The organism is Streptomyces sp. NPDC096193, from assembly GCF_040302905.1.
Classification (GTDB): domain Bacteria; phylum Actinomycetota; class Actinomycetes; order Streptomycetales; family Streptomycetaceae; genus Streptomyces.
This window is the reverse complement of record NZ_JBEOSJ010000008.1, coordinates 1-114,951: the sequence shown is the minus strand read 5'-3', so window position 1 is coordinate 114,951 and position 114,951 is coordinate 1. Positions and strand designations below refer to the sequence as shown.

Annotated in this window: 99 protein-coding genes and 1 pseudogene (1 of these 100 only partly in view); 57 read left to right on the top strand and 43 right to left on the bottom strand. The window is 70.4% G+C overall.

Features of this window, described 5'->3' with window-relative positions:
* The 13 genes from ABTX78_RS14680 to ABTX78_RS14620 form a co-directional block, all read left to right on the top strand.
* On the top strand, positions 1-560 hold the 3' portion of the coding sequence (locus ABTX78_RS14680; protein ID WP_313944073.1) for an arsenate reductase/protein-tyrosine-phosphatase family protein. 88 nt of this gene lie to the left of the window's left edge; 560 of the gene's 648 nt are visible here — the last part of the coding sequence; the start codon falls outside the window, past its left edge; its stop codon occupies positions 558-560.
* A 104-nt stretch (positions 561-664) separates the two neighbouring features.
* On the top strand, positions 665-1,936 hold the full coding sequence (gene glyA, locus ABTX78_RS14675) for a serine hydroxymethyltransferase (protein ID WP_352207161.1): 1,272 nt from the start codon (positions 665-667) through the stop codon (positions 1,934-1,936).
* Positions 1,937-2,042: 106 nt separating this feature from the next.
* Positions 2,043-3,407 (top strand): MraY family glycosyltransferase, encoded by a 1,365-nt coding sequence (locus ABTX78_RS14670; protein ID WP_352207160.1) that lies wholly within the window; start codon positions 2,043-2,045, stop codon positions 3,405-3,407.
* Positions 3,408-3,667: 260 nt separating this feature from the next.
* Complete coding sequence (locus tag ABTX78_RS14665) at positions 3,668-4,105, top strand: Cg1360 family ATP-synthase-associated protein (protein ID WP_352207159.1); 438 nt, start codon at positions 3,668-3,670, stop codon at positions 4,103-4,105.
* Between the two features lie 225 nt (positions 4,106-4,330).
* Entirely contained in the window at positions 4,331-5,149 is an 819-nt protein-coding gene (atpB, locus tag ABTX78_RS14660; RefSeq protein WP_502993871.1) for a F0F1 ATP synthase subunit A, read from the top strand.
* A gap of 74 nt (positions 5,150-5,223) precedes the next feature.
* Positions 5,224-5,460, top strand: a complete 237-nt coding sequence (gene atpE / locus ABTX78_RS14655) for an ATP synthase F0 subunit C (protein ID WP_313944069.1) — start codon at positions 5,224-5,226, stop codon at positions 5,458-5,460.
* Positions 5,461-5,499: 39 nt separating this feature from the next.
* Positions 5,500-6,048, top strand: a complete 549-nt coding sequence (locus ABTX78_RS14650) for a F0F1 ATP synthase subunit B (protein WP_352207158.1) — start codon at positions 5,500-5,502, stop codon at positions 6,046-6,048.
* Positions 6,045-6,860, top strand: coding sequence for a F0F1 ATP synthase subunit delta (locus tag ABTX78_RS14645; RefSeq protein WP_352207157.1), 816 nt, complete (start codon positions 6,045-6,047; stop codon positions 6,858-6,860). The genes ABTX78_RS14650 and ABTX78_RS14645 overlap by 4 nt, the downstream gene beginning before the upstream one ends.
* Before the next feature lie 143 nt (positions 6,861-7,003).
* Positions 7,004-8,596 (top strand): F0F1 ATP synthase subunit alpha, encoded by a 1,593-nt coding sequence (gene atpA / locus ABTX78_RS14640; protein WP_352207156.1) that lies wholly within the window; start codon positions 7,004-7,006, stop codon positions 8,594-8,596.
* A gap of 20 nt (positions 8,597-8,616) precedes the next feature.
* Positions 8,617-9,534 carry a F0F1 ATP synthase subunit gamma gene (locus tag ABTX78_RS14635; RefSeq protein WP_352207155.1) on the top strand — a complete coding sequence of 306 codons (918 nt, stop codon included), beginning with the start codon at positions 8,617-8,619 and terminating at the stop codon, positions 9,532-9,534.
* Positions 9,534-10,976 carry a F0F1 ATP synthase subunit beta gene (gene atpD, locus ABTX78_RS14630; protein WP_352207154.1) on the top strand — a complete coding sequence of 481 codons (1,443 nt, stop codon included), beginning with the start codon at positions 9,534-9,536 and terminating at the stop codon, positions 10,974-10,976. The genes ABTX78_RS14635 and atpD overlap by 1 nt, the downstream gene beginning before the upstream one ends.
* A 111-nt stretch (positions 10,977-11,087) precedes the next feature.
* Positions 11,088-11,471, top strand: a complete 384-nt coding sequence (locus ABTX78_RS14625) for a F0F1 ATP synthase subunit epsilon (protein ID WP_313944063.1) — start codon at positions 11,088-11,090, stop codon at positions 11,469-11,471.
* Positions 11,472-11,610: 139 nt separating this feature from the next.
* The gene (locus ABTX78_RS14620; protein WP_340475432.1) at positions 11,611-12,060 is read left to right on the top strand and encodes a DUF2550 domain-containing protein; all 450 of its coding nucleotides are present in this window, start codon (positions 11,611-11,613) and stop codon (positions 12,058-12,060) included.
* A gap of 74 nt (positions 12,061-12,134) precedes the next feature.
* Here the strand turns inward: ABTX78_RS14620 and ABTX78_RS14615 are convergent, their stop codons facing one another.
* The 3 genes from ABTX78_RS14615 to ABTX78_RS14605 form a co-directional block, all read right to left on the bottom strand.
* Positions 12,135-13,982 carry a glycosyl hydrolase family 18 protein gene (locus ABTX78_RS14615; RefSeq protein WP_352207153.1) on the bottom strand — a complete coding sequence of 616 codons (1,848 nt, stop codon included), beginning with the start codon at positions 13,980-13,982 and terminating at the stop codon, positions 12,135-12,137.
* Between the two features lie 158 nt (positions 13,983-14,140).
* Positions 14,141-14,806, bottom strand: coding sequence for a response regulator (locus tag ABTX78_RS14610; protein ID WP_352207152.1), 666 nt, complete (start codon positions 14,804-14,806; stop codon positions 14,141-14,143).
* A complete protein-coding gene (locus ABTX78_RS14605) occupies positions 14,803-16,008 on the bottom strand; it encodes a sensor histidine kinase (protein ID WP_352207151.1) in 1,206 nt (401 codons plus the stop codon). The genes ABTX78_RS14610 and ABTX78_RS14605 overlap by 4 nt, the downstream gene beginning before the upstream one ends.
* A gap of 150 nt (positions 16,009-16,158) precedes the next feature.
* Here ABTX78_RS14605 and ABTX78_RS14600 point away from each other — a divergent pair, with 150 nt between their 5' ends.
* Positions 16,159-16,740 carry a hypothetical protein gene (locus tag ABTX78_RS14600; protein WP_352207150.1) on the top strand — a complete coding sequence of 194 codons (582 nt, stop codon included), beginning with the start codon at positions 16,159-16,161 and terminating at the stop codon, positions 16,738-16,740.
* A 39-nt stretch (positions 16,741-16,779) separates the two neighbouring features.
* Here ABTX78_RS14600 and ABTX78_RS14595 read toward each other — a convergent pair whose 3' ends face one another.
* On the bottom strand, positions 16,780-17,352 hold the full coding sequence (locus ABTX78_RS14595; RefSeq protein ID WP_352207149.1) for a cob(I)yrinic acid a,c-diamide adenosyltransferase: 573 nt from the start codon (positions 17,350-17,352) through the stop codon (positions 16,780-16,782).
* A 225-nt stretch (positions 17,353-17,577) separates the two neighbouring features.
* Here ABTX78_RS14595 and ABTX78_RS14585 point away from each other — a divergent pair, with 225 nt between their 5' ends.
* The 4 genes from ABTX78_RS14585 (at position 17,578) to ABTX78_RS14570 (ending at position 22,038) form a co-directional block, all read left to right on the top strand.
* A complete protein-coding gene (locus ABTX78_RS14585) occupies positions 17,578-17,784 on the top strand; it encodes a hypothetical protein (RefSeq protein WP_352207288.1) in 207 nt (68 codons plus the stop codon).
* A gap of 125 nt (positions 17,785-17,909) precedes the next feature.
* Positions 17,910-18,758 (top strand): 3-hydroxyacyl-CoA dehydrogenase family protein, encoded by an 849-nt coding sequence (locus ABTX78_RS14580; protein WP_327680124.1) that lies wholly within the window; start codon positions 17,910-17,912, stop codon positions 18,756-18,758.
* A 166-nt stretch (positions 18,759-18,924) separates the two neighbouring features.
* The gene (locus tag ABTX78_RS14575) at positions 18,925-19,248 is read left to right on the top strand and encodes an STAS domain-containing protein (RefSeq protein WP_327680122.1); all 324 of its coding nucleotides are present in this window, start codon (positions 18,925-18,927) and stop codon (positions 19,246-19,248) included.
* 330 nt (positions 19,249-19,578) lie between these two features.
* Positions 19,579-22,038, top strand: coding sequence for an ATP-binding protein (locus ABTX78_RS14570; protein ID WP_352207148.1), 2,460 nt, complete (start codon positions 19,579-19,581; stop codon positions 22,036-22,038).
* A 474-nt stretch (positions 22,039-22,512) separates the two neighbouring features.
* Here the strand turns inward: ABTX78_RS14570 and nucS are convergent, their stop codons facing one another.
* Entirely contained in the window at positions 22,513-23,184 is a 672-nt protein-coding gene (nucS, locus tag ABTX78_RS14565; protein WP_352207147.1) for an endonuclease NucS, read from the bottom strand.
* A 239-nt stretch (positions 23,185-23,423) separates the two neighbouring features.
* On the opposite strand from nucS, the gene ABTX78_RS14560 reads away from it, so the two are divergent.
* Entirely contained in the window at positions 23,424-23,816 is a 393-nt protein-coding gene (locus ABTX78_RS14560) for an SCO5389 family protein (RefSeq protein WP_266487491.1), read from the top strand.
* A gap of 82 nt (positions 23,817-23,898) precedes the next feature.
* On the opposite strand, the gene ABTX78_RS14555 is transcribed toward ABTX78_RS14560, so the two are convergent.
* A complete protein-coding gene (locus ABTX78_RS14555) occupies positions 23,899-24,930 on the bottom strand; it encodes an LLM class flavin-dependent oxidoreductase (protein ID WP_352207146.1) in 1,032 nt (343 codons plus the stop codon).
* Positions 24,931-25,143: 213 nt separating this feature from the next.
* Between ABTX78_RS14555 and ABTX78_RS14550 the strand changes: the two genes are divergently transcribed.
* On the top strand, positions 25,144-25,473 hold the full coding sequence (locus tag ABTX78_RS14550; RefSeq protein WP_352207145.1) for an Rv1322 family protein: 330 nt from the start codon (positions 25,144-25,146) through the stop codon (positions 25,471-25,473).
* Positions 25,474-25,478: 5 nt separating this feature from the next.
* Here ABTX78_RS14550 and ABTX78_RS14545 read toward each other — a convergent pair whose 3' ends face one another.
* From ABTX78_RS14545 to ABTX78_RS14535, 3 genes are all read right to left on the bottom strand, one after another.
* A complete protein-coding gene (locus ABTX78_RS14545) occupies positions 25,479-26,315 on the bottom strand; it encodes an ABC transporter permease (protein ID WP_352207144.1) in 837 nt (278 codons plus the stop codon).
* Positions 26,312-27,481, bottom strand: coding sequence for an ABC transporter ATP-binding protein (locus ABTX78_RS14540; RefSeq protein WP_352207143.1), 1,170 nt, complete (start codon positions 27,479-27,481; stop codon positions 26,312-26,314). The genes ABTX78_RS14545 and ABTX78_RS14540 overlap by 4 nt, the downstream gene beginning before the upstream one ends.
* Before the next feature lie 115 nt (positions 27,482-27,596).
* Complete coding sequence (locus tag ABTX78_RS14535) at positions 27,597-28,472, bottom strand: hypothetical protein (RefSeq protein WP_352207142.1); 876 nt, start codon at positions 28,470-28,472, stop codon at positions 27,597-27,599.
* A gap of 269 nt (positions 28,473-28,741) precedes the next feature.
* On the opposite strand from ABTX78_RS14535, the gene ABTX78_RS14530 reads away from it, so the two are divergent.
* Complete coding sequence (locus ABTX78_RS14530) at positions 28,742-29,668, top strand: hypothetical protein (RefSeq protein WP_352207141.1); 927 nt, start codon at positions 28,742-28,744, stop codon at positions 29,666-29,668.
* On the opposite strand, the gene ABTX78_RS14525 is transcribed toward ABTX78_RS14530, so the two are convergent.
* The 5 genes from ABTX78_RS14525 to mce form a co-directional block, all read right to left on the bottom strand.
* Positions 29,601-30,380 (bottom strand): ABC transporter permease, encoded by a 780-nt coding sequence (locus ABTX78_RS14525; RefSeq protein ID WP_352207140.1) that lies wholly within the window; start codon positions 30,378-30,380, stop codon positions 29,601-29,603. The two genes, ABTX78_RS14530 and ABTX78_RS14525, sit on opposite strands and share 68 nt — an antisense overlap.
* Positions 30,381-30,383: 3 nt before the next feature.
* Positions 30,384-31,367: an ABC transporter ATP-binding protein gene (locus ABTX78_RS14520; RefSeq protein WP_352207139.1), complete on the bottom strand. Its 984-nt coding sequence runs from the start codon at positions 31,365-31,367 to the stop codon at positions 30,384-30,386.
* A 185-nt stretch (positions 31,368-31,552) separates the two neighbouring features.
* The gene (locus tag ABTX78_RS14515) at positions 31,553-32,488 is read right to left on the bottom strand and encodes a coiled-coil domain-containing protein (RefSeq protein WP_352207138.1); all 936 of its coding nucleotides are present in this window, start codon (positions 32,486-32,488) and stop codon (positions 31,553-31,555) included.
* A 114-nt stretch (positions 32,489-32,602) separates the two neighbouring features.
* A complete protein-coding gene (gene scy, locus ABTX78_RS14510) occupies positions 32,603-36,436 on the bottom strand; it encodes a polarized growth protein Scy (protein WP_352207137.1) in 3,834 nt (1,277 codons plus the stop codon).
* 166 nt (positions 36,437-36,602) lie between these two features.
* Complete coding sequence (gene mce, locus ABTX78_RS14505) at positions 36,603-37,031, bottom strand: methylmalonyl-CoA epimerase (RefSeq protein ID WP_313944040.1); 429 nt, start codon at positions 37,029-37,031, stop codon at positions 36,603-36,605.
* Positions 37,032-37,177: 146 nt separating this feature from the next.
* Here mce and ABTX78_RS14500 point away from each other — a divergent pair, with 146 nt between their 5' ends.
* Positions 37,178-38,380: an acetyl-CoA C-acetyltransferase gene (locus ABTX78_RS14500; protein WP_352207136.1), complete on the top strand. Its 1,203-nt coding sequence runs from the start codon at positions 37,178-37,180 to the stop codon at positions 38,378-38,380.
* A gap of 30 nt (positions 38,381-38,410) precedes the next feature.
* A complete protein-coding gene (meaB, locus tag ABTX78_RS14495) occupies positions 38,411-39,367 on the top strand; it encodes a methylmalonyl Co-A mutase-associated GTPase MeaB (RefSeq protein ID WP_352207135.1) in 957 nt (318 codons plus the stop codon).
* A 107-nt stretch (positions 39,368-39,474) separates the two neighbouring features.
* On the opposite strand, the gene ABTX78_RS14490 is transcribed toward meaB, so the two are convergent.
* Entirely contained in the window at positions 39,475-40,113 is a 639-nt protein-coding gene (locus ABTX78_RS14490; RefSeq protein WP_352207134.1) for a PepSY domain-containing protein, read from the bottom strand.
* Positions 40,114-40,228: 115 nt separating this feature from the next.
* On the opposite strand from ABTX78_RS14490, the gene ABTX78_RS14485 reads away from it, so the two are divergent.
* A complete protein-coding gene (locus tag ABTX78_RS14485) occupies positions 40,229-40,894 on the top strand; it encodes a response regulator transcription factor (RefSeq protein WP_352207133.1) in 666 nt (221 codons plus the stop codon).
* Positions 40,891-42,309 carry a sensor histidine kinase gene (locus ABTX78_RS14480; RefSeq protein ID WP_352207132.1) on the top strand — a complete coding sequence of 473 codons (1,419 nt, stop codon included), beginning with the start codon at positions 40,891-40,893 and terminating at the stop codon, positions 42,307-42,309. The genes ABTX78_RS14485 and ABTX78_RS14480 overlap by 4 nt, the downstream gene beginning before the upstream one ends.
* Before the next feature lie 12 nt (positions 42,310-42,321).
* On the opposite strand, the gene ABTX78_RS14475 is transcribed toward ABTX78_RS14480, so the two are convergent.
* The 4 genes from ABTX78_RS14475 to ABTX78_RS14460 all read right to left on the bottom strand — a co-directional run bounded on the left by ABTX78_RS14475 (position 42,322) and on the right by ABTX78_RS14460 (position 44,985).
* Positions 42,322-42,798 carry a MarR family winged helix-turn-helix transcriptional regulator gene (locus ABTX78_RS14475; RefSeq protein WP_352207131.1) on the bottom strand — a complete coding sequence of 159 codons (477 nt, stop codon included), beginning with the start codon at positions 42,796-42,798 and terminating at the stop codon, positions 42,322-42,324.
* 128 nt (positions 42,799-42,926) lie between these two features.
* Positions 42,927-43,706, bottom strand: a complete 780-nt coding sequence (locus ABTX78_RS14470) for an AIM24 family protein (RefSeq protein ID WP_352207130.1) — start codon at positions 43,704-43,706, stop codon at positions 42,927-42,929.
* A complete protein-coding gene (locus tag ABTX78_RS14465) occupies positions 43,703-44,353 on the bottom strand; it encodes an AIM24 family protein (RefSeq protein ID WP_352207129.1) in 651 nt (216 codons plus the stop codon). Before ABTX78_RS14465 ends, ABTX78_RS14470 begins: the two co-directional genes overlap by 4 nt.
* Entirely contained in the window at positions 44,353-44,985 is a 633-nt protein-coding gene (locus tag ABTX78_RS14460) for an AIM24 family protein (protein ID WP_352207280.1), read from the bottom strand. The genes ABTX78_RS14465 and ABTX78_RS14460 overlap by 1 nt, the downstream gene beginning before the upstream one ends.
* Before the next feature lie 175 nt (positions 44,986-45,160).
* Here ABTX78_RS14460 and ABTX78_RS14455 point away from each other — a divergent pair, with 175 nt between their 5' ends.
* The 5 genes from ABTX78_RS14455 (at position 45,161) to ABTX78_RS14435 (ending at position 47,999) form a co-directional block, all read left to right on the top strand.
* A complete protein-coding gene (locus ABTX78_RS14455) occupies positions 45,161-45,505 on the top strand; it encodes a DUF3817 domain-containing protein (protein ID WP_352207128.1) in 345 nt (114 codons plus the stop codon).
* Entirely contained in the window at positions 45,502-45,795 is a 294-nt protein-coding gene (locus tag ABTX78_RS14450; protein ID WP_352207127.1) for an MTH1187 family thiamine-binding protein, read from the top strand. Before ABTX78_RS14455 ends, ABTX78_RS14450 begins: the two co-directional genes overlap by 4 nt.
* Before the next feature lie 193 nt (positions 45,796-45,988).
* On the top strand, positions 45,989-46,693 hold the full coding sequence (locus ABTX78_RS14445) for a hypothetical protein (RefSeq protein WP_352207126.1): 705 nt from the start codon (positions 45,989-45,991) through the stop codon (positions 46,691-46,693).
* Positions 46,690-47,370, top strand: a complete 681-nt coding sequence (locus ABTX78_RS14440; protein ID WP_352207125.1) for a DUF4166 domain-containing protein — start codon at positions 46,690-46,692, stop codon at positions 47,368-47,370. Before ABTX78_RS14445 ends, ABTX78_RS14440 begins: the two co-directional genes overlap by 4 nt.
* A complete protein-coding gene (locus ABTX78_RS14435; RefSeq protein WP_352207124.1) occupies positions 47,367-47,999 on the top strand; it encodes a TetR/AcrR family transcriptional regulator in 633 nt (210 codons plus the stop codon). Before ABTX78_RS14440 ends, ABTX78_RS14435 begins: the two co-directional genes overlap by 4 nt.
* 13 nt (positions 48,000-48,012) lie before the next feature.
* Here the strand turns inward: ABTX78_RS14435 and ABTX78_RS14430 are convergent, their stop codons facing one another.
* A complete protein-coding gene (locus ABTX78_RS14430; protein WP_352207123.1) occupies positions 48,013-49,002 on the bottom strand; it encodes an ArsR/SmtB family transcription factor in 990 nt (329 codons plus the stop codon).
* A gap of 448 nt (positions 49,003-49,450) precedes the next feature.
* Here ABTX78_RS14430 and ABTX78_RS14425 point away from each other — a divergent pair, with 448 nt between their 5' ends.
* The 4 genes from ABTX78_RS14425 to icmA all read left to right on the top strand — a co-directional run bounded on the left by ABTX78_RS14425 (position 49,451) and on the right by icmA (position 53,546).
* Positions 49,451-50,800, top strand: coding sequence for an MFS transporter (locus tag ABTX78_RS14425; RefSeq protein WP_502993877.1), 1,350 nt, complete (start codon positions 49,451-49,453; stop codon positions 50,798-50,800).
* A gap of 10 nt (positions 50,801-50,810) precedes the next feature.
* Positions 50,811-51,320: a MarR family winged helix-turn-helix transcriptional regulator gene (locus ABTX78_RS14420; protein ID WP_352207122.1), complete on the top strand. Its 510-nt coding sequence runs from the start codon at positions 50,811-50,813 to the stop codon at positions 51,318-51,320.
* 122 nt (positions 51,321-51,442) lie between these two features.
* Positions 51,443-51,769: a DUF3817 domain-containing protein gene (locus ABTX78_RS14415; protein WP_352207121.1), complete on the top strand. Its 327-nt coding sequence runs from the start codon at positions 51,443-51,445 to the stop codon at positions 51,767-51,769.
* Between the two features lie 76 nt (positions 51,770-51,845).
* Entirely contained in the window at positions 51,846-53,546 is a 1,701-nt protein-coding gene (gene icmA / locus ABTX78_RS14410) for a coenzyme B12-dependent isobutyryl-CoA mutase large subunit (protein ID WP_352207120.1), read from the top strand.
* A gap of 139 nt (positions 53,547-53,685) precedes the next feature.
* Here icmA and ABTX78_RS14405 read toward each other — a convergent pair whose 3' ends face one another.
* Entirely contained in the window at positions 53,686-54,321 is a 636-nt protein-coding gene (locus ABTX78_RS14405) for a TetR/AcrR family transcriptional regulator (RefSeq protein ID WP_352207119.1), read from the bottom strand.
* Between the two features lie 239 nt (positions 54,322-54,560).
* Here ABTX78_RS14405 and ABTX78_RS14400 point away from each other — a divergent pair, with 239 nt between their 5' ends.
* The 5 genes from ABTX78_RS14400 to ABTX78_RS14380 all read left to right on the top strand — a co-directional run bounded on the left by ABTX78_RS14400 (position 54,561) and on the right by ABTX78_RS14380 (position 59,459).
* Entirely contained in the window at positions 54,561-55,532 is a 972-nt protein-coding gene (locus ABTX78_RS14400; protein WP_352207118.1) for a tetratricopeptide repeat protein, read from the top strand.
* Positions 55,533-56,184: 652 nt separating this feature from the next.
* Entirely contained in the window at positions 56,185-56,841 is a 657-nt protein-coding gene (locus ABTX78_RS14395; protein WP_352207117.1) for a DUF6230 family protein, read from the top strand.
* A gap of 97 nt (positions 56,842-56,938) precedes the next feature.
* Positions 56,939-57,493: a DUF6114 domain-containing protein gene (locus tag ABTX78_RS14390; protein ID WP_352207116.1), complete on the top strand. Its 555-nt coding sequence runs from the start codon at positions 56,939-56,941 to the stop codon at positions 57,491-57,493.
* Positions 57,483-58,826, top strand: a complete 1,344-nt coding sequence (locus tag ABTX78_RS14385) for a hypothetical protein (RefSeq protein ID WP_502993870.1) — start codon at positions 57,483-57,485, stop codon at positions 58,824-58,826. The genes ABTX78_RS14390 and ABTX78_RS14385 overlap by 11 nt, the downstream gene beginning before the upstream one ends.
* A 99-nt stretch (positions 58,827-58,925) precedes the next feature.
* Positions 58,926-59,459, top strand: a complete 534-nt coding sequence (locus ABTX78_RS14380) for a hypothetical protein (protein ID WP_352207114.1) — start codon at positions 58,926-58,928, stop codon at positions 59,457-59,459.
* An 88-nt stretch (positions 59,460-59,547) separates the two neighbouring features.
* On the opposite strand, the gene ABTX78_RS14375 is transcribed toward ABTX78_RS14380, so the two are convergent.
* The 4 genes from ABTX78_RS14375 to pta form a co-directional block, all read right to left on the bottom strand.
* A complete protein-coding gene (locus ABTX78_RS14375) occupies positions 59,548-59,958 on the bottom strand; it encodes a DUF4279 domain-containing protein (RefSeq protein ID WP_352207113.1) in 411 nt (136 codons plus the stop codon).
* A gap of 38 nt (positions 59,959-59,996) precedes the next feature.
* Entirely contained in the window at positions 59,997-61,427 is a 1,431-nt protein-coding gene (gene pyk / locus ABTX78_RS14370; protein WP_352207112.1) for a pyruvate kinase, read from the bottom strand.
* Positions 61,428-61,523: 96 nt separating this feature from the next.
* On the bottom strand, positions 61,524-62,780 hold the full coding sequence (locus tag ABTX78_RS14365) for an acetate kinase (protein WP_352207111.1): 1,257 nt from the start codon (positions 62,778-62,780) through the stop codon (positions 61,524-61,526).
* A complete protein-coding gene (pta, locus tag ABTX78_RS14360) occupies positions 62,777-64,948 on the bottom strand; it encodes a phosphate acetyltransferase (protein ID WP_352207110.1) in 2,172 nt (723 codons plus the stop codon). The genes ABTX78_RS14365 and pta overlap by 4 nt, the downstream gene beginning before the upstream one ends.
* A 265-nt stretch (positions 64,949-65,213) precedes the next feature.
* Between pta and ABTX78_RS14355 the strand changes: the two genes are divergently transcribed.
* Positions 65,214-66,239, top strand: a complete 1,026-nt coding sequence (locus tag ABTX78_RS14355) for an ATP-dependent 6-phosphofructokinase (RefSeq protein WP_352207109.1) — start codon at positions 65,214-65,216, stop codon at positions 66,237-66,239.
* A gap of 49 nt (positions 66,240-66,288) precedes the next feature.
* Here the strand turns inward: ABTX78_RS14355 and ABTX78_RS14350 are convergent, their stop codons facing one another.
* From ABTX78_RS14350 to ABTX78_RS14320, 7 genes are all read right to left on the bottom strand, one after another.
* Positions 66,289-66,900 (bottom strand): helix-turn-helix domain-containing protein, encoded by a 612-nt coding sequence (locus ABTX78_RS14350; RefSeq protein WP_502993876.1) that lies wholly within the window; start codon positions 66,898-66,900, stop codon positions 66,289-66,291.
* 202 nt (positions 66,901-67,102) lie between these two features.
* On the bottom strand, positions 67,103-67,927 hold the full coding sequence (locus ABTX78_RS14345) for a carbohydrate ABC transporter permease (protein WP_352207107.1): 825 nt from the start codon (positions 67,925-67,927) through the stop codon (positions 67,103-67,105).
* A complete protein-coding gene (locus tag ABTX78_RS14340) occupies positions 67,927-68,793 on the bottom strand; it encodes a carbohydrate ABC transporter permease (protein WP_352207106.1) in 867 nt (288 codons plus the stop codon). The genes ABTX78_RS14345 and ABTX78_RS14340 overlap by 1 nt, the downstream gene beginning before the upstream one ends.
* Positions 68,790-70,157, bottom strand: a complete 1,368-nt coding sequence (locus ABTX78_RS14335; protein ID WP_502993869.1) for an ABC transporter substrate-binding protein — start codon at positions 70,155-70,157, stop codon at positions 68,790-68,792. Before ABTX78_RS14335 ends, ABTX78_RS14340 begins: the two co-directional genes overlap by 4 nt.
* 269 nt (positions 70,158-70,426) lie before the next feature.
* Positions 70,427-71,614, bottom strand: a complete 1,188-nt coding sequence (locus ABTX78_RS14330; RefSeq protein WP_352207104.1) for an epoxide hydrolase family protein — start codon at positions 71,612-71,614, stop codon at positions 70,427-70,429.
* Between the two features lie 279 nt (positions 71,615-71,893).
* The gene (locus ABTX78_RS14325) at positions 71,894-72,580 is read right to left on the bottom strand and encodes a response regulator (RefSeq protein ID WP_352207103.1); all 687 of its coding nucleotides are present in this window, start codon (positions 72,578-72,580) and stop codon (positions 71,894-71,896) included.
* On the bottom strand, positions 72,577-74,211 hold the full coding sequence (locus ABTX78_RS14320) for a sensor histidine kinase (RefSeq protein ID WP_352207102.1): 1,635 nt from the start codon (positions 74,209-74,211) through the stop codon (positions 72,577-72,579). The genes ABTX78_RS14325 and ABTX78_RS14320 overlap by 4 nt, the downstream gene beginning before the upstream one ends.
* Positions 74,212-74,333: 122 nt before the next feature.
* Here ABTX78_RS14320 and ABTX78_RS14315 point away from each other — a divergent pair, with 122 nt between their 5' ends.
* Complete coding sequence (locus ABTX78_RS14315) at positions 74,334-75,770, top strand: cation:dicarboxylate symporter family transporter (RefSeq protein WP_352207101.1); 1,437 nt, start codon at positions 74,334-74,336, stop codon at positions 75,768-75,770.
* Positions 75,771-76,026: 256 nt separating this feature from the next.
* Here ABTX78_RS14315 and ABTX78_RS14310 read toward each other — a convergent pair whose 3' ends face one another.
* From ABTX78_RS14310 to ABTX78_RS14300, 3 genes are all read right to left on the bottom strand, one after another.
* Positions 76,027-77,481 carry a glycoside hydrolase family 16 protein gene (locus ABTX78_RS14310; RefSeq protein WP_352207100.1) on the bottom strand — a complete coding sequence of 485 codons (1,455 nt, stop codon included), beginning with the start codon at positions 77,479-77,481 and terminating at the stop codon, positions 76,027-76,029.
* 887 nt (positions 77,482-78,368) lie between these two features.
* Positions 78,369-79,346: an aldo/keto reductase gene (locus ABTX78_RS14305; RefSeq protein WP_352207099.1), complete on the bottom strand. Its 978-nt coding sequence runs from the start codon at positions 79,344-79,346 to the stop codon at positions 78,369-78,371.
* Complete coding sequence (locus tag ABTX78_RS14300; RefSeq protein WP_352207098.1) at positions 79,346-80,254, bottom strand: NAD-dependent epimerase/dehydratase family protein; 909 nt, start codon at positions 80,252-80,254, stop codon at positions 79,346-79,348. The genes ABTX78_RS14305 and ABTX78_RS14300 overlap by 1 nt, the downstream gene beginning before the upstream one ends.
* Before the next feature lie 65 nt (positions 80,255-80,319).
* On the opposite strand from ABTX78_RS14300, the gene ABTX78_RS14295 reads away from it, so the two are divergent.
* Both ABTX78_RS14295 and ABTX78_RS14290 read left to right on the top strand, forming a co-directional pair.
* Complete coding sequence (locus ABTX78_RS14295) at positions 80,320-80,847, top strand: Lrp/AsnC family transcriptional regulator (protein ID WP_352207097.1); 528 nt, start codon at positions 80,320-80,322, stop codon at positions 80,845-80,847.
* Between the two features lie 145 nt (positions 80,848-80,992).
* Positions 80,993-81,879 (top strand): annotated as a pseudogene (locus tag ABTX78_RS14290) (NAD(P)-dependent oxidoreductase).
* Here ABTX78_RS14290 and ABTX78_RS14285 read toward each other — a convergent pair.
* Positions 81,791-83,170 carry a DUF418 domain-containing protein gene (locus ABTX78_RS14285; protein ID WP_352207096.1) on the bottom strand — a complete coding sequence of 460 codons (1,380 nt, stop codon included), beginning with the start codon at positions 83,168-83,170 and terminating at the stop codon, positions 81,791-81,793. The pseudogene ABTX78_RS14290 and the gene ABTX78_RS14285 sit on opposite strands and share 89 nt — an antisense overlap.
* Positions 83,171-83,331: 161 nt before the next feature.
* On the opposite strand from ABTX78_RS14285, the gene ABTX78_RS14280 reads away from it, so the two are divergent.
* The 3 genes from ABTX78_RS14280 to ABTX78_RS14265 all read left to right on the top strand — a co-directional run bounded on the left by ABTX78_RS14280 (position 83,332) and on the right by ABTX78_RS14265 (position 86,503).
* Positions 83,332-83,730: a MerR family transcriptional regulator gene (locus ABTX78_RS14280; protein ID WP_352207095.1), complete on the top strand. Its 399-nt coding sequence runs from the start codon at positions 83,332-83,334 to the stop codon at positions 83,728-83,730.
* Positions 83,727-84,071 carry a thioredoxin gene (trxA, locus tag ABTX78_RS14275; RefSeq protein ID WP_352207094.1) on the top strand — a complete coding sequence of 115 codons (345 nt, stop codon included), beginning with the start codon at positions 83,727-83,729 and terminating at the stop codon, positions 84,069-84,071. The genes ABTX78_RS14280 and trxA overlap by 4 nt, the downstream gene beginning before the upstream one ends.
* 185 nt (positions 84,072-84,256) lie before the next feature.
* Positions 84,257-86,503 (top strand): HelD family protein, encoded by a 2,247-nt coding sequence (locus ABTX78_RS14265; protein WP_502993868.1) that lies wholly within the window; start codon positions 84,257-84,259, stop codon positions 86,501-86,503.
* Between the two features lie 70 nt (positions 86,504-86,573).
* Here ABTX78_RS14265 and glgB read toward each other — a convergent pair whose 3' ends face one another.
* From glgB to ABTX78_RS14240, 5 genes are all read right to left on the bottom strand, one after another.
* Complete coding sequence (gene glgB / locus ABTX78_RS14260; RefSeq protein ID WP_352207091.1) at positions 86,574-88,925, bottom strand: 1,4-alpha-glucan branching enzyme; 2,352 nt, start codon at positions 88,923-88,925, stop codon at positions 86,574-86,576.
* Between the two features lie 28 nt (positions 88,926-88,953).
* Positions 88,954-90,345: a maltokinase N-terminal cap-like domain-containing protein gene (locus ABTX78_RS14255; RefSeq protein ID WP_352207090.1), complete on the bottom strand. Its 1,392-nt coding sequence runs from the start codon at positions 90,343-90,345 to the stop codon at positions 88,954-88,956.
* Positions 90,346-90,499: 154 nt separating this feature from the next.
* Positions 90,500-92,206: a maltose alpha-D-glucosyltransferase gene (treS, locus tag ABTX78_RS14250; protein ID WP_352207089.1), complete on the bottom strand. Its 1,707-nt coding sequence runs from the start codon at positions 92,204-92,206 to the stop codon at positions 90,500-90,502.
* Positions 92,203-94,209: an alpha-1,4-glucan--maltose-1-phosphate maltosyltransferase gene (locus ABTX78_RS14245; protein ID WP_352207088.1), complete on the bottom strand. Its 2,007-nt coding sequence runs from the start codon at positions 94,207-94,209 to the stop codon at positions 92,203-92,205. The genes treS and ABTX78_RS14245 overlap by 4 nt, the downstream gene beginning before the upstream one ends.
* A gap of 477 nt (positions 94,210-94,686) precedes the next feature.
* Entirely contained in the window at positions 94,687-95,616 is a 930-nt protein-coding gene (locus ABTX78_RS14240; RefSeq protein WP_352207087.1) for an SDR family oxidoreductase, read from the bottom strand.
* A 118-nt stretch (positions 95,617-95,734) separates the two neighbouring features.
* Here ABTX78_RS14240 and ABTX78_RS14235 point away from each other — a divergent pair, with 118 nt between their 5' ends.
* The 7 genes from ABTX78_RS14235 to ABTX78_RS14205 all read left to right on the top strand — a co-directional run bounded on the left by ABTX78_RS14235 (position 95,735) and on the right by ABTX78_RS14205 (position 106,457).
* On the top strand, positions 95,735-96,685 hold the full coding sequence (locus ABTX78_RS14235; protein WP_352207086.1) for an AraC family transcriptional regulator: 951 nt from the start codon (positions 95,735-95,737) through the stop codon (positions 96,683-96,685).
* Positions 96,686-96,788: 103 nt separating this feature from the next.
* Positions 96,789-98,219, top strand: coding sequence for a 4-hydroxyphenylacetate 3-hydroxylase family protein (locus ABTX78_RS14230; RefSeq protein WP_352207085.1), 1,431 nt, complete (start codon positions 96,789-96,791; stop codon positions 98,217-98,219).
* The gene (locus ABTX78_RS14225) at positions 98,216-99,643 is read left to right on the top strand and encodes an MFS transporter (protein ID WP_352207084.1); all 1,428 of its coding nucleotides are present in this window, start codon (positions 98,216-98,218) and stop codon (positions 99,641-99,643) included. The genes ABTX78_RS14230 and ABTX78_RS14225 overlap by 4 nt, the downstream gene beginning before the upstream one ends.
* 118 nt (positions 99,644-99,761) lie before the next feature.
* Positions 99,762-100,883, top strand: a complete 1,122-nt coding sequence (locus tag ABTX78_RS14220; protein ID WP_352207083.1) for a monodechloroaminopyrrolnitrin synthase PrnB family protein — start codon at positions 99,762-99,764, stop codon at positions 100,881-100,883.
* A 24-nt stretch (positions 100,884-100,907) separates the two neighbouring features.
* Positions 100,908-102,200 carry an FAD-dependent monooxygenase gene (locus ABTX78_RS14215; RefSeq protein ID WP_352207082.1) on the top strand — a complete coding sequence of 431 codons (1,293 nt, stop codon included), beginning with the start codon at positions 100,908-100,910 and terminating at the stop codon, positions 102,198-102,200.
* Between the two features lie 138 nt (positions 102,201-102,338).
* Entirely contained in the window at positions 102,339-105,005 is a 2,667-nt protein-coding gene (gene glgP / locus ABTX78_RS14210) for an alpha-glucan family phosphorylase (protein WP_352207081.1), read from the top strand.
* 201 nt (positions 105,006-105,206) lie between these two features.
* Entirely contained in the window at positions 105,207-106,457 is a 1,251-nt protein-coding gene (locus ABTX78_RS14205) for an alginate lyase family protein (RefSeq protein ID WP_352207080.1), read from the top strand.
* Between the two features lie 82 nt (positions 106,458-106,539).
* Here the strand turns inward: ABTX78_RS14205 and ABTX78_RS14200 are convergent, their stop codons facing one another.
* Positions 106,540-108,582 (bottom strand): M4 family metallopeptidase, encoded by a 2,043-nt coding sequence (locus ABTX78_RS14200; protein ID WP_352207079.1) that lies wholly within the window; start codon positions 108,580-108,582, stop codon positions 106,540-106,542.
* 401 nt (positions 108,583-108,983) lie between these two features.
* Complete coding sequence (locus ABTX78_RS14195; RefSeq protein WP_352207078.1) at positions 108,984-109,742, bottom strand: hotdog fold domain-containing protein; 759 nt, start codon at positions 109,740-109,742, stop codon at positions 108,984-108,986.
* A 349-nt stretch (positions 109,743-110,091) separates the two neighbouring features.
* On the opposite strand from ABTX78_RS14195, the gene ABTX78_RS14190 reads away from it, so the two are divergent.
* The 4 genes from ABTX78_RS14190 to ABTX78_RS14175 form a co-directional block, all read left to right on the top strand.
* Positions 110,092-111,294 carry a putative hexosyltransferase gene (locus tag ABTX78_RS14190; RefSeq protein WP_352207077.1) on the top strand — a complete coding sequence of 401 codons (1,203 nt, stop codon included), beginning with the start codon at positions 110,092-110,094 and terminating at the stop codon, positions 111,292-111,294.
* Between the two features lie 371 nt (positions 111,295-111,665).
* On the top strand, positions 111,666-113,558 hold the full coding sequence (gene dnaK / locus ABTX78_RS14185; protein ID WP_352207076.1) for a molecular chaperone DnaK: 1,893 nt from the start codon (positions 111,666-111,668) through the stop codon (positions 113,556-113,558).
* Positions 113,559-113,567: 9 nt separating this feature from the next.
* Positions 113,568-114,128 (top strand): nucleotide exchange factor GrpE, encoded by a 561-nt coding sequence (locus tag ABTX78_RS14180; protein WP_352207075.1) that lies wholly within the window; start codon positions 113,568-113,570, stop codon positions 114,126-114,128.
* A gap of 8 nt (positions 114,129-114,136) precedes the next feature.
* The coding region (locus ABTX78_RS14175) for a DnaJ C-terminal domain-containing protein (protein WP_352207074.1) at positions 114,137-114,951 on the top strand (815 nt) is incomplete at its 3' end.

Sequence of the window (114,951 nt, the reverse complement as noted above, 5' to 3'; positions counted from 1 at the left end):
GCTCGCCGATCACCGAGCGGCTGACGCGGCATGCCCTCAGCGTGCGCCTCGGCGATCCCCTGACCCGCGGACTGATCGTGGAGAGCGCCGGCACCTGGGGTCACGAGGGCGCTCCGATGGAGGCCAACGCCGAGGTGGTCCTCGCCGACTTCGGCGCGGACGCGACCGGGTTCGTGGGGCGCGAGCTGCTGGACGAGCACGTGATCCGTGCGGACCTGGTCCTCACGGCGACCCGCGACCACCGGGCGCAGGTCATCTCGATGGGCCACTCGGCGGGCCTGCGGACGTTCACGCTGAAGGAGTTCACCCGGCTCGTACGGGCGATAGACCCGGCCACGCTGCCCGACACACGGGACGAGGGCGTCGTCGAGCGGGCGAGGGCCCTGGTCAGGGCCGCGGCCGCGCTGCGCGGCTGGCTGCTGGCGCCGAGCCCCGACGCGGACGAGGTGTACGACCCCTACGGCGCGCCCATCACGTTCTTCCGCTCGATCGGCGACGAGATCAACCAGGCCCTGGACCCGGTCGTCACCGCGCTGACGGGCATTCCCGCCCGGCGCTGAAGGCACGGGCGGCGACCCGCCACCCGGACGGAGCGATCGCCGGGCATCGCGCGGCCCACCGGCCTACATTGGACTTCACGGCCAGCCCACGCCTGGAGCCACAGATGCCGGTCACCGCAGCGCCCGACACCGCGAGCATCAGCCACCACGGTGGGGACTTCGACGCCCTGCGCCGTCAGGACCCCGAGATCGCCGAGGTGATCCTGGGGGAGGAGCAGCGGCAGAGCGACAGCCTCCAGCTCATCGCGGCGGAGAACTTCACCTCACCCGCCGTTCTCGCCGCCCTCGGCTCTCCGCTGGCCAACAAGTACGCCGAGGGCTATCCCGGCGCCCGCCACCACGGAGGCTGTGAACTGGTCGACGCCGCCGAGCGGATCGCCGTCCAGCGCGCGACCGCACTGTTCGGCGCGGAGCACGCCAATGTGCAGTCCCACTCCGGCTCCTCCGCGATCCTCGCGGCCTACGCGGCGCTGCTGCGGCCCGGCGACACCGTCCTCGCCATGGGACTGCCGTACGGCGGTCACCTCACCCACGGTTCGCCCGCGAACTTCTCGGGCCGCTGGTTCGACTTCGTCGGCTACGGCGTCGAGGCGGAGACCGGTGTCATCGACTACGACCAGGTGCGCACCCTGGCCCGCCGGCACCGGCCCAAGGCGGTGGTCTGCGGCTCCATCTCCTATCCCCGCCACCCCGACTACGCGTTGTTCCGCGAGATCGCGGACGAGGTCGGCGCGTATCTGATCGCGGACGCCGCCCACCCGATGGGGTTGATCGCCGGCGGCGCGGCGCCCAATCCCGTCCCGTACGCCGATGTGGTGTGCGCCACCACGCACAAGGTGCTGCGCGGACCGCGCGGCGGCATGATCCTGTGCGGCGCGGAGCTCGCGGAGCGCATCGACCGGGCGGTGTTCCCCTTCACCCAGGGCGGCGCCCAGATGCACACGATCGCCGCCAAGGCGGTGGCCTTCGGGGAGGCGGCGGCGCCGGCGTTCACGGCCTACGCCCATCGGGTGGTCGCGAACGCGCGCGTGCTCGCCGAGGAGCTCGCGGACGAGGGCTTCGCGGTCCTCACCGGCGGCACCGACACCCATCTGATCAGCGCGGACCCCGCTCCCCTCGGGGTGGACGGCAGGATCGCGCGCGGTCGTCTCGCCGCCGCCGGACTGGTCCTCGACACCTGTGCGCTGCCGTACGGGGACGGTCGCGGCATCCGGCTCGGGACCGCCGCCGTCACCACCCAGGGCATGGGGGAGACCGAGATGAGCCGGATCGCGTCGTTGTTCACCGCGGCGATTCGTGAAGAGGGCGAGGAGGCGAGGAAGATCCGTACGGACGTGCGCGAGATGGCCGGTAGATTTCCGCCCTACCAGAGGTAGCCGGAAGCATCTGCAACCATCTCCGGCGCCTGTATGTCCTCAACCATGGGGCGACCAGAGCTAGGGTGTGGGGCTGAGATGGCCAGCGATTCCTGTGGGGCAGCCCGTGCGTGATTACCTGCTGACGCTCTGTGTCACGGCTGCGGTGACCTATCTGCTGACCGGTCCGGTGCGGAAGTTCGCCATCGCGACCGGCGCGATGCCGGAGATCCGTGCCCGCGACGTACACCGCGAGCCGACGCCGAGACTCGGCGGCATCGCCATGTTCTTCGGCCTCTGCGCCGGTCTGCTGGTCGCCGACCATCTGCAGAACCTGAACAGCGTGTTCGAGCTGTCCAACGAACCGCGTGCGCTGCTCTCCGGAGCCGCCCTGATCTGGATCATCGGCGTCCTGGACGACAAGTTCGAGATCGACGCCCTGATCAAGCTCGGCGGACAGATGATCGCCGCGGGTGTGATGGTGATGCAGGGTCTGACGATCCTGTGGATCCCGGTGCCCGGTGTGGGGACGGTCTCGCTGACCTCCTGGCAGGGCACCCTGCTGACCGTGGCGCTCGTCGTCATCACGATCAACGCCGTGAACTTCGTCGACGGCCTGGACGGACTGGCCGCCGGCATGGTGTGCATCGCCGCCGCGGCCTTCTTCCTCTACGCCTACCGCATCTGGTTCAGCTACGGGATCGAGGCGGCGGCCCCCGCCAGCCTCTTCACCGCCATCCTGATGGGCATGTGCCTCGGCTTCCTGCCGCACAACATGCATCCGGCGCGCATCTTCATGGGCGACTCGGGATCGATGCTGATCGGTCTGGTGCTGGCGGCGGCGGCGATCTCGGTGACCGGCCAGGTGGATCCGGACGCTCTCAAGATCTTCGAGGGCAGCACCCGTGAGGCCACGCACGCGGCACTGCCCGTCTTCATCCCGCTGCTGCTGCCGCTGACGATCATCGCGATCCCGGTCGCGGACCTGGTGCTGGCGATCGTCCGCCGCACCTGGAACGGCCAGTCGCCGTTCGCCGCCGACCGCGGGCACCTCCACCACCGGCTGCTGGAGGTCGGACATTCGCACAGCCGCGCTGTCCTGATCATGTACTTCTGGTCCGCGCTGATCGCGTTCGGTGTGGTCGCGTACTCCGTGCACTCGGCGTCCATGTGGATCGTGATGCTCGTCGTCGCGCTGAGCGCGGTGGGCCTGGTGCTTCTGCTGCTGCCGCGCTTCACACCGCGGGCGCCGCGCTGGGCCGAGGCGTTCGTCCCGCCCCGCTACCGCCGCCGTGCGGTGCGGCCGCACGTCGCCGAGTCCTCGTCGGCGCGCGACGTACAGGGCGAGCCGGCGGTGTCCGGTGCCGCGGAGTTCCCGGCGGCCGCGGAGCCGCAGGAGCGGACGCCGATCCCGGCGGGCGTCAACGGAGCGACGGCGATCGGCGCTCGCTCGCGCCTCCCTGACCGGCGGAAGGCCGGCACGCGCGGCTGACCTTTCCGGTATGTCGCCTATTACCAGACATAGCGGCGGCTTGTCGTGCACACACGCGCGCGTTCACTCTCATGTGTGAGAGTTGGCACACCTCCGGGTAAAGACCTCATCAAATAGTTTGTGATACCGTTCACGAGACCCGGAGACAGAGCCGAAGGACCGTAGTGCGACGGTTGGTTGGCCCCGAGACCCATCTCGGACCGGGACTACGCTCGTCCATGACGACACCACTGCCCCCACCAGCAAGCGGAGCTGCCGCCATGCCGTCCAACGACGCACGCTCACTCCTTCTCACCGCCGTCCCCACCGCCGCGGCCGGCGCGATCGCCGCTGTGATCAGTGGAGTGGTCGCCGGTGGGAAAGGGGCGCTCGGCGCGGCGGTCGGCGCACTGGTGGTCATCGTCTTCATGGGGATCGGCATCGTGGTCCTCCAGCGGACCGCCAAGCAGTTCCCGCAGCTCTTCCAGGCCATGGGCCTGATGCTGTACACGACGCAGCTGCTGGTGCTCTTCATCTTCGTCGCGGCGTTCAAGGACACGACGCTGTTCAACCCCAAGGCGTTCGCTGCGACGTTGGTCGCCGCCACGCTCGTCTGGGTGTCAGCGCAGGCCCGTGCCCACATGAAGGCCAAGATTCTCTACGTCGAGCCGGAACCGTCTGCTCCCCGTCAGGGCGAAACGACGGGGTCCTCGACGTGACAGGTAGGGCCGGTATAAATGCCCGTTCGAGACCCTGCTATCGTCCGGTGCCAACTGCGGCACTGCGGGCGCGGGCATCCGAGCTGACGCCTGCTCGACGCGAGGCTTCGACGCCTGACCGCCGCCCCCACATCCGAAACACCACTCCGGTGCCGACTCGCGGCTGCGCGCCGCTCCGACACAACGAGGTTGCCGAACCCATGCGTCACGCCGAAGGAGCCCGCGGTGAGTGCTGAACAGACCACGCTCGCCTTTGACTGGAGCTGCCGCATCATGGCCGACAACGGCTGTGGCTTTCCGGCACCGGGCCTGCACTCCTTCCTTTTCCAGCCGATCTTCACCGTCGGAGGCTTCGAGTTCAACAAGGTGATGCTGCTCGCGCTGCTCACCTCGTTGGTCGTCGTCACCTTCTTCACGCTGGCTTTCGGGAAGGCAAAGGTCGTCCCCGGCAAGCTCCAGATGATCGGTGAGGCCGGCTACGACTTCGTACGCCGCGGCATCGTCTACGAGACCCTCGGCAAGCGGGAGGGTGAGAAGTACGTCCCGCTGATGGTCTCCATCTTCTTCTTCGTCTGGATCATGAACATCTGGTCCGTGATCCCGCTGGCACAGTTCCCCGTGTCATCGATCATCGCGTACCCGATCGTGCTGGCCCTGATCGTCTACGTGATCTGGGTGTCCCTGACGTTCAAGCGCCACGGCTTCGTCGGCGGCTGGAAGAACATCACCGGCTACGACAACTCGCTCGGCCCGATCAAGTGGCTGGTCTCGTTCATCGAGTTCTTCTCGAACCTGCTGGTCCGGCCGTTCACGCACGCCGTGCGACTCTTCGCCAACATGTTCGCCGGTCACCTGATGCTGGTGATGTTCACCGTCGCCTCCTGGTACCTGCTGAACAGCTGGCTGATCCCGGCCGCCGGTGTCTCGTTCGTGATGACGATCGCCATGATCGGCTTCGAGCTCTTCGTGCAGGCCGTCCAGGCATACGTCTTCGTCCTCCTGGCCTGCACCTACATTCAGGGCGCTCTCGCCGAGCACCACTGAGCCCTCGCCCGCACCACCAAGAAGCGTCCGGTGGCCAACCCCCACCGGTCCGTTAATGAAAAGGAAGAATCAGCATGGCTGCCACTGAGACCCTCGCCGCCGTCACCGGTTCGCTCGGCTCCATCGGCTACGGCCTCGCCGCGATCGGCCCCGGCATCGGTGTCGGCATTGTCTTCGGTAACGGCACCCAGGCTCTTGCCCGTCAGCCCGAGGCTGCCGGCCTGATCCGTGCCAACCAGATCCTCGGTTTCGCCTTCTGTGAGGCGCTCGCCCTCATCGGCATCGTTCTGCCGTTCGTTTACGGTCAGTGATCCTCGTTTCGCTGACCACTTTCGACGAAAGGCATTGATGTGATCGCCAACATCGTTCAGCTGGCGGCCGGGGAAGAGCAGAATCCGCTCCTTCCTCCGGGCCCCGAGCTGCTCGTCGGCCTGATCGCCTTCGCCGTCGTCTTCTTCTTCTTCGCGAAGAAGCTCCTCCCGAACATCAACAAGGTTCTGGAAGAGCGTCGCGAGGCCATCGAAGGCGGCATGGAGAAGGCCGATGCGGCCAAGATCGAGGCCGAGAGCGTCCTTGAGCAGTACAAGGCTCAGCTTGCCGAGGCCCGTCATGAAGCCGCTCGTATGCGCCAGGAGGCGAACGAGCAGGGCACCGCGATCATCCAGGAGATGAAGGCGGAAGGCCAGCGGCAGCGTGAGGAGATCATCGCGGCCGGCCACGCCCAGATCGAGGCCGACCGCAAGGCTGCGGCTGCCGCGCTGCGTCAGGACGTGGGCACGCTCGCGACCGAGCTGGCCGGCAAGCTCGTGGGTGAGTCCCTCGAGGACGTCGCACGGCAGAGCCGGACCATCGACCGCTTCCTCGACGACCTCGAGGAGAAGGCCGAGGCGACGCGATGAACGGAGCGAGCCGCGAGGCACTGGCTGCCGCGCGTGAGTCCCTCGACGCGCTGACGGACAACACGTCCGTCGACGCCGCGGGGCTCGCCGAGGAGCTGGCCGCCGTCACCGCGCTGCTCGACCGCGAGGTGTCGCTGCGTCGGGTCCTGACCGACCCGGCGCAGGCCGGCGAGGCGAAGGCCGAGCTGGCGGCGCGCCTGCTGAGCGGTCAGGTAGGTGGCGAGACCGCCGATCTGATCTCCGGCATGGTCCGCTCCCGCTGGTCGAGGTCGCGCGACCTGGTCGACGCGATCGAGGAGCTGGCGTCCACCGCCGAGCTCATCGCCGCGCAGCGCAGGGGCGTGCTCGACAACGTCGAGGACGAGCTGTTCCGGTTCAGCCGGATCGTCGCGTCCAACACCGGGCTCCGGGCCGCGCTGACCGACAAGTCGGCGTCGCCGTCCTCCAAGGCGGAGCTGCTGCGCAGCCTGCTGGGCGGCAAGGCGGATCCGGCCACCGAGCGACTGATCGTGCGTCTTGTCACCTCACCCCGGGGACGTAGCCTGGAGCAGGGACTCGACTCCCTGTCCAAGCTCGCTGCCGGGCGCAGGGAGCGGACGGTCGCGGTCGTCACCTCGGCGGTCCCGCTCACCGACCGGCAGAAGCAGCGCCTCGGTGCCGCTCTGGCGAAGCTGTACGGCCGCGACATGCACCTGAACCTGGACGTGGACCCCGAGGTCCTCGGCGGGATCTCGGTGCGGGTCGGTGATGAGGTCATCAACGGCACCATCGCGGACCGCCTCGACGAGGTGGCCCGTCGCATGGCCGGCTGACCCGGCCGCCTTCAACTGAACACGACAGACGAGCAGTACCAGCGGCCCGGTTGGGCCGTGCAGAAATTGCAGAAGATTCCTGGGGGTCGGCCCCCAGACCCCCTAAGAAACTTCGGGCCCAACAAGGAGAGCAGGGAACCCAGATGGCGGAGCTCACGATCCGGCCGGAGGAGATCCGGGACGCGCTGGAGAACTTTGTCCAGTCGTACAAGCCGGACGCGGCCTCGCGCGAGGAGGTCGGGACGGTCAGCGTTGCCGGCGACGGCATCGCGAAGGTCGAGGGACTGCCCTCGGCCATGGCGAACGAGCTGCTGAAGTTCGAGGACGGCACCCTCGGTCTCGCCCTCAACCTCGAGGAGCGCGAGATCGGTGCGGTCGTCCTCGGCGAGTTCAGCGGTATCGAGGAGGGACAGCCGGTGCGCCGCACCGGAGAGGTCCTCTCCGTCGGCGTCGGCGAGGGCTACCTCGGCCGTGTCGTCGACCCGCTCGGCAACCCGATCGACGGCCTCGGCGAGATCGAGACCGACGGACGCCGCGCCCTGGAGCTGCAGGCCCCTGGCGTCATGATCCGTAAGTCGGTGCACGAGCCGATGCAGACCGGCTACAAGGCCGTCGACGCCATGGTGCCGATCGGCCGCGGTCAGCGTCAGCTGATCATTGGTGACCGTCAGACCGGCAAGACCGCTCTGGCCGTCGACACGATCATCAACCAGCGCGACAACTGGCGCTCGGGCGACGTGAACAAGCAGGTGCGCTGCATCTACGTCGCCATCGGCCAGAAGGGCTCCACCATCGCGTCCGTGCGCGGTGCCCTGGAGGAAGCCGGCGCCCTGGAGTACACGACCATCGTCGCCGCTCCGGCGTCCGACCCGGCCGGCTTCAAGTACCTGGCGCCGTACACCGGATCGGCCATCGGCCAGCACTGGATGTACGCCGGCAAGCACGTCCTGATCATCTTCGACGACCTGTCGAAGCAGGCCGACGCCTACCGCGCCGTGTCGCTGCTGCTGCGCCGTCCGCCGGGCCGTGAGGCGTACCCCGGTGACGTCTTCTACCTGCACTCGCGTCTGCTGGAGCGCTGCGCCAAGCTCTCCGACGACATGGGCGCCGGTTCGATGACCGGTCTGCCGATCGTCGAGACCAAGGCGAACGACGTGTCGGCGTTCATCCCGACCAACGTCATCTCCATCACCGACGGCCAGTGCTTCCTGGAGTCCGACCTGTTCAACGCGGGCCAGCGCCCGGCGCTGAACGTCGGTATCTCGGTCTCCCGTGTCGGTGGCTCCGCCCAGCACAAGGCCATGAAGCAGGTCTCCGGCCGTCTTCGCGTGGACCTCGCCCAGTACCGCGAGCTGGAGGCGTTCGCCGCCTTCGGTTCCGACCTGGACGCGGCCTCCAAGGCGCAGATGGAGCGCGGCAAGCGCATGGTCGAGCTGCTGAAGCAGGGCCAGTACCAGCCGATGCCCGTCGAGGAGCAGGTCGTCTCCGTCTGGGCCGGTACCACCGGCAAGATGGACGACGTCCCGGTCCAGGACATCCGGCGCTTCGAGGCCGAGCTGCTCGAGTACCTGCGCCGCGAGCGCAAGGAGCTGCTGACCAGCATCGCCGAGGGCGGCAAGATGTCGGACGACACCCTGCAGTCCATCGCCGACGCGATCACCGCCTTCAAGCGTCAGTTCGAGACCTCGGACGGCCAGCTTCTGGGCGACGACGCTCCGGTCAGCACGAGCAAGTGACGACGGAAGGGACCTGACTCATGGGAGCCCAGCTCCGGGTCTACAAGCGTCGCATCAAATCCGTCACCGCGACCAAGAAGATCACCAAGGCGATGGAGATGATCGCCGCCTCGCGCATCGTCAAGGCGCAGCGCCAGGTGTCGGCCTCCACGCCGTACGCCACCGAGCTCACCCGCGCGGTGACCGCGGTGGCCACGGGGTCGAACACCCAGCACCCCCTCACCACCGAGGTGGAGTCCCCGGTCCGCGCCGCGGTTCTGCTCATCACGAGCGACCGCGGTCTGGCCGGCGGTTACTCCGCCAACGCCATCAAGGCGGCGGAGCAGCTCACCGAGCGGCTCCAGGGCGAGGGCAAGGAGGTCGTCAGCTACATCGTCGGCCGCAAGGGTGTCGCGTACTACGGCTTCCGTGAGCGCAAGGTCACGGAGTCGTGGACCGGGTTCACCGACAACCCGACGTACGCGGACGCCAAGAAGGTCGCCGCACCGCTGATCGAAGCGGTCCAGCAGGACACGGCCGAGGGCGGCGTGGACGAGCTCCACATCGTCTTCACCGAGTTCGTCTCGATGCTGACGCAGACGCCGGTGCAGAACCGGCTGCTGCCGCTCAGCATCGAGCAGGCGGCGGAGGAGAGCGGCACCAAGGGCGAGATTCTGCCCCTGTTCGACTTCGAGCCGTCGGCGGAGGACGTCCTCGACGCCCTGCTGCCGCGCTACGTCGAGAGCCGGATCTACAACGCGCTGCTCCAGGCCGCCGCTTCCAAGCACGCTGCCACCCGCCGCGCGATGAAGTCGGCGACCGACAACGCCGGGGAGCTCATCAAGAGCCTCTCCCGGCTTGCCAACGCGGCCCGCCAGGCCGAAATCACCCAGGAAATCAGCGAGATCGTCGGTGGCGCCAGCGCCCTGGCCGACGCGACCGCGGGGAGTGACAAGTAATGACGACGACAGTTGAGACGGCCGTTGCCACGGGCCGCGTCGCCCGGGTCATCGGCCCGGTCGTCGACGTGGAGTTCCCCGTCGACGCAATGCCGGAGATCTACAACGCGCTCACCGTCGAGGTGGCCGACCCGGCCGAGGACGGCAAGCTCAAGACGCTGACCCTCGAGGTCGCCCAGCACCTCGGCGAGGGCCTGGTCCGCGCGATCTCGATGCAGCCCACCGACGGTCTGGTCCGCCAGGCCACGGTGACGAACACCGGCGCGGGCATCACCGTTCCGGTCGGCGACTTCACCAAGGGCAAGGTGTTCAACACTCTCGGTGAGGTGCTGAACGTCCCCGAGGCGAACAGCGAGACCACCGAGCGCTGGCCGATCCACCGCAAGGCGCCCAGCTTCGACCAGCTCGAGTCCAAGACCGAGATGTTCGAGACGGGCATCAAGGTCATCGACCTTCTCACCCCGTACGTCAAGGGTGGAAAGATCGGTCTGTTCGGTGGTGCCGGTGTCGGCAAGACCGTTCTGATCCAGGAAATGATCTACCGCGTCGCCAACAACCACGACGGTGTGTCGGTGTTCGCGGGCGTCGGTGAGCGTACCCGTGAGGGCAACGACCTCATCGAGGAGATGACCGAGTCCGGCGTCATCGACAAGACGGCGCTTGTCTTCGGTCAGATGGACGAGCCCCCGGGCACCCGTCTTCGCGTCGCGCTGGCCGGTCTGACCATGGCGGAGTACTTCCGCGATGTGCAGAAGCAGGACGTGCTCTTCTTCATCGACAACATCTTCCGGTACACCCAGGCCGGCTCCGAGGTGTCCACCCTGCTCGGCCGTATGCCGTCCGCGGTGGGTTACCAGCCGAACCTGGCCGACGAGATGGGTCTGCTGCAGGAGCGCATCACCTCGACGCGTGGTCACTCGATCACGTCGATGCAGGCGATCTACGTCCCCGCCGACGACCTGACCGACCCGGCCCCGGCCACCACCTTCGCCCACCTCGACGCGACGACGGTTCTCTCCCGTCCGATCTCCGAGAAGGGCATCTACCCGGCCGTGGACCCGCTGGACTCCACGTCCCGCATCCTGGACCCGCGCTACATCACGCAGGAGCACTACGACACGGCGACCCGTGTCAAGGGTGTCCTGCAGAAGTACAAGGACCTCCAGGACATCATCGCGATTCTCGGTATCGACGAGCTGGGCGAGGAGGACAAGCTCGTTGTCCACCGCGCCCGTCGCGTGGAGCGCTTCCTGTCCCAGAACACCCACGTCGCCAAGCAGTTCACCGGCGTGGACGGCTCGGACGTGCCGCTCGACGAGTCGATCACCGCGTTCAACTCGATCTGCGACGGAGAGTACGACCACTTCCCCGAGCAGGCGTTCTTCATGTGCGGTGGCATTGAGGACCTCAAGGCCAACGCCAAGGAGCTCGGCGTCTCCTGAGTCCCGTGACTCGTGAAAGGGGGCGGGGTCCGTCCCGCCCCCTTTCGTACGCCCCGTAGAATTGACCCAACACCCGGCAGAACCGCCGGGTGGTGACCCGAGGAGCCACCCTTGGCTGCTGAGCTGCACGTCGAGCTGGTCGCCGCTGACCGGCAGGTATGGTCCGGCGAGGCCACCCTGGTCGTCGCGCGCACCACGTCCGGCGACATCGGCGTCATGCCCGGTCACCAGCCGCTGCTCGGTGTGCTGGAGTCGGGCCCGGTGACCATCCGTACCAGCTCTGAAGGCGGAGCCGGGACTGTCGTCGCCGCGGTGCATGGCGGTTTCATCTCCTTCGCCGACAACAAGCTCTCGCTGCTGGCGGAGATTGCGGAGCTGGCGGACGAGATCGATGCACAGCGCGCCGAGCGCGCGCTGGAGCGCGCCAAGTCCGACGACGACGCCGCCGCAGAGCGCCGTGCCGACGTCCGACTGCGTGCGGTGGCGGTGCGCTGAGCACCCCGCCGACAGTTGTCACCCTCAGCCGCGGCCCGGACTGGACACCTCCAGACCGTGTCGCGGCTGAGGCAATGCAGGCGCACATGGGAACCCCAGTGCGGACCATGACGAGATCGATGCGAGGAGGTCGGTGGAGATGTTCCTCGCTCTGCTTGTGAGCGGTCTGGTCTTCGTCGCGCTGGTGGGGATCGGGCTCTTCGTCTTCGGTCTGCGCCGTCGCCTGATCCAGCGTTCCGGCGGCACGTTCGACTGCAGCCTGCGCTGGAACATCCTGGACGAGACGGATGTCTCCGGCAAGGGCTGGGTGTACGGCGTCGCCCGGTACAGCGGCGACCGCATCATGTGGTTCCGCGTCTTCTCGTACTCGCCGCGTCCCCGCCGGGTTCTGGAGCGCTCGGCCATCGAGGTCGTGGCCCGCCGTACTCCCGAGGGCGAGGAGGAGCTGGCGCTGCTGTCCGACGCGATCGTGCTGGGCTGTGTCCACCGGGGTACGCGTCTGGAGCTCGCGATGAGCGAGGACGCGCTGACCGGTTTCCTCGCCTGGCTGGAGGCGGCGCCTCCCGGACAGAGGGTGAATGTCGCCTAGGCGCCTGTCGTACCAGGGCATGAAGAAGCCGGGATGGACGGGGACGGACCCGTTCCACCCCGGCTTCGGTCTGTTTACCGCAGTCCGGTGTGGACCGCGTCGGCGAGTTCACCGTTCGCGGTGTCGCCGCTGAACTCCCAGTAGAAGGCGCCCTTGAGGCCCTGGCTCTTCACCCAGGACATCTTGGTGCCGACCGTGGCGGGGGTGTCGTAGCTCCACCAGTTGCTGCCGCACTTGGCGTAGGCGGTGCCGGCGACGGTACCGGTGGACGGGCAGGTCACCTTGAGGACTTTGTAGTCCTCGTTGCCCGGCTCGTACGTGCCGGGGGCCGGGCCGGTGGCGGTGCCGCCCGGGGTGGCCTGGGTGACGCCGGTCCAGCCGCGGCCGTAGAAGCCGATGCCGAGGTTCAGCTTGCTGCCGCTGATGCCCTTGCCCTTGAGCTTGGTGATGGCGGCCTCGGAGGTGAAGCCCTCCTGCGGGATGCCCGCGTACGAGGTGAGCGGGGAGTGCGGGGCCGTCGGGCCCTGGGCGGCCCAGGTGCCGAAGAAGTCGTACGTCATGACGTTGTAGAAGTCGACGTACTGGGCGGCGCCCGCGTAGTCGGCGGCGTCCAGCTTGCCGCCGTTGGTGCCGTCGGCGGAGATCGCGGCGGTGACGAGGTTGCCCGAGCCGAACCTGGCGCGCATGGCTTGCATCACGTTCCTGAGCGACGCGGGGCCGGAGGTGTCGCAGGTCAGACCGCAGGCGTTGGGGTACTCCCAGTCCAGGTCGATGCCGTCGAAGACATCGGCCCAGCGCGGGTCCTCCACCAGCTGGTAGCAGGACTCGGCGAACGCGGCCGGATTGGCCGCGGCCTGGCCGAAGCCGCCGGACCAGGTCCAGCCGCCGAACGACCACAGGATCTTGATGTTCGGGTACTGGGCCTTGAGCTTGCGCAGCTGGTTGAAGTTGCCGCGCAGCGGCTGGTCCCAGGTGTCGGCCTTGCCGTCGACGCTCTGGTCGGCGGTGTAGGCCTTGTCGTAGTCGGCGAAGGCGTCACCGATGGTGCAGCGGCCGCCCTGGACGTTGCCGAAGGCGTAGTTGATGTGGGTGATCTTGGCCGCGGTGCCGGAGGTCACCAGGTTCTTCACGTGGTAGTTGCGCTGGTAGACGCCCCAGTTGGTGAAGTAGCCGAGCTTGACCTTGTCGCCCGGTCCGGGGTCGGTGCCGCCGCCGGTGGTCCGCACGGCGCGTGAGCCGCTGACCGGTCCCGTCTGGTCGGCGGTGTCGCGGGCCTGGACCGTGTACGAGTAGTCCGTGCCGGCGGTGAGTCCGGTGTTGGTGTACGTGAGTCCGGTGACCGTCGCGACCCGGGTGCCGTCGCGGAGCACGTCGTAGTTCTTGATGCCCTTGTCGTCGGTCGCGGCGGCCCAGCTGAGGGTCACCGCGGTGTTGGTGATGCCGGAGGCGGAGGGGGTGCCGGGCGCGGAGGGCGGATTGTCGCCCGGGAGGCTGCCGCCGTCGCAGGAGGCGCCGTTGAGCTTGCAGCCGGAGGGGGAGCCGCTGCCGGTGCCGTTGAAGCCGAAGGAGACGGAGGCGCCGGGGGCGAGGGAGCCGTTCCAGGCCTTGTTCCTGGCGGTCCAGTGGGTGCCGGAGCTGGTGACGTCCGCGTCCCAGGCGGACGTGACCGCGGTGCCGGCGGGGAAGTCCCACTCGACGGTCCAGGAGCTGAGGGAGGTGGTGCCGGTGTTCTTCACCGTCCACTTGCCCTCGAACCCGGAGCCCCAGTCGGAGGTCTTGGCGTAGGTGGCGGTTGCCGAGGGGGCGGCCTCGGCCGGGGAGGCGAGGCCGACCATGGCGGCCAGGGGGAGCAGGAGGGCGGTGAGTGCCGCCGTCGCTCTGGATCTGAATCTTCCGCCGGTGCGGGAGGTGCTCGTTCTCAAGGGATGCTCCTCGAGTTGCGGACGGACAGGACGGGTCGGTCCGAGCAGGCACGCGAGCGGGGCTCACCGCAGCGTGCTGTGCGGTGAGAGTAGGAAGGTCTGGACCAATCGTCAATAGGTCCAGACCAAAGGCGGGTCAACTCCCGGCGGATCCCCGCTCAGACGCCCAACTCCTGGGCGAGCACCGCGGCTTGGACCCGGCTGCGCAGCTCCAGCTTCCCCAGCAGCCTGCTGACATGCGTCTTCACCGTCGCCTCCGCCATCAGAAGGCGGGCCGCGATCTCGGCGTTCGACAGTCCCTCGCCCAGACAGCCGAGGACCTCACGCTCCCGGCGGGTGAGCACGTCGAGGATCGCCGGGTCGGGAGCGTCGGGGGAGCGTACGGGCCGCGGGGTGGCGAACTCCGCGATCAGCCGCCGGGTCACGGCCGGCGCGATCAGTCCCTCGCCGCGGGCCACCGTGCGCACGGCCTGCAGCAGATCGTGGGCGTCCGTGTTCTTCAGCAGGAAGCCCGCCGCACCCGCCCGCAGGGCCCCGAAGACGTACTCGTCCAGATCGAAGGTCGTCAGCACCAGCACGTCCGCGAGCTTCTCCTCGACGACCTGTCGCGTCGCCGAGACGCCGTCGAGCCGCGGCATCTGCACATCCATCAGCACCAGATCAGGTCGCAGTTCGCGCGCGAGACGCACCGCTGCCTCGCCGTCAGCCGCCTCACCGACGACCTCGATGTCCGGCGCGCTGCCGAGGATGAGCACCAGGCCCGCCCGCACCGCGCTCTGGTCCTCCGCGACGAGCACGCGTACGCGCCCTGCTCCCTGGGTCATGCCGACGGCTCTCCTTCGTCCCGTACGGGCAGCACCGCCCGTACGCACCAGATCTTCTCCGGACCCTGCGGGGGCCCTTCGGTGGGTCCCGCCGCGAACTCCCCGTCCAGCAGCACCACCCGCTCCCGCATACCGACCAGGCCCGCTCCCGAACCGGGCGCGCGCGGACCGGGCCGGCGGCCGAAGGGGCTGGTCACCGTGACCGTGAGGGCCCGGCCCGTCGCATGGGCGAGGGCGATGCGGACCTGCCCCGACTCCGCGTGCTTGAGGGCGTTCGTCAGCGACTCCTGCACGATCCGGTACGCCGCCAGTTCCACCGGCGCGGGCAGCCTGGCGCCGTTCTCGCGCCGGTCGTCGAGCGTGAAGTCGAGCCCGCTGCCCGAGCCGTTCGTACGCGCCTGCTCGACCAGCGACTCCAGTCCGTCGAGCGTCGGGGCGGCGGCCGGCTCCTGGTCGTCGCTGCTGTCCCGCAGCAGTCCGATCAGCCGGCGCATCTCCCCGAGCCCTTGGACGCTGTTCTCGCGGATCACCTCCAGCGCGCCCTGGGTGGTCTTCGGATCGTCGAGCGAGAGCGCTGCGGTGGAGTGGATGGCGATGGCGGAGAGGTGGTTGGCGACCATGTCGTGCAGTTCGCGCGCCATCCGGGCGCGCTCGGCCGTCACGGCCTGGACCCGGTCCATCTCGGCGAGCAGCGCGGTCTGCTGGGCCCGCAGCTTCGCCGCCTCGGCGGCCTCACGGTGATTGCGGATGATCGCGCCGGTGGTGGCCGGGGCGAAGCTGACCAGGCCGGTGACCACGCCCAGCAGCAGGGCTGCCGGGTCACGGAACCAGGCGAGGAAGGTGAGGGTCGAGGCGACCGTGATCAGACCGGTGATCACCGGGACCCGGCGGGCGGTGCCGGGCGAGCCGTACACCACCGACGCGTAGACGAGGTCCGTGAACATCAGCACGGTGAAGAGGTTCCCGACCGTGAACTGGTCGGCCACCACCGCCACCGTCCCTGCCAGCAGACACGTCCGTGGCATCGACCTGCGCAGCAGCTCCAGGAGCGCCGTCACGCCGAGCGGCACCAGAGCCGCCCACGGGGGCAGGAAGTCCCGGTTCTCCGTGACGTGGAGCCCGAACGACCACAGCACGACACCGCCGAAGAGCATGGCCACGGCCAGGAGCACATCGTCGCGATGAGGGCGGGGGAAGGTCACCACCCCATGAAACACGGCGGCGGACACGTGCCGCCTCCCCGTGCGGGGTGAGCCGCGGCTACATCGAAGGATGCAGTGCCACTTCCTCACTGCCGACGACGTCCGGCGGCCGGGCGGCCGGGACGCTGGAAGCAACGAAGGGAGAGTGCCGTGATCGTCACGCTGATCGTGATCTGCGAGGTCGGCTTCTGGGTGCTGCTGGCCGCGGGGCTCGCCACGCGCTATCTGCTGAAGATGCCGCGTGCGGGTATGGCCCTGCTGCTGTGCGAACCGCTGCTGGAGGTCGTCCTGCTGGTCGTGACGGCACTCGACCTGAAGAACGGGGGAGAGCCGAGCTGGAAGCACGGGCTGGCCGCGCTCTACATCGGCTACACGGTCGGACACGGCCACCGCACCATCAAGTGGCTCGACGGCCACGCCGCCCACCGCTTCGGCGGCGCGCCGCCCCCGGTGAAGCCGCCGCGCTACGGCATGGCGCGGGCGAAGCACGAGGGCAAGGTGTGGACCGGCACGCTGATCGCGGCCGCCGTCGCCACCGGGCTCCTCCAGCTCGCCGTCTGGTACGTGGACGACCCGAGCCGGACCGGTCCGCTGCAGAGCTGGATGTACGTCGCCTGGCGCACCGCGGGCATCCACGGGCTGATCGCTCTCACGTACACGATCTGGCCCAAGAAGGCCCCGGCGGCCGAGGCGACGTCCGACCGTGAACCGGTCCGGCTGGAGCGTCGGTGACTCCCCGGGGACCAGGCCCCGGCGGGGGGAGCGTGCGGGTCAGCGCTCCCCGCCCGGGACCCACAGCACGTCGCCCGTCTCCTTGTTCGCCGTCCTCGCCAGGATGAACAGCAGATCGGAGAGGCGGTTGAGATAGGTCGCGGTGAGCGGGTTCATCGTTTCGCCGTGCGCCTCCAGCGCCGCCCACGTCGAGCGCTCGGCACGGCGGACGACCGTGCAGGCGTGGTGCAGCAGGGCCGCCCCCGGTGTCCCGCCCGGCAGGATGAAGCTGCGCAGCTTCTCCAGCTCGTCGTTGAACCGGTCGCAGTCCGCCTCGAGACGGTCGATGTAGAACTGCTCGACCCGCAGCGGCGGGTACTCGGGGTCGGCCACCACCGGGGTCGACAGGTCCGCGCCCACGTCGAAGAGATCGTTCTGGACCCGGACCAGGACCGCGACGACCTCGTCCGGAAGCTGCCCCAGCGCGACCGCGGTGCCGATGACCGCGTTGGCTTCGTTGGCGTCGGCATACGCCGAGATCCGCAGATCGGTCTTGGCGGTCCTGCTCATGTCGCCGAGAGCCGTCGTGCCCTGGTCGCCGGTACGGGTGTAGATGCGCGTCAGATTGACCATATGGCCAGCCTAGGGTCTGTCGTTCGGGCCAGGGCACGGGAGCCGTCCCGATCCGGACGACAGACCAGGGTTACGCACCGGCCCGGCGGAAGCCACATGCGCCGACCGTCACGGCGACGGCGGAGAGCCCGAGGGCGATCGGAGCTTCGCAGAGCATGGAGGCCGTCGCGTACCGGCCGACGTACGCGTCCCGTTTCCGCCCACCAGACGGCGGAACGGCATCAGATGCGAGAGCACGTCCGGCCACCCCGGCGCCGGGGTCGCCGATCGGCTCTCCCGCCGCACGGCACGGTGCCCGGCCGGATCGGCGCGGAGGCGGTCAAGCGGCGCGCAGCGGCCAAGGGGTCTGGTGAAGCCCTCGTCCTCCTCGCCGAGATGGAGGAGCTGCTGGGTGAGCGGGTCCTTCGCCACGCGGTCCGCGCCACGGAATGACGCGTACCAGTGTGATGTCCGTCATCTGAGACGTGACGCGCATCTCTTCGCCGCCCCACGGCACCTCACGAGCGCTAACCTCCGCCGGAGAGGCGAAATGTAAACAGGTGTTAAGGGGTGTCGCAGTGGCCAGGAAGCTCGCCGTCATCGGGGCCGGACTCATGGGGTCCGGTATCGCGCAGGTCTCTGCCCAGGCGGGCTGGGACGTGGTTCTGCGTGATGTCACCGACGAGGCGCTGACCCGCGGCAAGGACGGCATCAAGGCTTCGTACGAGAAGTTCGTCTCCAAGGGCAAGCTCGAAGCCTCCGACGCGGAAGCCGCGTTGGCGCGCATCACCACCACGACCGACCTGGACGCCGTCGCCGACGCGGACATCGTCGTGGAGGCCGTCTTCGAGAAGCTCGAGGTCAAGCACGAGATCTTCCGTGCGCTGGACAAGCTCGTACGCGACGACGCCGTGCTGGCCTCCAACACGTCCGCCATCCCGATCACCAAGATCGCGGCCGTGACGGAGCGTCCGGAGCGCGTCGTGGGCGCGCACTTCTTCTCGCCCGTCCCGATGATGCAGCTGTGCGAACTCGTGCGCGGCTATAAGACCAGCGACGAAACCCTCGCCACCACACGGGAGTTCGCCGAGTCCGTCGGGAAGACCTGCATCGTCGTCAACCGCGACGTCGCGGGCTTCGTGACCACCCGTCTCATCTCGGCGCTCGTCGTGGAGGCCGCGAAGCTCTACGAGTCGGGCGTCGCCTCCGCGGAGGACATCGACATCGCCTGCAAGCTGGGCTTCGGCCACGCCATGGGGCCGCTCGCGACCGCCGACCTGACGGGCGTGGACATCCTGCTGCACGCGACGAGCAACATCTACACCGAGTCCCAGGACGAGAAGTTCGCGCCGCCGGAGCTGATGCGCCGGATGGTGGACGCCGGTGACATCGGACGCAAGAGCGGGCAGGGCTTCTACAAGCACTGATCTTCCAGAACCGATGTGGCATCACCCCATGGGGTGAATTCGGTATCGGTTCGCTTACAAACAGCAACCAGTCGGCCCACGCGGCAGTCAGTTGTTGCAAGGCAGCAGAGCAGCCAGAGCAGACAGAGTCGGTCACAGGGCACTGAAGCACTCTCGGGGAGCGCATATGCACATCAGGGGCGACCACGCCGAGCTGGTCGTCGGGGGCCGCCTCGACGTCCGCAGCGCGGCGGACGCCCGTACGGTCCTGCACACGGCCGTCGACGACGGAGTCGGCGACCTGGTGCTCGACCTGACCGACCTCGACTCCTGGGACGCCACCGGGCTCGGGGTCATCATGGGCGCCCACCGGCGTGCCGGCCGCTGCGGGCGAAGACTGGTTCTGCGCGGAGTGCCGCCGCAGATGCAGCGCCTGCTGGTGGCCACCCGACTGCACCGCATCCTCGCGATCGAGGGCGGCCTCGCCGCCGAGTCGCTGCCGCGGGTCTGACACTCCCGGGCGGAGTTGCCCGAGTTGGGGCGGAATCGATCCTTCCGGGGATGAACGTTCCGCCCGCGCGCACCGTGCGCCACCTCGCAATCCTCACGAGAATGTGACGTCCCGGGCGAGGCGGCACCCCCATGGTTCGGCGTTACCCTGCAACCGTCTAGGGTTCGGTCGCCCGCCGTTTTGACGAACCCACGCGGCGGGCACCGGACCCGAAGCGACAGCGGGGCGTGCAGTGGCCGGGAGGGACATCGGCACGTGGCTCCGCCACAGAGTCAACAGAATCTTGGCGGGGACGAACCTATGCGAAGCCGCATCTGGGGGGCTTGAATCATGGACAAGGACAGTTTCGGCGAGGGCGCGGGCCAGCCGCGCCCGCCGCGCGACCCCGGCACGCCCGACTTCGGACAGCATGTGCCCGCACTCGCGCGCACCGTTCGGATTGTCGCGGGCGACTTCCTGCTCACCGTCAATCCCGTCGACGGCAGCGAGATAGAACCCTGCCCGCCGGGAGAGACGCCGGCCGCGCCCGTCCGCCGCACCGCCGAGGAACGGACCGAGCTCCAGCGCGCCGCGCAGCCGCCCGTGCCGCCCGGCCCGCCCGCGCCGCGGCTCCCGCTGCTGGAGCGCGACGAGGAACGCGAGCGGCTGGTGCGGCTGCTGGGCCGAGGGCGCTCCGTACGCCTGTCGGGGCCCGCGGGCTCCGGGCGCAGCGCCCTCCTCGACACCGTCGCCGACGACTGCGCCACGCTCGCACCCGACGGCGTCGTGCGCCTGAACGGACTGCACCGCACCCCCACGGATCTGTTGCACGAACTGTTCGCGGCCGTGTACAAGGCGCCGCAGCGCCGGCCCGACCGTGCGAGCCTGCCGGCGCACGTCCGCGAGATAGGCGCGATCGTCGTCCTCGACGACCTCGAATTCGGCGGCACGTCGCTCACCGAACTGCTCGACGCGGCACCCGAGTGCGCCTTCCTCCTCGCCGCCACCCCCGACGTCCCGGCGCCCGGCGCCGACGCGCAGCTCGAAGAGGTCGGCCTCACGGGCCTCGGCCGAGCCGCCTCGCTGGACCTCCTCCAGCGCACCGTCGAACGGCCGCTGACCGAGGACGAGACGAACTGGGCGGGCGACCTCTGGTTCGAGTCCGAGGGCCTTCCGCTGCGCTTCGTGCAGGCGGGCGCACTGCTGCGGCAGTGCGACGAACTGCGCGCCGACCCGGAGGCCTTCGAGGCGTACGCGCCGTACGACGCGGCCGAGGGCAACGACGTACCGCTGCCCAGCCTGGGCGAGGGCGCGGCGCCCGCCGCGCTGCTCGCCTCCCGGCTGAGCGACTCCGCCCGGGAGACCCTGCGCTTCGCGGTCGCACTCGGCGGCGAGGTGCCGCACCAGGCACACCTCCCCGCGCTCGTGGGGGACACCCACGCGGACGCGGCGCTCGGCGAACTGATGAGCTGCGGCCTGCTCTCACCGGTCGGCGGACGCTACCGGCTGGCCGCCGGGGTGCCGGCCCAGCTCACGGAGAAGGGGTACGCCGAGGACGCGGCGGCCCATGCCCACACGGCGGCCCAGCACTACGCCTGGTGGGCCGGACACCCGTCCGTCACCCCCGAACGCGCCGTCGCCGAGTCGGACGCGCTGCTGGCCGCGCTCGCGGCGCTGGTGCCGGGTACGGAGGCGGGCCACCCCAGCGCGGCCGTCCTGCTCGCCCGCAGCGCCGCACCGGCCTTTGCGGCCGGGATGCACTGGGGCGCGTGGGAACGTGTCCTGCGTGTGGGGTCCGAAGCCGCTCGAATAGCGGGCGAGGTAGCCGAAGAAGCGTACTTCCACCACGAATTGGGCATCCTGGCGCTCTGCACGGACAGCCTGGACCGGGCGCGCGCCGAGCTGGAGGCGTCGATCGCCCTGCGCGGCGCACTCGCCGACAAGAGCGGAACGGTCGCCGGACGCCGGGCGCTCGCGCTCGTCACGGACCGCGAGAACGGGCTCGTGCCGAGTGTTCCCGCCCCTGCCGTCCCGGCGGGCAGGGAAGCGGCCCCGGCGCGCCAGAAGGAGCCCTCCTCGCCCGCGAAGGGGAAGACGGCGAACCTGCCCGTGCCACTCGCGGGCCTCGGGACGTCGCGGCCCACGTTCCCGACGGTGAGCACGACGCCGGAGTCGCCGGTCGCCGGCGGTACGCCGGTCAACGGAAGCACGAAGAAGCGCCGGCGTCCCGCGGTACTCGACAGCAGCCGCAACCTCGTCGCCGCGGGTGCGGGCGCGCTGCTCGCCGTCGTGCTCGGCACGGTGGTGACGCTGGGCGCGACCTCGGACAAGCAGGATCCGCCGAGCGACAAGGTCGGCAACGGCCAGTCGGCGAACGAGGACGACGGCCAGGACGGCCTCACCGCGGACGAGCCCGCGAACGACTCGGACGACGCCCCGAGCGACCCCTCCGAGGCCCCGGACCCGTCGGGAGAGGTGACGCCGGGGTCGAGCGCGTCGACGGACGGGGTGGAGGGGCCGGGGGACGAGGTTTCGCCGAGCAGGTCGAAGCCGGGGGGTGCGTCGCCGTCGGGGAAGCCGAAGCCGACGAAGTCCTCGGAGCAGCCGACGCCGACGAAGTCGACCCCGCCGCCGACCACGCCGTCCACGACGCCTTCGACCCCTACGCATACGCCCACTCCGTCGGACGGGACCACATCGCCGGGCACGCCGGGCGAGGACACGTCGGCGGGCGGGCCCAGCGGGACGTCGGGTGCGCCGATGACGAGCAGTGCGCCGGTGTCCGATCCGGCGGGGGACCCGGTCATCTGAGGGGGCGCGGGCCCTTGCGGGGCGCGCCCCCCGGGACCTCGCGCCTCAATCGCCGGCGGGGCTAGGTGTGCGGGGTGTGGAAATCCAGCCGGTCCGGCGGGGCGGGGTGTGCGGGCCGTGGAAATCCGGCCCGTCCGGCGGGGCAAGGTGCGCGGGCCGTGGAATTGCAGCCCGTCCGGCGTTTGAGGACACCGCCCGGAGGGCGGTGCCGCCGCGGCGTGTGGCTCGGGTCGTGGCGGGGCGCTGCCCCGGACCCGCGCCTCAATCGCCGGCGGGGCTTGCTTTTTCAGCCGGTCCGGCGTTTGAGGACACTGCCCGGAGGGCGGTGCCGCCCCCGCGGCCTATGGCGCGGGCTCTTGCGGGGCGCTGCCCCGGCCCCCGCGCCGTGATGTGCAGCCCTGGTAACCCAGCCTGTCCGGCGATTGAGGACCAGGGGCACTCGGGGACAGCGCCCCCGAGAAACACCCGCCCCGCTCAGAACAGCCGCAGCTTGTCGTCCTCGATGCCCCGCATCGCGTTGTAGTCCAGCACCACACACCCGATGCCCCGGTCCGTCGCCAGCACCCGTGCCTGCGGTTTGATCTCCTGGGCCGCGAACACGCCCTTCACCGGCGCCAGATGCGGGTCCCTGTTCAGCAGTTCCAGGTAGCGGGTCAGCTGTTCCACGCCGTCGATCTCGCCGCGGCGCTTGATCTCCACCGCGACCGTCGCGCCGTCCGCGTCCCGGCACAGGATGTCCACCGGGCCGATGGCCGTGGGGTATTCGCGGCGGATCAGGCTGTAGCCCTGGCCGAGCGTCTCGATGCGGTCGGCGAGGAGTTCCTGCAGATGCGCCTCCACACCGTCCTTGATCAGGCCGGGGTCCACACCGAGCTCGTGGGAGGAGTCGTGGAGGATTTCCTCCATCGTGATGATCAGTTTCTCGCCCGCTTTGTTGATGACCGTCCACACGCCGTCGGTCTCGTCGGAGCCCTCCTTCAGTGTGCAGGGAGGGGACATCCAGTTCAGGGGTTTGTAGGCCCTGTCGTCAGCGTGGATCGAGACGCTGCCGTCCGCCTTGACCAGGATCAGACGGGGTGCAGAGGGCAGGTGGGCGGTGAGCCGGCCCGCGTAGTCCACGGAGCAGCGGGCGATGACAAGACGCATGGTCGGCAACGCTACTCGACGCACGCGGTCGCGCGCGATTCGCCCTACAAGCCCCGTTCGTTGATGGCCGGTTGTGCTCCCAATCTCCTGGTGTCGTCAGGACTGCGCACTTACCGTGGATGCAGGAGGTTGTCGGTTGCGCACTCTGCGTCGTCATGCGTGGCTCATGTCGTCGTGTCCGGCACCCTCCTTCCCTGCCCGTAAGGCCCCGTCGACCCGGGGTCGCGAGAGGAGAACCCATGTCGCTCGACGTCTCACCGGCGCTTTTGGAACAGGCCGAGCGAGGCGAGGTCGATGAAGCAGCATTCGTCGACTGCGTCCGGACCTCCCTGCCCTTTGCATGGGAGATGATCAGTTCGCTGGTGGCACAGCTGAAGGTCGACGGCGGGGACTTCGCCGACAACCAGACGCCTCCGCCGGACGAGCAGGCACGTGGTCAGCTGCTGCGTGCACTCGCGAGTGATGCCATTCGCGGTGCGTTGCAGCGGCACTTCGGAGTGCGTCTGGCATTCCAGAACTGCCACCGCGTCGCGGTGTTCCCGCTGGATTCATCGGTGGACGAGCGGCTCGCCCGCTTCACTTCTATACGGGGCCAGTTGCTCAATCAGTCGCCCGAACTGCGCGACTGCTGATCTCCTTTGCTGCCGCTCCGCACCGCAGGAGGTGCAACTGGTGCCGGAGCGGCAGCATGCCCGGGACGCGGCGCGTCCCGGCTCACGACACCAGGGGCAGGACCTCCTCGCCCAGCCGTCGTACGTTCTCCTCCGTGGCCGCCAGATCGCCCGAGCCCTCGACGAGCAGAGCGAACCGCCGGATGCCCGTGCGCTCGGCGGTGGCCGCGAGCCGGTCCGCGGCGAACCGGGGCGAGCCCACCGGGTGCAGCCCGCACAGCAGTTCCGTGTACGCGACGGGGTCCCGCATCGAGCGGTGCCTGCCGTCGACCGTGACATGAGCCTCCAGGCCCTGCTTGAGCCAGCCCGGCATCGCCTTCAGCAACGTCTCCCTGGCCTCCGGGCCGCGGTCCGCGATCTGCGCCACGCCCGCGGACACATGACCGGCCTGAGCGACCTCCTCGGGCGCGTGGCCCGCCGCGAGGGCAAGCCGACGCCACATGGCGACCATGTCCGCCTTCTCCTCGTCCCCGCAGTGCATTCCGAGCAGCATCGGCAGGCCGCGCTCGGCGGCGAGGGTGACGCTCCTCGGGGACGTACAGGCGACGACCACTTCGGGACCCTTCGGAGGGCCGCCGAACAGTTCGTCGGGCCGGGGCACCACCGGCACCTCGCGGAAGCTGAACCGCTCCCCGCGGGTGCCGACGCTGGCCTCGCGCAGCCAACGCATCAGCAGATCCAGCGATTCGGGGAAGTCCTTCTCGTACGCGTCGAGGCCCGATCCGAAGACCTCCAGGTCGACCCACGGCCCGCCGCGTCCCACACCGAGGGAGAAGCGCCCGCCGCTGGTCAGATGCAGCAGCGCGGCCTGCTCGCCGAGCGCCACGGGGTGCACGCTGGGGAGCACGGTGACCGCCGTGCCCACGCGGATTCTCTCCGTACGACCGAGCAGCAGCGCGGCGAGCGTCACGGCCGAGGGACACACTCCGTACGGCACGAAGTGGTGCTCGGCCACCCAGACGGAATCCAGCCCGGACTTCTCCGCGACCTCGGCGGATCGCACTGCCCGGTGCAGTGCCTCCCCCTGTCCCTGGCCCGGGAATTGGGCCGCCAGAACGAAAGTTCCCACGCGCATCGCCTTGTGCCTCCTTGCGGCCGACGCGTCACTCCCCCCAGTGGCAATAACGTCTGACACGTGCCATAGGCACGGCCAGGACTGAAGTTGTTGCGATTTTCCGGTAACTGCCGTCCGGTGGCTGCCACCGTCTCACGTCGCCGGGACGAGTACCCCGGTCTTCGGGCCGTAGGCTGGACGGGAACTGTCCGGACTTGCCCCGTGAGGTGTCACGTGTCCCCGCGCCGCAACCGCCCCAAGGGCGGCGAGAACCCGTCCGCGCCGCCCGGTGAGCCGGGTGAGAGGTACGGCGGCTTCGGTCGCAGCGAGGAATGGCGGGGCGAGGACTGGTTGGTCCGCCACGTCGCCGGCGCAAGTGCCGCCGGCAAGCGGTACCGGTGTCCGGGCTGCGACCAGGAGATCCCCTCCGCCGTGCCGCACGTGGTCGCCTGGCCGGAGCACGGCGGCGTCGAGGACCGGCGGCACTGGCACAAAGCCTGCTGGAACGCGAAGGACCGCCGCACCTCCAGGGTGCAGCGGTCCCGTAACGCGCCGAGATACTGAGCCGGTCAGACGTCGCGGCTGCGCAGCACGGCGAACGCGCCGACCATCGCCGCGGTGGTCAGACCGAGCATGATCCACACCGGCTGCCAGCCGGTCGGGCCGTCGCCGTTGCCCGAGGCGGCCTCGCCGTAGATGCCGATGAGCTGGCTCGGGATCGCGTACTGGAGCAGGAATTCCTGCACGTCGCTGAGCGACGGCGAGAACATGAACATGGCCGCGACCAGCGGCAGCAGCATCACGCCGATCATGATGGTGATCGCGCCCGCCGAGTGCCGGATCATGCCGCCGACGGCCAGCGACAGCAGGCCGAGCAGGGCGACGAACAGGCCCACGCCGATGGTGGCGCGGAGCCACTCCGCGCCGCTCGCCTCGGTCGAATCGATCATCGACGTCTGGATCGCCGCGACGAGCGTGGCGAGGACCGTCGTCAGGGTGAAGACGAGCAGGAAGAACACGATCGCCTTCGCGGCGAGCACCCTGCCCCGGCTCGGGCAGGCCGTCAGCGTCGTACGGATCATGCCGGTGCCGTACTCGGACGCGATGGTCAGCACACCCAGCGTCATGACGCAGATCGTGCTGAGCAGCACCCCGAAGAAGCCGAACCCGAGCGCCGACTGGTCCTCCAGGTCGACCTCGTTGGCGGAGACGATCGCGGCGATGCCGAGGCCGATGCCGAGCATCAGCAGGATCATCACGCCCAGCGTCCACAGGGTGGAGCGCACGGAGCGGATCTTCGTCCACTCGGAGGCCAGCGCGTCGCCGAGGTGGGCCTTGCGCACGGGGATCGGCGAGACGTACGAGCTCGGGGCGTACGGGGCCTGCTGCTGGTAGGGCGTGGTCATCGGGCGTCCTCGGGCTTGGTCAGGTCGGCGGGAACGGCGGCCGGGGGAGCGACGGGCGGCGCGGCGGGAGCGGGCTGCGCGGGGGCGCCGGGCGTCGCGGCCGCGTAGGGGTTGTCGCTCACGGGGCCGGCCGGATGGGCGCCGGGCGGCGGCGGGGCGTACCAGCCCTGCTGCGGCACGTCCGGGACCTGCTGCGGCTGCGGTGCGTACCCGAGCTGCTGCGGCTGCATCAGGCCGGCTTTCTGGTCGTCCGTCGAGCGGTAGTCCACCGCCCCCTGCGTCATCCGCATGTACGCCTCCTCCAGCGAGGCCTGGTGCGGCGAGAGCTCCCACAGCCGGACGTCCGAGGCGTGCGCCAGATCACTGATCCGCGGGAGGGGGAGCCCGGTGACCCGCAGCGCCCCGTCGGGCTCCGAGAGGACGCTGCCGCCCGCCTCGGTGAGCGCGGCCGACAGCTTCTCGCGCTGCTGCGGCTCGGTGTGCGGCGTACGCACCCGCGCGAAGTCCGCGGAGTTCGCCGAGATGAAGTCCTTGACGCTCATGTCCGAGAGCAGCTGGCCCCGGCCGATCACGATCAGGTGGTCGGCGGTCACCGCCATCTCGCTCATCAGATGCGAGGAGACGAAGACCGTACGGCCCTCGGCGGCGAGCTGCTTCATCAGGTTGCGGACCCAGAGGATGCCCTCCGGGTCGAGACCGTTGACCGGCTCGTCGAAGAGCAGCACCTGGGGGTCGCCGAGCAGCGCGGCCGCGATGCCGAGCCGCTGGCCCATACCCAGCGAGAAGCCCTTGGAACGCCGCTTGGCGACCTCCTGGAGGCCCACGACGCCGAGGACCTCGTCCACGCGGCGGGCCGGGATGCCGGACAGCTGGGCGAGGGACAGCAGGTGGTTGCGCGCGCTGCGCCCGCCGTGCACGGCCTTGGCGTCCAGCAGGGCACCGACCTGCCGTGGCGCGTTCGGCACCTGCCGGAAGGGGGCGCCGCAGACCGTGACGGTGCCGGCCGTCGGGTTGTCGAGCCCGAGGATCATCCGCATCGTCGTCGACTTGCCGGCACCGTTGGGCCCGAGGAACCCGGTGACGGCGCCGGGCCGTACCTGGAAGGAAAGGTTGTACACGGCTGTCTTGGCGCCGTAGCGCTTCGTCAGGCCGACTGCCTCGATCATTCTCCAGCCCCATCGACTTTCGGTCGTCGGGCATAGGCCGCCAGGCCGCACGCCCCCGTAAGAGTTAGGAGGATATCCGTGCCTTGACGGTTCCGGCCAAGTCGTAACGCTCCGGCTACGACGGCAGGGAGTCGCCGAGCGGCGGCAGATCGTCGTAGAGCCGCAGCTCGGCGGAGTCGTCGAGGTAGGGCAGGAAGTCCGTCTGCGGCAGCACCCAGCCCTCGGATCCGAAGATCCGGGTCCCTTCCTCACGCAGCGCCCGGTCGGCGCCGGCCTTCTTCACCCAGCTCGCCGGGTCGGGGCCGAGCAGCTCCCGCAGCCGGTGAGACTGCGCGAGAAGTGCGGCGAGCAGCTCGGACTGGTCGCCGCCACCGCGCCGGGGAGTGCCGTCGGGCCCCGCGAGGACGCCATGGGCGCTGAAGTAGATGTAGGCGCCGCTCAGGCGCTCGCCGGACGGCATGATCATGGGGAACTCGTCACCCGGCAGTATGGCCCGCCGGTAGTCGGGGAACTCCGTGTCGTCGACGGCCTTCAGCTGCGTGGAATCCATCCAGGCGACGACCAGGACGGCGGAGGCGTCGCGGGCGACGTACGGCGTGCCCGCCACATAACCGGCCGGACTGATGTGCCCCGAGCACCCCACCCCGATGCCTCCCACCCGCACCGGCACCATGGGAACCGTCGCAGGGATGCCGAGCCGGGTGAGCTTGTGACTGACCTGCCCAGGCGAGGCGTTGGACCCCACGGCGACCACTGGGTGACGGCGGCCGGTCACCACCTGGCCGAGGTCGGACAGCGCCTGGTCGAGACGGTGCCGCTGTGCCTGCTCCTCGACGTACCACTCACCGAGTCGCAGGGGACGGACGTCCAGCTGCAGCAGTTCGTTGCCGGTGAGCAGGGACGGTTCCGGGGTGGGGCGGCCCGGGTACGTCAGCGGTTCCCTCGCCGGCACGCCGTCCAGACCCAGGGCTTCGAGGCTTCGGTCCTTCACGGGAGACGCCCTTCGCGGTTGATCACGTGTACGGAGCAGAGCCTTCCATGGCACATCTACCCCGGCCGAGCCTACGGGACGCCCCGCCGTGCCATGGTTGGCCCGAGGATAGAGCGGGCAGGTAGCTTTCTCCTTCTGCTGAACTCGACACCGGGGGGCGTCAGTTGAAGTTGTTGCGGGTGTGGCCGCGGAGCCGTCGATCGCATCCGCGGTATCGGACGTCGGTTCGCTGGTGGATCGCCGGGCGCACCGTCCACGCGCTGTTCCTGATGACGCTGAGCGCCCTGACGCTGCTTGCCGCCGCCATCGCGGTCGTGTGGACGCTGACCGAGAAGTCCCCCCGCAGCGTTTCCGAGCGGCTGAGCGACGGCGAAGGTTTGCTCAACCTCGCGCTGGAGGCGCTACGGGCCTGCGTGGGCACGGACAGCCTCAGCCCTGAACACGACAGCTCGGCGCATCAGTTGTTGGCGACGATCGCCTCCCTGACCGGGGCGCTGGCGCCCGCGGTGGTACTCGGTATCGTGCTGATCAAGCTGTTCGCCCTGCGGCCGTTCGTCTGGCGGCGGCGGGCGAGCGTCTCGCACGCCTGGGCCGCGGACTTCCCCGGGTACGCGCGGATGCACGCGGAGAGCGAGAACGCCATCATCGCGGTCCGCTTCTACAACCACCTCGACAACCTCTCGGTCGTCGATCTGAAGGCCCGGGTCCATCTGCGCTATCTGGAGCGCTCGCCGCACGACGGCAGTCTGGTGATCTACAAGAAGTGGCTCCGGGTGCTGGACGAGAAGGGGGAGCCGGCCGACGAGCGCTCCTGGCTCGCGGTGGAGCGCGGAGCGCCGTTCACGGTGTGGATCCCGGTCGACGCTCCCGTGCCGCAGCTGCCTGTCGCCGAGATCCAGGGCAAGGACCTCTCCCGTTCCCACGGGGCGAAGCTCCTTGTGCGGCTGACCGCCCGGACCGTCGGCATGGGCACCGAAGTCGTCGACGAGCGCTGGTTCGACCTCGGCGGCGACGACTTCGAGACCGGCCGCTTCGTGCCGCTGGAGCCGAACCTCGACAAGGACGTCTGGACATGGCGCGGCTGGCGCGACTTCGACCGGCTGCTGCCCGAGGGGGACGATCCGCCCGCTAGGCGTCCCTCTTCTTCAGTACCAGATAGCCGCCGATCAGCGCCGCCACCACCCAGAGCACCATGATGCCGAGCCCCGCCCACGGGCCGTAGGGCGCCTTGTCGCTGCCCATCGCGTCCGGGACCACCTGCATGATCTTGGAGCCGGCCTGGTCGGGGAAGTAGCGGGCGACGTCCTTGGCCTTGGGGACCGAGGCGAGGATCTGCGAGACCAGGAAGAAGAACGGCATCAGGATGCCGAGCGAGAGCATCGAGCTGCGCAGCATCGTCGCGACCGCCATGGAGAACAGCGCGATGAGGCCCATGTAGAGACCGCCGCCGACGACCGCGCGCAGGACGTTGTCCGCGCCGATCGTCGTCCGGTGCTCGCCCAGCAGCGCCTGGCCGAGGAAGAAGGCCACGAAGCTCGTCGCGAGGCCCACCACGAGCGCCAGCACCGTGGCCACCGCGAGCTTGCTGAAGAGGAACGTCGCGCGCTGCGGTACGGCGGCGAGCGAGGTGCGGATCATGCCGGAGCTGTACTCCGTGCCCACCACCAGCACTCCGAAGACCACCATCGCCAACTGCCCCAGGATCATTCCGGAGAAGCTGATGAAGGTCGGGTCGAACGTGAGCTGCTCCTCGGGGGACAGATCGTCGAACGTCGAGGCCAGCAGCGCGCTGAGCGCGGCTCCCATCGCGACGGTGACCGCGAACGCGCACACCAGCGTCCAGGTCGTCGACGCCACCGTACGGATCTTGGTCCACTCGGACTGCAGGACCGCGGGCACCGAGGCCATGGGTCAGGCTCCCTTGCTGCTCTGGTAGCTCTGGCCCCACTGGGGGCCCGGTGGGGCCGCGGTTGGCTGCGGGCCCTCGGACGTGCCGTGTGCGTGGTACTCCACCGCACCCGCGGTCATCTGCATGAAGGCTTCCTCCAGCGATGCGCGCTGGGAGCTCAGTTCATGCAGAACGATCTGGTGCCGGGCGGCCAGTTCACCGAGCTCCTCGGGACCGGTGCCGTCGATCTCCAGCGTGCCGTTTCCCGATTCGACCGCGACGAAACCCGATTCATGGAGCACATCGCGAAGTCGCTCCTGCTGCGGCGAGCGCATCCGTACATAACTCCGGGAGTTCTCCTGGATGAAAGCCGCCATCGATGTGTCGGCCAGCAGCTTGCCCTGTCCGATCACGATCAAGTGATCGGCGGTCAGGGCCATTTCGCTCATCAGATGCGAGGAGACGAAGATCGTGCGACCTTCTGACGCAAGAGTCTTCATCAGATTGCGGATCCAGTGAATTCCCTCGGGGTCCAGACCGTTGACCGGTTCGTCGAACATCAAGATCTCCGGGTCACCGAGCAGGGCCGACGCGATTCCCAGCCGCTGGCCCATACCGAGCGAGAAGCCCTTCGACTTCTTCCTCGCCACCGCGGTCAGCCCGACGACATCGAGGACCTGCGAGACGCGCGCCGCCGGGATGCGGTTCGCCTGGGCCAGGCACAGCAGGTTGTTGTACGCGGTCCGGCCGCCGTGCATGGCCTTGGCGTCCAGCAGCGCGCCGATGTACTTCAGGGGTTCGTCGAGATCCCGGTAGTGCTTGCCGTCGATCCGTACGGTGCCGCTCGTCGGGTTGTCGAGGTCGAGCATCATCCGCATCGTCGTCGACTTGCCCGCCCCGTTGGGACCGAGGAACCCGGTCACCATCCCCGGCCTGACCTGAAACGAAAGATGGTCGACGGCGACCTTGCTGCCGAAGCGCTTGGTGAGGCCCTCAAGCTCGATCATGCGGCCACGCTAAGGGCCGTGGATGGCGTGCGCCACCGGGCGGAAGGGACTTTTTCGCGGCCGTCGAGCACACGACGGGCGAACACGCGAGTGCCCGGCACCCATCGGGGCGCCGGGCACTCGCGGTACGGCGTACGTCGCCTGAGCGGGGCTCAGGAAACCGGGCCGTCCTGGGTCGTGTCCGCCTAGCGGGACTGCTGCGCCGGGACGCCGCGGGAGATCGGCTCGTCGTCGGGGGTGCCGGCCGCGGCCACGGCGGCACCGGTCAGCGTGGCCAGCATCTCGCGGACGTTGGTCAGCTGCGCGTTGATCGAGTCGCGGCGGTTGGTGAGCGCCGCCAGCTCGCGCTCCGATTCGCTGCGGATCCGGTCGGCCTTGGCGTTCGCGTCGGCCACGATGTCCTCGGCCTGGCGCTGCGCCGTCTCCACCGTCTGACGGGCACGGCGCTCCGCGTCCGTACGCAGCTTCTCGGCCTCCAGCCGCAGCTGCTCGGCGCGGTGCTCGATCTCCGCCAGGCGCTTCTCGGCCTTCGCCTGACGCGAGGCCAGGTCGCGCTCGGACTGCTCGCGGCGCTTGGCCAGGTTCGTCTCGAAGTCCGCGGCGGCCTGGGCGGCCTTGGCGCGGGTCTCCTCGAAGAGCGCGTCGGCCTCCTCGCGCTTGGACTGCGCGTCCTTCTGCGCCTCGCTGCGCAGCGTGGAGGCGTCGCCCTTCGCCTTCTCGACGATCCGGACGCCTTCGTCCTCGGCCTTGGCCTTGCGCTCGGCCGCGAACGACTCGGCGTCGTTCCGCACCTGCTGCGCGGCGGACTCGGCCAGCTCACGGTGCTGCTCGGACGCGCGACGGGCCTCCTCGCGCAGGTCCTTCGCCTCCTCCTCGGCGAGGCGGAGGATCTTCTCGACGCGCGCACCGAGACCGGCGTACGACGGCTCTGCGTCGCTGACCTGGGCCTGGGCGTTCTGCGTCTCGAGGTGGAGCTCCTCGATGCGCTTTTCCAGAGAGGTGATTCGGGCCAGAGCACTATCACGGTCGGCGACGAGCTTGGTAATGCGGTCGTCCACCTGACCGCGGTCGTAACCACGCCGCACGAGCTCGAAGCCGAAGGGGGAGGATGTGTCGCTCATGGGGTTCCTGTCGAATGAGACCGGTGAGGTGATAGGGGGAATCCTAGGGGCCGAAGCGGCGTGTCATCGAGCGGATGCCCGTTTGATCTGGAGAATGTCCAGCCTTTTGAGTGGCTAGCTCTCGTGGGACTTGCCACTCGAACGTGTAACCCCTGCTGTTGCACCCGCTTTGACGCCGCCGTCCTTGCCCCCGCCCGGCGCCTCGAAAGACTCCAACGCCTCGAGTACGTCCTGGACACGGGAAATCTCCGCCTGAATGTCCTCGCGCCGGCGCACCAGCACATCGAGCTCACGCTGCCCCTCGCTGACCAGACGCTCGGCCTCGGCCTCCGCGTCCGCCTTGATCCGCTCCGCCTCACGGGTCAGCTCGGCCTTCTTCTGCTCGGCCTCCTTCAGGAGGCCCTCGGCCTTCCTCACCGCGGCGATACGGACCTTGCCGGCCTCCGAATTCGCCTCCGACACCAGCTCCTTGGCCTTCGCCTCGGCCTCGGCCTGCTGCTCCGTCGCCGCCTTCACCAGCTGGTCGACGCGCTCGCCCGCCGTCTTCATCTGCTCGGACGTCTCCCGCCGCGCCCGCTCGTGCAGCTCGTCGATCTCGGTCTCGATGCGGGTGCGCAGCTCCTCGGCGCGCTCCCTTATGGCGGCGGCGTCCCGGCGTGCTCCGACGAGCAGTTCATCGGCGTCCGTCCGGGCCTTCTCCACCCGGGAGTTGCCCTCGACGGTCGCCTCGGCGACCAGCCGCTCGGCCTCGGTGCGCGCCGCGCCGACCATCGTGTCGGCCTGCTCCTCGGCCTCCAGCGCGGCGCGCAGCGCCTCTTCCTGCGCCTTGTTGATGAGCTGGTCGGCCTGCTCGGCGGCGTCCGCGCGGCGCTTCGCCGAGGCATCGCGTGCCTCGTCGACGGTCCGGTCGGCCTCCTGGCGGGCCTCGTTGCGCATGCGCTCGGCCTCGGCCTCCGCCTCCGCCTTGACCTTCTGGGCCTCGGCCCGGATGCGCTCGGCGGCCTGCTGGGCCGAGCCCACCGTCTCCGCCGCCTCGGCGCGCAGCCGCTCCGCCTCGCTGCTCGCCTCGTTGATGAGCTGGTCGGCCTGCTCGGCGGCGTCCGCCCGGCGCTTGTCGGCGGCCCGCCGTGCCTCGTCGAGGATGCCGTCGCTCTCGGAACGGACCCGCTCCGACTCGTTCGTCGCCTCGCCGATCAGACGGTCCGCCTGGGTGGCCGCCTCGGAACGGATGCGGTTGGCGTCCTCGCGTGCCTCGGCGCGGGCGCGGGCCGCGTCCTGCTCGGCGGAGGCGACGGCGTCCGACGCCTCCGTCCGCATCCGCAGCACATACTCCTGGGTGTCGGCCCGCAGCCGGTCCGACTCGGTGATCGCTTCGGTGACGGTCCGTTCGGCGAGCGCGTTCGCCGCGTCCGTCTCTTCCTGGGCCCGCGTGCGCAGCCGGGCCGCGTCCTCGGCCGCGCGCTCGCGCTCGGCGTGCGCGTCCGTACGGACCCGGTCCGCCTCGTCCTGCGCCTCGGACCTGGTGCGTTCCGCCGCGTGCTCGGCGGCGGAGCGCAGACCGGCGATCTCCTGCTCGGCCTGCTCGTGCAGCCCCTGGACGGAATCGCGTACCTGCTTGGCGGTCTGCTCGGCCGCGGCGACCATCTCGGTCGCACGCCGGTCGGCCTCCTCCACGAGCCGGTGCGCCTCGGTCTGCGCCTCCTCGACGCGGTTGCGGGCGGACGCGAGGAGTTCCTCGCTCTGCTCACGGGCGCGCTCGCGCTCCTGGTCCGCCTCGGCGCGCGCGGACTCGAGGATCTCCGCGGCCTCACGACGACGGCGTACGGCCTCCTCCTGGGCCGCGCCGAGTGCCTCGGCGGCCTCGGCGGCCACCCGGTCGGCGGCGGCGGCCGCCTCGGCACGCAGCCGGTCGGCGGTGTCCTGCGCCTCGTTCTTGAGCCGCTCGGCCTCGCTCGCCGCGTCGCTGCGCAGCCGTACCGCGATGTTCTCGGCCTCGGCGCGGGTCGTGGAGGCGTCGGCCGCGGCCTCGGTGCGCAGCCGCTCGGCCTCCTGCTCGGCCTGGGCCTGGAGCGTACGGATCCGCTCGGCGGCCTCGGCGCGCAGCCGCTCGGTCTCCTCGGCGGCCTCGCGGCGGATGCGCTCGCCCTCGGCACGCGAGTCGGTCAGATTCTGCTCGGCGGACGCGAGACGCGCCTCGGCCTCGGTGTGCAGACGCCGCAGTTCGGCGGCGGCCTCCTGCTGACGGGCCGCCACCCCGCGCTCGGTCTCCTCGCGCACGGCCTCGGCGGCCTGCTCGGCCGCGGCCCGGACGGAGTCCGCCTGCTCCTCCGCCTCCACCCGCAGCCGCTCGGCCTCGGCGCGGGTGCGCTCCAGGGTCTCCTCGGCCTGCCGGCGCAGCGTCGTCGCGCGCTCGATGGCCTCGGTGCGTACGCGCTCGCTTTCACTGCTCGCGCCCGAGCGCAGTTCGTCGGCGTCCGCGCGGGCCTTGGTGAGCAGATCCTCGGCGGTACTGGCCGCCTCCTCGATCTGCTGGACGGCCTCCCGGCGGGCCTCGCCGCGGATGCGCTCACCCTCGGCGACGGCCTCGGCGCGCAGCTGCTCGGCCTCGCCGCGCAGCCGGCGCGCCTCCTCCTGCAGTTCGACCGTCTTGGCGCGGTACTCCTTGGTGTCGTCCTTGGCCGCGCCCTTGAGCTGGTCGGCCTGCTCGGCGGCCTCGCCGCGCAGCCGGTCCGCCTCGGCCTCGGCCTCGCGCCGGATCCGCTCGGCCTCCTCGCCCGCCTTGCGGGTGGTCTCCCGGGCGTCGTCGGAGGCCTTGGTCAGGACCTCCTCGGCGGTACGCGCCGCCTTCGCGAGCTGGGCGGCGGAGTCCTCCGCCACGGACGCGCGAGCCTTCTCCGCGGCGGCGGCGACGACCTTCTCGGCCTCCGCGCGGGCGTCGGCGAGCGCCTGCTCGGCCTCCGCCTTGAGCGCCTCGGACTCGGTGGTGGCCTCGGCGACCAGCCGGGCGATCTCGGCCTTCGCCGTGCGGGTGCGCTGCTCGTTGACCGAATCGGCGGACGCCAGCTGCTTGGCCGCCGCGTCCTTGGCCTCGGTGACCAGCTTCTCGGCCTCCGCGCGGGACTCGCGCAGCTTCTCCTCGGCCTCCTGTATCCGCTGTTCGGCCGAGCGGCTCAGCTCAGCGGCCTGCTGGCGAGCCTGGTCGGACTCGGCGGTGGTGGAGGTCCGCAGCTGCTCGGCGTGGCTGGTGGCCTCCTGGGCCTGGTTGGACGCGGCGTTCAGCAGCCGTTCGGCGTCCTTGCGGGCGCGCAGCAGGATCGCCTCGGCCTCCGCGCGGGCCGACTCGGCCTCGGATCCGAGGCGCCGGCCGGCCTCCTCGGCGACCCGGGCGGCCTCCGCGCGAGCGGCGGCCAGCGCCTGCTCGGCCTCGGCGCGGGATTCCTCGAGGAGCCGGCGGGCCTGTGCCTCGGTACGGGCGCGCAGCTGCTCCGCCCAGGCGACGTTCTCGTTGACGTGGGCCTCGACGGTCTGGCGGCGCTCGGCCAGCTCCTGATCCAGGCGCTGGCGGCGCTGGTTCGCCTCGGTGTGCAGCTCGGCCTGGAGACGGGCCTGGTGCTCGGCGTGCTCCTGGAGGATGCGCTGCGTCTGGGCGCGGACGTCGCGCAGTTCGCGCTCGGCGTCCGTCCTGAGCTGATCCGCCTGGATCTGCGCGTTCCGGAGCAACTGCTCGGCCTGGTAGCCGAGGTCCGCACTGTCGTACGCCGGACGGGAGGCGAGACTGCGTCGCGCCTCGTGGAGCTTGGCGCGCAACACCTCGACCTGGTAGCCGAGGTCTTCGGCATGCTGGACGGCCTTCTCCCGCTCGGTCTTCAGCCGGTCCATCTCGGCTTCGAACCGCGAGAGGTGGTCGTCGTCAGCTCGGTGGCTCTCCTGGCGTTCGTAGCCCCGCACTGCGCGGTCCCATCCGTCCCCTGGTCGCAACTCTCTCCAAACGAGCACCGTTCGCCGGCGAACGGCCCCCCGGGGAATGGTGACAGATCAACGGAGGGAACGCGGCGCGGCCCCGACCCGGCCCCGGCCCGGAATCGCCCACTCTACCGGGCCGGGAATCCAGCGGTCAGTGCTCCGTTGCAGAGGTGACGAGTTCGGTCAGGACGCCGTGGCAGTCCTTGGGGTGGAGAAAAGTGATACGGGAGCCCATCGAGCCGATACGCGGCTCGTCGTAGAGAACACGCACACCCTTGTCGCGGACGGCCTGGGCGTCCCCGTCGACGTCCGCGGTGCCGAAGGCGATGTGGTGCACCCCCTCACCGTTCTTGGCCAGCCACTTCCCCACCGCGGAGTCCTCCCGGGTGGGCTCCAGGAGCTGCAGGTAGGAGGCGCCGCCGTCGGACGTCTCGTTGATCTTGAGCATGGCCTCCCGCACGCCCTGCTCCTCGTTGACCTCCGTGTGGAAGACCTCGAAGCCGTAGGTGGCCCGGTAGAACTCGACGGTCTTGTCGAGGTCGAAGCAGGCAATCCCGATGTGGTCGATTCGCGTCAGCATTCTCCCAGTGCAGCGCCACGTGCGGTGGTTACGCAACGTGCGCGCGATCACACCGGTCGGCCGATGACCCGGAGCAGCACAGCTCAGTACATTGAGGTAAACCCTCGTTCACTCCTCAGCCCCGTGCTGAAAGGGGATCCTGTCTCATGTCTGGAACGACCGGTACCACCTCGGTGATCGTCGCGGGCGCCCGTACGCCCATGGGACGTCTGCTCGGCTCACTCAAGTCCTTCTCCGGTGCCGATCTCGGCGGCTTCGCCATCAAGGCGGCGCTGGACCGCGCGGGCATCGGCGGTGACCAGGTGCAGTACGTGATCATGGGCCAGGTGCTGCAGGCCGGCGCGGGTCAGATCCCGGCCCGCCAGGCCGCGGTCAAGGCCGGCATCCCGATGAGCGTTCCCGCGCTCACCGTCAACAAGGTCTGTCTCTCCGGCCTCGACGCCATCGCGCTGGCGGACCAGCTGATCCGCGCCGGCGAGTTCGACGTCGTCGTCGCCGGCGGCCAGGAGTCCATGACCAACGCGCCGCATCTGCTGCCGAAGTCCCGCGAGGGCTACAAGTACGGCGCCGTCGAGATGCTCGACGCCATGGCGTACGACGGTCTGACCGACTCCTTCGAGAACGTCGCCATGGGTGAGTCCACCGAGAAGCACAACACCCGCCTCGGTATCGAGCGCCCGGCGCAGGACGAGATCGCGGCGATGTCCCACCAGCGTGCCGCCGCCGCGCAGAAGAACGGCATCTTCGAGGCGGAGATCACGCCCGTCGAGATCCCGCAGCGCAAGGGTGAGCCGGTCGTCTTCGCCAAGGACGAGGGCATCCGCGGAGAGACCACGGTGGAGTCGCTGAGCAAGCTGCGCCCCGCCTTCGCCAAGGACGGCACGATCACGGCCGGTACCTCCTCGCAGATCTCCGACGGTGCGGCGGCGGTCGTCGTGATGAGCAAGGCCAAGGCCGAGGAGCTCGGTCTGGAGTGGATCGCGGAGATCGGCGCCCACGGCAACGTGGCCGGGCCGGACAACTCCCTCCAGTCGCAGCCCGCCAACGCGATCGCGCACGCCCTGAAGAAGGACGGTCTCGAGGTCTCCGACCTGGACCTCATCGAGATCAACGAGGCGTTTGCCGCGGTCGCCGTGCAGTCAATGAAGGATCTTGGGGTATCCCCGGAAAAGGTGAACGTCAACGGCGGAGCGATCGCCCTCGGTCACCCCATCGGCATGTCCGGCGCGCGTGTGGTGCTCCACCTGGCGCTGGAGCTGCGGCGGCGGGGCGGCGGCGTGGGCGCGGCGGCGCTGTGCGGCGGCGGCGGCCAGGGTGACGCGCTGATCGTCCGCGTGCCGTCGAAGTAGGCCGGGCAAGTCGAGAGAAGGAGCACGGCAATGGTGGACGTCCCCCAGCTCGTCGCCCAGGCGAGGGAGGGCCGGCCGAGGGCGGTGGCCCGGCTGATCTCGCTGGTGGAGGGGGCGTCCCCGCAGTTGCGCGAGGTGATGGCGGCGCTGGCACCGCTGGCCGGCGGTGCCTACGTCGTCGGTCTGACGGGCTCGCCCGGCGTCGGCAAGTCCACCTCCACCTCCGCGCTGGTGACCGCCTACCGGCGGGCGGGGAAGCGGGTCGGCGTGCTGGCGGTCGACCCCTCCTCGCCGTTCTCCGGCGGTGCGCTGCTCGGCGACCGGGTCCGGATGTCGGACCACGCATCCGACCCCGGTGTCTACATCCGCTCGATGGCCACCCGCGGTCACCTCGGCGGGCTGGCCTGGGCGGCGCCGCAGGCGATCCGGGTACTGGACGCCGCCGGCTGCGACGTGATCCTGGTGGAGACGGTCGGCGTGGGGCAGTCCGAGGTCGAGATCGCCTCGCAGGCCGACACCTCGGTGGTGCTGCTCGCGCCCGGGATGGGCGACGGCATCCAGGCGGCGAAGGCGGGCATCCTGGAGATCGGTGACGTCTACGTCGTCAACAAGGCGGACCGGGACGGAGCGGACGCGACGGCCCGCGAGCTCAACCACATGCTGGGCCTCGGTGAGGCGCGGGGGCCCGGCGACTGGCGTCCGCCGATCGTGAAGACGGTCGCGGCCCGGGGCGAGGGCACGGACGAGGTCGTCGAGGCGTTGGAGAAGCACCGCGCCTGGATGGAGGAGCACGGGGTCCTGACCGAGCGCAGGGCACGCCGTGCGGCCGGCGAGGTCGAGACGATCGCGGTCACGGCCCTGCGCGAGCGGATCGCTGATCTGCACGGCGACCGCCGGCTGGGGGCGCTGGCGGAGCGCATCGTGGCGGGTGAACTGGACCCGTACACGGCGGCGGACGAACTGGTCGCGGGCCTCACGGAGTGCTGACGAGGCGGTCCACAGGGGTGTGGGACGACGCGCCTTGATCGCGGGCGGGGCTTGAGCGCTCAAGCCCCGCCGGCGACCGGGGAGATCGCCTCGGGCCGTACCGGGAATCAGTCGTCGGAGCCGTCGTCGGCCTTGTCCTTCGAAGTGCCGTCGTCCGAAGCGCTGTTGGCGCCCTTGGCGTCGTCGGCGGCGGAGTCGTCAGCGTCCTTGGCGTCGTCCTGCGAGGCGGAGGCCTTGCCCGTCGTCGCGTCCACCGTCACATCGTGCGACGCCCCGTCCTTGCCCCGGACGTCGACCTCCCAGTGGCCGTCGTCGAACTCGACCTCCGTGACCGTGCCCGGGCGGAACTCCAGCGCGGCGGCACTCGCCTGCCGGGCGTCGACCTTCGCCGCGCTCAGGGCCTTGTGGTCGGCCGCGTCGTCGTCGGAGTCGTCGGAGTCGTCGGACCGGTCGTCGTCGCTCTTGTCGTCCTTGGCTGCGGACGCCTTGCCCGACGCGTCCACCGTCACCTCGCGGTCGTCGCCGTTCTTCCCCCGCACGTCGACCTCCCAGCCGCCCGCGTCGTCGTCGGTGCCGGCCGACTCCACCGTGCCCGGCGCCTTCTGCAGCGCCGCGTCCACCGCCTCCGAGACGGTGACCTTCGGCGTGGGCGCGGCGTCGTCGGCCGACGCGGCGACCGCCGTGTAGGTGCCGCCGCCGACCAGGGCCGCCACGGCCACTGCGGAAATCAGGATCTTGCGCTTCATGAGGTGTCCTCCGGGATCGGTTGGTTGCGACGGGGACCAATCTCCTCGGGTGATGCTGAACCCGAGCTGAAGCCACCTGAAGGGTTCTTCAGCTTCGGTGCGCGACCCTGGGCACATGCGTTTGCTGATCGTGGAGGACGAGAAGCGGCTCGCTCTGTCCCTCGCCAGGGGACTGACGGCCGAGGGCTATGCCGTGGACGTGGTCCACGACGGCCTGGAGGGGCTCCACCGGGCCTCGGAGGGCGACTACGACCTCGTCGTCCTCGACATCATGCTCCCCGGCATGAACGGCTACCGCGTCTGCGGGGCACTGCGCGCCGCCGGCCACGACGTCCCCATCCTGATGCTCACGGCCAAGGACGGTGAGTACGACGAGGCCGAGGGACTCGACACCGGCGCCGACGACTACCTGACCAAGCCCTTCTCGTACGTGGTCCTCGTCGCGAGGATCAAGGCCCTGCTCCGCCGCCGAGGTCCGGCCGCCGGTTCGCCCGTCCTCACGGTCGGCGATCTGCGGGTGGAGACGGCGGCCCGCCGGGTCTTCCGCGGCATGGAGGAAGCCTCGCTCACCGCCAAGGAGTTCGCCGTTCTGGAGCAGCTCGCCGTGCGCGCCGGGGATGTGGTGAGCAAGGCGCAGATCCTGGAGCACGTCTGGGACTTCGCCTACGACGGCGACCCCAACATCATCGAGGTCTACATCAGTTCGCTGCGCCGCAAGCTGGGCGCGGAGCGCATCCAGACCGTGCGCGGCGCGGGCTACCGCCTGGTGGCCACGCCATGAGGTCGGTGCGGGCACGAGCCGCTCTGGGCGCCACGCTGGTCGTCGCGGTCGCCCTGATCGCCGCCGGTGTCTCCGTCCTCCTCGTGCTGCGGACCAACCTCATCGACCAGACGGATCTCCAGGCCGAGGTCGCCGCCCGCGAGACGGCCTCCCAGGTCGCCCTGGGCGCGGCACTCGACCGGCTCGACCTCTCCGACGGCGACGAGCGGCCGGTGCAGATCGTCGACGAGAAGGGCCGGGTACGGGCCGTGAGCGAAGGGCTGGAGAGCATCTCCGGCACCGCGACCGGCCAGGTGAAGCCCCAGGCTGCCGTCCCACCGCCCGCCGGCGACGACGATGACGACGCGCAGGAGCAGGATGACGAACCGCGTCCGGGCGAGGTGTCGAACGCCGAGCCGCGCTTCAGCACGGGCAGCGCCACGGTGGACGGCGAGAGCGCCGAGTACCGTTTCGCCGCCGTCGAGGCGGCGAACGGCGAGGGCCTCACGCTCACCGTGTACGCGGGCGCACCGCTGGCCGCCGAGCAGGACGCCGTGAACACGGTGCGCGAAGCGATGCTGGTCGGGCTGCCGTTGCTGCTGGTCGTCGTCGGCGGGGTGACCTGGCTGGTGACCCGCCGCGCACTCCAGCCGGTCGAGGGCATCCGGAGCGAGATGGCGGCCATCACGGCGTCCGAGGATCTCTCCCGGCGCGTACCGGAGCCCGGTTCGCGGGACGAGGTGGCACGGCTGGCCCGGACGACCAACGAGACGCTCGCCGCGCTGGAGGCGTCCGTCCAGCGCCAGCGTGCCTTCGTCGCGGACGCCTCCCACGAGCTGCGCAGCCCCATCGCCTCGCTGCGCACCCAACTCGAAGTGGGCGTGGCCCACCCGGAGTTGCTGGATGTGCCGGGCGCGGTGGAGGACACCGTACGGCTTCAGCAGCTCGCGGCCGATCTGCTGCTGCTCGCCCGGCTGGACGCGGGGGAGCGGCCGGGCAGCACCCGGCTGGATCTGGCCGCGCTGGTGCGCGAGGAGACATCACAGCGGACGGGCGACCAAATCGCGGTGGCGGTGGAGGCCGGTGAGGGGCTCGAAGTGACCGGATCGCGCGGCCAGTTGGCGCGGGTGCTGGGCAACCTCCTGGACAACGCCCAGCGACACGCGCGTACATCGGTCAGCGCTTCGGTGACCAGGCAGGGGCGTCATGTGGTGCTCGGCGTCGCCGACGACGGCGACGGGGTCCCCGACAGCGAACGGGAGCGGATCTTCGAGCGGTTCGTACGCCTCGACGACGCCCGCAGCAGGGACGAGGGCGGCGCGGGCCTCGGGCTCGCCATCGCCCGCGATGTGGCGGTGCGCCACGGCGGAACGCTGGAGCTGGGCCGGGCCGCGGCGGGCGGCGCGCTCTTCGAGCTCCGCCTGCCCGCCGCGTAGACCGCGACCCGGTTACGCCTTGTTGCGCCGCCCGCGGAGGTGGTCGGCCACCGGCGAGAGCGACGCCCGCAGGTCCGCTAGGGCCTCCGGCGTCAGCAGATCGATGAAGTGCTTGCGCACGGACGCGACATGGTGCGGCGCGACCTTCTGCATGGTCTCGGTGCCCTGGTCGGTGAGCACCGCGTACAGCCCGCGGCGGTCGGACTCGCAGTTCTCCCGGCGGACCAGGCCCGCACTCTCCATGCGCGTGATCTGGTGGGAGAGGCGGCTCTTGGACTGGAGCGTGGCCGCCGCCAGGTCACTCATCCGCATACGCCGGTCCGGTGACTCCGAGAGGTTGACCAGGATCTCGTAGTCGTTGTTGGTCAGGCCGAACGGCTGGAGGTCCTTCTCGAGCTGGTGCATCAGCAGTCGGCTGACGTCCAGGTGCGTGCGCCAGGCGCACTGCTCGTCATCGGTCAGCCAGCGGGTGGCCGTCTCGGTCTCCATATATGGATTCTACCTAAGAAGTTGAAAGACGGACGAAGTGTGGACGCGTGACATCGGGCACCGGTACACGAAAGGCGCAACGCACCGGTGGGTGCAGACGTTCGACGTCACACTCCGCAGACTACCGCTCACAGGCCGAAGCGACGCTGGAGGTCCCCCAGCTGACCGGGAAGACGAGGGGCGCCCCCCGGTTGACCTGGGGTCCCTGCGCCATGGCCGCCCGGTACCCCCGCCTGGTGCGGTACGGCACCGGTCGCCGTCTCCGCCATCAGCGTCTCGGTGGACTGGAGCAGTACCGTGCCCGCGCCGATGAACTCGAACTGGTGCTCCTCACCGGAGGCGCCGCCGATCCCCGTCATCGCTCGCAGGCCTCCCATCACGCCGGTCATGTAGCCGTGGTCGTAGTGGTGGCAGGGGGAGGGGCAGTCGGCCCAGCCCACCAGTGCCTGCGGATCCACCCGGAGGGGAGGCTCCATGAAGACCACGGGCCCGTTGGACGCGGCGACGAACTTCCCGGTTCCGATCAGGGTCAGGAAGCCCGGCACGATCGACTGCTTCAGCGCCAGTGTCGGCTGGTAGGCGAGCAGATTGCCGGACCGGATCGTCAGATTGCCGTTGTCCAGGTCGAAGGAGTTCACGTCGAAGGCGCGGTCGGCGAGCAGCATCTTGCCGCTGCCCTCGGCCACCACCCAGTCGCTCGCGTGCAGCGGCGAGTGGAAGGAGGTCCGCATCAGCCGGTCGAGCCGGCCGTGGCCGATGCCGTTGAAGTCGAAGCGCCCGTAGTAGGCGATCATCTTCCCCTTCTGAAGGAACCACTGGCTGCCCTTGAGCTCCACGCAGAACGTATACGCGTTGACGTTGTCGTCGCTGGGCAGTGTCATCGGGTCGAAAACCACCGGGGTGCTCACAGCTTCTCCTCCGACGCCTGGACGTACACTGCGCCACTGCCGCTCAGTTCCAGCTGGAACGCCTCGCCCGAGCCGCGCCCCACCATGTCGCGCCAGCCCAGCGCGGTGGAGAGCTTGTTGCGTACGTCGCCGTGGTGAGCCACGTACGCCTGCGGGTCCACATGGACCGCCCGTCCGGGAACGATCGGCAGCTCGATAACACCGCCGTGCGCCATCACCGCGACGGCGCCGTGGCCCTTCAGCGTCGTGGTGAACAGGCCCTGACCGCTCACCTGGCCGCGGACCATGCCCATGACCCCGCCCTGCGAGCCCATGAACATCGTGCCCTGCTGGAGGGTGCCGTCGAACGCGAGCAGCCGGTCGGCCTCGACACAGAGGGTGTCGCCGGTGAGCTGGATGACCTGGATGTGATGGCCTCCGTGGCCGAACATCACCGTGCCGTTGCCTTCGACCGTCATCAACGGCGTCGCCTCGTTGGCCACACGCCGGCCGATCATCGACATCAGGCCGCCCTGGCCGCCCTGCATGTTCGGCGTGAAGCTGACCTCGCCGCGGTACGCGAGCATCGCGCCGCGCTGGCTGAACATCTTCTGGCCCGGGGCGACCGTCGCCTCGACCATCTTGGAGTTGATCTCACGGAACGGCATCAGACGTCGCCCCCGATGGTGTTCCGCTCGCTGGGCTGGACATAGACGAGTCCGTCGCCCTCGAAGCGGATCTGGAAAGCCTCGCCGCCGCCCTCGCCGAGGAAGGTGCGGAAGGTCACACCCGACTGGAAGTTCTGCTGGAGATTGCCCTGGTGGGCGATGTACGCGCCAGGGTCGACCGCCAGCGGGTACTGCGGTGTCACCCGCAGGATCACCGCCGGGCCGTCCGACATGATCGCGGCCTGGCCGGTGCCCTCGACGGTGGTGGTGAACAGGCCGTTGCCCGTCGCGCCGCCGCGCAGGCCGGTGAAACTCGTCCCGGTACGCAGTCCCGCGTCCGTGCAGAGCAGATTGCTCGACTCGACGAAGAGCTTGTCGCCGTGCAGGTTCACGAGATTGATCTCGGACGCGCGGTCGGCGAAGTAGCAGGTGCCCTGCCCCCTCACCTCCATCATGACCATCTGTTCGCCGGTGAGGCGGCGGGTGACCATCCCGCGTATGCCCTCACCGCCGCCGGACATCTTCTTGAACGCCATCTGGCCGTCATAGGCGACCATCGAGCCGTTCTTCGCTTTGACGGCGTCGCCGGTCATGTCGACCGCGAGCACTTTGCTCCCTTGGAGCCGGAACATTGCCACGGAGCGACGTTAACCGGACGTGCGCTGGACGAACAGGGCCCGAGGGAGGATCCCGGACTCCTGGACGGACCCCCGGACAAAGCCTTGGCAAAGTGAGCTGCCACAATGGGGCAGCGCTTGTGAGCGCGTTCACAAGATCACTGCCGCCCCTCTCATCGAAGGTGCCCCCGTGGACATCAAGACCGCCTCGTCACTCCACCGCCTCCGCCTGGTCTCCGCGCCGGAGGCCATCTCCTTCCTCCTGCTGCTCGTCTGCTCGGTCCTCAAGCGCACGACGGAGTTCAATGCGGTCCCGGTCATGGGCGCGATCCACGGTGTGCTCTTCATCCTCTACGTGCTCTTCTGGCTGGACGCTTGGAACCGCACCAAGTGGGACGTGAAGACGGCGGCTCTGTACTTCGTCCTCTCCGTGCTGCCCTTCGGCGGCTTCTACGCCGAGCGCAAGCTGCGGCGCGCGGCCGACGACGCCGTCATCGCCTCCCGCGCCCGCCGCGAGGGCGGGGTCAAGGCATGATCGTCGCGTTCTCCGTCACGCCGCTGGGTGTGGGTGAGGATGTCGGGGAGTACGTCGCCGACGCCGTGCGCGTGGTCCGCGAATCGGGCCTGCCCAACCGCACGGACGCCATGTTCACCTCGGTCGAAGGGGAGTGGGACGAGGTGATGGACGTGGTCAAGCGTGCTGTCGCCGCGGTCGAGGCCCGTGCGCCGCGCGTCTCCCTGGTCCTGAAGGCCGACATCCGGCCCGGTGTCGAGGACGGTCTCAGCTCCAAGGTCGCGACGGTGGAGCGGCATCTGTCCGCCTGATCCGCGTCCGTCCCTCTCTTCCCTTCAGGGGTCTTCGTGTCAGCCCCCGGCTCCTGGCAGCCGGGGGCTTTCTCGTGCCCCGGCGGCGGTTCCTGTGGGGCAGCCTCGGGGTTCAGGAGTATTGAGCGACTGCTCAAATCCTTGCTACCTTCTTTTTGAGCAGTCGCTCAAACTGCGGTACGGGGGGTTCGGCATGAGGCTGTACATCGAGACGTGCGTACGCGCGGAGCTGGAGACGCTCTGGGAGCGCACCCAGGAGCCCGCACAACACCAGCGGTGGGACCTGCGCTTCACCGAGATCGACTATCTGCAGTGCCGTGCGGGAGAGCCGCAGCGCTTCCGGTACGCGACCCGCGTCCTGCCCTGGCTGACCGTCGCCGGCACCGGGGTTTCCGCGGGGGAGCGCCGCCGGGCCGGCGACCGTGTCTCCGCACTGCGGTTCGCCTCGCCGCACCCCCTCTCGCTGCTGAAGGAGGGGAGCGGCTACTGGCGTTATGTCCCCACGGCCGACGGTGTGCGCTTCCTCACCGGGTACGACTACCGCCCGCGCTGGGGGCGCTTCGGCCGCGTCGCGGACCGCCTGGTGTTCCGGCCGCTCATGGGGTGGGCCACCGCATGGTCCTTCGACCGGCTGCGGCTGTGGTGCGAGCGCGGCATCACCCCCGAACGCGCCATGGTCCACGCACTCGCCGACCTCGGCGTCCGGGTGCTCGCCGCCGCAACCGCCCTGTCGGTTCACCCCCTCGGGGGGCTCGCGGTCGCCGTCGCCGCGGTCGTCCTGCCGCCCCCGCCCCGTACGCCCGCCGCCCGCCGCTGCCTGCGCACCCCGCCGGGACCGGCGGCCCCGCCCCCACTCCTCGCCTCCCTGGAGCGGACGACCACCCTGGAGCACGCATGAGCTCGATCTTCCGCACCGTCATGGGCGACGACTTCGGCCGTCTGCACCCGCAGCTCCAGCGGCGCTTCTCCGTCGGTCTGGCCGGCGGCGAGGCCTGCGTCGGACGAGGAGTGATGGACCGCATCTGGCACGGCCGAGGCTTCGTCAAACCGTTCCTGGCCCTCGGCGGCAGCCGCAACATCCTGGTGCCGCGCACCGGTTGTGGCGTCCCGTTCACCATCGAGAACTTCCCGTACGCCGACAGCTACGGCCGGGAGACCGTCACCTTCGTCCGGACCTTCGCCCTGCCCGGCGGACCGCGCCGCTTCGACGCGACGATGGTCGCCGGCCCGCTGGGCGACCGCATCGTGGACTATCTCGGCACGCACCAGCATCTCGCCAGCGACCTGCGCCTGTTCGCCGAGTCCGACGGCTCGCTGCTCATCCGCTCCGGCGAACACCGCTTCCGCGAGGGGCCGGTGGACCTGCGGGTGCCCGAACTGGTCGGCGGCGACGCCGAAGTACGCGAGTCCTACGACGACGCCACCGGCCGTTTCCGCATCCGGGTGCGGGTGACCAACCGCCGCTTCGGGCCGCTCTTCGGCTACGACGGCTCGTTCACCGCCGAGTACGTCGACGTACGCTCGCACGGGGTGCGCGCCGGACTGCGCCCGGTACGCGAGGAGATACGGGCGTGAGCCAGGAGACCAAGGAGAAGCTGCTGGAAGGAGCGCTGCGCGCGCTCACCGAGCAGGGCATCGCCAAGACCTCCGCCCGCTCCATCGCCGCCGTCGCCGGAGTCAACCAGGCGCTCGTCTTCTACCACTTCGGCTCGGTCGACGAACTGCTCGCCGCGGCCTGCCGCCATGGTGCGGAGCAGCGGGTGTCCCGCTACCGCGAACGGCTCGGCCGGATCGACACGCTGGGCGAACTCCTCGCCTTCGGGCGGGAGATGCACGCCGAGGAACGGGCCGGCGGCCATGTCGCCGTCCTCGGCCAGCTGCTCGCCGGAGCGCAGACCCAGCCGCGCCTCGCGCCCGCCACCGCCGCGGGCCTGGAGCTGTGGATCGCCGAGATCGAGAAGGTGCTGGGCAGGGTCCTCGTGGCATCTCCCCTGGGGGAGTTCGCCGACCCGGTAGGCCTCGCACGCGCGGTCGCCGCATCGTTCGTGGGCCTCGAACTGTATGAGGGCGTCGACCCTGGGGGCGCGGAGCGTGCGCTCGCGGCACTGGAACAGCTCACGGTCCTGGCGGCCGCCCTCGACGAACTCGGTCCGGTGGCCCAGCGAGCTGTCCGGCACCGGCTGCGGCGCTCCAACCGCCGTTGAGTATCAGCTGAGTTCAGGCGCCGGGGTGCGGGGCCGTCAGGGCGATGCCGAGCGGGGTGCGTTCGTAGAGGACCTGGTGCCCGTAGCGGCGTGAGGTCAGCAGGCCCGCGTCCCGCAGGACCGACAGATGCGCGGACACGGACGAGGGCGCGAGGCCCAGCCGGTGTGCGAGAGCACTCGTCCCGGCGGGCTCGTCCAGGGCCACGAGCACGGACGCGCGCTTGGCGCCGAGCAGCCGGGCCAGCGCGTCCGGTGTGCTCTGCGCGGGCTCCGTCCACAGGGCGCCGATCCCGCGCGCCGGATAGGCGACCGTCGGCTGCCAGGGCGGCTCGAAGCCCGTCACGACGTCCGGCCAGCAGAACACGCTGGGCAGCAGCATCAGGCCCTGGCCGTCGAGATGGCGCACGTGGTCCCCGCCCGATTCCAGCGTCAGCGTGCCGTCAGCCCACCGCAGCCGGGGGTGCAGATCTGCGAACAGACCCTCGATGCCGGTGTCGGCGAGCCGGCGCGAGTGGAAGGCCACGTCGGCCTCCAGCAGGGTGCGCAGCCGGAGCCACTCCGGCTCGACCAGGACGTGCCACGCCTCCTCCAGCCGGTCGGCCAGCTCGCGCACCCCCCGGGCGGGATCGGCGAGCAGCGCCCGGCCCGCGGGTGACTCGGCGGCGCCGGGTGTGCAGGCGAGCGACCACGCCATGTCCTGGCGGGCGGAGCCGGGATCCGCGGCCCGTACGGCGGCGATCTCGTCGGCGAAGGACGCTGCGGGGCCGATGGGCGGCGGCCCGAGGAAGTCGGGGGTGTGTCCCCGCTGGGGCATCAACAGCCACAGCGTGGAGAGGTCGAGCCGCGCGGCGTCGCGTCGGATCCGGTCGAGCCAGGGCAGGTGGTAGCCGTGCCGGTCGGGGCGCTTGAGGGTGCGTACGGCCTCCTGCGTCTCCCAGAGCGGTGACACGGCGAACCGGATGCGCAGGAGGTCCGCCTCCCGGAAGTGCATGGCGGACGGCATGGCGCGCTCCTGAGATTCGGCTGCAGCCGAAAGTCTAGGGCGGTGCGGAGCGGGTAGGCAGGCTGCGTCCATGAGTCGTCCCTGTCAACCGCCGCCCTCCGAACCCGGCGGCACGAACGTGCCCGCGGACGCGACGTCCGGCGGTCCCGGTGCCCACGCCGGTGGTGCGCGCCCCGCGGGTGCCGACGCCGTCGGTGCGCACCACGTCGTCACAGGCCCCGGGCCCGCGGAAACAGCCGGTGCGCAGCCCGGCGCTGCGAGCCGCGCCCTCGCAGCAGCCGCCGAAGCAGCCGTCGAGGCGCATCTCGCGACCGTCGAGGCGGTCGCCGCTGCGGACCCCGGCGCATCGGGCGCCGTCGGTGCGCACCCCGGCCTCGCGGAAGAGGTCGGTGCGCACTCCGTCGGCGGCGCCCAGCCATCCGCACCCGTCCCGCCGACCGGCCACCCGCTGCCCGCACCCGCCCCGCCGACCAGCCCCCCGCCATCCGTACCCGCCCTACCGACCGCCGCCCCGCCATCCGCACCCGCCCCGCCGACCGGCCACCCGCTGCCCGCACCCGCCCCGCCGACCAGCCCCCCGCACGGCTACGGCGCCGTCTTCCGGGTCCGCGAGTTCCGCGCCGTCTTCGTCGCCCACCTCATGTCCCTGCTCGGCGTCGTCGTCTGCGAGATATCCCTCACCGTCCTGATCTACCGGCTCACCGGCTCGCCCCTGCTGAGCGCCCTCACCTTCGCGCTCGGCTTCCTGCCGTACCTCGTCGGCGGGACGCTGCTCGCCGGGGTCGCCGACAAATACCCCGCGCGACGGGTGCTGGTGCTGTGCGATCTCGTGTGCGCCGCATGCGCCGCGGCGATGGTGCTGCCCATCACGCCCGTCGCCGTCCTGCTCGCCCTCCGCTGTGCCATCGCCGCCGTCTCACCCGTCTTCAACGGCACGCGGACCGCCACCCTCGCCGACATCCTGGGCGACGGCGACCTCTTCGTCCTCGGCCGGTCGCTGCTGCGCATCGTGTCCCAGAGCGCCGTGCTGACCGGCTTCGGACTCGGCGGGCTGCTGCTCGCCGTGGTGCCGCCGCGCGGCGCCCTCGCCGTCACCTGCTGCACCTTCCTCGGTTCCGCGCTCCTGCTCAGGTTCGGCACGAAGCGCCGCCCCGCCCGGGACAGCGACAGCGGCGCCCTGCTGCGCTCCTCACTCACCGGAGCCCGCCAGGTCTTCGCCAACCGCAGGCTGCGGGTGCTGATGCTGCTGTTCTGGGTGCCGCCCATGTTCAGCGTCGCGCCGGAGGTCCTCGCCACCCCCTACGCGGACGCCATCGGCATCGGGCCCGCCGGTCTCGGGCTGCTGATGTGCGCGCTGCCCGCGGGCACGATCGCGGGAGAGCTGTACGCGGGGTCGGCGCTGCGCCCGGGCACCCGCGCCCGTATCGCCCTCCCGCTCGCCGCCGTCTCCCTGTTGCCCCTCGTCGCGTTCGCCCTGACCCCCGGCCTCGCCCTCGCTCTGGTCGTCCTCGTCGTGGCCGGCGCCACGAGCGCGTACACCCTCGGTGTGGACCGGTGGTTCATCGAGGCGGTGCCCGACGAGCTGCGCGGCCGGGCCATGACCCTGATGACGGCCGGGCTGATGACGATCCAGGGAGCGGGCATGGCGCTCGCGGGTCTCGCGGCGGAGTTCTACGCGGTCAGCACGGTCGTGACGGGCGCCGGAGTCATCGGCACCCTCTGCTGTCTGCTGCTGGTCGCCGAAGCCCGGCGGACCGAAGGGCGAGACGGGGCTGACCGCCATGTGACCTGTCGGTAGGGTCGGTGCCGTGCCGAAGCCCCTCAGCCTCCCCTTCGACCCCATCGCGCGCGCCGACGAGCTGTGGCAGCAGCGCTGGGGTCCCGTCCCCTCGATGGCTGCCATCACCTCGATCATGCGCGCGCAGCAGATCCTGCTCGCCGAGGTCGACTCCGTCGTCAAGCCGTACGGGCTGACCTTCGCGCGGTACGAGGCGCTGGTGCTGCTGACGTTCTCCAAGGCCGGCGAGCTGCCCATGTCCAAGATCGGCGAGCGTCTGATGGTCCACCCGACCTCGGTGACCAACACCGTCGACCGCCTCGTCAGGTCCGGTCTGGTCGCCAAACGCCCCAACCCCAACGACGGCCGCGGCACCCTCGCCTCCATCACGGAGAAGGGGCGGGAGGTCGTGGAGGCGGCCACGCGCGATCTGATGGAGATGGACTTCGGGCTCGGGGCGTACGACTCCGAGGAGTGCGGGGAGATCTTCGCGATGCTGCGCCCCCTGCGGCTGGCGGCGCACGACTTCGACGACGCGTAGCCCGGCGTCCCCGGCAGGACGCGGGAGGCGGTCCTGAGCGCGCCGGGCCCGTGGCAGGCCGGGTCGCCGTACCGTCCCACCCGCCCGAAGATCGCCCCTTGCGCCCGGTTACGCTCGGTGCCATGAAAGCGAATGTGCTGACCCGCTACCGGGTGATGGCCTACATCACCGCCGTGTGGCTCCTCGTGTTCACCGGCGCGATCATCCTGAAGTACGGGTTCGACACCGGCGACACCATGTTGATCTCGCAGATCCACGGTGTGCTGTTCATCATCTACGTGATTTTCGCGTTCGACCTCGGCTCCAAGGCGAAGTGGCCGTTCGGCAAGCTGCTGTGGGTGCTGGCCGCCGGCTGCATCCCTGTGGCCAGCTTCTTCGTGGAACCGAAGATCACCCGCGAGGTCCGTCCGCTGATCACGGACGGCGCCACCGCGGCCGTCAAGGCCTAGCCTCACCCCCGTGCGCCGAGGGCTCGCGGGGGCTTCCCATCGACATTTACTAGGACGTCCTAGTAAATTCGAGGGTATGGACGCTGACGCCATCGAGGAAGGCCGCCGACGCTGGCAGGCCCGTTACGACAAGGCCCGCAAGCGGGACGCCGACTTCACCACGCTCTCCGGAGATCCGGTGGAGCCCGTCTACGGGCCCCGGCCCGGAGACAACTACGACGGCTTCGAGCGCATCGGCTGGCCGGGGGAGTACCCCTTCACCCGGGGGCTCTACCCGACCGGCTACCGCGGCCGTACCTGGACCATCCGCCAGTTCGCGGGCTTCGGCAACGCCGAGCAGACGAACGAGCGCTACAAGATGATCCTCGCCAACGGCGGCGGCGGACTCTCGGTGGCCTTCGACATGCCCACCCTGATGGGCCGCGACTCCGACGACCCCCGCTCGCTCGGCGAGGTCGGTCACTGCGGTGTCGCCATCGACTCCGCCGCCGACATGGAGGTCCTGTTCAAGGACATCCCGCTCGGCGACGTCACCACCTCCATGACGATCAGCGGGCCCGCCGTGCCCGCCTTCTGCATGTACCTCGTTGCCGCCGAGCGCCAGGGCATCGACCCGGCCGTGCTCAACGGCACGCTCCAGACGGACATCTTCAAGGAGTACATCGCCCAGAAGGAGTGGCTCTTCCAGCCCGAGCCCCATCTGCGGCTGATCGGCGACCTCATGGAGCACTGTGCGCAGGGCATCCCCGCGTACAAGCCGCTCTCCGTCTCCGGCTACCACATCCGCGAGGCGGGCGCGACGGCCGCGCAGGAGCTCGCATACACCCTCGCCGACGGCTTCGGCTACGTCGAACTGGGGCTCAGCCGGGGCCTCGACGTCGACACCTTCGCGCCCGGCCTCTCCTTCTTCTTCGACGCGCACCTGGACTTCTTCGAGGAGATCGCCAAGTTCCGCGCGGCGCGCAGGATCTGGGCGCGCTGGATGAAGGAGGAGTACGGGGCGAAGACCGACAAGGCGCAGTGGCTGCGGTTCCACACCCAGACCGCCGGCGTCTCGCTCACCGCCCAGCAGCCCTACAACAACGTCGTACGCACCGCGGTCGAGGCGCTCTCCGCGGTCCTCGGCGGCACCAACTCCCTGCACACCAACGCTCTGGACGAGACCCTCGCGCTCCCGAGTGCGCAGGCGGCCGAGATCGCGCTGCGCACCCAGCAGGTGCTGATGGAGGAGACCGGAGTCGCCAACGTCGCGGACCCGCTGGGCGGTTCGTGGTACGTCGAGCAGCTCACCGACCGTATCGAGGCGGACGCCGAGAAGATCTTCGACCAGATCAAGGAGCGGGGCCGCCGGGCACACCCCGACGGGCAGCACCCGATCGGTCCCATCACCTCGGGCATCCTGCGCGGTATCGAGGACGGCTGGTTCACCGGCGAGATCGCCGAGTCGGCCTTCCGGTACCAGCAGTCGCTGGAGAAGGGTGACAAAAGGGTCGTCGGCGTCAACGTCCACCACGGCTCGGTCACCGGCGACCTGGAGATCCTGCGGGTCAGCCACGAGGTCGAGCGCGAGCAGGTGCGCATCCTGGCGGACCGCAAGACGCACCGCGACGACGCGCTCGTCCGGTCCTCGCTGGAGAAGATGCTGGCCGCGGCAAGGGACGGCTCCAACATGATCGGTCCGATGCTCGACGCGGTCCGTGCGGAGGCGACGCTGGGCGAGATCTGCGACGCGCTGCGGGACGAGTGGGGCACGTACACCGAACCGCCGGGCTTCTGAGCGCCGGCTGCTGAACGCCTGGGCCTCGGCCGGGTGCCGATGGCCGAGACGGGCACAGGCGGCGGGTTCTCCCCGCCGCCCGTGCCCGTTCTGCTCTGTGCCCCCCGGTGCCCGACTCGTGTTCTGTGCCTGCCCGGTGTCAGTTCTGCAGGGAGGCCAGGCCCGACAGCAGCAGTCGGGTGAAGCCGGCCGCCCATGTCTCGTCCACCGGTTCCGCACTGACCAGCAGCCGGTGGACCACCGCGCCCGCGATCACATCGAAGATCAGGTCCGCGTTGCGGGCCGCCGTCTCCTCATCCGCCTCGTACGGCAGCTCCCCGCGCGCCTGTGCCCGCGCCCGCCCCTCCAGGACCAACAGCTTCTGGCGCTCGACGATCGCCGTACGGATACGGCCCCGCAGCACCTCGTCCCGGGTGGACTCCGCGACCACGGCCATCAGCGCGGTCCGGGCCTCCGGCCGCTCCAGCAGCGCCGCGAACTGGAGCACCACGCCCTGTACATCGGCCTCCAGGCTGCCGAGGTCGGGAAGGTCGAGCTCGTCGAAGAGCACGGCGACGGCGTCGACCACGAGCTCGCTCTTGTTCGTCCAGCGGCGGTAGAGCGTCGTCTTGGCGACCCCCGCGCGGGTGGCCACATCGCCCATCGTCAGCTTCGACCAGCCCAGTTCGACGAGCGCGGCCCGGGTCGCGTCGAGGATCGCGGAGTCGGCCTCGGCGCTGCGGGGGCGGCCCGTACGCCCTGTACGTACGGGTTTGGGGGGAGTGTGGCGGCACATGTCGGCGACCATACCGGCCGGTAGGCGATTCTTTGTGAGGCAGTTCACCGGAAAAATCTCACACGCGGCCGGGCTGGTGCAGTTACGCTACGACCCGTAGCGAAAGCTGTGACCGGCTCCGCGACAACCACACTGGCGCATGGGTGGGGACCCCGCGCCGCGTTCTTCGAGCAGTACCCGTACGGCGGTCCTGTGACCGCGTTTTTCCCATGCGTGCGTGGAGGGGGGAGGATGTACTCATGCAGCCTAGGAACATGTCCATGAGCGGCGTCGTCGACCTCGCCGCGGTGAAGGCGGCCGGAGAGGCCAAGGCCAAGGCGGAGCAGGCCCGTGCCGAGGCCGCCCGCACCGGCGGCGGCGGTGCCGTAGCCCCCTCCAGTCTGGTGATCGACGTCGACGAGGCGGGCTTCGAGCGCGATGTCCTCCAGCGTTCCGCCGAGGTCCCGGTCGTCATCGACTTCTGGGCCGAGTGGTGCGAGCCCTGCAAGCAGCTGAGCCCGCTGCTGGAGCGGCTGACGCAGGAGTACAACGGCCGTTTCCTCCTCGCCAAGATCGACGTCGACGCCAACCAGATGCTGATGCAGCAGTTCGGGATCCAGGGCATCCCGGCCGTGTTCGCGGTCGTCGCCGGGCAGGCCCTTCCCCTCTTCCAGGGAGCGGCCCCCGAGGCGCAGATCCGCCAGACGCTGGACCAGCTGGTGCAGGTCGCCGAGGAGCGCTTCGGTCTCACCGGTATCGCGGTCGACGCAGCGGCGGAGGGCGAGGAGACCGGCCCGGCGCCTGTGCCCGCCGGCCCCTACGACGCTCTGCTGGAAGCGGCCGTACAGGCTCTTGACGCGGGCGACTTCGGCGGTGCCGTCCAGGCGTACAAGAACGTGCTGTCCGACGACCCGGGCAACACGGAGGCGAAGCTCGGCCTCGCCCAGGCCGAACTGCTGGGCCGTGTCCAGGACATGGACCCGCAGAAGGTGCGCCAGGAGGCCGCCGAGAAGCCGGCCGACGTGAACGCGCAGATCGCCGCGGCGGACCTGGACCTGGTGGGCGGCCATGTGGAGGACGCCTTCGGCCGGCTCGTCGAGGCCGTGCGCCGTACGACCGCCGAGGACCGCGACGCGGCCCGGCTGCGCCTTCTCGAACTCTTCGAGGTCGTCGGTCCCGACGACCCGCGTGTGACGGCGGCGCGTTCCGCGCTCGCCAGGGTGCTGTTCTGAGCCATGTTTGAAAGAGCCTGAGTCGAACGTTCCGTTCCGCCAGGTCTGTGGGGTTTGCGGCGGTGGCGCTGGTGAGGCGCCGCCGCCGTTTTGGCGACACAGTGACCGGACACGGCCGCCCTTTACCAAAACTTGGTAAATCGACGAGCTGTTACTCGTAGTAAGCCAACCTGCTTGTCTTGTCCGCTTATTGGCGGCAATCCACCTTTCTGGCGAGGTGCCCGGGTGCACCCTGCGTGGCCGCTCCACATCAGCCCGTCGTGGCGTGGTTATCAGGCCGTTACTAGCGAGTAACGAACCCCCTTGTGCCGCGGCCGGTAATGGACCACGATCGGCGACGCTCGGTCCAATACCGCACCAGCCCGGCCCCCAGCCGCGCCGCGGTCGTTGGGTCCCCACCGGGTGGGCCGGCGGCAGTGGCGCCGGTCGCGGACAGGGGGGTTCCTGCCGAACGGCAGGGCCTGTCCGACAGGTTGTGCGTGATGCGTCAGGCGCGACCAGTGGTTGTCGCTCGGGGGTGATCGCCGGTGTTTCGGACGCGGATGCGCCTGAAAGTACAGGCGCTCTCCTTCCCGAGGACGTAGCACTTCTCCCATCCCAGGACGGACCCACGGTCCGGACCGGAGATGTACGTCCGAGAAGGAGGAAATTCATGGAGTCAGTGACTCGGGGTGGAACCAGATGGAAGCGGTTCGCCCTTGTCATGGTGCCGAGCGTGGCCGCAACGGCCGCGATAGGCGTCGGTCTGGCACAGGGCGCGCTCGCCGCGTCGTTCGCTGTGTCCGGCCAGGAGTTCAAGGTCACCGCCGGATACCTTGATGGCCGTGGGTTCGCCCAGTACGGCGGCGTCGACATGGGGTACAAGGACCTCAAGAGCGACGAGAAGGTGGCGCACCCGGTCGCCATCTCGACCTTCGAGAACGCGTCGATCACCAAGATGTGCCAGTCGGTCGTCACCGACGTGCCCTTCGTCGGCAAGATCACGCTGAAGCTGAAGGCGGGCGACAAGGGCACCCCGGTCCAGGCGAAGAACCTGTACCTGGACGTGTCGTCGCTGGACGCGAACGCCAAGTTCACGGACATCGACATCGGCGTCGCGGCCAAGAACACCGGTGCCTCGGCCGGTGGCAAGGGTCCTGAAGTCAAGGACAAGTCGATCCTGCCCAACGGGTTCGCCCAGCAGGCGACGCGTGCCGAGCTGACCGGTGTCAAGCAGAAGGCCTGGGCGACGACCGCCGGCACCTTCGAGCTCAGCGGTCTCAGCATGCGTCTGCTCAAGGGCTCCGGCGACGGTATCGAGTGCTACTGACGGTCATCCCGTCCGGGCGGGCGGGTAGAGCTCTCACGGCTGCGCCCGCCCGCCCAACTCTTCACACAGCAATGCCAGTTCCAGGGAGCTGTTTTCCATGAGCGCCGAGTCTGCAGTGTCACCGGGACGGGACGAGCACTTCCTCCGCGTCCTTCGGCGGAACTTCCGCACGTGGCGGGGCCAGCGGCCTTTCTGGGCCGGACTCTTCACCCTGCTCGGCGGAATCCCCATCGCCTATTTCCCGTACGCGACGTTCAAGCTCGGGCACATGACGCTCTCCATGGCGACGACCGCGGGTGCGGGCTCGCTGATCATCGGCATCCTGCTGGTGACGCTGGGCCTGACGATGTGGTTCCACCACATCGTCCGTGTCTTCGCGGGAGTCGCCTCGATCCTGCTCGCGTTGATCTCGATCCCGATCGCCAACCTCGGCGGCTTCATCATCGGGTTCCTGCTGTCGATGCTCGGTGGCGCGCTGGCGATCGCCTGGGCACCCGGGAACCCGCAGCCCGACCCGGCCGAGGCCACGACCGCCGCACCCGCACCGGCCGAGCCGGCGGGTGGCGCCGATCCGGAGCCCTGGGGCCCCTACGGCGCGAACACGCACGACACCACCATCGAATCCAACGGCGGGAGGAACAGTGCAGGGTGATGTCACACCGCTGACCACGGCTGGGGGCGATGGGGCACAGGTCAGAAGGGGGCCGCGGCACGCGGCCCCGAGGAAGTCGCTGCTGACCAAGCTCCAGAGGCCCGCGGGCAAGGCGATGGCTTTGGCCGCGATGCCCACCGCCGTCTTCGTCGGCATGGGCCTCACCCCCAAGCTGGCGCTCGCCGATGACAAGGACATTCCGTTCGCTCCCGGTCCGTGTGTGACACGTTCGGACGAGCCGGCGGAGTCCGAGTCGCCCAAGCCCTCCGAGTCGGCCAAGCCGTCCGACGAGGCGTCCGAGACGCCCGACCCGTCCTCGACCGCTCCGGCCGACGAGAACGACGGCAAGGACGACGACGCCGAGCCGACGCCGGACACCACGCCGTCCGCCTCCGACCCGGGGCGTGTCGACGAGGAGAAGCCCGACGAGGCGAAGCCGGCGCCGACCCCGACGCCCTCCGCGTCGGAGACCAGGAACCCGCTGGATCCGCTGGGTGTGGGTGACGCGCTCGAGAACCTGTTCGACGGCCCCGACAAGCCGACGGCCACGCCCACCCCGACTCCCACCGCGTCGCAGCCGAGCGAGCAGCCGGCCGACAAGCCGAGCGAGAAGCCGGCGGCGAAGCCCGCGGAGCCGCAGGACGAGAAGCCGTCGGCCAAGCCCGCCGACAAGGTCGACGAGGCCGAAAAGGCGGAAGACAAGACCGACAAGGTCAAGGACGCCATCAAGGACGCGGCGGACAAGGCCGGGGCGACGACCGAGGAGCTCGAAGCCGCGGTCAAGAGCCTCGACCCCAAGAGCGACACGGACATCCCCGAGGGCGCCAAGCCGCGCTTCCCGTGCCCCGAGGCCGACCCCCAGGCGCTGGCCGCGGCCGACCTGGAGCCGGGCATCCCGCTGCTCCCGGACGAGCCCTGGGTGCTGGAGAGTTCGCTGCTCACTCTGACGGGCCTGGACTACAAGGGCATCGTCGAGGTCAAGACCGGCAGCGGCAAGATCAAGAAGGTGCTGAAGTTCACGGCCTCGGGCGTGGACATCAAGGACCTGCACCAGCTGGTGGAAGGCCCGAACGGGACGACCGCGCACGTCGAGGCGGACAAGGGCTCCACCTCGACGATCCGCAGCGGCACGGTGACGATGTACACGGAGGAGCTGAAGGGCAACCTCTTCGGCCTGATCCCGATCACCTTCAGCCCGACGACCCCGCCGCCGCTGAACGTTCCGTTCGCGTTCTTCACCAACGCCAAGGTGAAGCAGGCCGGTCAGTTCGGCGGGACGCTGACGGTGCCGGGTCTGCACAACTACTTCACCGGTGGGAACACCGGGAACTGAGTCCTCCGGGAGCCGCGAGACGACTGTGGGGCGCACCCCCGATCAGGGGTGCGCCCCACAGTCGTCCGTCCTGTCGTCCGATGAGGACCGGCCTTTGAGATGATCACCGGTGTGAACATCATGGATGTGCTGACGGACATGGCGCGGACGGGCGGCCTGGGCGTCCTGAAGCCCGGAACGTCACTGGACGAGGTGTCCGGTGTCCTCGGGGCTCCGGCCGTGGCGGACTACGTGCCCGACGCCGAACCGTCCTGGCCGCGGACGTTCGCGTACGGCGACGTACGCCTGGAGGTCTGCCGCTGCGGCCTGATCCACCGGGTCGCCCTCAGCACCTGGACGGAATCCGTCCGCATCCCCGCCACGTGCGCCGGTGCCCGCACCGACACGGTCACGGGAACGGCCGGCATGTCGCCGACCGCCACGTTCGCCCAGCTGCGCGCCGCGCTCGATCTCGCCCGTGTGGCCTGGGAGTCGGACCTGGAGCTCGCGAGCCAGTTCTCGATCGTCGTGGACCGTGCGCCGATCCTGGTCCGCTTCACCTTCGCCACCGACGCGGGGGCCGGCGCGGCCGACAGGAGCGACGGAACGCTGCACAGCGCGATCGCCCGGGACACCGAGCACATGTGCCCCTGAGGCGACCGGGAGCCGCGAGAAGACCGTGGGCCGCACCCCTGGCGCAGGGTGCGGCCCACGTCATTGATCCCCCATCAGACGCTCATCGCTACTCGTGGTGGACGTACTGATCGATGTCAAGCGACGACTTCGCCGTGCTCAGCCAGTCGATCAAGGGTTCTCCCAGGAAGATGCCCTTGGCCGCCGTGTTCTCGTGGTCATCGATCCGCTGGACGATGACCAGGGACACGTCGCCTCCGGCGTCCGCCAGTTGTCCGAGCGCCCGTGCGAACTCGTGGCCCCAGCCGAGTACCACGGGCTCCAGATCCTCCGGTCGCGCTGCGGGAGTTGCGACGGTGGCATGGCGCATCCACGACGTGAACGCACGAGGAGGGTGCTCGGGGCGCCGCCGGCTGCCCACCGCATGGGCCTCGTCCGGTTGCGCGCCGAGCCGGTCGCTGATCTCCTCCGGTGTCAGCGTGGCGCTGACGACCCTCACGTACATCCGGAACGCACTCACGGCTGATACCGAACGTTTCCCGTCGTGCGGGGAAGACCTCAGCCCTTCGACTCCCCGCCCAAGTGGTGCACCCGCACCATGTTCGTCGTGCCCGGCACGCCCGGAGGCGAGCCGGCGGTGATGATCATGATGTCGCCCTCGTTGTACCGCTGGAGCTTCAGCAGTTCCGCGTCCACCAGGTCCACCATCGCGTCGGTGTTGTCGACGTGCGGAGCGACATAGGACTCCACGCCCCAGCTGAGCGCGAGTTGGTTGCGCGTCGACTCGTCCGTCGTGAACGCCACGATCGGCTGCTCCGCGCGGTAGCGGGACAGGCGCCGGGCCGTGTCGCCGGACTTGGTGAAGGCGACCAGGGCCTTGCCGCCCAGGAAGTCCGCGATCTCGCAGGCCGCGCGGGCCACCGAGCCGCCCTGGGTGCGCGGCTTCTTGCCCGGGACCAGGGGCTGGAGGCCCTTGGAGATCAGTTCCTCCTCCGCGGCGACCACGATCTTGGACATCGTCTTGACCGTCTCGATCGGGTACGCGCCGACCGAGGACTCGGCGGAGAGCATCACCGCGTCCGCGCCGTCCAGGATCGCGTTCGCCACGTCGGACGCCTCGGCGCGCGTCGGGCGGGAGTTGGTGATCATCGACTCCATCATCTGGGTCGCCACGATCACCGGCTTGGCGTTGCGGCGGCACAGCTCGATGAGCCGCTTCTGCACCAACGGGACCCGCTCCAGCGGGTACTCGACGGCCAGGTCGCCTCGCGCGACCATCACGCCGTCGAAGGCCATGACGACATCCACCATGTTCTCGACGGCCTGCGGCTTCTCCACCTTGGCGATGACGGGGACCCGGCGGCCCTCCTCGTCCATCACCTTGTGGACGTCCTTGACATCGCTCGCGTCGCGGACGAAGGAGAGCGCGACCATGTCGCAGCCCATCCGCAGCGCGAAGCGCAGGTCCTCGATGTCCTTCTCGGACAGAGCCGGGACATTGACCGCCGCGCCGGGCAGGTTGATGCCCTTGTGGTCGGAGATGACACCGCCCTCGACGACGATGGTCTTCACCTGCTGCCCGGTGACCTCGACCACGCGCAGTTCGACGTTGCCGTCGTTGATGAGGATCGGGTCGCCCTTGGAGACGTCGCCCGGCAGGCCCTTGTACGTGGTGCCGCAGATGGACTTGTCACCGGCCACGTCCTCGGTGGTGATGACGAACTCGTCCCCGCGGACCAGTTCGACCGGTCCCTCGGCGAAGGTCTCCAGCCGGATCTTGGGGCCCTGGAGGTCGGCGAGCACGCCGACGGCACGGCCGGTGTCCCCGGCGGCCTTGCGGACGCGGTGGTACCGCTCCTCGTGCTCGGAGTGGGTCCCGTGGCTCATGTTGAATCGGGCCACGTTCATACCGGCTTCGATGAGCAATTTCAGCTGCTCGTACGAGTCGACGGCGGGGCCCAGCGTGCAGACGATTTTGGAACGGCGCATAAGGCGGATCCTATCGGTTTGTTTCGACTCGGAATATTCCGTCTGGTGGAAAGTACAAATGGGCGGGACTCCGCTCAGGCGATACCTGCCACGGAATCAAGCATTTCCCGTTCGGGAACCGCTCGTGACCAGGGCGAATGTTTGCCGCGCGATCTCCAGCTCCTCATCCGTGGGGACCACGGCCACCGCGACCCGTCCCCCAGGCGCCGAAATAATCCGCGCCTCATCGGAACGGGCGGCGTTCCGCTCACGGTCCAGCGTCAGACCGAATCCCTCCATACCTGCCACGGCAGCCTCCCGCACCGGCGCCGCGTTCTCACCGACCCCCGCCGTGAACGCGATCGCGTCCACCCGGCCGAGTACCGCGAAGTACGAGCCGATGTACTTCCTCAGACGATGGATGTAGATGTCGAAGGCGAGGTGCGCCCGCTCGTCCCCCTCATCGATCCGGCGGCGGATCTCCCGCATGTCGTTGTCACCGCAGAGCCCCACCAGACCGCTCTTCTTGTTGAGCAGCACGTCGATCTCGTCCGCCGACATCTCCGCGACCCGCATCAGATGGAAGGTGACCGCGGCGTCGACGTCACCGGAGCGGGTGCCCATGACGAGCCCCTCCAACGGTGTCAGCCCCATCGAGGTGTCCACGCACCGGCCGCCGGCGACCGCCGAGGCGGACGCGCCGTTGCCCAGGTGCAGGACGATGACGTTCACCTCGGACGGCTCCTTGCCCAGCAGTTCCGCCGTCTTCCGCGAGACGTACGCGTGGGAGGTGCCGTGGAAGCCGTAGCGGCGGATGCGATGGGCGTCCGCCGTCTCCACGTCGATGGCGTAGCGGGCCGCCGCCTCCGGCATCGTCGTGTGGAAGGCCGTGTCGAAGACCGCCACCTGCGGCAGGTCGGGACGCAGCGCCTGTGCCGTGCGGATCCCGATGATGTTCGCCGGATTGTGCAACGGCGCCACCGGCACCAGCCGCTCCACCTCTGCCAGCACGTCGTCGTCGACCACCGTCGGCTCGGTGAACCGCAGGCCGCCGTGCACCACGCGATGGCCGATGGCCGCCAGATCGGGGGAGTCCAGCCCGAGACCGTCAAAGGCCAGCTCGTCGGCGACCGACTTCAGCGCCGCGCCGTGATCCGCGATGGGACCGGTGCGCTCGCGCTTCTCGCCGTCGGTGAGCGGGGTGTGGACGAGCCGGGACGTCTCCTCGCCGATCCGTTCCACCAGCCCGGCGGCGAGCCGCGAGCCGTCGTGCATGTCGAGCAGCTGGTACTTCACCGACGACGAGCCGGAGTTCAGGACGAGGACGCGGGTCGCGGTCACAGTCTCGGAGCCTTCTGTGCGGGGGACGGTCATACGGACGCGGGCGGGCCGCTGGGGGCCGGCCCGCTGGGGGCCGACCGCGCAGCCGGCACGGGCTGGGCCTGGATGGCCGTGATGGCCACCGTGTTCACGATGTCGCTGACGAGCGCGCCCCGCGACAGGTCGTTGACGGGCTTGCGCAGCCCCTGGAGCACCGGCCCGACGGCCACGGCGCCGGCCGACCGCTGCACGGCCTTGTAGGTGTTGTTGCCGGTGTTGAGATCCGGGAAGATCAGCACCGTCGCCTGGCCCGCCACCTCGGAGTCCGGCAGCTTCGTCGCCGCGACGGACGGCTCGACGGCCGCGTCGTACTGGATCGGGCCCTCGATCCTCAGCTCCGGCCGGCGCTCCCGCACCAGCTTGGTCGCCTCGCGCACCTTGTCCACGTCGGCCCCGGAGCCGGAGGTGCCCGTCGAGTACGACAGCATCGCGATCCGCGGGTCGACGCCGAAACGGGCCGCCGTCGCCGCCGACTGGACCGCGATGTCCGCGAGCTGCTCGGCGTCCGGGTCCGGGTTGACCGCGCAGTCCCCGTACACGAGCACCCGGTCGGCGAGGCACATGAAGAAGACGGAGGAGACGATCGAGGCCTCGGGCTTCGTCTTGATGATCTCGAAGGCGGGGCGGATGGTGGCGGCGGTGGAATGCACCGAGCCCGAGACCATGCCGTCGGCCAGGCCCTCCTGCACCATCAGCGTGCCGAAGTAGTTCACGTCCGCCACGACGTCGTGCGCCAGCTCCACCGTCACGCCCCGGTGGGCGCGCAGCTCGGCGTACCGCTCGGCGAAGAGCTGGCGGAGCTCGGAGGTGGCCGGGTCGATCAGCTGGGTCGAGCTGAGGTCGATGCCCAGGTCGGCGGCCTTCTTGCGGATCACCTCGGTGTCGCCGAGGAGGGTCAGGTCGCAGACGTCCCGGCGGATCAGGACGTCGGCCGCGCGCAGCACGCGTTCCTCCGCGCCCTCGGGCAGCACCACCCGGCGGCGGTCCGCGCGCGCCTGCTCCAGCAGTTCGTGCTCGAACATCATCGGGGTGACATGGCCGCTGCGGCCCACCGCGAGCCGGGCCAGCAGCTCGCCGGTGTCGACATGACGCTCGAACAGGCCGAGCGCCGTCTCCGCCTTGCGGGGCGTGGAGGCGTTCAACTTGCCCTCCATCGCGAACAGTTCGGCGGCGGTGGGGAAACTGTTGCCGGCGACCGAGACCACCGGGGTGCCGGGTGCGAGCCGGGAGGCGAGGGTGAGGACCGCGTCGCTGGGCCGCTCGTCGAGGGTGAGCAGCAGGCCGGCGATGGGCGGGGTGCCGGCGGAGTGGGCGGCCAGCGCCCCCACCACCAGATCGGCACGGTCTCCGGGGGTCACCACCATGCAGCCGGGCGTCAGGGCGTTCAGGAAGTTCGGCAGCATCGCGCCGCCGAAGACGAAGTCGAGTGCGTCGCGGGCGAGCCCCGCGTCGTCGCCGAGCAGCACCGTGCCGCCGAGCGCGTGGGTGATCTGGGCGACGGTCGGGGCGGCGAGTGCCGGCTCGTCGGGCAGGACGTAGCAGGGGACGGGCAGTCGGGCCGCCAGCCGCTCCGCGATCTCCGCGCGCTCCTCGGGGGCGACCCGGTTGACGGCCACGGCGAGGACGTCGCAGCCCAGGGCCTCGTACGCGCGGTGGGCATTGCGCGCCTCGGCCCGTACGGACTCCGCGCTCTGGCCCTTGCCGCCGACGACCGCTATCACCGAGGCGCCGAACTCGTTGGCGAGCCGGGCGTTGATCGCGAGCTCGTCGGGGAGCTGGGTGGCCGCGAAGTCGGTGCCGAGGACGAGGACGACCTCGTACTCCCGCGCGACCCGGTGGAAGCGGTCGACGAGCTGGGAGACCAGCTCGTCGGTACCCCGCTCGGCCTGGAGGGCGGAGGCCTCGTGATAGTCCATGCCGTACACGGACGCCGGATCCTGTGACAGCCGGTAACGGGCTCGCAGCAGGTCGAACAGCCGGTCCGGGCCGTCGTGCACCAGCGGGCGGAAAACACCCACCCGGTCCACCTGGCGGGTGAGGAGCTCCATGACTCCCAGCTCGACGACCTGCCGGCCGTCCCCGCGGTCGATCCCGGTCACGTACACTCCGCCTGCCTTCGGCGGGTGGTGCCCCCTGCTTGTCACGCGCGCTCTCCCGTCCATGCTCTCTGGGGTGCGAAAAGGTCGGTGCGATAAAGGTGGTACGTACAAAAAAACCGCTGAGGACGGCCTTTCCCCTCTTGACGGTACCTCCGTGGATGGCTATGGGCCGTCCCGTAGGGCGCCCGGCGGACCGGAGCGGCCGGTGGCTTGCTCACGAGGGGCGTACGCCGTGCCTGGGAGCGGCCGGGAGCGCGGGTTCTCCCGGGTCCGTGGAACAATCGAATGTGGCTCACCTGTACCACTGACGAGCAGGAGACACAGCACGATGCGCATCGGAGTGCTCACCGCAGGGGGCGACTGCCCCGGACTGAACGCTGTGATCCGGTCGGTCGTGCACCGTGCCCTCACCTTTCACGGTGACGAAGTCATCGGTTTCGAGGACGGATTCAAGGGACTCCTCGACGGCCACTACCGTCCGCTCGACCTCAACGCGGTCAGCGGCATCCTCGCCCGCGGCGGCACGATCCTCGGCTCCGCCAGGCTCGAGCGCGGCCGGCTGGCCGAAGCCTGCGAGAACGCACCGGAGTTGGCACGGCTGCACGGCATCGACGTGCTCATCCCGATCGGCGGCGAGGGCACGCTCACAGCGTCCCGGATGCTCGCGGACGGGGGTATGCCCGTCGTCGGGGTGCCGAAGACGATCGACAACGACATCTCCGCCACGGACCGCACGTTCGGCTTCGACACGGCCGTGATGGTCGCCACCGAGGCCATCGACCGCCTCAAGACGACCGCGGAGTCGCACCAGCGAGTGATGGTCGTCGAGGTGATGGGCCGGCACGCGGGCTGGATCGCCCTGGAATCGGGCATGGCGGGCGGCGCCCACGGCATCTGCCTGCCGGAGCGGCCGTTCCAGATCGAGGACCTGGTGAAGATGGTCGAGGAGCGGTTCTCGCGGGGGAAGAAGTTCGCGGTCATCTGCGTCGCCGAGGGAGCGCACCCGGCCGAGGGCTCGATGGACTACGGCAAGGGGGAGATCGACCAGTACGGCCACGAGCGCTTCCAGGGCATCGGCAACCGCCTCGCCGCCGAGCTGGAGCACCGCCTCGGCAAAGAGGCGAAGCCGGTCATCCTGGGCCACGTCCAGCGCGGCGGCACCCCGACGGCGTACGACCGCGTGCTCGCGACCCGCTTCGGCTGGCACGCGGTGGAGGCGGCGCACCGCGGCGAGTACGGCATGATGACGGCGCTGCGCGGCACCGAGGTGAAAATGGTCCCGCTGGCGGAGGCGGTGACCCGCCTGAAGACGGTCCCGGCGAACCGGATGCACGAGGCGGAGTCGGTGTTCTGACCTGCGGGTGGCCGGCGCGTCGAGCGGCCTCACCTGCGAGAGGCGGGCCTCAGCTCCTGGCCAGGTCCCAGAAATGGTCGGCTATCCGGTTCAGGAACTCACGGCCCGCGCTGCCCGTGTCCTCCGTCGTCGCGCCCCAGCTGAGCGTCGCCACCATGCGCGACTGGTAGGCCGCGTGCAGCTCCTCCAGTACCGCTTCGAGCTGGGGGCGCTCCATCGGGACCAGTTTCGACACCGGGCGGACGTACGCCTGCCAGCGTGCCGCGACCGCGCTGCGCAGCAGTTCCGCGAGGTCGTCCTCGCGGCCCGTGGCGACCAGCAGTTCGCGCGGGCCGAGTCGCAGGGCCTCGGCGAGCGCGGCCGTCTGGCGTTCGGTGCCGCGCCAGCGGCCCGACTCCTCCATGCGCAGATAGCTGTCCGCGTCCACGCCGAGGCGTCGCGCCAGGTCGGCCGGTGCGTATCCGTGCGCCAGCCGGTGTTCGCGCAGGCTGGAGGCCTCGGTGAGCAGGTCGTGCGGCGCGCACCACAAGACCCCGGCCAGTGCGGTCAGTTCGCGGGTACCCGGGGCGAGGAGCCCGCGTTCCCAGGAGACCACCGTGTCCGGTGAGATGTGGAGCCCGTACTGGGCGCGGAGACCGTACGCGACATGGCCGGGGGCCATTCCGAGGGCTTCGCGCAGCCGGCGGGCGGCGGGGGCGTTGAACGGGGGCTTGGGAGCGTGGTGCACGCGGCAACGCTAGAGGCCGGTGGGGCGTCGCGACTACGGTGCGTTCACCCAACGCCACTTGTCGTAGGAACGTCCGAGCTGATCGCTACCGCTTGGTAACGTGCAGTGATCGCGCCGTGTGGTACCGGCCCGGCCATCAGCCCTTGACCGCACCGCCCAGTGCGAAACCACCCCCGAGCCGGCGCGAGATCAGGACGTACAGCACCAGCACCGGCGCCGAGTACAGGATCGAGAACGCCGCCAACTGGCCGTAGATCACCGAGCCGTAGTTGCCGAAGAAGGTGAAGATCGAGACCGAGGCCGGCATCTGATCCGGCGTCAGGATCAGCATGAAGGGGACGAAGAAGTTTCCCCAGAGCTGGATGAAGGTGTAGATCGTCACCACGGTCAGGCCCGGCCCCATCAGGGGCAGGACGACCCGGGACAGTGTCTGGAGGTTCGAGGCACCGTCCGTCCAGGCCGCCTCCTCCAGAACCATCGGGACGCCGTCCATGAAGTTCTTCATCAGCCAGATGGAGAAGGGGAGCTGGGACGTGGCGAGAAACAGGCCCGTGCCGTACATCGTGTCGATCAGATTGACCTGCACGAACAGGCCGTAGACCGGCACCATCACCGCGGTGATCGGCAGACATGTCGTGAACAGGATCGTCAGCAGGAACGGACGGTTGAAGCGCGAGCGGTGCCGGGAGAGCGGATACGCCGCGAGCGCCGCGCACACCACCGTCAGCAGCGTCGCACCGCCGCACAGCAGCAGGCTGTTCAGCATCGGTGTGAAGGTGATCTCGTCGGTGAGCACCGCGTCGAAGTTGTCCCCGGTGACCGACGACGGAACCCGCACCCGCAGGTCCGCGTTCGCGTCCACGGACGACAGCAGGAGCCACACCAGCGGCAGGGCGAACGCGGCGGCGGTCACCAGCAGTGCGGCGTTGGCGGCGAGCCGGGCGCGGGTGGACCGGCGCATCACACCTCCACCTTCATCAGACGCAGATAGACGACCGAGAACAGCGAGCCCACCAGCAGAAGCAGCAGCGCCACCGCGGTGCCGTAGCCGATCAGGCTCTTGAGGAACGCCTGGTCGTACATGAACACCGGCAGTGTCTGGCTCCGGTTGCCCGGACCACCCCGGGTCATCGCCCAGATCAGCCCGAAGACGGAGAGCGTGGAGAGGGTGTTCAGCATCAGATTGGTGCCGATGGAACGGCGGATCATCGGCAGGGTGATGTGCCAGACCCGCCGCGGACCGCTCGCCCCGTCGACCTCGGCTGCCTCGACGACGTCCCGCGGGATCTCGGAGAGTGCCGCGGAGTAGATCAGCATCGAGAACGCGGTGCCGCGCCAGACGTTGGCGAAGGACACGGCGAGGATGGGCAGGGTGAACAGCCAGTTCTGGGACGGCAGATGGAGCCAGTCGAGCAGCGCGTTCAGCGTTCCCTCACGGCGGAAGAACGTGTACAGCAGGAACGCGGCGACGATCTCCGGCAGCACCCAGGCGGTGATCACCAGCGTGCCGGTGACGGTTCTGACCGGGCGGGACGCGGCTCGCATCAGACCGGCCAGCGCCAGCCCCAGGGTGTTCTGGCCGACGACCGCCGAGACGAAGGTGAAGACCAGCGTGAGCCAGACGGCGTTGCGGAAGCCGTCGTCCGCGAAAGCCCGGCGGAAGTTGTCCAGGCCCACGAAGTCGGCACCCGAGGCACCGGTCAACTGAGTGTCGGTGAAGGCGATCCAGACGCAGTAGCCGATGGGGCCGGCCAGGAAGAGCAGCAGCAGGAGGGTGGCGGGGGTGATGGGCAGCCACCGCCACCCCCCTCCTCTCGTCGTGCTCACCTGCTGACGACCGCGCCGTCGACGACGGTCTTGAGCTGCTCGTCGTACGCCTTCGCCGCCTCGGCCGCCGAGGCGTCGCCCGTCGTCACCTTCTCCATGGCCTCACCGATGGCGGTGGAGACCTGCGGATAGACGGGCAGCGCCGGACGGTAGTGCGTGTACTGCACGAGCCCGGTGAAGAACTCGATGCCCGGCATGGACCGCAGATACTTCGGGTCGGCCGCCACGTCCTTGCGTACGGCGATCTGCGCGGCCACCACGCACCACTGCGTCGCGTTCTCGGCCGTCTGGAGCGTCTTGATGAACTCGAAGGCCAGATCGGCGTTGCCCGCCTTCTGCGGGATCGACCACGCCCAGCCGCCGGACATGGACACCTGGCCGGGCGCCTGTCCGTTCTGGGTGGGCATCGGGGCCTGGGCGAGGTCCTTGCTCCAGTCCGGCCATTCCTTGGGGCCCTTGTTGATCCAGTTCTGGCCCATCCAGGAGCCGTCGAGCGAGATCGCGAGCTTGCCCTCGGGGAACCACTCGGTGGCGACCCGCGTGCCGACGTTCGGGTCGAGCGCGTCGGACACGTCGGGGCCGAGCTTCTCCGTGTAGACCGTGCGGACGAAGTCGAGCGAGTCCCGGAAGCCCTTGCTGCCGGTGACCCACTTCTTGGCCGATTCGTCGTAGAGCGGGTCGGCCCCGGTGCCGTAGAGCAGCATCTCGAAGCCCTGCATCACGGCCGCCTCGCCCGGACCCTTGCCGGTGTAGACGTTGAGCGGGATGACGCCGGGGACCTTCTGCTTGACGGTGCGGGCCGCGTCCAGGACCTCGGCCCAGTTCTTCGGCTGCCAGTCGGCCGGCAGACCCGCCTTGGCGAAGATCGCCTTGTTGAACCAGAGACCACGGGTGTCGGTGCCGTCCGGGATGCCGTACGTCTTGCCGTCCTCGGCCTTGGCCGCCGCCTTCGCCGTGTCGACGAACTGTCCCCACTGGTCCCACTGCGGCAGATAGGAATCCAGCGGCTTCAAGTACCCGGCCTTGATGTCCGAGTTGATGCGGAAGGTGTCCTCGTAGACCAGGTCGGGCGCGGTCTTGGGAGAGCGCATCATCTGCTGCGCCTTGGTGGCGTAGTCGTTGTCCGGGGCCTGGATCGGGATGAGTTCGACCTTCTTGCCCGGGTGCTCCTTCTCGAACTGCTTCTTCGCCGCTTCGAGATGCTGGTCCTTGAAGCGGATCTTGTTGTCCGTCGAGCGGTTGTAGACGACCTTCACGGTGTCGGGGTCGCTGCCCGAACCGTTGCCGCAGGCGGTGAGCGTCGCCGCGGCGAGAGCGGTGACGGCGGTGACGAGGATCAGTGGGGCGGTGGGGCGCACGGGCACGACCTCCTCTGAGCCGGAGTCCGGGCCGAGGGCCCAGGGGGCTGCCGTGACCGTAGGACCGGCTCGCTGACAAGGTCAATGCCCGTGCAGGGCAGGGCCGTTGAACCGGGCATCCACGTACGCTTTGGACGGGTACGGACGCTGCCGGTGGGTGGCTGTCCGCTGCCCTGCCGCGCGAGGGGCGCGTGTGCCCGGCACGCTTCGAACGAGCGGTCCCGGGTGCGTGCCCGTGTACGGGAACGCACCCGGGACCGGACCCGCATGCGTCGTCAGCGCAGGGGGGCGAACGCCGCCCGCATCTCGGCGGAGAAGAGTTCCGGCTCCTCCCAGGCCGCGAAGTGGCCGCCCCTGTCGACCTCGTTGAAGTACGCGGGGTCCGGGTAGACCGTCTCGACCCAGCTGCGCGGGGCGGCCCAGATCTCGCCGGGGAACGTCGTGAAGCCGACCGGCACCTTGACCGGCGGTGGAGGCTGGCCACCCGCGATCTCGCGTCCGAACTCCCAGTACCACCGGGCCGCCGAGGCGCCTGTGCCGGTCAGCCAATACATCATGATGTTGTCGATGATGTGGTCCCGGGTCAGGTTGCCCGCCGGCCGGTTGTCGATGAAGGCGCTTGAGATCTTGTAGTAGCTGTCCGTGTCGTGGTCCAGCATCCAGGCGGCCAGCCCGAGGGGTGAATCCAGCAGGGAGTAGCCGATCGTCTGCGGCCTCGTGGTCTGCTCCAGGAAGTAGCCGAAGCCGTCGGTCATGAAGACGTTCAGCGCGTCCAGTGCCGCGCGCTCCGACTCGGACTCCTTCGGCAGGTGGTCCTTGATCCCGATTGCCCCGGCGAGCAGGTTGACATGGATGCCCAGCAGCCCAGTGGGTCCCTGGCGGCCCATCGCGTCGGTGACGGCGGCGCCCACGTCCCCGCCCTGGGCGACGTAGCGCTCGTAGTCGAGGCGGTTCATCAGCTCCGCCCACGCGCTCGCGATGCGCCCGTTCCCCCAGCCGAGTTCGGTCGGCTCACCCGAGAAGCCGTAGCCGGGCAGGGATGGCAGCACCAGGTGGAACGCGTCGTCGGGGGAGCCGCCGTGAGCGGTCGGGTCGGTCAGCGGCCCGACGGTCTCCAGCAGCTCGACGACAGAGCCGGGCCAGCCGTGCGTCATGATCAGCGGCAGCGCGTTCTCGTGCGGCGACCTGACATGGACGAAGTGGATGTCGACGCCGTCGATCTCGGTCGTGAACTGCGGCAGTGCGTCCAGTCTGGCCTCGCACCTGCGCCAGTCGTAGGTGATCATCCAGTAGCGGGCGAGCGCCTGAAGCGTTGCCAGCTGCACTCCCTGCGAGCGGTCGGTGACAAGCTCCTTGGAGGGCCACCGTGTCGCTTCGATCCTGCGGCGCAGCTCTGTTAGTTGGTTCTCCGGAACCTCGATCCTGAACGGGCGGACGTCTGTTGCTTCGGCCGTGACAGACATGGAGGGACTCCTCGAATTGCTGACGGGCGGAAAGCCGTGCCCCGTGTCAGCGCGTCGCGCCCGTGCCTCCTGGTCTGCGTTTGGTCGGCGCTGACCTCTCCACGCTACTCCTGCCGGAAGAATGGTACGAATGGCGTGATATCGGCCGATCCGACGTCCGGTCGACGAGCCGGGGGACGGACCGTGACCGCAGGGGCGTCCCCCGGCGCCGACGCCAATTCCCGTGTCCGGCGAAGTGGTTGAGCGGCCACCGGCGTGCACCGCGCCGGCAGGGCGCCGTCAGTGGGCGGCGGGGATCCAGCGGTACTGGAGTTCCGGGCGGCCGATCTGCCCGTACTGCGGGCTGCGCGCCGCCCGTCCCGCGGTGACCAGATGTTCCAGATAGCGGCGCGCCGTGATCCGGGAGATGCCCACCGCCGTGCCCGCCTCGGCGGCCGTCAGCCCCTCCGGCGCGTCACGCAGCGACCGGGTGACCGCCTCCAGCGTCGGGCCGCTCAGCCCCTTCGGCAGGCCACCGCCCTGCGGGGCGCGCAGTGCGCCGAGAGCGCGATCCACCTCGTCCTGGCCGCTCGCCTCACCGGCCGCCGCGCGGAACTCCGCGTACCGGCCGAGGCGGTCGCGCAGGGTCGCGAAGGTGAACGGCTTCAGGACGTACTGGACCACCCCGAGGGACACACCTTCCCGCACCATCGCGAGGTCGCGGGCCGACGTCACCGCGATGACGTCCGCGGAATGACCCGCGGCGCGCAGTGACCGTACGAGCTGAAGGCCGTGCCCGTCGGGCAGATAGAGGTCGAGCAGCAGCAGGTCGACCTCGGTCCGCTCCAGCGCCCGGACCGCCTCCGAGCGTGAGTGCGCCACCCCCGACACCGAGAAGCCGGCGACCCGGCCCACATAGAGGGCGTGCGCGTCGGCGGCCACCGGATCGTCCTCGACGACCAGCACTCTGATGGGATCCCCGCTCATGCCGGCACCCCCGCGCCCTCCAACGGCAGCCGTACGGTGAAGTCGGCTCCTCCGTCCGGGCCCGTCGCCAGGACCACCGTGCCCCGGCTTCGGTGCACCGTCTGCCGGACGATCGCGAGACCCAGCCCCCGTCCCGACCCGTGTGTGGACCAGCCGCTCTGGAACACCTCGTCCGCGGACGCGGGATCGATTCCCGCGCCCGTGTCGTGCACACGGATGAGCAGCTCGTCCCGGTCGGCCCGGGCGACGACCGTGACCCGGGCCCGCCCGGGGTGCCCGGCCGGCCGCGGTCCGCCGTCCCGGCCGGCAGCCGCCTCGGACGCCGCGTCCACCGCGTTGTCGATGAGATTGCCGAGGATCGTCACCAGGTCACGGGAGGGCAGCGACGGCGGCAGGACACCGTCGTCGATCCGGCTGTCCTGCGCGAGCACCAGCTCCACACCCCGCTCGTTCGCCTGTGCCGCCTTGCCGAGCAGCAGCGCGGCCAGCACCGGCTCGCCGACCGCGCCGACCACCCGGTCGGTGAGGACCTGGGCCAGCTCCAGTTCGGCGGTGGCGAAGTCGACGGCGTCGTCGACCCGGCCGAGTTCGATGAGCGAGACCACGGTGTGCAGCCGGTTGGCCGCCTCGTGCGCCTGGGAGCGCAGGGCCTGGGTGAAGCCCCGCTCGGAGTCCAGCTCGCCGGCGAGGGCCTGGAGCTCGGTGTGGTCGCGCAGGGTGACCACCGTGCCGCGCTGTTCGCCGCCGACGACCGGGCTGGTGTTCACCACGACGACCCGGTCGCCCGTCAGATGCACCTCGTCGACGCGCGGCTCGGACGCCAGCAGCGCGCCGGTGAGCGGAGTCGGCAGGCCCAGCTCGGCCACCGGCCGGCCCACCGCGTTCTCGTCGAGGCCCAGCAGCTCCCGCGCCCCGTCGTTGCACAGCGCGATCCTGCGCTGCCCGTCGAGCATGAGCAGTCCTTCACGCACCGCGTGCAGCGCGGCCTCGTGGTAGTCGTGCATCCGGCTCAGCTCGGCCGCGTTCATCCCGTGCGTGTGCCGCCGCAGCCGGGTGGTGATCACATACGTTCCCAGGCCGCCGAGCGCCAGCGCCCCGCCCGCCATGGCGAGCAGCGCCACGACCTGCTTGCTCACCTGTTCGCTGATCTTCTGGATGGTGATGCCCGCGCTGACGAGCCCGACGACCTCTCCGCGGTCGACGACGGGCACCACGGTCCGTATCGAGGAGCCGAGCACCCCCACGTACCGCTCGCTGTGGATCTCGCCCCGCAGCGCCTGCTCGGTGTGGCCGAGATACGTCCTGCCGATCTCGCCCGGCTCGGGGTGGGTCCACCGCGTGCCGTTCGGAGCCATGATCACGATGAAGTCGACACCCGCGTCGCGCCGCAGGCCCTCCGCGTACGGCTGGAGCGTCGCGGACGGATTCACGGACCGCGCGGCGGCGATGACCGACGGCGATTGGGCCACCGCGGCCGCCGTGGCCCTCGACTGCAGGCGCGCGGTCTCCTCGGCCTGCGAGCTGTCCTTGAGATACGTGAACAGGGCGCAACCGGCCACGATCGCGGCCACCAGGACGACCTGCATCGCGAAGAGCTGGCCCGCGAGGCTGCGCGGGCGGGGTATGCGCATGGGCCCATAGTGCCTGGCCGGATTTGTATGAACGAAACGAACGCAACGGTGACCGGCATCACAGGGTGGTGGATGCTCACGGCAATCCATAGGGACATGGACCGGTAACAAGGAGGAAACCCGTGGCTGCTGGAGCCGTCAGGCGGGACCGCACGCACTATCTCTACATCGCCGTGATCGTCGCGGTCGTACTCGGTATCGCCGTGGGGTTGGCCGCCCCCGAGTTCGCCACTGAGCTCAAGCCACTCGGTACCGGTTTCGTGAACCTGATCAAGATGATGATCTCGCCGATCATCTTCTGCACGATCGTGCTGGGCATCGGTTCGGTACGCAAGGCCGCCAAGGTCGGTGCCGTCGGCGGTATCGCGCTCGGCTATTTCATGGTCATGTCGCTCGTCGCCCTCGCCATCGGCCTGGTCGTCGGCAACATCCTCAACCCGGGTGACGGGCTGGCGGTGACCGACGCGGTCAAGGAGGCCGGCCAGGGCCAGGTCGGCGAGGAGGCCAAGGACACGGTCGAGTTCCTGCTCGGGATCATCCCGACGACGATCGTCTCCGCCTTCACCTCGGGCGAGGTCCTGCAGACGCTGCTGGTCGCGCTGCTGGCGGGCTTCGCCCTCCAGGCGATGGGCTCGGTCGGTGAGCCGGTGCTGCGCGGTGTCGAGCACATTCAGCGCCTCGTCTTCCGTATCCTCGCCATGGTGATGTGGGCCGCGCCGATCGGCGCCTTCGGTGCGATCGCCGCCGTCACCGGCTCCGCCGGTGTGGACGCCCTGAAGAGCCTCGCCGTGCTGATGCTCGGCTTCTACGTCACGTGTTTCCTCTTCATCTTCGTGGTGCTGGGCGCGCTGCTGCGTGTCGTGGCGGGCCTCAACATCCTCACGCTGCTGAAGTACCTGGGCCGCGAGTTCCTGCTGATCCTCTCCACCTCCTCCTCCGAGTCCGCGCTTCCGCGGCTCATCGCGAAGATGGAGCACCTGGGCGTCAGCAAGCCGGTCGTCGGTATCACCGTCCCGACCGGCTACTCCTTCAACCTCGACGGCACCATGATCTACATGACCATGGCGTCGCTCTTCATCGCCGAGACGATGGGCGACCCGATGTCGATCGGGGAGCAGATCCCGCTTCTCCTCTTCCTGTTCGTCGCCTCCAAGGGCGCGGCCGGCGTCAGCGGCGCCGGTCTGGCCACCCTGGCCGGCGGTCTGCAGTCGCACCGGCCTGAGCTGGTCGACGGGGTCGGCCTGATCGTCGGTATCGACCGCTTCATGAGCGAGGCGCGAGCGCTGACCAACTTCGCGGGCAACGCGGTCGCGACGGTGCTCATCGGCACCTGGACGAAGGAGATCGACCGGGTGCGGGTCGACGAGGTGCTTGCCGGGAGGATTCCGTTCGACGAGAAGACGCTGCTCGATGACGGCCACGGCACCTCCGGGGACGACGGCCACGGCGCTCCCGCGTACGACGCCGACGGCGTCCGTCTGACCAAGGGTTCCGCGTCCGGTGCGACGGTCGTCGGCCAGGAGCCCCGGGACGGGGAAGAGGTCGGCGCCAAGGTCTGACGAGCGCCCTCTCCTTCTCCACGGCGATACGCCGACTTCCCCCGTGATGCCACCTGGCGGCGTACCGCCGGTTCCCCGGGCCCCTGAGGGCGCCCGGGGAACCGGCGTTTCCGCGCTCGCGCGGGGCTGCCGCTCCCGCGACCGGTGCGGTCGATCGGTCGATCGGTCGGTCGGCCGGTGCGGTCGACCCTTTCGGCCGACCGGTTCAGTCGAGCGGACAGTCGCTGGGGTTCGGTCGGGCGGACGGTGGATCGGTTCAGTCGAACGGGATGCGGACGACGGACTGGTTGCCGACGCCCACCGTGCTCGCGCCGTTGCCGATGGCGTTCCAGACCTCGACGCGGACCCGTCCGTTGCTCAGATCGCCCAGTGCGCCGGTCGCCGATGTGAGGCCCTTCGCCTGGGTGTAGTGCTCGTAGCCCGGCACGGGGTCGGTGGCGAAGTAGTGGTACGTCTCCGTCCGGTCCCAGCTGCCGTCGCCCGTCCGGTCGTAACTGATCCTGACCTGCTGTCCGTTGCCGACCGTCGTGCCGGAGTCGGCGAACAGATCGAACCGGGTGGCCCCGCCGTTGTATCTGCCGGTGATGCCGGACGAGGTGAAGACCTGGGGGTTGTGCGGGGTGCCGTCGTAGTTGGCGCCGCCCGCCGAGGAGACGCTCACCGAGCCGGCAGACGCGGTGGCGTCGCCCGCGCCGCCTCCCGTCCGCAGATACAACTGGGAGGAGCCGGTGGGCGGTGGAGTGGTGGGCGGGGGAGTGCTGCCGCCGCCGCGGGTCCAGACCGCGACGTAGTCGACGAGCATGGGGCGGCCCGGAACGGTGGCGGCCGTCGGGGTCCCGGTGCCGGCCACACCGTTGGGGAAGGCACCGCCCATGGCGACGTTGAGCAGGATGAAGTACCCGGCGTGGTCGGTCATGTTGGCCCAGGTGCCGGCGTCGAAACGGTCCTGGCCGATGCTGTGGAAGAGCTGGCCGTCCACGTACCAGCGCAGCTGGTTGGGGGAGACGGACCGGTCCCACTCGAAGCGGTAGGTGTGGAAGGCCGACTGGCAGGAGGCTCCGGGGCAGGCGCGGCTGGCGCCGATGCCGTTGGTCTCGTTGCAGGGGCCACCCGGGTTCACACCGCAGTGGAGCACGGCCCACACCGAGTTGATGCCGTTGACGTTCTCCATGATGTCGAATTCGCCGATGGCCGGCCAGTTCCAGTAGTTGCCGCGGTACGGGGCGCCGAGCGCCCAGAAGGCGGGCCAGTAGCCGAGCGCGGCCTGGCCCGTGACGTTCGGCATCTGGATACGGCCCTCGATGCGCAGGGTGCCGCCTGGCGGGGCCTTGAAGTCGGTGCGCCGCGTCTCGATGCGGCCGGACGTCCAGTTGCCGGCGCCGTCCCGGAGCGGGGTGATCCGCAGATTTCCGCTGCCGTCGAGGCTGAGGTTGTCCGGGTTGGCGGTGTAGTTCTGGATCTCGCCGGTGCCCCAGTTTCCGGGGCCGCCGGGATAGCCGTGCCCGAGGTCGATCTGCCAGTTGGCGGACGAGGGCAGGGTGCGGTCGGCGCCGTTGAAGTCGTCGCTCCACTGGAGATTCCAGCCGGGCGTGGGGGGAACGTCACCGCGCGCCTGCCCGGCGCCGGTGACGCCGATGAAGCCGGCGAGCGCGACGACGAGGGCCACGACGACGGTGAGCAGGGGGGTGCGTCTGATGCGGCTCGTACTCACGGAACACCTCCGGGTGGATGGTGCCAAGGGTGTGTGAGAGCGCTCTCAGCTAGTTTTGTAGTTGGAGCCGGTGGAGGCGTCAATGGCTCGGCATCGTCGACTTCCTGAAGAGACAGGGCAGTTGGACGATGTGGCTGGTCGGGTGCCCGGGCCGGGGAGACGGCGCCGGAATCGGTGCGTCCGGCGGGCGGCCGCGCCCTCGGTCGCGCCTCGGTAGGCCGAGTCGGCTCCGTGCGGACGCAGGTCGGTACGGCGGCCGGGCGTAGCTGTCCCCTGCGGGCCGCGCGAGCCGCCCCGGCCCCGACGCGACGGCCGGGGACGGCCGGGGACGGGCGGTCGGCGGAGGCGCCGGCCCTGAGCATGTCCCGCACCGGCGAAACCCCGCGCAGCACGTCCTCCCGGTCGCCGGCGGCCTTCATCCAGCCGGGCGGCAGTCGCTTCAGCATGCGCATGTGCGGATGGCCTTCGCGCTCCCGGAGTCCGGCGGCGGCACAGTGCTCCAGTGCGTCGAGGTGGCGTTCGTTGTGCGCCTCCAGGACCTTGTCGCGGTATGGAGCGCGGAGCCGCAGCGGCTGTCCGAAGGATCCGGAGCTCCGCTCCGCCGGGTTCGCCGGGGCCTGCCGCGTGTGATGCACATCAGCGCGACATCGCGCCGGCACGGCGTTTCGTCATTCCGGTCCCGCGCCGTGGTGCACCATCCGCACGCCGGCCGGCGCGGCCGGAACATCGCTTCGCTGTGGTACTTCGGCTCCGGCCCGACCGGGGCACCGCGCCGGGCACGCCGGCGGCGTCCCGGGCACACAGCACCGATCGGATCGGCGTAGGCGGCGGCGCAGGCGCCCCGGTCGGCCGAGCGGCGTGGACGCCGCCGTCCGTCCCGGGGTTCGTCACGCGGGCATGGCGCCCCGTCCGGCGGCCGCGCGGGACCCGGCGGTGTCCTGTCCGGCGTCGCTCGCGCCCTGTCCGGCCGTTGCGTGCGCGCCGCTCGCGTCCAGGGCGGCCACTTCCTCCGTACTCAGCACGAGGTCTGCCGCCGCCGCCGAGTCGCGAATGCTCTCCGGGCGGCTTGCCCCCGGGATCGGAATCACGGTCGGTGACTGCGCCAACAGCCAGGCCAGCGCCACCTGGTGAGGGCTCACCCCGTGCGCCCGCGCCACTCGGTGGAAGGCCGCGTACGGGCCCCCGGCCCGCGGCCCGCCCGCCGGACCGTCCAGTGCACTGCGCGAGATCCCCCCGAGCGGGCTCCACGGCAGATACGCCAGCCCCAGCTCCGCACAGAGCCGCAGCTCGGCCTCCCCCTCGCGCACCGCGGGTGAGAACCGGTTCTGCACGGAGACGAGCCGGTCGCCGAGCATCTCCCCCGCCAGCCTGATCTGGTCCGTGTCCACGTTGGAGATCCCGGCGAACCGGATCGTGCCCTCGTCCAGCAGCTCCCGTAGCCCGCCCACCGACTCGGCGAACGGGACGTCCGGATCGGGCTTGTGCAGCTGGTAGAGGCCGATCGCCGCACCGCCGATGCGAGCCAGTGAGGCATGAGCCGTCCGCTTGAGGCGCTCCGGTGCCGCGTCCACCGTCCAGCCGCCTTCGTCCGTCCTGCCGCGTCCGCCCTTGGTGGCGACGAGCACCGCGTCGGTGTTCCCTCCGTACGAGGCGAGCGCCCGGGAGACCAGCAGTTCGCCCGGCCCCGGTTCGCCGCCCGGCGGGTAGTAGGAGTCCGCTGTGTCGATGAGCGTCACGCCCGCGTCCAGCGCGGCGTGCAGGGTGGCGACGGCCTGCCGTTCGTCGGGGCGTCCCTCGATGGACAGCGGCATCGCGCCCAGTCCGACGGCGCCCACCCGCAGTCCGCCGAGTGTGCGGTACCGCATCACCGCACCTCCTGGTGTGCCGCGAGGGTCTCGGACACGGCCTGCTGAAGCCACGTCGACGAATGCCGGAAGGAGTATCCGAGGCCGGCGGCACGTGAGTTGTCCATGGCGTAGGCGCGGGCAAAGGAGAACGGCGAGGTCTCACCCACGCGCACCGGGGCGAATTCCACCCTGCCGCCGGTCTCCCGCTCGATCGCGGCGCAGATGTCCTCCGTCGTCAGCGGGCCGTCCGCGTGCGCATTCACCGGTCCGGTGAATTCCTGCCCCGCCGTCCAGGCGAGAAAGTCCGCGATCTCCTCCACGTACACATAAGTGGCGGGCTGGTTCGTCTCGGGAACGGCGATCGGCTCACCGGCCCTGATGCGTTCGGCATAGTGGTCCACGCGTCCGGTGAAGTCGTCGTGCCCGCCGAGGACATGAGCGACGCGCACCGACACGGACGGGAAGCCGGTCGCGACCGCGAACACCGCCTCCGCCTGCCGCTTTCCCTCGCCGTAGTGCTCATCCCGGAAGGTGGGGTCGTCCCACGGCAGCGCCGTGTCGACAAGCACCGTCAGCGGGTCGACCGCCTCCTCGCGCACCGCCTCGGCCGAATGCTCGTACTCGTAGACCTCGACGGTGGACGTCATCACATAGCGGCCGGTCCGCCCCGAGAACACCCGCACCGCGATCTCCGCCTGGCGCGGTGTGTAACAGACCTGGTCGACGACCGCGTCGAAGGAACGTGAACCGATCGCGGCCCGCAGGGAATCCTCGTCGTCCCGGTCCGCGACCAGATGCCGCACTCCGGCGGGCGGCGCGGACGAACCGCGGTTGATGACCGTGACCCGGTCCCCGGATTCCAGCAGCCGGGCGATCAACCGCTTGCCGACATAGCGGTTTCCCCCGATGACACATATCTCGCGCATTCCTCAACTCCCTCTCGCTATAGGGCAAGTGTTACGTTGTCGGGCCGCAGCCTGAAGGGGGAGTCATGGGAGATCCGGCCTCTTCGCCGAAAGAACCTCGGTATTCGCGTCCTGCCGCCGTCGAAACGTCGGTGGCTGGTTTCAGTCGTTTCGACCGTATAGACCGGCAGATTCTGGAGCTCCTCCAGACGGACGGCCGCATCAGACTCAGCGAACTGGGTCGCCGGGTACGGCTGAGCCCCGCGGCCGTCGCGGAACGGGTCCGCCGGCTGGAGGACTGCGGCGCCATCACCGGATACGGCGCGCATGTCTCCCCGGCCCGGCTCGGACACGGCATCCAGGCCTTTATCCGCGTCGATCCGCACGGCGGCTACACATTGCGGCACCCGCGGACGCGCGAGCTGATCGAGCGCCCCGAGGTGACCGAGGCACACCATGTGGTGGGCGAGGACTGCTGGATCCTCAAGGTCGCGGTGACGGACACGGTCCACCTCGAAGAGGTGCTGGAAGTGGTGTCGGCGCTGGGGCGGACGACGACGTCGATCGTGCTCACCTCGCCGCTGGAGCGGAAGCCGCTGCTGCCCCCGTCGTGAGCACCGCGAGCGGTTCCCGCTGTGAGCACCGCGGGCAGTACCGCACCGAGCACCGCCCTGACCTGGATGCTGACCTTTTGGTGAGTATCCCACTTGAGAGTCGGTACTTGTGGGGGGGGGGTCGTGGCGAAGAAGCATGGTGTCCATGTCCACCCCGCAGAACTCCCCCACCTCTGTCACCGTCATCGGCCTCGGCGCCATGGGCCGCGCACTCGCCGGCGCCCTTCTCGACGCGGGCCTGACCACCACCGTCTGGAACCGCTCCCCGGGCAAGGGTGACGACCTCGTCGCCCGCGGCGCCGTCGAGGCCGCGAGCGCCGAGGAGGCCGTCCGCGCCGGCGAGTTGATCATCGTCTGCGTCGTCGACCACGACGCCTCGGACGCGATCCTCGAACCGCTCGGTGAGGCCCTGCGCGGCCGGGTGCTGCTCAATGTCACCTCCGACATCCCGGAGCACTCCCGCCGGGCCGCGGCCTGGGCGGCCTCGCACGGCATCGACTACCTCGACGGCGCCGTGATGGTGCCCACCCCGCTCGTCGGCTCACCCGACGCGCTGTTCTTCTACGCGGGCTGCCAGGAGTCGTACGAGCGGCACGAGTCCACGCTGAAGACCCTCGGCGGCCGGGCCGCCTTCGTCGGTACGGACCCCGGGCTCGCCGCCCTGTACGACCTGGCGCTGCTCGACTTCTTCTACGGCAGCATCTCCGGTCTGGTGCACGCCTACGCGCTGGCCACCGCCGACGGCGTCAAGGCGGCGGACATCGCCCGTATCTCGACGCCATCGTCGGGATTCTGCCGCCCATCGCCCAGTACACGGCCGAGAACATCGACGCGGGCAGCTACCCGGGCCAGGAGGCGGGCCTCGGCATGATGGCGGCGGGTGTGAGCCACATCCTGCACGCGGCGCGGGCGCGGGGGCTCGACGTCTCCCAGTTGGAGTCGGTCAAGGCGGTGGCGGACCGGGCGATCGCTCGGGGGCACGGCTCGGACGACTGGGCGAGCACGGTGGAGGCGGTGCGGTCCCCGTCCTGACCGGATGGGGGCGATGGCGCGCTTCCCGTCGCCGTCGGCCGTCGCCGCCGTACATCAGCCGCCGCAGCACCGCCTCGGCGGGGCCGCGGCGGCCGGCGCGTTCCAGGGCGTACGCCCCGGCCACCGTCAGCAGCCAGACGCCGGTCGCGAACAGGAGCATGGTGGCGCTGGTCAGATGCTCACCGAGGCCGAGCCCCCAGGCCGCGAGTACCGGTGCGAAGACCAGCGAGTGCGCCAGATAGCAGGACAGGGACCGCTTGCCGACGGCGGCCACCGCGGTCACGGCCCGCGCACCCCGCCGTTCAGGGCGCCCGGTCCACCAGTGGGCGAACAGGGCCACGGCGGCGACACCGCCGAGCCCGGCCGCGTTGCCGGTGACGTCCCGGAGCAGGGTGAGCGCCCCCGACTCGCTCTGGGCCGCGTCGGGCACCCGCAGGACGCCGATGTGGGCGAGCGCGGCGGGCAGTCCGCCGAGCCAGCCGACCGTGATGCCGATGACGGAGGTCCGGCGCAGCAGCGGAAGGTGACGGCCCGCGTCCTCCAGGACACGGCGGCGCGCGGCCCAGAAGCCGAGCAGGAAGATGACGTGGGCGCCGCCGAGCAGCGAGAGCGGCGCGGCGGCGAAGGTGACGAACAGCCCGGTGGTCAGCCGGGTGCCGGCGGCGGCGAGCCAGCTCTCCTCACCGGCCGCGTACGCCTCGTGGCCCGGCTCCGCCGAGGAGTCCCCGTACGAGCCCAACTCGCCCTGGAACAGGGCGGGCAGGACCGGTCCGACGGTCAGCAGGACGAGCTGCGCCGTCGCGATGCCGATCCACCACCCCAGCGCACGGTCGCTGCGCCGCAGCACGAGCCATCCGAGGACGAGGCTCACCAGCCCGTAGAAGCCCAGGATGTCGCCGGCCATCAGCAGGGTCGCGTGCGCCAGTCCGATGACGATCAGCCACAGACTGCGCCGGCGCAGAATCCCGACCGCTTCCTTCTCCGAACTCCCCGCGGCCCGTTGGCGCAGATAGAGCTGCGTCATGCCGTACCCGAAGAGGAAGGCGAAGAGGGGGTACACCCGCAGATCGAGCACGGTGATCATCGTGAACTGGACGGCCCGGTCGAGCCACGAGCCGTCCACGGGCTGCCAGCCCGAGGGGCCGCGGCGGGCGGCCCACAGATGGAAGCCCGTGTTGGACGCGGCGATCAGCAGAAGCATGATGCCGCGCGCGAGATCGGGCGCGAGCGCCCGCTCCTGAGGTCGCACGGCGCCCCGCCGCGGGGGCGGCGCATCGGTTTCGACGGTCATGCCGTCACGCTAGGAAGGCCGGGTGCGTGAGCGGCATCCGTCTTCGGTCCATGAGCGGCCGACCAAAGGATCCCGGTCCGCGCCGAAGGGCGTGGAGCCGCTCGCGGTCGGCCCCCCGCGGGCTTTCCTTCACCCCGACGTCAAGGATTACCGTCGAGGACATGCGAATCGGCGAGCTGGCGGAGCGGGCCGGGACCACCACACGGACCCTGCGCTACTACGAGACGCGGGGGCTGCTGCCCGCGCGGCGCGCGCGGAACGGCTACCGCACGTACGACGAGGGCGACCTGCCGCTCGTCCAGCAGATCAGGACCCTCCAGGACTTCGGGTTCGAGCTGGAGGAGACCCGGCCGTTCGTTGAGTGCCTGCGGGCCGGGCATCCGGCGGGCGACTCCTGCCCCGCCTCGCTCGCCGTCTACCGGGCCAAGCTCGGTGAACTGGACACGCTCATCGGGCAACTCCAGTCGGTACGCGCCCAGGTGGGCGCACAACTCGCGAAGGCCGAGGCGGACTTCGCGGAGGGTCCGGAACCACGATGCGAATTCGGAGGACACGCATGATGCGGGCAGAGGGTGTCGCGGAAGTGACCGACGCGGACTTCGACGCCGAGGTCCTGGGGGCGGATCTCCCGGTGCTGGTGGAGTTCACGGCGGACTGGTGCGGGCCGTGCCGGCAGCTCGCGCCGGTGCTCAGCGCGACGGCGGAGGAGGAGGCGGGCCGGCTCAAGGTGGTGCAGCTCGACGTCGACGCCAATCCGGAGATCACTGCCCGGTACGCCGTGCTGTCGATGCCCACACTGATGGTGTTCCGCGCGGGGGAGCCGGTGAAGTCGATGGTGGGCGCCCGCCCCAAGCGCCGGCTCCTCCAAGAGCTGGAGGATGTGATCCGGCCCGGCGCCTGAGGCCTTCAGGCGGCGGCCGTCGGGCGGAACAGCGCACGGCGCACAAAAATACCCCGGTACCGAATTGACGGCCGGGGTGTTTCGCTGCGTATATTGAGTGTTTGCATGCTCGGTTTGATAAACCGATGCAGGCACTCAAGTAGCGACATCATATCGCGTCGGGAGCGGAATTGTCAACCGAGGAAATGCAGAATGAGCAGCAATTCGTCTCTCTGCTCTACGAGCGCCTCGATGTGCTCCGCGACGAGGCCGAAGCCGCTGTCCGGTCCACGATCGGGCAGGTCAGTACGGGTCTCCAGGCAAAGCTGGAGCGCGATGTCAGTGTTGCCGAGCATTCCGCACGGCTCGCCGCCCTGAATGCGGTGGACGCCGGGCTCTGTTTCGGCCGTCTCGATCTTCAGGACGGCAGCAGCCATCACATCGGCCGTATCGGAATCCGGCGGGACGACACGGAACACACACCGATGCTCGTGGACTGGCGTGCCCCGGTCGCCCGTCCCTTTTACCTCGCGACCGGCCATGAACCGATGGGGCTCCGCCGCCGCCGGCACATCACCACCGAGGCGCGGACCGTCACCGCGCTGCACGACGAGATCCTCGACCTCGCCGACGCCACCCGAACCGGCTACGAGGACCCCGACGGCGACGCCGTCCTGCTCGCGGCGCTCGGCGCGGCCCGCACCGGGCGGATGGCCGACATCGTGCAGACCATCCAGGCCGAACAGGACCGCATCATCCGGGCCCCGCGGCACGGCGTTCTCGTCGTGGAGGGCGGGCCTGGCACCGGCAAGACCGCCGTCGCGCTGCACCGCGCCGCCTATCTCCTCTACGCCCACCGCGAGCAGCTCGCCCGCCGCGCCGTGCTGATCGTCGGGCCGAACCCGGCGTTCCTCGGCTACATCGGCGAAGTGCTGCCCTCGCTCGGCGAGACCGGCGTGCTGCTGTCGACCATGGCCGAGCTGTACCCCGGGGTGCACGCCACCGGCACGGACACCGCCGCGGCAGCGGAGGTGAAGGGCCGCGCGGAGATGGCCGATGTGCTCGCCCGCGCCGTACGCGAGCGGCAGTCGCTCCCCGAGACGGTGCCGGACGTCGACCACGAGGACGAGGGCACCCTGCCCGGGCCGGCGCTGGAGATCGACCACGAGGAGTACGGCGTCCTGCGGCTCGACCGGGAGATGGCCTACGCGGCGCGCGACCGCGCCCGTGCCGCCCGGCTGCCGCACAATCCCGCCCGGCCCTACTTCGCCTTCCGGATCATCGACCTGCTGACCGACCAGCTGGTGGACAGGCTCGGCGCGGACCCGTTCGGCGGCCCCAACCTCCTCGGGCCCGACGACGTCGCGCAGCTCGCCAAGGAGATCGCCGCCAGCGTCGAGGTGCATGCCGCGATCGACGAGCTGTGGCCGGTCCTCACCGCGGAGCAGCTCGTCGCGGACCTCCTCGCCCGCCCCGAGGAGCAGCTCCCGGACGAGGACGCCGATCTGATCCGGCGCGCGGCCGGCCCCTGGACGCCCGCCGATGTGCCGCTGCTGGACGAGGCAGCCGAACTGCTCGGCGTCGACGACAGCGCCGAGCGCGCGAAGGCCGAGGCCGACCGGATGCGGCGGGTCGCCTACGCGCAGGGGGTGCTGGAGCTCTCCCAGGGTTCCCGGACCTACGAGTTCGAGGACGAGGAGTCCGAGGTGCTGGCCGCGCACGACGTCATCGGCGCGGAGGAGCTGGCCGAACGCCAGGAGGAGACGGACCACCGCAGCGCCGCCGCCCGTGCCGCCGCCGACCGCACGTGGGCCTTCGGGCACATCATCGTGGACGAGGCGCAGGAGCTCTCCGCGATGGCCTGGCGGCTGCTGATGCGCCGCTGTCCCACCCGGTCGATGACCCTGGTCGGCGACCCGGCCCAGACCGGCGACGTGGCGGGCCTCGGCTCGTGGGAGAAGATCCTTGGGCCGTACGTCGGGGACCGGTGGCAGCACACCCGGCTCGGGGTCAACTACCGTACGCCTGCCGAGATCATGGAGCTCGCCGCGCGGGTGCGCCGTCAGACGTACCCCGACTTCGAACCGCCGCGTTCGGTGCGCTCGACGGGCGAGGGCCCGTGGACCGAGTCGGCGGCCGAGGAAGACCTCGGGCCCACGGTCCTCGCCGCCGTGGCCCGGGAGACGCCGAAGGAGGGCCGGCTCGCGGTCATCGCCCCACGTGAACTGCACGGCGAACTGTCCGCGATCGGCAGCGGCCCGGTCGACCTCACCCGGTCCGTCGTGCTGCTCGACCCGCGCGAGGCCAAGGGCCTGGAGTTCGACTCGGTGATCGTGGTCGAGCCCCGGCTCTTCGGCGAGAGCGATCTGTATGTGGCGATGACCCGCGCCACCCAGCGGCTCGGGATCGTCCACCGGGGCGAGTTGCCGCAGGCGCTCACGCCCGCGAGCTGAGCGGCGGGGGGACGGCGTGAGAAGGGGGCGGCCGGGCGCGGAATGCGCCCGGCCGCCCCCTCGCTCCGTCCTACACGTCTTCGGCGGGCCGCAGCCACACCGTCGCGAGCGGCGGCAGCGTGAGCAGGAGGCTGGAGGGACGGCCGTGCGACGGCGTCGACTCCGGCTTCAGCGGATCGGGGTTGAGGATGTCCGAGCCCCCGTACTGCGCCGCGTCCGTGTTCAGGACCTCCGTCCAGGCGGGCACCGAATCCGGCACCCCGAGGCGGTACTCGTGGCGGACGACCGGGGAGAAGTGGCTGATCGCGAGCAGCGGGGCGCCCGAGGTGTCGAAGCGCAGGAACGCGAAGACGTTGTCCTCGGCCGCGTCACCGTCCACCCAGGAGAAGCCCTCGGGGTCGGTGTCGCGCTGCCACAGAGCGGGCGTCGCGCCGTACACGCCGTTCAGATCGCGGACCAGCTTCCGTACCCCGTGGTGGTCGGCCTCGGCCGCGTACGACGGGTCCAGCAGCCACCAGTCCGGACCGTGGCTCTCGGACCACTCCGCCCCCTGCGCGAACTCCTGCCCCATGAACAGAAGCTGCTTGCCCGGGTGGGCCCACATGAAGCCCAGATAGGCGCGGTGGTTGGCCCGCTGCTGCCACCAGTCGCCGGGCATCTTGCTCACCAGTGACTGCTTGCCGTGCACGACCTCGTCGTGCGAGATCGGCAGCACATAGTTCTCGCTGTAGGCGTACACCATCGAGAACGTCATCTCGTGGTGGTGGAACTTGCGGTGCACCGGCTCGTGCGAGACGTAGTCGAGCGAGTCGTGCATCCAGCCCATGTTCCACTTCAGGCCGAAGCCGAGCCCGCCGAAGCCGCCCGGGCCCACATGGTGGGTCGCCCGGGTGACGCCGTCCCAGGCCGTGGACTCCTCCGCGACCGTGACGACGCCGGGGCAGCGCCGGTAGACGGTGGCGTTCATCTCCTGGAGGAAGGCGACCGCGTCCAGGTTCTCCCGCCCCCCGTGTTCGTTGGGCGACCACTCGCCGTGCTCGCGGGAGTAGTCGAGGTAGAGCATCGAGGCGACGGCGTCCACCCGCAGCCCGTCGATGTGGAACTCCTCGCACCAGTACACGGCGTTGGAGACCAGGAAGTTGCGGACCTCCTTGCGGCCGTAGTCGAACTCGAGGGTGCCCCAGTCGGGATGCGCGGCACGGGCCGGGTCCTCGTGCTCGTACAGCGGGCGGCCGTCGAACTCGGCGAGTGCCCAGTCGTCGCGCGGGAAGTGCGCCGGCACCCAGTCCATCAGCACACCGATGCCCGCCCGGTGCAGGGCGTCGATGAGATAGCGGAAGTCGTCCGGGGTGCCCATCCGAGAGGTCGGGGCGTAGAAGCCGGTGACCTGGTAGCCCCAGGAGCCGCCGAACGGATGCTCCGCCACCGGCATCAGCTCGACATGGGTGAACCCGAGGTCCTTCACATAGGCGGGGAGCTGGAGCGCCAACTGCCGGTACGTCAGGCCGGGACGCCACGAGGGCAGATGCACCTCGTAGACCGAGAACGGCGCCTCGTGCACCGGGCGGTCCGCACGGCGGGCCATCCAGTCCTCGTCCCGCCACACATGGTGGGACTCGGTCACGATCGAGGCGGTGGCGGGAGGCACCTCGGCGCGCCGGGCCATCGGGTCGGCCCGCATGGTGTGCGAGCCGTCGGGACGCATGATCTGGAACTTGTAGAGAGCGCCCTCGCCCACCCCCGGCAGGAACAGCTCCCACACGCCCGTCGAGCCGAGCGAGCGCATCGGGAAGCCGGTGCCGTCCCAGTAGTTGAAGTCGCCGACGACCCGCACACCACGGGCGTTCGGGGCCCACACGGTGAACCGGGTGCCGGTGACGCCCTCGTGCGTCATCGGCGTCGCGCCGAGCGCCCGCCACAGCTCCTCGTGCCGGCCCTCGCCGATCAGATGCAGATCGAGATCACCGAGCGAGGGCAGGAAGCGGTACGGGTCGTGGGCCTCGACCTCGTGCGAACCCATGCCCCCCTCGCCGTCGTAGGAGACGAGCAGCTGGTACTCGGGGGCCTCGCGCAGCGGCAGGACGCCGGAGAACAGGCCGTCGCCGTCCTCGTGCAGCTCGGCCCGCAGACCCTTGGCGAGCACGGTCACAGTCCTGGCGAAGGGGCGCAGGACGCGCAGTTCGACGCCGCCCCGCACCGGGTGCGCGCCGAGCAGCCCGTGCGGGTCGTGGTGCCCGCCGCTCAGCAGCCGCTCCCTGTCGCCCTCCGCGAGCGGCCGGGCCGCCCGCACGCCGTGACTGCCGCCGGCCCTCGGCGGTGACGTGGCGGCCTTCTTCGCGCGGGCGTCGGCCGTGCCGGCCGCGGCCGGCTTCTTGGTCGCTTCGGATCCGGAGGAATTTCGGGACGGGGGTCGGGCGGTCACGGGGGCGGCCTCCTTGGGCGTGATGGGGTCAGGGGGTGGCGGCCAGGCGGTCGATCGCCGCCATGGGCACCGGCAGCCAGTCGGGGCGGTGCCGGGCCTCGTAGACGGCCTCGTACACGGCCTTGTCCGTCTCGTACGCCCGCAGCAGTTCGGGCTCGGCGCGCGGGTCGGTGCCGGCGGCCTCGGCATAGCCCTCGCAGTACGCCGCCCGGCAGAGCTCGGCCCAGGCGGGGTTCCAGGGGCGGTGGGTGCGCGCCGCGTAGTCGAAGGAGCGGAGTATGCCGGCGATGTCACGCACCGGGGGCTGGGGTTTGCGGCGCTCGGCGAGCGGCCGGGCCGGCTCACCCTCGAAGTCGATGACCGACCACTCGTTCTCGGTCCGCGAACCGCCGTACAGGGTCTGGCCGAGATGCAGGTCGCCGTGGACCCGCTGGGCCCGCCAGGCGCGGCCGTCCCGGCCGAGTTCGGCCAGTGCGTCGAAGGCGGTGCGCAGCCGGGGCACGTACGGCAGCAGGGCCGGCACCGCCTGCGCGGCCTCCTCCAGACGCCGGTTCATCGCGGCCGCCAGGTGCTCCGTCTGCGCACGGCGCAGCATGACGGTGGGCAGTTCGTCCGCGAGCGCGGTGTGCACCTCGGCGGTGACGCGGCCCAGCGAGCGGGCCTCCGCGGTGAAGGAGGAACCTTTGTTCAACGCGTCGAGCGCCAGCTGCCAGCCGTCCTGCGAACCCCGCAGGAAGGGCTGGAGCACACCGAGGGTGTACGGCGTCGAACCGCTGTGGGGCCGTGCCTCGTACCAGGCCACGGGCGCCGGAACCCGGTCGCACCCGGCGCGGGCGAGCGCCAGCGGCAGTTCCAGGTCCGGGTTGGGACCGGGCTGGACCCGGCGGAAGAACTTGAGGATGTACTCGTCGCCGTACACGAGCGACGAGTTGGACTGCTCGGCCTCCAGCGGACGGGCGACCAGCGATCCGGGGATCGTCGGCGCGCCCTCGAACCGGGCGAAGCGCAGCGGCCCGAGCTGTCCGGGCCGGCGCAGTCGTTCCAGGACGATCTCGGCAAGGCGCCGGTCGCGCAGCCCCTCGTAGACCGTCCGGCCCGCCAGCGGGCCGTCCGCCGGGTGCCCGATCAGCGCGGCTGCGAGATGCGGGGGCAGGGTCTCGCGTACGCCCAGGAGCAGTTGGTAGCAGTCCTGTGGCGCGTCGGCCGGCAGGCCCGGCTGCTGCACGTCCACCAGCAGATGCAGCAGCCCCGGTCCCGTGCCGTCCAGGGGCAGCAGCTCGGTCGCCGAGACGAGCGACAACCCGGTGACCGGATGGCCCTTTCCGGCGAACCAGCGCTGCCGTGGCAGCCAGGCGTGCAGAAGGGGGGCGAGGGACGGGAGAAGAGCGATCTGAGTCCGGGTGGATGCAGCCTCCGACATGGCTTCGCGTCCTTTCCCCGGGTACACCACATGTGCGCAGAGTGTCCCGGATTACAGCAGTGGCTGTCCGGCGGCGCGCGGGGATGAAGGGGAGAGTGCCCGGTGCGGGACGGGGGAAACCGCCCCGCAGGAGGTACCTCTCATTACCTGGGCATCAGGCTGCCGCCGCGTCCTTCCTGAGCCTGAACCAGTAGAAGCCGTGGCCGGCGAGAGTGAGCAGATACGGCCACTGGCCGATGGCCGGGAACCGCACTCCGCCGATGAGCTCCACCGGATGCCGTCCGCCGAACTGCCGCAGGTCGAGCTCGGTGGGCTGCGCGAACCGCGAGAAGTTGTGCACGCACAGCACCAGGTCGTCCTTGTACTCGCGGGTGAAGGCGAGCACCGCCGGGTTCGAGGAGGGAAGTTCGGTGTAGACGCCGAGTCCGAAGGCGGGATTCTGCTTGCGGATCTCGATCATCCGGCGGGTCCAGTGGAGCAGCGAGGACGGGCTGCTCATCGACGCCTCGACGTTGGTCACCTGGTAGCCGTAGACGGGGTCCATGATGGTCGGCAGATAGAGCCGGCCGGGGTCGCTGGAGGAGAAGCCCGCGTTCCGGTCGGGGGTCCACTGCATCGGCGTGCGCACCGCGTCCCGGTCGCCGAGCCAGATGTTGTCGCCCATCCCGATCTCGTCGCCGTAGTACAGGATCGGCGAGCCGGGCAGCGACAGCAGCAGAGCGGTGAAGAGCTCGATCTGGTTGCGGTCGTTGTCCAGGAGCGGCGCGAGGCGTCGCCGGATGCCGATGTTGGCCCGCATCCGCGGGTCCTTGGCGTACTCGGCGTACATGTAGTCGCGCTCTTCGTCCGTGACCATCTCGAGCGTGAGCTCGTCGTGGTTGCGCAGGAAGATGCCCCACTGGCAGTTCTGCGGGATCGCCGGCGTCTTGGCCAGGATTTCCGAGACCGGGTAGCGGGACTCGCGCCGTACCGCCATGAAGATCCGCGGCATCACCGGGAAGTGGAACGCCATGTGGCATTCGTCGCCGCCCGCGGGGAAGTCGCCGAAGTAGTCGACGACGTCCTCCGGCCACTGGTTGGCCTCCGCCAGGAGCACCGTGTCCGGGTAGTGCGCGTCGATCTCCTTGCGCACCCGCTTGAGGAACGTGTGCGTGGCGGGGAGGTTCTCGCAGTTGGTGCCCTCCTCTTGGTACAGGTACGGCACGGCGTCCAGCCGGAAGCCGTCGATCCCCAGGTCGAGCCAGAACCGCAGCGCCGAGATGATCTCCTCCTGCACCGCCGGGTTCTCGTAGTTGAGGTCCGGCTGGTGAGAGAAGAAGCGGTGCCAGTAGTACTGCTTGCGGACCGGGTCGAAGGTCCAGTTGGACGTCTCGGTGTCGACGAAGATGACCCGCGCGTCCTGGTACTGCTTGTCGTCGTCGGCCCAGACGTAGTAGTCGCCGTAGGGGCCGTCGGGATCGTTGCGGGACTCCTGGAACCACTCGTGCTGGTCGCTGGTGTGGTTCATGACGAAGTCGATGATGACCCGCATACCGCGCTGATGGGCGGCGTCCACGAACTCGACGAAGTCGGCGAGGTCCCCGAAGTCGGGGAGGACCGACGTGTAGTCGGAGACGTCGTAACCGCCGTCCCGCAAGGGGGATTTGAAGAACGGTGGCAGCCAGAGGCAGTCGACACCCAGCCATTGCAGATAGTCCAGTTTGGCGGTGATGCCCTTGAGGTCGCCGATGCCGTCGCCGTTGCTGTCCTGGAAGGACCGCACGAGGACTTCGTAGAACACGGCCCGCTTGAACCAGTCGGGATCGCGGTCCTTGGCGGGAGTGTCCTCGAACGTGTCGTGGACGGGCTCATTGACGATCATGATGTGGGTGACCCTCCGATCGGCGGGGACGGTCGCAGAACGACGATGTGCGCGGGCGTGCTGCCCGGCTCGAGGCGCACATAGGTGGATCTGCCCCAGTGATAGGTCTCGCCGGTGAGCTCGTCGCGCACCGGTACGGTCTCGTGCCAGCCGAGTCCGAGTTGCGGCATGTCCAACGAGACCGTTGCCTCCTGGGTGTGGTGGGGGTCGAGGTTGGCGATCACGAGAACAGTGCTTTCGGTGTCGCCCGGGTTCGGACCGGACTTCTTCGAGTAGGCGATCACCGCGTCGTTGTCCACGGGATGGAAGTGGATGTTCCGCAGCTGCTGGAGGGCGCCGTGGCGGCGCCTGATCCGGTTCAGCTTGGTGATCAGAGGGGCGATGGAGCGGCCCTCGCGCTCGGCCGACTCCCAGTCCCGTGGCCGTAGTTGGTACTTCTCCGAGTGCAGGTACTCCTCGCTGCCCTCCCGTACCGGCACGTTCTCGCAGAGCTCGTAGCCGGCGTACACACCCCAGCTGGGCGACATCGTCGCCGCGAGCACCGCACGCACCTCGAAGGCCGGACGGCCGCCGTTCTGGAGGTAGGCGTGGAGGATGTCGGGGGTGTTCACGAAGAAATTGGGACGCATGTACGAGGCGGCGTCACCGGAGAGCTCGGTGAGGTACTCGGTGAGTTCCTGCTTGCCGGTACGCCAGGTGAAGTAGGTGTACGACTGCTGGAAGCCGATGGCCCCCAGGGTGTGCATCATCGCCGGCCGGGTGAACGCCTCGGCCAGGAAGATCACGTCCGGATCGGTCCGGTTGATGTCCGCGATCACCTTTTCCCAGAAGACGACGGGCTTGGTGTGAGGGTTGTCCACGCGGAAGATCCGTACACCGTGTTCCATCCAGAAGCGCAGCACTCTGAGCGTTTCCTGGACGAGTCCGCGCATGTCCTGGTCGAACGCGATCGGGTAGATGTCCTGGTACTTCTTGGGCGGGTTCTCGGCGTACGCGATCGAGCCGTCGGCGCGGTGGTGGAACCACTCGGGGTGCTCGGTCACCCAGGGGTGGTCGGGCGAGCACTGGAGCGCGAAGTCGAGGGCGATCTCCATGCGCAGACCGCGTGCCGTCTCGACGAAGTGGTCGAAGTCCTCGAAGGTGCCGAGGTCGGGGTGGAGCGCGTCGTGGCCGCCGCCCGCGGAGCCGATGGCCCACGGGACGCCGACGTCGTGGGGGCCGGGGGAGAGGGTGTTGTTGGGGCCTTTGCGAAAGGTGGTCCCGATGGGGTGCACCGGCGGCAGATAGACCACGTCGAAGCCCATGGCGGCGACGGCGGGCAGCCGTTCGGCGGCGGTGCGGAAGGTGCCGGAGACGGGCGGGCCGTCCTCGGGGACCTGGGCCCCCTCCGAGCGCGGGAACAGCTCGTACCAGGAGCCGAACAGGGCGCGCTTGCGCTCCACCAGCAGCGACAACGGGCGGGAGATGGTGACCAGTTCACGCAACGGGTGGCGGGAGAGCGCGGCGGCGGCGTCCGGGGCCAGAGCGGCGGCGAGCCGGGCGGCCGACGAGCGTGAATTGTCGCGCAGGGCGTCCACGGCGGCGAGCACGGCCTCGCGCCCGTCGCCCTTGGGCACGCCGGCCGCGGCCCGCTCGTACAGCTCGGCGCCCTCCGCCAGCACGAGCGCGGTGTCGATGCCGGCGGGGACCTTGATGCCGGCCTGGTGGCGCCAGGTGGCCACCGGGTCGCTCCAGGCCTCGACGGCGTAGCTCCAGCGGCCCTCCGTGTCCGGGGTGATGTCGGCGCCCCAGCGGTCGGTGCCGGGCGCCAGCTCCCGCATGGGGGTCCAGGGGCCGGGGCGGCCGCTGGGGTCTCGCAGCACGACGTTGGCGGCGACCGCGTCGTGTCCTTCGCGGAAGACCGTGGCGGCGACCTGGAAGGTCTCGCCGACGACCGCTTTGGCGGGCCTCCTCCCGCAGTCGACTTGGGGACTGACGTCCAGGACTGGGATGCGACCGATCATGGGCTCACCTGAGGGCTGTTCGGACAGGACAGATTGAGCGGATTGTCTACTAATGCTTGTTTTGCCTGTTCTTTGTAGCTGGTCAGTCGACGGCTGGCGTGCTGCGGGCATGGCCGCTCCTGTCCGCGTTCACTCGGGTGGGCTGAAACCTGTCGCTCAGGGAGTGCGGTCGCGCACGTACCGGGTGAGCCTTCCCACGCTTTTCGGGTGGGCAATCCGGTGGTTTGTTAACTACTGGGTCGTGCCCGGAAAGTCGCGCCCGGTTCGCGACGCACCGGACGCCGCGTGCCCCACCCTGGGGGGACGACGACACTTCGCGGACTCTCTCCGGACGTAGGTGGCTGAACAAGGGAAACGAAACGACGGAACGGAGTGCGGGTGCCCACGCATCGCGTGACCACCCGCACCCCGTTCGCACTCCGTTCGATTCAGGCTAGATCGTGACCCACGTTCCCCAGCTCGGTTCCGGCCGCCCGTTCACGCCTGCTCGCCCGACCACGTCTGCCACGGCTGACGGGCCACCCACTCGTCGACGGGTGCCGGTTTCAGCGACAGCGCTGCCGCCGACGCACCGTCATCGCCCCTCATCAGAGCGGGTTCCAGTGCGGCGGCCATGTAGTGGTAGATCCCGGCGACCCCGGCCGCCGACTCGGCGCCCAGGATCTGGGCGAGACCCTGTTCGAACACCCCGGGCTCCAGCGGCACATACCGCACCGAACGGCCCAGACCCTGGCCGAAAGCCTCCGCCAGCTCCGGACCGGTCAGGGTCCGGGAGCCGCCGATGTCGAACGCCCGGCCCGCGATGCCATCCACCGTGAGCGCCGCGTACACCGCCTCCGCGAGGTCGCGGTGCGAGATCCAGGCGGTCGGCGTGTCGGCGGGGAGCGGATAGGCGAGAACGCCCTCGTTCACCAGCGCCGGACCGTTCCACGGGCTGAAGAGGTTGTCCAGATAGACCGGCGGGCGGACCACCACCAGCTCCACCTCGGTCTGCGCCAGGCTCTCCCGGAACACCGTCTCCGCCAGCCGCCGGGTCTCGAAGGCCACGACGTTGGTGCTGCGGTCCGGGACGCGCGTGTTGGTGTTGTAGACGAGCCGCCGCAGTCCGGCCTCGCGCGCCGCCTTCGCGATGTGCTGGGCGTACCGCATGACCTTCTCCGCCTGGTACACCAGCGGCATCACCACGGCGGCGTGCGTGGCCCCCACGAAGAGCCGGCGCACGTCCTCGTACCGTCCGAGGTCGCCGTCCACGACACAGACGCCGGGCAGCGCCGGCCGGTCCGCCTCGGGCCGGCGGCTCAGCGTGCGCACACGGTGGTCCCGCTCCGTCAGCAGACGGGCCGTGGCACCCCCCTGGAAACCGGTCGCCCCCACGACCGCTACGCGCATCGGAATGTGATCGGACATGAGTCTCAAGAGCCCTTCGATAGGGTGTGGCTGCTGCCGTGAACGGCTCTTCCAGGCTCGCCTCGGTGGCTTCGGCCGATCAATTAACAAACCGGGGCGGGGGTTGAAGGATCGTCCAATGGACGCGGAGACCGAAGGCGACGACCTCCTCAGCGAGCTGCTGAAACCCCTGCGTCTGACCGGGGTGTTCGACAGCCGCTGGCATGTCAGCGCACCCTGGGCCATCGAGGGGGACGCGGAGCAGGGCTGCGCGGTGCTCCACTTCATCACCGAGGGCGGCTGCTGGATCACCGGCGAGGGACAGACCCCCCTCCAGCTGCACACCGGCGACCTCGCCCTCTTCCCGACCGGGACCGCGCACCGGCTCTCCGACGTACCCGGACGGCGGGGCCTGGCGCTCGGCACCGTGCTGCCCGAGCGCGAGCCCGGCACCTCCGGCGAGATCCGGATCGAGGGCGGGGGCGCGGAGAGCAGACTGCTGTGCGCCGGACTCCACTACGACGAGTCCGCGGCCACCGGCCTCTACAAGGCGCTGCCCTGGGCGCTGGTGCTCGACCGCTCCCAGGTCGACAGGGAACCGCTGCTGCGCGACACCCTGCGGCTCCTGGCCGCCACCGACCGCCCCGTGGGCCCCGGCGACCGGCTGGTCACCCTGCGCGCCTTCGAGATGGCACTCGTCCTCGCCCTGCGGCCGCTGCTGCGCGAACTCGCCGACAACCCCTCCTCGCTGCCGGTGCTGCGCCACCCCGGCATCAGCAAGGCCATGATCATCATCGCCACCCGGTTCGCCGAGCCGTGGACCATCGAGTCGCTGGCCCGCGAGGTCGGCATGTCGCGCTCGGCGTTCACCGCCGCGTTCCGCGAGCTGGTCGGCGAGGCGCCCGCCCGTCATCTGACGGGACGGCGGATGCAGGAGGCGGCGCGGCTGCTGACCGAAACGTCGCTCCCGCAGTCCGCGGTGCCGCAGCGCGTCGGCTACCAGAGCGCCGTGGGCTTCCATCTGGCCTTTCGCAAGTGGTACGGCACCACGCCGGGGGAGTACCGGACCGGAAGCTTCTCAGCTGCATGACTGGCCGGTTCTTAATCACCGCTGGACGGTCGTTCATTGCCCCGTGTCCGTACCGGGGGCGAGGCTCGGCTGTGTCGGGGGACATTCCGTTCGAGGAGAGACGTTGACCAGGTCCGGCCGGGAATACCTCGCAGCTCTGCGTGACGGGCGCGAGGTGTGGCTCGACGGCGAGCGCGTCAAGGACGTGACCAGCCACCGAGCCTTCCGCAACACCGCGGCGTCCGTCGCACACCTCTACGACCTCGCACAGTCCCCCGAGCACCGGGACGTGCTCACCGTGGACGGCGTCCACCGCGCCTACACCGTGCCCCGCGACCGTGAGGACCTCGTCGCGAGGCGCGCGGCCTACAAGGTCTGGTCGGAGGCGAGCTTCGGCTTCCTCGGCCGCACGCCCGACTACATGGCCGGCGGGGCCGCCGCGTTCGCCGCCGTGCCGCAGGTCTTCAGCACCGGCTCCTTCGACGGCGCGGCCAACGCCCTCGCCCTCCACCGGCGGCTCGCCGGCGACGATCTGTACTGCGCGTTCACCATCACCAACCCGCACTCCGGCGAGGGCGACGACGACCTCGTGATCCGGGTCGTCGCCGAGAGGGACGACGGGATCGTGGTGAGCGGCGCCAAGATGATCGGCACCGGCGCGGTGTTCTCGGACGAGGTCGTCGTCGGCACCATCGAGCCGCTGGCCCCCGAGGACGTCGACCATGCCGTCTCCTTCTCGGTCGCCACGGACACCCCCGGCCTGACCTTCGTCTCGCGCACCTCCTACGAGGCCCAGGCGCGCGGCGTCTTCGACAACCCGCTCTCCTCGCGCTTCGACGAGAACGACGCGCTGCTCGTCTGCGAGAACGTCTTCGTGCCCTGGGAACGGGTGCTGACGTACCGGAACGTGGACGCCACCGCCGCCATGTGGTGGCAGACGCCGGCCTACCTCAACTTCGTCCACCAGGCGGCGACCCGCTTCTGGACCAAGCTCGAGTTCCTGACCGGTCTCGCCCTTCTGATGACACGTACCAATGGCACCTACAAGCTGCCTCCTGTCACCCAGGCGGTCGGACGCCTGCTCGGGATGGTCGCGCAGGCGAAGGCGTTCGTCCTGGCGGCTGAGGCCTCCTGCGAGCCGGTCGACGGCGGCCGCGGCGGGGTCGCGCCCGGCACCGAGATCTCCTACGCGCAGCGCATCATGGCCGGCGAGCTGTATCCGCGCGCCGTGCAGGAGATCAAACAGCTGGCCGGCGGGGCGGTCATCCAGCTGCCCGCGTCCGCCGAGGATCTGCTCCACCCCGAGCTCGGTCCGGTGGTGACGAAGTATCTGCGCGCCCCCGGCACCGCGGCCGAGGAGCGGATCAAGCTGCTGAAGCTGGCCTGGGACGCGCTCGGTTCGGAGTTCGCCGCCCGCCACGAGCAGTACGAGCGCTTCTACCACGGCGCCCCGCACGTGTATTTGACCATGCAGACCTGGGCGGGCGGGGCCGAGGCCTGCGAGAACCTGGCGCAGGCCTGTCTCGACGGCTACGGCCTCGGGACCGGCCAGTGACCACCGTCCGTCCGGGCGCGGCCCTCGCCCTGCTGGCCTCCACCCAGCTGCTGCTGATCATGGACACGGCGATCATCAATGTCGCGCTGCCGTCGGTCGGTGACGATCTCGGGTCGGGCTCCGCCGGGCTGTCCTGGGTGGCCAACGCCTATCTGATCACCTTCGGCGGGCTGCTGCTCCTCGGCGGCCGGGCCGCCGATCTTCTCGGCCACCGGCGGGTGTATCTGACCGGACTCGGTCTGCTCGCCGTCGCGTCCGCGGCCGGCGCGGTCGCCGCGAGCGCCGGTGCGCTGATCGCGGCGCGGGCGGCGCAGGGGGTGGGAGCGGCGCTCGCCGCGGCGGCCGCGTTCGCCCTGCTGCTCGGGCTGTTCCCGGACGGCCCCGGACGACACAGGGCGCTCGGCGCCTTCGCCGCGATGGGCGGCCTCGGCGGGGTGCTCGGCACCGTACTGGGCGGCGTGCTCACCGATCTCCTCGGCTGGCGTTCCACGTTCTGGCTCAACGTGCTCGTCGGGCTGGCGCTCGGCGGGGCGGCGCTGCGGCTGCTGGACGGTGGCGGTCGCGGCGCCGTACGCGGCTTCGACCTCGGCGGCGCGCTCACCGCCACCGGCGGCCTCGGACTCCTCGCCTTCGCCCTCGTCGGTGCGGGGGAGACGGGCTGGACGGATCCCCGTACCCTCGGCGCCGGCGGTGCGGGCCTGGTCCTGCTCGCCCTCTTCGCCGTACGGGAGTCGAGGACCGCCCGTCCACTGGTGCCGCCGGCCGTGCTGCGCCGGCCCACCCTGCGGCTGGCCAACATTCTCGCCGCACTCGCGCAGATGACGCTGTTCCCGATGTTCTTCCTCGTCAGTCTCTTCCTGCAGACGGTGCTCGACGCCTCCCCGCTGGCCGGGGGCCTCGCCCTGCTGCCGCTGTCGCTGGTCGTCGTCGCCGTCGCTCCGCAGACCGGCCGGCTCATCGGCCTGCTGGGGCTGCGGCACACCATGACCCTCGGCTTCGCCGCACTCTTCGCGGGCACGCTCTGGCTGGCGCTCGCGCTGTCCGCGGACGGCACGTTCGCCTCCACGGTGCTCGCGCCCACCCTCGTCATCGGTGTGGCGCTGCCGCTGGTCATGGTCACCACCAATGTGGCGGCCACCGCCGATGCCGCTCCCGACGAGACCGGACTCGCCTCCGGGCTCGTCAACACCAGCCAGCAGTTCGGCTCGGTGCTCGGACTCGCCGTCCTGGTCGCCGTCGCCACCGCGGGCGCCACGAACGGCGGTGTACCGCAGACCGAGGGCTTCCGTGCCGCGCTGCTCGCCGGCGCGGCCTTCGCGGCTCTCGCCGCCGTGCTGACCCTGCGGCTGCGCCTGTCCGCGCCCCTTCCCGGTCCCGCGACGCCCCCGGCGCGGCAGGACCGCGTCGGCGGCGCCGTGGAGTAGAGCCGGCGTGCCGGGCAGAGCGCCCCGGCACGCATGCGGCGAAGGCGCCCGGTGACCGCGCGGCGCCGACAACTCCGCATCCCACCCGTTGATCTGACGTGTTCGAGGGGGACCTCCGTTGACCCTGTACGACCTTGTCGCGCCCGGAATCGAACGAAGCGGCGATCCGCGCTACCGGATAGCCGAGATACGCGCCGCCGACCCGCTGGGAGCCGACGCCCTGCTCGCCGCCGTCCCGGCGATGAACGCCGACGCCGACACCGCGGCGCTCACCGTCGCCCTGCGCACCGTCCTGCCCGACGCCGACCGGGTGGCAGCCCTCGGCGTCACCGACGCCCTCGCCGCCATGCGGGACCTGGGCATCCTGCTCGGCTCGCTCAAGCGGCACGGGGTGCAGCCGCTGGCCGCCGTGCCCGAGGCGCTGCCGGTGCTCGAAGAGCTCGGCCGGCGCACCGACATGGTGCCGCGCGACACCGTGCACCACTACACGACCTGGAACCCGCTCGGTGACCGTCAGCGCATGTACACCGGCGACCCGATGGAGAGCCACCTCCAGGAAGCCGTCCGGATGGTGTTCCCCGGCCTCGTCGCCTCGCTCGACACCTGCGCCGTACTCGCCCGCCTCGAACCGTACGACCCCGGGTTCGCCGGCGCGCTGGACCGCACGGCCCGGCACGTCCGGTCCATGGTCGACTCCATCGACTTCACCGTCGCCCAGGTCTCCCCGGTCTTCTTCGCCCAGGAGATGCGCTGCTACTTCGAGGAGATCGACGTGGCGGGCGCCGACTACCTCGGCCCCGCCGCCGCGCAGGTGCCGCTGTGGCTGGTCGACCTGACGCTGTGGCAGTGCGACCGCAGCAGCCCGGCGTACGACGACTTCCTCGATGAGTCGGTGCGCTACAGCCTTCCGTCCTGGCGCGACCACTACGCCACGCACCGGGGTGGCGTCTCCGCGGTCTCCAAGCTCTCCGCCGCCATCAGCTGGGAGGAGGCCGACCGGCTGCCGCCGCAGCTGGCCAGGTCCGCGGTCTCCCTCGCCCGCGTGCTGCGGATCCTCAAGACCTTCCGCGCCCGACACTTCACCCTCGCCCGCAAGGCCTACAGCGAGGAGGTGCGGCAGTACGAGACGGGCAGCGGCGGCGCCCCGATCGAGCTGCTGCGGTCGGTGCTCGACCTGACCCGGGACAACGAGACGCTCGTCCGCCGGTCCGTCGAGCGCCCGCGTGCCCCCGTTGCCTGACGACGTCCCAGGAGACCCCGACCCATGACCCACTTCATGATCGCCGGTGGCGGTATCGCCGGGCTCACCGCGGCGCTCGCCCTGCACACCGCGGGCTTCCGGCGGGTCACCGTCGTCGAGGCGGTGCACGAGAGCAGGCCGGTCGGCGCCGGGCTGAACCTCATGCCGAACGCGGTACGCGAACTCGACGCGCTCGGGCTGCTCGAATGTCTGGAGAAACGCTCCTTCGCCACACGCGAGCTGCGCTACTACCACCGCAGCGGCTCACTCGTCTCCCGGGAGCCGCGCGGCATCGGCGCCGGGTACCACTGGCCGCAGCTGTCCATCCAGCGCGACGAGCTCCTCGGGGCCCTCGCCGAGGCGGTGCGCGAACGGCTGGGGACCGGCTCCGTGGTGCGCGGCGTCAGGGTGACCGCGGTCGAAGCGCTGGGCGGGGGCCGCCGCCCCCGGGTGCAGCTGGAGCACCGTGACGGCGGGCGCCGCGGCAGCGCCTCCCTCGAACCGGACGTCCTCATCGGCGCCGACGGCATCCGCTCCACCGTCCGTGCGGCCCTCCACCCCGGCGAGGGCGACCCGCCGTGGAACGGCATGCTCGTGTGGCGGGGGGTCTCCCGGCTGCCCGCCGCGCGGGCCTCCCGCTTCATGTTCATCGCCGGCGACGACCGGCAGAAGGCCGTGGTCTACCCGATGACCGAACCGGACCCGGACACCGGCGAGGTGCTGGTCAACTGGGCGCTCGCGATGCCCGCCGACGCCGTGGGCGGCGCGAGCCCGCGCGGCGACTGGAACCGGCCGGTCCCCCTGAGCAGATTTCTGCACCACTACCGGGGCTGGGAGTTCGACGGCGTCGGCGTCGAGGAGGTGCTGGGCGCGGCCGACGCCGCGTTCGAGTACCCGATGATCGACCGCGAACCGCTCGAACGCTGGTCGCACGGCCGTACGACCCTGATCGGGGACGCCGCTCACGCCATGTACCCCATCGGCTCCAACGGGGCGACGCAGTCGGTCGTCGACGGCCGCGCTCTCGCCCTCGCCCTCGTGCTGCACCCCGACCCGGTCGAGGCGCTGGCCGCGTACGAGGCCGACCGCAGGCCCGCCACGACCGAACTCCAGCGGGCCAACCGCAGACTGGGCCCCGAGGTGGTCATCAACCTCGCCCACGAGCGCGCCCCGGGCGGTTTCACCGACATCGACGCGGTGATCCCGCGGTCGGAGCGGGACGAGATCGCCGCACGGTACGCCGCCACCGGAGCCTTCGATCCCGCCACGGTCAACCTCGGCTCCCCCTACGGCCCCACGGTGCGCGCCCGGCGCTGAATGCCCCGGCGGGCATCCAACGCGCTCCGCGCGCCGTGGTTGTCGAGGGCGGGGTGCGACTAACGTCGTGCATGACGGAGAGACGCACACCGCCGTGCGTCCCCTCGGATGCGTACCTCCCCTGCGAAGGTGGGACCTGTGAAGGCCATTCGTCGATTCACCGTCCGCCCCGTCCTCCCCGAACCGCTGCGCCCGCTCAGCGACCTCGCGCGCAATCTGCGCTGGTCCTGGCACACCGAGACCCGAGACCTCTTCCAGGCCGTCGACCCCGCGGGGTGGCGGGCGGCCGGAGGCGATCCCGTGCGGCTGCTCGGCTCGGTGTCCGCCTCCCGGCTCGCGGAGCTGGCCGGGGACCAACCCTTTCTGCACCGGCTGGCCGCCGCGGCCGCCGATCTGGACGACTATCTGCACGGATGCAGGTGGTACCAAACGCACAACGGCACCTCCGGCGACGGCGGGCCGGAGTTTCCGGCCGCTGTCGCCTACTTCTCGCCGGAGTTCGGCGTCACCGCCGCGCTCCCGCAGTACTCCGGCGGTCTCGGCATCCTCGCCGGCGACCACCTCAAGGCCGCGAGCGACCTCGGCGTACCGCTGATCGGCGTCGGACTGCTCTACCGCCACGGCTACTTCCGCCAGTCCCTCTCCCGCGACGGCTGGCAGCTGGAGCACTATCCCGTGCTCGACCCGAACGAGCTGCCGGTCACCCTGGTGCGGGAACACGACGGCACCCCGGCACGGGTGTCCCTCGCGCTGCCCGGCGGACGCTCGCTGCGGGCGCACATCTGGGTCGCCCACGTCGGCCGGGTGCCCCTGCTCATGCTCGACTCGGACGTCGAGGAGAACGGCCTCGGCGAGCGCGACGTCACCGACCGGCTGTACGGCGGCGGCAGCGAACACCGGCTGCTCCAGGAGATGCTGCTGGGCATCGGGGGGGTGCGGGCGGTGCGGACGTACTGCCGGCTCACCGGACACCCGGACCCCGAGGTGTTCCACACCAACGAGGGGCACGCCGGCTTCCTCGGTCTGGAGCGCATCCGCGAGCTCGGCCAGGACGCCGAGCACGGCGGCAGGAACCTGGACTTCGAGGCGGCGCTCGAAGCGGTGCGGGCCGGGACCGTCTTCACCACGCACACCCCCGTGCCGGCCGGCATCGACCGTTTCGACCGGGAGCTGGTCGCCCGCCACTTCGGCGAGCGCGCCGAACTGCCGGAGGTCCCGGTCGAGAAGATCCTCCAGCTCGGCATGGAGACCTATCCGGGCGGCGAGCCCAACCTCTTCAACATGGCCGTGATGGGACTGCGGCTCGCCCAGCGCGCCAACGGGGTCTCGACCCTGCACGGCGCCGTGAGCCGCGGCATGTTCGCGGGCCTGTGGCCAGGCTTCGACGCCGAGGAGGTGCCGATCACCTCCGTCACCAACGGCGTGCACGCGCCCACCTGGGTGGCGCCCGAGGTGTTCCGGCTCGGCGCCCGCCACATCGGTGCCGACCGCGCCGAGGACGCCCTGTCCGTCGACGACTCCGGACCCTGGGACGCCGTCGCCGACATCCCCGACGCCGACATCTGGGGGCTCCGCCGCGAACTGCGGGAGCAACTGGTGACCGAGGTGCGCCGACGGGTGCGCGCCTCCTGGCGGCAGCGGGGCGCGGACGGGGCGGAACTGGGCTGGGTCGACACCGTGCTCGACCCAGACGTGCTCACCATCGGATTCGCCCGCCGGGTGCCGTCGTACAAGCGGCTCACGCTGATGCTCCGCGACCGCGACCGGCTGATGGAGCTGCTGCTGCATCCCACCCGGCCGGTGCAGATCGTCGTGGCAGGCAAGGCCCATCCGGCGGACGACGGCGGCAAGCGGCTGGTGCAGGAGCTGGTGCGGTTCGCGGACGACCCGCGGGTGCGGCACCGCATCGTCTTCCTGCCCGACTACGGCATGGCCATGGCGCAGAAGCTCTACCCGGGCTGCGACGTCTGGCTGAACAATCCGCTGCGGCCGCTGGAGGCCTGCGGCACCAGCGGGATGAAGGCGGCGCTGAACGGCTGCCTCAACCTCTCGGTGCTGGACGGCTGGTGGGACGAGTGGTTCGAGCCGGACTTCGGGTGGGCGATCCCCACCGCGGACGGCGCGGCCACCGACGACGACCGCCGTGACGACTTGGAGGCCGCGGCCCTCTACGAGCTGATCGAGAACCGGGTCGCCCCGCGCTTCTACGACCGCGGTGACCAGGGCCTGCCCTCGCGGTGGATCGAGATGGTCCGCCGCACGCTGTCCACCCTCGGCCCCAAGGTGCTGGCCGGGCGCATGGTGCGCGAGTACGTGGAGCGGCTGTACGCACCGGCGGCCCGGGCCCACCGGGCACTGGACGCGGAGGCCGCTCGCGAACTGGCCTCCTGGAAGCGGCGGGTGCGGACCTCGTGGCCGCGGGTCGCCGTGGACCATGTGGAGGCCCTGGAGCAGCCGGCGTCCGAGGGCACGGCGGAGCTGGGCGCCACGCTCGGGCTGCGGGTGCGGGTCGCCCTCGGTGATCTGGAGCCGGACGACGTGGAGGTGCAGGCGGTGGCGGGCCGGGTCGACTCCGACGACGCGATCGCCGACGCCCAGACCTTCCCGCTGAAGCCGGCGGGCGGCCCGGACCTGGAGGGCCGCTGGGTGTACGAGGGTCCGCTCGCGCTGGACCGCACGGGCCCGTTCGGTTACACGGTCCGCATCCTGCCCGCGCACCGACTGCTCGCGGCGAGTGCGGACCTGGGTCTGGTGACCCTTCCCACGGAGGCGACGGGGGAGGGCGCGGGCGTCCTGCTGCGCTGACCTCCGGTCTCTCGGGAGGCTTGTCCGTGTGCCCGGCCGCGATGCGGCCGGGCACACTTTCTTCATGGCGTGAACTCAGCGTCTTGACGTGCACATGAGATGCCTTTAGGTTCCTGATCCACCATCGCGTTCACTCTCGCGCTCAACGTTCATATCAGTGAACCGCGTTGGGACGTCGCCCCCCACCCGGAAGGCATCCCCATGCGCACCGGATACACCTCCCACGCCCTGCGCAGGCCGCGAACACTGGCGCTCGGCCTGTCCACCGTGCTGGCCGGCGTGCTCGCCGCCACGCTCATATCCCCGGCCTCCGCGGTGAAGGAGGCCCCCCGAAGCACCGCGAAGGCGGCCGTCACGGCCGCGGCCCCGGCCACCTTCACCCACCCCGGCGTGCTCGTCAGCCGGCCCCAGCTCGACTTCGTCAAGGCCAAGGTCCAGGCGAACGCGCAGCCCTGGAAGGGCGCCTGGGACCAGATGATGGGCAGCAAGTACGCCTCGCTCTCGCGTACCGCCAAGCCCCGCGCGGTCGTCGAGTGCGGCTCGTACTCCAACCCCAACTACGGCTGCACGGACGAGCGCGAGGACGCGATCGCCGCGTACACCCTCTCGCTCGCCTGGTACATCAGCGGTGACAGCCGCTACGCAGCCAAGGCCGTCCAGATCATGGACGCCTGGTCCGCGGTGATCAAGGACCACACGAACAGCAACGCCCCGCTGCAGACCGGCTGGGCGGGCTCCTCGTGGCCGCGCGCCGCCGAGATCATCAAGTACACCTACAGCTCCTGGCCCAACTCCGGGCGCTTCGGCACCATGCTGCGGGACGTCTACCTGCCCGAAGTCATCAATGGCTCGCACTCCAACGGCAACTGGGAGCTGAGCATGATGGAGGCCGCGATCGGCATCGCGGTCTTCCTGGAGGACCGCACGGCGTACGACAAGGCCGTCACCAAGTTCCGCGGCCGAGTGCCCGCGTACATCTACGTCGCCTCCGACGGCGCCCTGCCCAGGACCGCGCCGGGGTCCGGCCTCAACACCCGGGACAAGATCATCGGTTACTGGCAGGGCCAGTCGACCTTCATGGACGGGCTCAGCCAGGAGACCTGCCGCGATCTGACCCACACCGGCTACGGGCTCTCCGCCATCTCGCACTTCGCCGAGACCACCCGCATCCAGGGCCAGGACCTCTACCCCGAGATCGCCGACCGGCTGCGGCACGCGCTCGGGCTGCACGCCAAGTACCAGCTCGGCACCCCGGTTCCCGGCAACCTCTGCGCGGGCAGCCTCAAGGACAGGCTGGGGCCGGTCACCGAGGTAGGCTTCAACGCCCTGCACACCCGTATGGGCTTCGACATGACCAACACCCAAAGGCTCACCGAGCAGCAGCGGCCCGCCGGGTCCAACAACCTGTTCGTCGGCTGGGAGACGCTCACCCACGCCGGCAACCCCGGCTGACCGTCCACGGGACGCCGGACACGCACAGCCGCCCGGGGCAATGACCCGCCCCGGGCGGCTGTGCGACCGATGACCCGAAGGATCAGAAGGTCAGCTTGAAACTGTTGATGTAGCCGGTGTCCAGCCGCGCACGGTCCTGGACTCGCAGCTTCCAGGCGCCGTTCGCCGCCTCGGAGGAGGCGTTGACCGTGTACGTGGTCTGGACGTTGTCCGCCGAGTCGGAGGAGCTGAACGGCTTCAGCGGATACGCCGTGCCGTCCGGCGCCACCAGGTCGACGACCAGGTCGCCGCGCCAGGTGTGGATGATGTCCACGCCGACCTTCAGTGCGGCCGGGGCGTTGCCGGTGCGGCCGGTGACGTTGACCGTCGAGGTGACCGCGGCGCCGTTGTCCGGGATCGCGACGTCGGCGGTGTTCTCGAAGACGGTGCCGGGCTCACCCGGGTCGCCGCCGCCGGGACGGGCGCCGACGTTGATGCCGGCCCAGGCGTCGGTCACGGACTTGACCTCGGCGCTGGTGGCACCGTAGAGCTCGGTCGCGACCGCGAGCGTGCCGGTACGGGCCGCCGCGTAGTTCGTCGTCGAGTTGAACTTCGTGGTGAGCGCCTTGTACCAGATCAGCGCGGCCTTCTCCCGGCCGATGCCGGTGACCGGCAGACCGTCGGAGGTCGGCGAGTCGTAGTTCACGTCGTTGACGGTCTTCGCGCCGCTGCCCTCGGAGAGCAGGTAGAACCAGTGGTTCGCCGGGCCCGAGGAGTAGTGCACGTCGATGCCGCCGATGCCCGAGTACCAGGCGTCCTTGGACGCGCCGTCCTTGCTCGGCTTGTCCATGTAGCGCAGCGGGGTGCCGTCGCCGTTGATGTCGATCTTCTCGCCGACGAGGTAGTCACCCTTGTCCTGGGCGTTGTTGGCGTGGAACTCCACCGCCGCCGCGAAGATGTCGGACGTCGCCTCGTTGAGGCCGCCGGACTCACCGCTGTAGACGAGCTTCGCGGTGGCCGAGGTGACGCCGTGCGTCATCTCGTGCGCGGCGACGTCGATCGAGGTGAGCGGCTTGGCGTTGCCCGCGCCGTCGCCGTACGTCATGCAGAAGCAGCTGTCCTGCCAGAAGGCGTTGATGTAGTTGTTGCCGTAGTGCACGCGGGAGGACGCGCCGACACCGTCACCCCGGATGCCGGAACGGCCGTGCACGTTCTTGAAGTAGTCCCAGGTGAGACCCGCGCCGTAGGCGGCGTCCGCGCCGGCGGTTTCCAGGTTGGAGGGCTGGCCGTTGCCCCAGACGTCGTCCGGACCCGAGAACAGCGTGCCGGTGCCCGACGTACCCCGGTTGAGGTTGTACGTCTTGTGGCTGCCGCGCCCGGCGTCCGTGAGGTTGTACGTGGACCCGGACTGCGTGCTGCCGAGGGTCACCTGGCCGCTGTACTGCGTGTTGCCGGTGCCGTTCTCGACGGCCTGCCACTCGTAGACCTTCTTGCCCGTGGTGGCGTCGGTGACGACGTGCAGCTCGTTCGGAGTGCCGTCGTGCTGGAGGCCGCCGACGACGGTCTCGTACGCGAGGACCGGCTTGTTGCCCTGCGCCAGCCAGACCACCTTGCGCGGTGCGCGGTCCGCGTCCGTCTTGGTGGAGCCCTCGGCCTTGGCGAGCCCGAGCGCCTGCTTCTCCGCGGCGGCGGGCGTCACGTCGGCGCTGGTGTCGACGTTCTTCAGGACCGTCTTCGAGGCCTTGGTCACCGACTCGGTGGCGCCCGCCCTGCTCTCGGCGACCACGAGGTCGCCGCCGAGGACCGGCAGGCCGGCGTAGGTGCGCTCGTAGCGGGTGTGGGTGGTGCCGTCGCGGTCCTGGGTGACATCCCGGACGACGAGCTTCTCCTGGGCGGTCAGGCCCAGTTCGGCCGCGGTCGCCGCCGTGGTGGCGCTCTGCTTGCGGATGAGCTCCGCGCGCTGGGCGGGGCTCAGGCTCAGCGGCAGGGCGCCGGGGTCGGCCTTCCCTGCTTGCGCCGATGCCGGAACGGCGGATGCCGCCGGATCGGCCGACGAGGGGCCGGCCTGGAATCCGACGGCAAGGAGGGCCGCGGTGGCTATGAGAGCTCCGGTCGCTGTGGTGCGCCGGCGAGGCGTGGGTCTCACGCGAACTCCTTCTGCGAGGGGGGTACCGGACGACTGGGTGGGTCGTCCGGGCAGAGCCTGCGGAGCATGTGGTGCGTGGAACGGGGGAAGAGTCGCAGGGGTGAACGGGTCCTGTCAGGACCGCGTCAACAAGTTGGCCGGAATACGTCCGGTGCCCGTTTGGTCATGTTCGTTGAGCGAACGTTTCGTCGATCATCACCAGGGCGTCGGCCGCCGGGCGTACAAGCCCTGAGCCGCCGACAATCCCGACATCAAACCTGTGTGCGTTGCATTCGAACGGACAGCCGGGGGAGGGTACGCGCCGCCCGCGGCGAGCGCCCCGAAGTGTGGCGCGTTCCGCGCCCCCCACCGCGTCCTTTCGGACCCGCCCGGCCCCGGAGTCGGTCAGCGGGCCCGCGGGCTCACGCGGCCCGCGGTCGCGGATCCAGCCACAGGGCCTCGGCGACCGCGCACAGCTCGCCCCCCGCCGTCGCCAGGGCGACCCCCATCGTGTGCTTGCGGCCCGACTCCTCGCGCAGCCAGGCGTACGAGACGTGCCGCGCCGTCGCGGCCACCGGCCGCAGCAGCGTGGCGGTCAGGGACGCCGTCACGGCACCCGCCTGCTGGGTCCCGAGCAGCCGTCCCGCCCAGTTCCCCGGGCAGTCCAGCGCGCCCCACACCAGTTCGGGCGGCAGCAGTCCGTCGGAGTCCGCGAGCGCGGGGTCCGGGATCCAGCCGCAGGCGACGACGTCCCGGCCCGGGACCGGTGTGCAGTGCTGGCGCAGCCCGCGGTCGGGCGTACGGTCCAGCCCGCAGCCGAAGCAGTCGACCATTCCCGGCGGCGGCGCCGCCCGGAACGCCTCGGTGGCGGCGACCGCCTCGTCCCACCCGGGTGCCGGGGGCGCGTCGGGCCGGAGGCCGGCGGCTCCGGCGGGGCGTGCCGTCGCGAGGGGCGTGTCCGCGGGACCCAGCGTCCAGCCCGCGCCCGTCGCCCCGGCGATCGGCACCGGCACCCCGACGGGCACGGGCCCGCGGAAATCGACCCGTACGGTGCCCGCGCCGGACCGTTCGGCGAGCAGCCCCGCCACGAAGCCCCCGAAGGCCACACCGGGGTAGCCGACGTAGAGCGCGGGCACCACCACCGTCTCCGGAGCCGAATCCGGTGTCACGTCACTCGTCATGCCGCCCACGATCACATACGCCGCTGGGCGCGGGCCGCGGTGGTTGCCTGCCGGGGGGCGGGGGCCGCGTCCGTGTGCTTGCCGGGGGAGTCATATGGGTGGACGGCGCTTGAACGGCGTGGGCAGGTGCCGGAGGGCGTGCGCGGAGACGGTGCACGTACGACGTGGGCCGCCGTGCACGCGGCACGTGAGCGGCCGGTGCACGTACGACGGAGACGGTGCACGTACGACGTGAGCGGCCGTTCCGCGCACCGCGGGAGCGGGAGACCCCGGACCGAATAGGTCTCCGCGGCAGGCCACGGTTCAATGGTCCGTCCTGCCCGCTCCCTGGCGTCTCCCAGAAGGCTGTATGTCGATCACCTCGTCCCGTCCGTCGCTCCGGGCACCCGGCGACCTCGCCGCTGCTCGCCTGGCGGCGCTACGGAACAGCTTTCGCGCCGCCGGCCCCTCGCTCGCGCTCTACCTCGCGATCCGCTCCCTCGGCCTCGTCGTCCTGGCCCTCTGGTCGGCGTCCACCGGCAAGAGCGCCCACGTCCTGCTGGGCAGACGCTGGGACTCGCTCTGGTACACCCGCGTCGCCGAGCACGGCTACGACTTCACCCTCCAGGCGCCCGACGGGCGGAGCCTGTCCGGTATGGCGTTCTTCCCCCTGCTGCCCTGGCTGGAGGAGGGCCTGTCGGCGGTGAGCCCGCTGGGCCTGCCCGACGCGGGACTCGTGGTGAGCGCCCTGGCCTCGGTGGCGGCCGCGTGGGGGATCCACGCCGTGGCGAGCCATGTCCACGGTCCCCGGGCCGGCCTCGTCCTGGTGGGTCTCTGGGCGGCCCTGCCCGTCGGGATCGTCCAGTCCATGGCGTACAGCGAGTCCCTCTTCGTCGCCCTCGCGGCCTGGTCGCTCCATGCCGTCCTCACCGGGCGATGGATCACCGCGGGACTGCTCTCCCTTCTCGCGGGCCTCACGCGACCCGTAGGGCTGGCCGTGTGCGCCGCCCTCCTCGTCGCCGCGCTGCTGGTGACCGTGGACAGTCTGCGCTCCCGGCGCCGGCTTCCGGACTCGGTGGCCGCGATGGCCTTGGGATGCGCGATCGCGCCGCTGGGAGCCGCCGGCTTCGTCCTGTGGGTGGGTCAGCGGCAGGGGCGCCTGCTCGGGTACCTCGATGTGCAGGCGGGCTGGGGCAACGGCTTCGACGGAGGCGTCGCCTTCGCCCGCTTCCTGTCCTCCTTCTCCCGGTTCTCCCACGCGGGAGTCGTGACCGCCGTCGTGGTCGTTCTGCTGTTCCTGCTGGCCGCGTGGCCGCACTGGATCGGCGTGCGGCAGGGCCAGCCGGTGGCCCTGGTGGTGTACTCGGCCGTCGTCACGCTGCTGGCGCTGGGCGCCTCGGGCTACTTCGGTTCGAAGCCGCGCCTCCTGATGCCGGCCTTTCCGCTGCTGCTGCCGCTCGCGGTGGTGCTCGCCCGGTCACGCCCCGCGTACCTCTGGGCGACGCTGACCGCGCTGACAGGGGTGGGCGCCGTCTACGGAGCCTTCTGGCTGAACGGTTCGGGCCCGCTGTAGCTCGTCCCCGGCACCGCGGAGCAGCTCGCTCCGTCCAACTCGTTCGCGGCACCGGGCATACCGTCGTCCACACCGGGCATGCCAGCAATTGTGCGTTTCATCCGATTTAGGCATTTTCGGTACGATGAGGGGCGGGTAGACACCGAGCGGTGATGCTCTCCGAGGCGAAGCTCCGGGGCCGTTCATCGCGCCGGGCGGAGGCGCGGACCGATGCCGTCCGCCTGCCCATGTGACCACCAGCCGGGTCGGACGGTGCCCGCACCGCTGACGGCAGGACCACGCGGACTGCCGTCCCAGGGCCCCACCCCCCGAACAGAAGACGCCCCCAGGTACGGGCGGACGCCGCGAAGTGCCAGGCGAAGGAGTTCTTCATGGGCAAGGCAGTCGGAATCGACCTCGGGACCACCAACTCGGTGATAGCCGTGTGGGAAGGGGGCGAACCGACCGTCGTACCGAACGCCGAAGGCACCCGCACGACGCCTTCCATCGTCGCCTTCTCCGACAGCGGTGAGCGGCTGGTGGGGCAGCTCGCCCGCCGTCAGGCGATCCTCAACCCCAAGGGCACCATCTACTCGGCCAAGCGGTTCATCGGCCGCCGCTACGACGAGATCTCCGACGAGGCCAAAGCCGTCGCCTACGACGTCGTCGAGGGCGAGGGCGGTGTCGCGCGTTTCAAGGTGCGCGACAAGCTCTACGCGCCGGAGGAGATCAGCGCACTGGTGCTGCGCAAGCTCGTCGACGACGCGAGCAAGCAGCTCGGGGAGAAGATCACCGAGGCCGTCATCACGGTGCCCGCCTACTTCAACGACGCGCAGCGCACCGCCACGAAGGACGCCGGAAAGATCGCCGGCCTGGACGTGCTGCGCATCATCAACGAGCCGACCGCGGCCGCCCTCGCCTACGGCATGGACAAGAAGGGGCACGAGACCGTGCTCGTCTTCGACCTCGGCGGCGGCACCTTCGACGTGAGCATCCTCGACGTCGGTGACGGCGTGGTGGAGGTGCGCTCCACCTCCGGCGACAGCCATCTCGGCGGCGACGACTTCGACCGCCGGCTCGTCGACCATCTGGCCGACAACTTCCAGCAGTCCAACGGCATCGACCTGCGCAACGACCCGCAGGCGCTCCAGCGGCTCTTCGAAGCCGCGGAGAAGGCGAAGACCGAACTGAGCTCGGTGACCCAGACCCAGGTCAACCTGCCGTTCATCACCGCGGACGCCGAAGGCCCCAAGCACCTCACCCAGACGGTCATGCGGTCCACGTTCGACCAGATCACGGCGGACCTGGTCGAGCGGACCCTGGAACCCGTCAAGCAGGCGATGGCCGACGCCAAGATCAGCGAGAACGACATCGACGAGGTCATCCTGGTCGGCGGATCGACCCGTATCCCGGCCGTGCAGAAGCTGGTCCGCCGCCTCACCGGAGGCAAGGACCCGAACATGAGCGTCAACCCCGACGAGGTCGTGGCTCTCGGCGCCGCGATCCAGGCCGGGGTGCTCAAGGGCGAGGTCCAGGACGTCCTGCTGCTCGACGTCATCCCGCTGTCGCTGGGTGTGGAGACCCGTGGCGGGGTGATGACGAAGATCATCGAGCGGAACACCACGATCCCGGTCCGCCGCACGGAGACGTTCTCCACCGCCGAGGACAACCAGGCGGCGGTCGACATCGTCGTGCTCCAGGGTGAGCGCGAACTCGCCGCGGACAACCGGGTCCTCGGCCGTTTCCAGCTGACCGACATCCGGCCCGCACCGCGTGGCGAGCCGCAGATCGAGGTCATCTTCGACGTCGACGCCAACGGCATCCTGAACGTCACCGCGCGTGACAAGGACACCGGCAGGGAACAGAGCATCACCATCAGCGAGGGATCCAACCTCGACCAGAGCGAGGTCGAGCGGATGATCCAGGAGGCCGACCGGCACCGCGGGGAGGACCGGGCCCTGCGTGAGGCGGTGGACGCCCGCAATGAGCTGGACGCCGTCGCGTACCAGGTCGAACGACGGCTCGCCGAGATGGGCGACGCCGCGGCGTCGCACGAGAAGGCGCGTGCCGAGATGCTCGTCACCGAAGCGCGCGAGGCGGTGCAGCAGGGGGCGCCGGTGGACAAGGTCAGGCCGCTGACCTCCGAACTCCAGCAGATCTACGCCTCGCTGGCGTCGCAGCCGGCGGGCGCGGAGGCATCCGGGCAGGACCGGGCCGGCGTCGGCGCCGCGAGCCCCGGCGGATCCGAGGACGACGTGATCGACGCCGAATTCGACAAGAGCTGAGGTGCGGTCATGTCCACCGAACAGGGGCCGGTGACGCAGCCGGACGAGAGGGGCGCCACCCCGTCGGCGCAGACCGCAGCCCGGCCGGAGTCCACGGAGCGCGCGGAGTCCCCGCAGGGGCCGGAGTCGGACGACCGCACCGCCGAGCTGGACGACCTCCGGGACCGCCGGCACCGGGCTCTCGCCGATCTGGACAACCTCCGCAAACGCCACGCCAGGGAGCTGGAACGTGAACGCGGCACCGAGCGCGCCCGCACCGCGGCGGCCTGGCTGCCCGTTCTCGACAACCTGGAACTGGCCCTCGCCCACGCCGGGTCCGACTCCTCACCGGTGCTCGAAGGCGTCAAGGCCGTACGGGATCAGGCCGTCGACGTACTGACCCGGCTCGGCTACCCCCGCGACGACCGGACCGGGGTGCCCTTCGACCCGGCCGAGCACGAGGTCGTCGGCGTGGTCGAGGCCGAGGGAGCGGAGCCGAACACGGTCGTGGAGGTCGTACGCCCCGGCTACGGCGCGGGCGACAGCCAACTGCGGCCCGCCTCAGTGATCGTCGCCAAACGGCAGGAGTGAGGCCCTCCATGGCACGTGACTACTACGACGTGCTCGGGGTACGGCGTGACGCGGACTCCGAGGAGATCCAGCAGGCGTTCCGCAAACTCGCGCGCAAGCACCACCCCGACATCAGCAAGGACCCGCAGTCCGAGGAGCGCTTCAAGGAGCTCAACGAGGCGTACAGCGTGCTCTCCGATCCCAAGACGCGGCAGCGCTACGACCGCTTCGGCGAAGACTTCCGGCAGATTCCGGAGGACTACGACGAGCGGGTGGCCGCAGGCGCGGGCGCGCGCGGCGACTCGTACGGCCGGCCGGGCGGAGGCGGCCGGGTCCGCTACAGCACCGGTGGCGGCCAGGGCTTCGAGGGATTCGAGGGCTCCGGCATCGACTTCGAGGACCTGTTCGGCGGGATGTTCGGCCGCGGCGGTGTGAGGGGCGGGCCGCGAGGCCCGATTCCCGGCGCCGACCAGGAGGCGGAGATCGAACTCAGCGTCGTGGAGGCCTACCGGGGCGGGCACCGCGCCATCACCCTCGCCGGCCCGGACGGGCAGCGGACCTACGACGTCAACATCCCGCGCGGAGTGGTCGACGGTCAGCGCATCCGGCTCGCCGGGGAAGGCGGGCGGGGGAGCGGCGACGGCCCTGCGGGCGACCTGCTCCTACGGGTCCGGATCAAGCCCGACGCGCAGTTCCGCCTGGACGGCCGCAACATCCATGTCGTGGTGCCCGTCACGCCGTGGGAGGCCGCGTTGGGTGCGAGTGTGCCGGTTCCGACCCCGGGTGGGAGTGCCAAGGTCACTGTCCCGGGCGGTTCGTCGAGCGGTCGTCGGTTGCGGTTGCG

Coding starts and splice junctions, on each gene's coding strand:
- ABTX78_RS14430 (WP_352207123.1), bottom strand. CDS start 49,002: ATGCCGTCCGCCATGCACTTCCGGGAGGCGGACCTCCTGCGCATCCGG.
- ABTX78_RS14325 (WP_352207103.1), bottom strand. CDS start 72,580: ATGAGCGGGGATCCCATCAGAGTGCTGGTCGTCGAGGACGATCCGGTG.
- ABTX78_RS14255 (WP_352207090.1), bottom strand. CDS start 90,345: ATGTCGGAGGCTGCATCCACCCGGACTCAGATCGCTCTTCTCCCGTCC.
- ABTX78_RS14190 (WP_352207077.1), top strand. CDS start 110,092: ATGTCGATCACCTCGTCCCGTCCGTCGCTCCGGGCACCCGGCGACCTC.
- ABTX78_RS14540 (WP_352207143.1), bottom strand. CDS start 27,481: ATGATCGAGGCAGTCGGCCTGACGAAGCGCTACGGCGCCAAGACAGCC.
- glyA (WP_352207161.1), top strand. CDS start 665: ATGCCGGTCACCGCAGCGCCCGACACCGCGAGCATCAGCCACCACGGT.
- ABTX78_RS14280 (WP_352207095.1), top strand. CDS start 83,332: ATGCGAATCGGCGAGCTGGCGGAGCGGGCCGGGACCACCACACGGACC.
- dnaK (WP_352207076.1), top strand. CDS start 111,666: ATGGGCAAGGCAGTCGGAATCGACCTCGGGACCACCAACTCGGTGATA.
- ABTX78_RS14485 (WP_352207133.1), top strand. CDS start 40,229: ATGCGTTTGCTGATCGTGGAGGACGAGAAGCGGCTCGCTCTGTCCCTC.
- treS (WP_352207089.1), bottom strand. CDS start 92,206: ATGATCGTCAATGAGCCCGTCCACGACACGTTCGAGGACACTCCCGCC.
- ABTX78_RS14515 (WP_352207138.1), bottom strand. CDS start 32,488: ATGAGCGACACATCCTCCCCCTTCGGCTTCGAGCTCGTGCGGCGTGGT.
- ABTX78_RS14645 (WP_352207157.1), top strand. CDS start 6,045: ATGAACGGAGCGAGCCGCGAGGCACTGGCTGCCGCGCGTGAGTCCCTC.
- ABTX78_RS14215 (WP_352207082.1), top strand. CDS start 100,908: ATGACCCACTTCATGATCGCCGGTGGCGGTATCGCCGGGCTCACCGCG.
- ABTX78_RS14520 (WP_352207139.1), bottom strand. CDS start 31,367: ATGATCGAGCTTGAGGGCCTCACCAAGCGCTTCGGCAGCAAGGTCGCC.
- ABTX78_RS14405 (WP_352207119.1), bottom strand. CDS start 54,321: ATGTGCCGCCACACTCCCCCCAAACCCGTACGTACAGGGCGTACGGGC.
- pyk (WP_352207112.1), bottom strand. CDS start 61,427: ATGCGCCGTTCCAAAATCGTCTGCACGCTGGGCCCCGCCGTCGACTCG.
- ABTX78_RS14620 (WP_340475432.1), top strand. CDS start 11,611: ATGTTCCTCGCTCTGCTTGTGAGCGGTCTGGTCTTCGTCGCGCTGGTG.
- ABTX78_RS14460 (WP_352207280.1), bottom strand. CDS start 44,985: ATGTTCCGGCTCCAAGGGAGCAAAGTGCTCGCGGTCGACATGACCGGC.
- mce (WP_313944040.1), bottom strand. CDS start 37,031: ATGCTGACGCGAATCGACCACATCGGGATTGCCTGCTTCGACCTCGAC.
- ABTX78_RS14390 (WP_352207116.1), top strand. CDS start 56,939: ATGAGCGCCGAGTCTGCAGTGTCACCGGGACGGGACGAGCACTTCCTC.
- atpE (WP_313944069.1), top strand. CDS start 5,224: ATGGCTGCCACTGAGACCCTCGCCGCCGTCACCGGTTCGCTCGGCTCC.
- ABTX78_RS14350 (WP_502993876.1), bottom strand. CDS start 66,900: ATGGCCCCCGGCCATGTCGCGTACGGTCTCCGCGCCCAGTACGGGCTC.
- ABTX78_RS14525 (WP_352207140.1), bottom strand. CDS start 30,380: ATGGCCTCGGTGCCCGCGGTCCTGCAGTCCGAGTGGACCAAGATCCGT.
- ABTX78_RS14300 (WP_352207098.1), bottom strand. CDS start 80,254: ATGCGCGAGATATGTGTCATCGGGGGAAACCGCTATGTCGGCAAGCGG.
- ABTX78_RS14195 (WP_352207078.1), bottom strand. CDS start 109,742: ATGACGAGTGACGTGACACCGGATTCGGCTCCGGAGACGGTGGTGGTG.
- ABTX78_RS14365 (WP_352207111.1), bottom strand. CDS start 62,780: ATGACCGTCCCCCGCACAGAAGGCTCCGAGACTGTGACCGCGACCCGC.
- ABTX78_RS14585 (WP_352207288.1), top strand. CDS start 17,578: ATGCGAGAGCACGTCCGGCCACCCCGGCGCCGGGGTCGCCGATCGGCT.
- ABTX78_RS14465 (WP_352207129.1), bottom strand. CDS start 44,353: ATGCCGTTCCGTGAGATCAACTCCAAGATGGTCGAGGCGACGGTCGCC.
- ABTX78_RS14330 (WP_352207104.1), bottom strand. CDS start 71,614: ATGTCTGTCACGGCCGAAGCAACAGACGTCCGCCCGTTCAGGATCGAG.
- ABTX78_RS14475 (WP_352207131.1), bottom strand. CDS start 42,798: ATGGAGACCGAGACGGCCACCCGCTGGCTGACCGATGACGAGCAGTGC.
- atpA (WP_352207156.1), top strand. CDS start 7,004: ATGGCGGAGCTCACGATCCGGCCGGAGGAGATCCGGGACGCGCTGGAG.
- ABTX78_RS14545 (WP_352207144.1), bottom strand. CDS start 26,315: ATGACCACGCCCTACCAGCAGCAGGCCCCGTACGCCCCGAGCTCGTAC.
- ABTX78_RS14380 (WP_352207114.1), top strand. CDS start 58,926: ATGATCACCGGTGTGAACATCATGGATGTGCTGACGGACATGGCGCGG.
- ABTX78_RS14665 (WP_352207159.1), top strand. CDS start 3,668: ATGCCGTCCAACGACGCACGCTCACTCCTTCTCACCGCCGTCCCCACC.
- ABTX78_RS14570 (WP_352207148.1), top strand. CDS start 19,579: ATGGACAAGGACAGTTTCGGCGAGGGCGCGGGCCAGCCGCGCCCGCCG.
- ABTX78_RS14345 (WP_352207107.1), bottom strand. CDS start 67,927: ATGCGCCGGTCCACCCGCGCCCGGCTCGCCGCCAACGCCGCACTGCTG.
- ABTX78_RS14205 (WP_352207080.1), top strand. CDS start 105,207: ATGCGCACCGGATACACCTCCCACGCCCTGCGCAGGCCGCGAACACTG.
- ABTX78_RS14480 (WP_352207132.1), top strand. CDS start 40,891: ATGAGGTCGGTGCGGGCACGAGCCGCTCTGGGCGCCACGCTGGTCGTC.
- ABTX78_RS14440 (WP_352207125.1), top strand. CDS start 46,690: ATGAGCTCGATCTTCCGCACCGTCATGGGCGACGACTTCGGCCGTCTG.
- ABTX78_RS14245 (WP_352207088.1), bottom strand. CDS start 94,209: ATGATCGGTCGCATCCCAGTCCTGGACGTCAGTCCCCAAGTCGACTGC.
- atpD (WP_352207154.1), top strand. CDS start 9,534: ATGACGACGACAGTTGAGACGGCCGTTGCCACGGGCCGCGTCGCCCGG.
- icmA (WP_352207120.1), top strand. CDS start 51,846: ATGGACGCTGACGCCATCGAGGAAGGCCGCCGACGCTGGCAGGCCCGT.
- ABTX78_RS14355 (WP_352207109.1), top strand. CDS start 65,214: ATGCGCATCGGAGTGCTCACCGCAGGGGGCGACTGCCCCGGACTGAAC.
- ABTX78_RS14235 (WP_352207086.1), top strand. CDS start 95,735: ATGGACGCGGAGACCGAAGGCGACGACCTCCTCAGCGAGCTGCTGAAA.
- ABTX78_RS14240 (WP_352207087.1), bottom strand. CDS start 95,616: ATGTCCGATCACATTCCGATGCGCGTAGCGGTCGTGGGGGCGACCGGT.
- ABTX78_RS14595 (WP_352207149.1), bottom strand. CDS start 17,352: ATGGTCAATCTGACGCGCATCTACACCCGTACCGGCGACCAGGGCACG.
- ABTX78_RS14635 (WP_352207155.1), top strand. CDS start 8,617: ATGGGAGCCCAGCTCCGGGTCTACAAGCGTCGCATCAAATCCGTCACC.
- ABTX78_RS14490 (WP_352207134.1), bottom strand. CDS start 40,113: ATGAAGCGCAAGATCCTGATTTCCGCAGTGGCCGTGGCGGCCCTGGTC.
- pta (WP_352207110.1), bottom strand. CDS start 64,948: ATGGACGGGAGAGCGCGCGTGACAAGCAGGGGGCACCACCCGCCGAAG.
- ABTX78_RS14415 (WP_352207121.1), top strand. CDS start 51,443: ATGAAAGCGAATGTGCTGACCCGCTACCGGGTGATGGCCTACATCACC.
- ABTX78_RS14400 (WP_352207118.1), top strand. CDS start 54,561: ATGCAGCCTAGGAACATGTCCATGAGCGGCGTCGTCGACCTCGCCGCG.
- ABTX78_RS14395 (WP_352207117.1), top strand. CDS start 56,185: ATGGAGTCAGTGACTCGGGGTGGAACCAGATGGAAGCGGTTCGCCCTT.
- ABTX78_RS14265 (WP_502993868.1), top strand. CDS start 84,257: ATGCAGAATGAGCAGCAATTCGTCTCTCTGCTCTACGAGCGCCTCGAT.
- ABTX78_RS14530 (WP_352207141.1), top strand. CDS start 28,742: ATGACGCTGAGCGCCCTGACGCTGCTTGCCGCCGCCATCGCGGTCGTG.
- ABTX78_RS14555 (WP_352207146.1), bottom strand. CDS start 24,930: ATGCGCGTGGGAACTTTCGTTCTGGCGGCCCAATTCCCGGGCCAGGGA.
- ABTX78_RS14575 (WP_327680122.1), top strand. CDS start 18,925: ATGCACATCAGGGGCGACCACGCCGAGCTGGTCGTCGGGGGCCGCCTC.
- ABTX78_RS14285 (WP_352207096.1), bottom strand. CDS start 83,170: ATGACCGTCGAAACCGATGCGCCGCCCCCGCGGCGGGGCGCCGTGCGA.
- ABTX78_RS14560 (WP_266487491.1), top strand. CDS start 23,424: ATGTCGCTCGACGTCTCACCGGCGCTTTTGGAACAGGCCGAGCGAGGC.
- ABTX78_RS14450 (WP_352207127.1), top strand. CDS start 45,502: ATGATCGTCGCGTTCTCCGTCACGCCGCTGGGTGTGGGTGAGGATGTC.
- ABTX78_RS14305 (WP_352207099.1), bottom strand. CDS start 79,346: ATGCGGTACCGCACACTCGGCGGACTGCGGGTGGGCGCCGTCGGACTG.
- ABTX78_RS14180 (WP_352207075.1), top strand. CDS start 113,568: ATGTCCACCGAACAGGGGCCGGTGACGCAGCCGGACGAGAGGGGCGCC.
- ABTX78_RS14320 (WP_352207102.1), bottom strand. CDS start 74,211: ATGCGCATACCCCGCCCGCGCAGCCTCGCGGGCCAGCTCTTCGCGATG.
- ABTX78_RS14445 (WP_352207126.1), top strand. CDS start 45,989: ATGAGGCTGTACATCGAGACGTGCGTACGCGCGGAGCTGGAGACGCTC.
- meaB (WP_352207135.1), top strand. CDS start 38,411: ATGGTGGACGTCCCCCAGCTCGTCGCCCAGGCGAGGGAGGGCCGGCCG.
- ABTX78_RS14610 (WP_352207152.1), bottom strand. CDS start 14,806: ATGACCCAGGGAGCAGGGCGCGTACGCGTGCTCGTCGCGGAGGACCAG.
- nucS (WP_352207147.1), bottom strand. CDS start 23,184: ATGCGTCTTGTCATCGCCCGCTGCTCCGTGGACTACGCGGGCCGGCTC.
- ABTX78_RS14295 (WP_352207097.1), top strand. CDS start 80,320: ATGGGAGATCCGGCCTCTTCGCCGAAAGAACCTCGGTATTCGCGTCCT.
- trxA (WP_352207094.1), top strand. CDS start 83,727: ATGATGCGGGCAGAGGGTGTCGCGGAAGTGACCGACGCGGACTTCGAC.
- ABTX78_RS14500 (WP_352207136.1), top strand. CDS start 37,178: ATGTCTGGAACGACCGGTACCACCTCGGTGATCGTCGCGGGCGCCCGT.